The sequence below is a fragment of the Streptomyces sp. MST-110588 genome, from assembly GCF_022695595.1.
In the GTDB taxonomy this organism is placed as follows: domain Bacteria; phylum Actinomycetota; class Actinomycetes; order Streptomycetales; family Streptomycetaceae; genus Streptomyces.
Genome location: NZ_CP074380.1, coordinates 7,296,528 through 7,411,870 on the forward strand (window position 1 = coordinate 7,296,528; position 115,343 = coordinate 7,411,870).

The 115,343-nt window shown below is 72.3% G+C and carries 89 protein-coding genes and 4 pseudogenes (1 of these 93 only partly in view); 48 read left to right on the forward strand and 45 right to left on the reverse strand.

Annotation, left to right across the window (positions count from 1 at the left end):
- The 7 genes from KGS77_RS31865 to KGS77_RS31895 form a co-directional block, all read left to right on the forward strand.
- A protein-coding gene (locus tag KGS77_RS31865; protein ID WP_242586660.1) for an adenylate kinase crosses the window boundary here: on the forward strand, window positions 1-244 show its end. It extends 401 nt beyond the left edge of the window; only the last 244 of its 645 coding nucleotides appear in the window; its start codon lies off the left edge, out of view; its stop codon occupies window positions 242-244.
- The gene (locus tag KGS77_RS31870) at window positions 225-1,811 is read left to right on the forward strand and encodes a GMC family oxidoreductase N-terminal domain-containing protein (RefSeq protein WP_242586662.1); all 1,587 of its coding nucleotides are present in this window, start codon (window positions 225-227) and stop codon (window positions 1,809-1,811) included. Before KGS77_RS31865 ends, KGS77_RS31870 begins: the two co-directional genes overlap by 20 nt.
- Window positions 1,808-2,836 carry a tRNA pseudouridine(13) synthase TruD gene (truD, locus tag KGS77_RS31875; RefSeq protein WP_242586664.1) on the forward strand — a complete coding sequence of 343 codons (1,029 nt, stop codon included), beginning with the start codon at window positions 1,808-1,810 and terminating at the stop codon, window positions 2,834-2,836. The genes KGS77_RS31870 and truD overlap by 4 nt, the downstream gene beginning before the upstream one ends.
- Window positions 2,837-3,025: 189 nt before the next feature.
- Window positions 3,026-4,231: a hypothetical protein gene (locus KGS77_RS31880; protein WP_242586666.1), complete on the forward strand. Its 1,206-nt coding sequence runs from the start codon at window positions 3,026-3,028 to the stop codon at window positions 4,229-4,231.
- A complete protein-coding gene (locus KGS77_RS31885; protein WP_242586667.1) occupies window positions 4,216-5,565 on the forward strand; it encodes an MFS transporter in 1,350 nt (449 codons plus the stop codon). The genes KGS77_RS31880 and KGS77_RS31885 overlap by 16 nt, the downstream gene beginning before the upstream one ends.
- Window positions 5,562-7,148, forward strand: coding sequence for a hypothetical protein (locus tag KGS77_RS31890; protein WP_242586669.1), 1,587 nt, complete (start codon window positions 5,562-5,564; stop codon window positions 7,146-7,148). The genes KGS77_RS31885 and KGS77_RS31890 overlap by 4 nt, the downstream gene beginning before the upstream one ends.
- Window positions 7,149-7,205: 57 nt before the next feature.
- Window positions 7,206-8,372 carry a glycine amidinotransferase gene (locus KGS77_RS31895; RefSeq protein WP_242586671.1) on the forward strand — a complete coding sequence of 389 codons (1,167 nt, stop codon included), beginning with the start codon at window positions 7,206-7,208 and terminating at the stop codon, window positions 8,370-8,372.
- A 75-nt stretch (window positions 8,373-8,447) separates the two neighbouring features.
- Here KGS77_RS31895 and KGS77_RS31900 read toward each other — a convergent pair whose 3' ends face one another.
- The gene (locus tag KGS77_RS31900) at window positions 8,448-9,062 is read right to left on the reverse strand and encodes a hypothetical protein (RefSeq protein WP_242586673.1); all 615 of its coding nucleotides are present in this window, start codon (window positions 9,060-9,062) and stop codon (window positions 8,448-8,450) included.
- A gap of 69 nt (window positions 9,063-9,131) precedes the next feature.
- Between KGS77_RS31900 and KGS77_RS31905 the strand changes: the two genes are divergently transcribed.
- Both KGS77_RS31905 and KGS77_RS31910 read left to right on the forward strand, forming a co-directional pair.
- The gene (locus KGS77_RS31905; RefSeq protein WP_347404553.1) at window positions 9,132-9,653 is read left to right on the forward strand and encodes an RICIN domain-containing protein; all 522 of its coding nucleotides are present in this window, start codon (window positions 9,132-9,134) and stop codon (window positions 9,651-9,653) included.
- A 151-nt stretch (window positions 9,654-9,804) separates the two neighbouring features.
- Window positions 9,805-10,884: a glycosyl hydrolase family 18 protein gene (locus KGS77_RS31910; protein ID WP_242586675.1), complete on the forward strand. Its 1,080-nt coding sequence runs from the start codon at window positions 9,805-9,807 to the stop codon at window positions 10,882-10,884.
- On the opposite strand, the gene KGS77_RS31915 is transcribed toward KGS77_RS31910, so the two are convergent.
- Window positions 10,828-11,721 (reverse strand): helix-turn-helix transcriptional regulator, encoded by an 894-nt coding sequence (locus tag KGS77_RS31915; RefSeq protein ID WP_242586677.1) that lies wholly within the window; start codon window positions 11,719-11,721, stop codon window positions 10,828-10,830. The two genes, KGS77_RS31910 and KGS77_RS31915, sit on opposite strands and share 57 nt — an antisense overlap.
- Window positions 11,722-11,952: 231 nt before the next feature.
- Here KGS77_RS31915 and KGS77_RS31920 point away from each other — a divergent pair, with 231 nt between their 5' ends.
- The 4 genes from KGS77_RS31920 to KGS77_RS31935 all read left to right on the forward strand — a co-directional run bounded on the left by KGS77_RS31920 (window position 11,953) and on the right by KGS77_RS31935 (window position 17,061).
- Complete coding sequence (locus KGS77_RS31920; protein WP_242586679.1) at window positions 11,953-12,951, forward strand: NADPH:quinone oxidoreductase family protein; 999 nt, start codon at window positions 11,953-11,955, stop codon at window positions 12,949-12,951.
- Window positions 12,948-14,252, forward strand: a complete 1,305-nt coding sequence (locus KGS77_RS31925; protein ID WP_242586680.1) for an acyl-CoA dehydrogenase family protein — start codon at window positions 12,948-12,950, stop codon at window positions 14,250-14,252. Before KGS77_RS31920 ends, KGS77_RS31925 begins: the two co-directional genes overlap by 4 nt.
- Window positions 14,249-15,454: an acyl-CoA dehydrogenase family protein gene (locus KGS77_RS31930; RefSeq protein WP_242586681.1), complete on the forward strand. Its 1,206-nt coding sequence runs from the start codon at window positions 14,249-14,251 to the stop codon at window positions 15,452-15,454. The genes KGS77_RS31925 and KGS77_RS31930 overlap by 4 nt, the downstream gene beginning before the upstream one ends.
- 221 nt (window positions 15,455-15,675) lie before the next feature.
- Entirely contained in the window at window positions 15,676-17,061 is a 1,386-nt protein-coding gene (locus KGS77_RS31935) for a hypothetical protein (RefSeq protein ID WP_242586683.1), read from the forward strand.
- 75 nt (window positions 17,062-17,136) lie between these two features.
- On the opposite strand, the gene KGS77_RS31940 is transcribed toward KGS77_RS31935, so the two are convergent.
- Both KGS77_RS31940 and KGS77_RS31945 read right to left on the reverse strand, forming a co-directional pair.
- Window positions 17,137-17,592 (reverse strand): cell wall hydrolase, encoded by a 456-nt coding sequence (locus KGS77_RS31940; RefSeq protein ID WP_242586684.1) that lies wholly within the window; start codon window positions 17,590-17,592, stop codon window positions 17,137-17,139.
- Between the two features lie 148 nt (window positions 17,593-17,740).
- Complete coding sequence (locus KGS77_RS31945; RefSeq protein ID WP_242586685.1) at window positions 17,741-18,004, reverse strand: chaplin; 264 nt, start codon at window positions 18,002-18,004, stop codon at window positions 17,741-17,743.
- Between the two features lie 250 nt (window positions 18,005-18,254).
- Here KGS77_RS31945 and KGS77_RS31950 point away from each other — a divergent pair, with 250 nt between their 5' ends.
- The 9 genes from KGS77_RS31950 to KGS77_RS31990 all read left to right on the forward strand — a co-directional run bounded on the left by KGS77_RS31950 (window position 18,255) and on the right by KGS77_RS31990 (window position 29,770).
- On the forward strand, window positions 18,255-19,337 hold the full coding sequence (locus KGS77_RS31950) for a DUF3344 domain-containing protein (protein WP_242586686.1): 1,083 nt from the start codon (window positions 18,255-18,257) through the stop codon (window positions 19,335-19,337).
- 34 nt (window positions 19,338-19,371) lie between these two features.
- Entirely contained in the window at window positions 19,372-20,625 is a 1,254-nt protein-coding gene (locus KGS77_RS31955) for a glycosyltransferase (RefSeq protein ID WP_242586687.1), read from the forward strand.
- Between the two features lie 6 nt (window positions 20,626-20,631).
- Window positions 20,632-22,161 carry an exopolysaccharide biosynthesis polyprenyl glycosylphosphotransferase gene (locus tag KGS77_RS31960; protein ID WP_242586694.1) on the forward strand — a complete coding sequence of 510 codons (1,530 nt, stop codon included), beginning with the start codon at window positions 20,632-20,634 and terminating at the stop codon, window positions 22,159-22,161.
- Window positions 22,158-23,636, forward strand: a complete 1,479-nt coding sequence (locus tag KGS77_RS31965; RefSeq protein WP_242586696.1) for an O-antigen ligase family protein — start codon at window positions 22,158-22,160, stop codon at window positions 23,634-23,636. The genes KGS77_RS31960 and KGS77_RS31965 overlap by 4 nt, the downstream gene beginning before the upstream one ends.
- Complete coding sequence (locus KGS77_RS31970; protein WP_242586698.1) at window positions 23,633-25,576, forward strand: lipid II flippase MurJ; 1,944 nt, start codon at window positions 23,633-23,635, stop codon at window positions 25,574-25,576. The genes KGS77_RS31965 and KGS77_RS31970 overlap by 4 nt, the downstream gene beginning before the upstream one ends.
- A gap of 193 nt (window positions 25,577-25,769) precedes the next feature.
- Window positions 25,770-26,507 (forward strand): polysaccharide deacetylase family protein, encoded by a 738-nt coding sequence (locus KGS77_RS31975; RefSeq protein ID WP_242587809.1) that lies wholly within the window; start codon window positions 25,770-25,772, stop codon window positions 26,505-26,507.
- A complete protein-coding gene (locus KGS77_RS31980; RefSeq protein ID WP_242586700.1) occupies window positions 26,504-27,697 on the forward strand; it encodes a glycosyltransferase in 1,194 nt (397 codons plus the stop codon). The genes KGS77_RS31975 and KGS77_RS31980 overlap by 4 nt, the downstream gene beginning before the upstream one ends.
- Before the next feature lie 223 nt (window positions 27,698-27,920).
- Window positions 27,921-28,598, forward strand: a complete 678-nt coding sequence (locus KGS77_RS31985; RefSeq protein ID WP_242586702.1) for a lipopolysaccharide biosynthesis protein — start codon at window positions 27,921-27,923, stop codon at window positions 28,596-28,598.
- Window positions 28,595-29,770 (forward strand): GNAT family N-acetyltransferase, encoded by a 1,176-nt coding sequence (locus KGS77_RS31990; RefSeq protein ID WP_242586703.1) that lies wholly within the window; start codon window positions 28,595-28,597, stop codon window positions 29,768-29,770. Before KGS77_RS31985 ends, KGS77_RS31990 begins: the two co-directional genes overlap by 4 nt.
- A gap of 98 nt (window positions 29,771-29,868) precedes the next feature.
- On the opposite strand, the gene KGS77_RS31995 is transcribed toward KGS77_RS31990, so the two are convergent.
- Window positions 29,869-31,074, reverse strand: a complete 1,206-nt coding sequence (locus KGS77_RS31995; RefSeq protein ID WP_242587810.1) for a glycosyl hydrolase — start codon at window positions 31,072-31,074, stop codon at window positions 29,869-29,871.
- Between the two features lie 286 nt (window positions 31,075-31,360).
- Here KGS77_RS31995 and KGS77_RS35120 point away from each other — a divergent pair, with 286 nt between their 5' ends.
- The 5 genes from KGS77_RS35120 (at window position 31,361) to KGS77_RS32020 (ending at window position 37,415) form a co-directional block, all read left to right on the forward strand.
- The gene (locus tag KGS77_RS35120) at window positions 31,361-33,025 is read left to right on the forward strand and encodes an ATP-grasp domain-containing protein (protein ID WP_242586705.1); all 1,665 of its coding nucleotides are present in this window, start codon (window positions 31,361-31,363) and stop codon (window positions 33,023-33,025) included.
- On the forward strand, window positions 33,010-34,272 hold the full coding sequence (locus tag KGS77_RS32005; RefSeq protein WP_242586707.1) for an NAD(P)-binding domain-containing protein: 1,263 nt from the start codon (window positions 33,010-33,012) through the stop codon (window positions 34,270-34,272). The genes KGS77_RS35120 and KGS77_RS32005 overlap by 16 nt, the downstream gene beginning before the upstream one ends.
- A 781-nt stretch (window positions 34,273-35,053) precedes the next feature.
- Window positions 35,054-35,797 carry an alpha/beta hydrolase gene (locus KGS77_RS32010; protein ID WP_277994293.1) on the forward strand — a complete coding sequence of 248 codons (744 nt, stop codon included), beginning with the start codon at window positions 35,054-35,056 and terminating at the stop codon, window positions 35,795-35,797.
- 158 nt (window positions 35,798-35,955) lie between these two features.
- Window positions 35,956-36,831 carry a hypothetical protein gene (locus KGS77_RS32015; RefSeq protein ID WP_242586710.1) on the forward strand — a complete coding sequence of 292 codons (876 nt, stop codon included), beginning with the start codon at window positions 35,956-35,958 and terminating at the stop codon, window positions 36,829-36,831.
- Window positions 36,828-37,415 carry a hypothetical protein gene (locus tag KGS77_RS32020; RefSeq protein WP_242586712.1) on the forward strand — a complete coding sequence of 196 codons (588 nt, stop codon included), beginning with the start codon at window positions 36,828-36,830 and terminating at the stop codon, window positions 37,413-37,415. The genes KGS77_RS32015 and KGS77_RS32020 overlap by 4 nt, the downstream gene beginning before the upstream one ends.
- Before the next feature lie 202 nt (window positions 37,416-37,617).
- Here KGS77_RS32020 and KGS77_RS32025 read toward each other — a convergent pair whose 3' ends face one another.
- The 3 genes from KGS77_RS32025 to KGS77_RS32035 all read right to left on the reverse strand — a co-directional run bounded on the left by KGS77_RS32025 (window position 37,618) and on the right by KGS77_RS32035 (window position 40,486).
- The gene (locus KGS77_RS32025) at window positions 37,618-38,034 is read right to left on the reverse strand and encodes a hypothetical protein (RefSeq protein ID WP_242586714.1); all 417 of its coding nucleotides are present in this window, start codon (window positions 38,032-38,034) and stop codon (window positions 37,618-37,620) included.
- Window positions 38,035-38,046: 12 nt separating this feature from the next.
- Window positions 38,047-38,583, reverse strand: a complete 537-nt coding sequence (locus KGS77_RS32030) for a hypothetical protein (protein ID WP_242586716.1) — start codon at window positions 38,581-38,583, stop codon at window positions 38,047-38,049.
- Window positions 38,584-39,181: 598 nt separating this feature from the next.
- The gene (locus KGS77_RS32035) at window positions 39,182-40,486 is read right to left on the reverse strand and encodes an alpha/beta hydrolase (RefSeq protein ID WP_242586718.1); all 1,305 of its coding nucleotides are present in this window, start codon (window positions 40,484-40,486) and stop codon (window positions 39,182-39,184) included.
- 293 nt (window positions 40,487-40,779) lie between these two features.
- Between KGS77_RS32035 and KGS77_RS32040 the strand changes: the two genes are divergently transcribed.
- From KGS77_RS32040 to KGS77_RS32060, 5 genes are all read left to right on the forward strand, one after another.
- On the forward strand, window positions 40,780-42,378 hold the full coding sequence (locus KGS77_RS32040) for an ABC transporter substrate-binding protein (protein ID WP_242586720.1): 1,599 nt from the start codon (window positions 40,780-40,782) through the stop codon (window positions 42,376-42,378).
- A 47-nt stretch (window positions 42,379-42,425) separates the two neighbouring features.
- Window positions 42,426-43,394: an ABC transporter permease gene (locus tag KGS77_RS32045; protein WP_242587811.1), complete on the forward strand. Its 969-nt coding sequence runs from the start codon at window positions 42,426-42,428 to the stop codon at window positions 43,392-43,394.
- A 128-nt stretch (window positions 43,395-43,522) separates the two neighbouring features.
- Window positions 43,523-44,335 (forward strand): ABC transporter permease, encoded by an 813-nt coding sequence (locus KGS77_RS32050; RefSeq protein ID WP_242587812.1) that lies wholly within the window; start codon window positions 43,523-43,525, stop codon window positions 44,333-44,335.
- Window positions 44,336-44,436: 101 nt separating this feature from the next.
- Window positions 44,437-45,372 (forward strand): ABC transporter ATP-binding protein, encoded by a 936-nt coding sequence (locus KGS77_RS32055; RefSeq protein ID WP_242587813.1) that lies wholly within the window; start codon window positions 44,437-44,439, stop codon window positions 45,370-45,372.
- On the forward strand, window positions 45,365-46,021 hold the full coding sequence (locus KGS77_RS32060) for an ATP-binding cassette domain-containing protein (protein ID WP_242586721.1): 657 nt from the start codon (window positions 45,365-45,367) through the stop codon (window positions 46,019-46,021). Before KGS77_RS32055 ends, KGS77_RS32060 begins: the two co-directional genes overlap by 8 nt.
- A gap of 509 nt (window positions 46,022-46,530) precedes the next feature.
- Here KGS77_RS32060 and lysX read toward each other — a convergent pair.
- A complete protein-coding gene (gene lysX / locus KGS77_RS32070) occupies window positions 46,531-49,848 on the reverse strand; it encodes a bifunctional lysylphosphatidylglycerol synthetase/lysine--tRNA ligase LysX (protein WP_242586722.1) in 3,318 nt (1,105 codons plus the stop codon).
- A gap of 26 nt (window positions 49,849-49,874) precedes the next feature.
- Window positions 49,875-51,164, reverse strand: a complete 1,290-nt coding sequence (locus KGS77_RS32075) for an Ig-like domain-containing protein (protein WP_242586723.1) — start codon at window positions 51,162-51,164, stop codon at window positions 49,875-49,877.
- Between the two features lie 437 nt (window positions 51,165-51,601).
- On the opposite strand from KGS77_RS32075, the gene KGS77_RS32080 reads away from it, so the two are divergent.
- Complete coding sequence (locus KGS77_RS32080; RefSeq protein WP_242586724.1) at window positions 51,602-51,796, forward strand: hypothetical protein; 195 nt, start codon at window positions 51,602-51,604, stop codon at window positions 51,794-51,796.
- 74 nt (window positions 51,797-51,870) lie between these two features.
- Here KGS77_RS32080 and KGS77_RS32085 read toward each other — a convergent pair whose 3' ends face one another.
- Window positions 51,871-53,115, reverse strand: a complete 1,245-nt coding sequence (locus KGS77_RS32085; protein WP_242586725.1) for a phosphodiester glycosidase family protein — start codon at window positions 53,113-53,115, stop codon at window positions 51,871-51,873.
- An 87-nt stretch (window positions 53,116-53,202) separates the two neighbouring features.
- Here KGS77_RS32085 and KGS77_RS32090 point away from each other — a divergent pair, with 87 nt between their 5' ends.
- Window positions 53,203-54,117, forward strand: coding sequence for a phosphatidylinositol-specific phospholipase C/glycerophosphodiester phosphodiesterase family protein (locus tag KGS77_RS32090; RefSeq protein ID WP_242586726.1), 915 nt, complete (start codon window positions 53,203-53,205; stop codon window positions 54,115-54,117).
- 57 nt (window positions 54,118-54,174) lie between these two features.
- Here KGS77_RS32090 and KGS77_RS32095 read toward each other — a convergent pair whose 3' ends face one another.
- From KGS77_RS32095 to xylB, 4 genes and pseudogenes are all read right to left on the reverse strand, one after another.
- Window positions 54,175-54,774 (reverse strand): N-acetylmuramoyl-L-alanine amidase, encoded by a 600-nt coding sequence (locus KGS77_RS32095; protein WP_242587814.1) that lies wholly within the window; start codon window positions 54,772-54,774, stop codon window positions 54,175-54,177.
- A 346-nt stretch (window positions 54,775-55,120) separates the two neighbouring features.
- Window positions 55,121-56,535, reverse strand: a pseudogene (locus KGS77_RS32100) (family 2B encapsulin nanocompartment shell protein).
- 135 nt (window positions 56,536-56,670) lie between these two features.
- Complete coding sequence (locus KGS77_RS32105; RefSeq protein ID WP_242586727.1) at window positions 56,671-58,080, reverse strand: family 2B encapsulin nanocompartment shell protein; 1,410 nt, start codon at window positions 58,078-58,080, stop codon at window positions 56,671-56,673.
- Window positions 58,081-58,336: 256 nt separating this feature from the next.
- A complete protein-coding gene (gene xylB / locus KGS77_RS32110; RefSeq protein WP_242586728.1) occupies window positions 58,337-59,779 on the reverse strand; it encodes a xylulokinase in 1,443 nt (480 codons plus the stop codon).
- 186 nt (window positions 59,780-59,965) lie between these two features.
- Here xylB and xylA point away from each other — a divergent pair, with 186 nt between their 5' ends.
- Entirely contained in the window at window positions 59,966-61,189 is a 1,224-nt protein-coding gene (xylA, locus tag KGS77_RS32115) for a xylose isomerase (protein ID WP_242586729.1), read from the forward strand.
- A gap of 23 nt (window positions 61,190-61,212) precedes the next feature.
- On the forward strand, window positions 61,213-61,566 hold the full coding sequence (locus KGS77_RS32120; protein WP_242586739.1) for a hypothetical protein: 354 nt from the start codon (window positions 61,213-61,215) through the stop codon (window positions 61,564-61,566).
- 48 nt (window positions 61,567-61,614) lie between these two features.
- Here the strand turns inward: KGS77_RS32120 and KGS77_RS32125 are convergent, their stop codons facing one another.
- From KGS77_RS32125 to KGS77_RS32160, 8 genes and pseudogenes are all read right to left on the reverse strand, one after another.
- Window positions 61,615-62,487, reverse strand: a complete 873-nt coding sequence (locus KGS77_RS32125) for an amino acid ABC transporter ATP-binding protein (protein ID WP_242586741.1) — start codon at window positions 62,485-62,487, stop codon at window positions 61,615-61,617.
- 5 nt (window positions 62,488-62,492) lie between these two features.
- Window positions 62,493-63,278: an amino acid ABC transporter permease gene (locus tag KGS77_RS32130; protein ID WP_242586743.1), complete on the reverse strand. Its 786-nt coding sequence runs from the start codon at window positions 63,276-63,278 to the stop codon at window positions 62,493-62,495.
- Window positions 63,279-63,383: 105 nt separating this feature from the next.
- Window positions 63,384-64,205, reverse strand: a complete 822-nt coding sequence (locus tag KGS77_RS32135; RefSeq protein WP_242586744.1) for a transporter substrate-binding domain-containing protein — start codon at window positions 64,203-64,205, stop codon at window positions 63,384-63,386.
- 241 nt (window positions 64,206-64,446) lie between these two features.
- Window positions 64,447-65,379, reverse strand: coding sequence for a homocysteine S-methyltransferase (gene mmuM / locus KGS77_RS32140; RefSeq protein ID WP_242586746.1), 933 nt, complete (start codon window positions 65,377-65,379; stop codon window positions 64,447-64,449).
- Between the two features lie 64 nt (window positions 65,380-65,443).
- Complete coding sequence (locus tag KGS77_RS32145) at window positions 65,444-66,313, reverse strand: YceI family protein (RefSeq protein ID WP_242586747.1); 870 nt, start codon at window positions 66,311-66,313, stop codon at window positions 65,444-65,446.
- A 181-nt stretch (window positions 66,314-66,494) separates the two neighbouring features.
- On the reverse strand, window positions 66,495-69,809 hold the full coding sequence (locus KGS77_RS32150; protein WP_242586751.1) for a glycoside hydrolase family 2 TIM barrel-domain containing protein: 3,315 nt from the start codon (window positions 69,807-69,809) through the stop codon (window positions 66,495-66,497).
- A gap of 821 nt (window positions 69,810-70,630) precedes the next feature.
- Complete coding sequence (locus KGS77_RS32155; RefSeq protein WP_242586752.1) at window positions 70,631-72,130, reverse strand: SWF or SNF family helicase; 1,500 nt, start codon at window positions 72,128-72,130, stop codon at window positions 70,631-70,633.
- Window positions 72,127-75,200 (reverse strand): annotated as a pseudogene (locus KGS77_RS32160) (DEAD/DEAH box helicase). The gene KGS77_RS32155 and the pseudogene KGS77_RS32160 overlap by 4 nt, the downstream one beginning before the upstream one ends.
- 239 nt (window positions 75,201-75,439) lie before the next feature.
- On the opposite strand from KGS77_RS32160, the gene KGS77_RS32165 reads away from it, so the two are divergent.
- On the forward strand, window positions 75,440-75,625 hold the full coding sequence (locus KGS77_RS32165) for a hypothetical protein (protein ID WP_242586754.1): 186 nt from the start codon (window positions 75,440-75,442) through the stop codon (window positions 75,623-75,625).
- A gap of 416 nt (window positions 75,626-76,041) precedes the next feature.
- Here KGS77_RS32165 and KGS77_RS32170 read toward each other — a convergent pair whose 3' ends face one another.
- Window positions 76,042-76,383, reverse strand: a complete 342-nt coding sequence (locus tag KGS77_RS32170; protein WP_242587815.1) for a hypothetical protein — start codon at window positions 76,381-76,383, stop codon at window positions 76,042-76,044.
- Between the two features lie 92 nt (window positions 76,384-76,475).
- On the opposite strand from KGS77_RS32170, the gene KGS77_RS32175 reads away from it, so the two are divergent.
- Window positions 76,476-77,381, forward strand: coding sequence for an oxygenase MpaB family protein (locus KGS77_RS32175; RefSeq protein ID WP_242586756.1), 906 nt, complete (start codon window positions 76,476-76,478; stop codon window positions 77,379-77,381).
- Between the two features lie 33 nt (window positions 77,382-77,414).
- Here the strand turns inward: KGS77_RS32175 and KGS77_RS32180 are convergent, their stop codons facing one another.
- Window positions 77,415-78,053 (reverse strand): class I SAM-dependent methyltransferase, encoded by a 639-nt coding sequence (locus KGS77_RS32180; protein ID WP_242586758.1) that lies wholly within the window; start codon window positions 78,051-78,053, stop codon window positions 77,415-77,417.
- 184 nt (window positions 78,054-78,237) lie between these two features.
- Between KGS77_RS32180 and KGS77_RS32185 the strand changes: the two genes are divergently transcribed.
- The 3 genes from KGS77_RS32185 (at window position 78,238) to KGS77_RS32195 (ending at window position 80,555) form a co-directional block, all read left to right on the forward strand.
- Window positions 78,238-78,924, forward strand: a complete 687-nt coding sequence (locus tag KGS77_RS32185; protein WP_242586760.1) for an ATP/GTP-binding protein — start codon at window positions 78,238-78,240, stop codon at window positions 78,922-78,924.
- A 254-nt stretch (window positions 78,925-79,178) separates the two neighbouring features.
- On the forward strand, window positions 79,179-79,568 hold the full coding sequence (locus KGS77_RS32190) for a roadblock/LC7 domain-containing protein (protein WP_242586762.1): 390 nt from the start codon (window positions 79,179-79,181) through the stop codon (window positions 79,566-79,568).
- A gap of 99 nt (window positions 79,569-79,667) precedes the next feature.
- A complete protein-coding gene (locus KGS77_RS32195; protein WP_242586764.1) occupies window positions 79,668-80,555 on the forward strand; it encodes a DUF6397 family protein in 888 nt (295 codons plus the stop codon).
- On the opposite strand, the gene KGS77_RS32200 is transcribed toward KGS77_RS32195, so the two are convergent.
- Both KGS77_RS32200 and KGS77_RS32205 read right to left on the reverse strand, forming a co-directional pair.
- Window positions 80,486-81,355 carry an acyl-CoA thioesterase II gene (locus KGS77_RS32200; protein ID WP_242586765.1) on the reverse strand — a complete coding sequence of 290 codons (870 nt, stop codon included), beginning with the start codon at window positions 81,353-81,355 and terminating at the stop codon, window positions 80,486-80,488. The genes KGS77_RS32195 and KGS77_RS32200 overlap by 70 nt on opposite strands.
- A 52-nt stretch (window positions 81,356-81,407) precedes the next feature.
- Window positions 81,408-83,921, reverse strand: coding sequence for a DEAD/DEAH box helicase (locus KGS77_RS32205; protein ID WP_242586768.1), 2,514 nt, complete (start codon window positions 83,919-83,921; stop codon window positions 81,408-81,410).
- Window positions 83,922-84,054: 133 nt separating this feature from the next.
- On the opposite strand from KGS77_RS32205, the gene KGS77_RS32210 reads away from it, so the two are divergent.
- On the forward strand, window positions 84,055-84,846 hold the full coding sequence (locus KGS77_RS32210; RefSeq protein WP_242586770.1) for a metal-dependent hydrolase: 792 nt from the start codon (window positions 84,055-84,057) through the stop codon (window positions 84,844-84,846).
- Between the two features lie 191 nt (window positions 84,847-85,037).
- Here KGS77_RS32210 and KGS77_RS32215 read toward each other — a convergent pair whose 3' ends face one another.
- From KGS77_RS32215 to KGS77_RS32225, 3 genes are all read right to left on the reverse strand, one after another.
- Window positions 85,038-85,625, reverse strand: coding sequence for an Imm21 family immunity protein (locus KGS77_RS32215; protein ID WP_242586772.1), 588 nt, complete (start codon window positions 85,623-85,625; stop codon window positions 85,038-85,040).
- A gap of 130 nt (window positions 85,626-85,755) precedes the next feature.
- Window positions 85,756-85,914, reverse strand: coding sequence for a hypothetical protein (locus KGS77_RS32220; protein ID WP_242586774.1), 159 nt, complete (start codon window positions 85,912-85,914; stop codon window positions 85,756-85,758).
- Between the two features lie 152 nt (window positions 85,915-86,066).
- On the reverse strand, window positions 86,067-86,471 hold the full coding sequence (locus KGS77_RS32225) for a TnsA-like heteromeric transposase endonuclease subunit (RefSeq protein WP_242586776.1): 405 nt from the start codon (window positions 86,469-86,471) through the stop codon (window positions 86,067-86,069).
- Window positions 86,472-86,700: 229 nt separating this feature from the next.
- Between KGS77_RS32225 and KGS77_RS32230 the strand changes: the two genes are divergently transcribed.
- Window positions 86,701-86,922, forward strand: coding sequence for a hypothetical protein (locus KGS77_RS32230; protein ID WP_242586778.1), 222 nt, complete (start codon window positions 86,701-86,703; stop codon window positions 86,920-86,922).
- Between the two features lie 723 nt (window positions 86,923-87,645).
- On the opposite strand, the pseudogene KGS77_RS32235 reads toward KGS77_RS32230, so the two are convergent.
- Window positions 87,646-89,426: pseudogene (locus KGS77_RS32235) on the reverse strand (ABC transporter ATP-binding protein).
- The gene (locus tag KGS77_RS32240; protein WP_242586781.1) at window positions 89,423-91,402 is read right to left on the reverse strand and encodes an ABC transporter ATP-binding protein; all 1,980 of its coding nucleotides are present in this window, start codon (window positions 91,400-91,402) and stop codon (window positions 89,423-89,425) included. Before KGS77_RS32240 ends, KGS77_RS32235 begins: the two are co-directional and overlap by 4 nt.
- A gap of 406 nt (window positions 91,403-91,808) precedes the next feature.
- Here KGS77_RS32240 and KGS77_RS32245 point away from each other — a divergent pair, with 406 nt between their 5' ends.
- On the forward strand, window positions 91,809-92,558 hold the full coding sequence (locus tag KGS77_RS32245) for a L,D-transpeptidase family protein (RefSeq protein ID WP_242586783.1): 750 nt from the start codon (window positions 91,809-91,811) through the stop codon (window positions 92,556-92,558).
- A gap of 136 nt (window positions 92,559-92,694) precedes the next feature.
- Here KGS77_RS32245 and KGS77_RS32250 read toward each other — a convergent pair whose 3' ends face one another.
- From KGS77_RS32250 to KGS77_RS32260, 3 genes are all read right to left on the reverse strand, one after another.
- Window positions 92,695-94,215 carry a Gfo/Idh/MocA family oxidoreductase gene (locus KGS77_RS32250; protein WP_242586785.1) on the reverse strand — a complete coding sequence of 507 codons (1,521 nt, stop codon included), beginning with the start codon at window positions 94,213-94,215 and terminating at the stop codon, window positions 92,695-92,697.
- 236 nt (window positions 94,216-94,451) lie between these two features.
- Window positions 94,452-97,487, reverse strand: a complete 3,036-nt coding sequence (locus KGS77_RS32255; protein ID WP_242586786.1) for an FAD-binding and (Fe-S)-binding domain-containing protein — start codon at window positions 97,485-97,487, stop codon at window positions 94,452-94,454.
- A gap of 176 nt (window positions 97,488-97,663) precedes the next feature.
- On the reverse strand, window positions 97,664-98,053 hold the full coding sequence (locus KGS77_RS32260; protein ID WP_242587816.1) for a MarR family transcriptional regulator: 390 nt from the start codon (window positions 98,051-98,053) through the stop codon (window positions 97,664-97,666).
- 269 nt (window positions 98,054-98,322) lie between these two features.
- Here KGS77_RS32260 and KGS77_RS32265 point away from each other — a divergent pair, with 269 nt between their 5' ends.
- Complete coding sequence (locus KGS77_RS32265; RefSeq protein WP_242586787.1) at window positions 98,323-100,227, forward strand: ABC transporter ATP-binding protein; 1,905 nt, start codon at window positions 98,323-98,325, stop codon at window positions 100,225-100,227.
- 71 nt (window positions 100,228-100,298) lie between these two features.
- Window positions 100,299-100,730, forward strand: coding sequence for an ASCH domain-containing protein (locus KGS77_RS32270; protein ID WP_242586788.1), 432 nt, complete (start codon window positions 100,299-100,301; stop codon window positions 100,728-100,730).
- A 31-nt stretch (window positions 100,731-100,761) separates the two neighbouring features.
- On the opposite strand, the gene KGS77_RS32275 is transcribed toward KGS77_RS32270, so the two are convergent.
- The gene (locus KGS77_RS32275) at window positions 100,762-101,688 is read right to left on the reverse strand and encodes a phosphotransferase (protein WP_242586789.1); all 927 of its coding nucleotides are present in this window, start codon (window positions 101,686-101,688) and stop codon (window positions 100,762-100,764) included.
- Window positions 101,689-101,798: 110 nt separating this feature from the next.
- Here KGS77_RS32275 and KGS77_RS32280 point away from each other — a divergent pair, with 110 nt between their 5' ends.
- The gene (locus KGS77_RS32280; protein WP_242586790.1) at window positions 101,799-101,951 is read left to right on the forward strand and encodes a hypothetical protein; all 153 of its coding nucleotides are present in this window, start codon (window positions 101,799-101,801) and stop codon (window positions 101,949-101,951) included.
- A 455-nt stretch (window positions 101,952-102,406) separates the two neighbouring features.
- Here KGS77_RS32280 and KGS77_RS32290 read toward each other — a convergent pair whose 3' ends face one another.
- From KGS77_RS32290 to KGS77_RS32325, 8 genes are all read right to left on the reverse strand, one after another.
- Complete coding sequence (locus KGS77_RS32290; protein ID WP_242586792.1) at window positions 102,407-102,808, reverse strand: hypothetical protein; 402 nt, start codon at window positions 102,806-102,808, stop codon at window positions 102,407-102,409.
- A 97-nt stretch (window positions 102,809-102,905) separates the two neighbouring features.
- The gene (locus tag KGS77_RS32295; RefSeq protein WP_242586794.1) at window positions 102,906-104,030 is read right to left on the reverse strand and encodes a hypothetical protein; all 1,125 of its coding nucleotides are present in this window, start codon (window positions 104,028-104,030) and stop codon (window positions 102,906-102,908) included.
- Window positions 104,021-104,353, reverse strand: coding sequence for a hypothetical protein (locus tag KGS77_RS32300; protein WP_242586795.1), 333 nt, complete (start codon window positions 104,351-104,353; stop codon window positions 104,021-104,023). Before KGS77_RS32300 ends, KGS77_RS32295 begins: the two co-directional genes overlap by 10 nt.
- A gap of 133 nt (window positions 104,354-104,486) precedes the next feature.
- Window positions 104,487-105,683, reverse strand: coding sequence for an SGNH/GDSL hydrolase family protein (locus KGS77_RS32305; RefSeq protein WP_242586798.1), 1,197 nt, complete (start codon window positions 105,681-105,683; stop codon window positions 104,487-104,489).
- A 172-nt stretch (window positions 105,684-105,855) separates the two neighbouring features.
- On the reverse strand, window positions 105,856-109,125 hold the full coding sequence (locus tag KGS77_RS32310; protein WP_242586801.1) for a glycoside hydrolase family 2 TIM barrel-domain containing protein: 3,270 nt from the start codon (window positions 109,123-109,125) through the stop codon (window positions 105,856-105,858).
- A 174-nt stretch (window positions 109,126-109,299) separates the two neighbouring features.
- Entirely contained in the window at window positions 109,300-109,944 is a 645-nt protein-coding gene (locus tag KGS77_RS32315) for an LUD domain-containing protein (RefSeq protein WP_242586803.1), read from the reverse strand.
- Window positions 109,941-111,419, reverse strand: coding sequence for a lactate utilization protein B (locus tag KGS77_RS32320; protein ID WP_242586804.1), 1,479 nt, complete (start codon window positions 111,417-111,419; stop codon window positions 109,941-109,943). Before KGS77_RS32320 ends, KGS77_RS32315 begins: the two co-directional genes overlap by 4 nt.
- Window positions 111,416-112,246, reverse strand: a complete 831-nt coding sequence (locus tag KGS77_RS32325) for a (Fe-S)-binding protein (RefSeq protein ID WP_242586806.1) — start codon at window positions 112,244-112,246, stop codon at window positions 111,416-111,418. Before KGS77_RS32325 ends, KGS77_RS32320 begins: the two co-directional genes overlap by 4 nt.
- Window positions 112,247-112,369: 123 nt before the next feature.
- Between KGS77_RS32325 and KGS77_RS32330 the strand changes: the two are divergent.
- A pseudogene (locus KGS77_RS32330) lies at window positions 112,370-113,676 on the forward strand (MFS transporter).
- Window positions 113,677-113,683: 7 nt separating this feature from the next.
- Here the strand turns inward: KGS77_RS32330 and KGS77_RS32335 are convergent.
- Window positions 113,684-114,727 (reverse strand): acetylserotonin O-methyltransferase, encoded by a 1,044-nt coding sequence (locus KGS77_RS32335; protein ID WP_242586808.1) that lies wholly within the window; start codon window positions 114,725-114,727, stop codon window positions 113,684-113,686.
- Window positions 114,728-115,343: the final 616 nt, after the last annotated feature.

Genomic DNA, 115,343 nt, shown 5'->3' on the forward strand with positions numbered 1-115,343 from the left:
GGTGTTCACCGATCCGGAGAACATCCTGCGCTACGGATGGGCGACCCGGCACGCGACACGCGACCAGGTGCGGGCGCTGGTCCACGACGCCCCGGACGTCGAACTGGACCTGCTGCGCTTCACCCGGCCCGCCGGCCTGTCGCGCTGGCTGCTGCGACTGGCCAAGACCTCACCCGGGCCGGCCCCGTCCGGACCGCACACTACGGCAACGGAGAGGAATACCGGTGCGTCACGGCTTCGATGACATCGTCGTCGGCGCGGGACCGGCGGGAGTGGTGCTCGCGGCCCGTCTCTCGCAGGACCCCGGCCGCCGGGTCCTGCTGATCGAGGCGGGACCCGACTACCCCGACCCCGCCCGGCTGCCCCAGGACCTCCGCAACGGCTGCACCCCCTCGATGGTGGACCACGACTGGTCACTGGCCGCCGAACGCGCCGACGGCGCACGGCTGCCGCTCCCGCGCGGCCGGGTGGTCGGCGGCTCCTCGGCGGTCAACAGCTGTATCGCGCTGCGCCTCGAGCCGGAGGACTTCGCCCGGTGGACGGAGCGGGCGGGCGGCACCGACTGGTCCTGGCCCGACGTCCTGCCGTACTTCACCGGGCTGGAGAGCGACGCGGACTTCCGCGGCCCCCACCACGGCGCCCACGGCCCGCTGCCGCTGCGCCGGCCCTCCCCCCACGAGCTGTCCCCGCTGTCGGCCGCCCTGGTGGAGGCCGCGACCGCCCTCGGCCATCCCTACGTGGCCGACCACAACGCGCCCGGGACCACCGGAGTGGGCCCGCTGCCCCTGAACCTCGCCGAGGGCGGACGCCGCGTCTCCGCCGTGGCCGCCTACCTGGACCCGGTACGCGGCCGGCCCAACCTGACGATCGCCGCCGACACCCTGGTCGACCGGGTCCTGTTCGAGGGGCCCGCGGGAAACACCGCGACCGGGGTCGTGACGGTCCACGCGGGCCGTACCGCCCGGGTGTACGGGGACCGGGTCACGCTGTGCGCGGGCGCCTACGCGACCCCCGCGCTGCTGCACCGCTCCGGCGTCGGCCCGGCCGCGCTGCTGCGCTCGCTCGGCGTGGACGTCGTGGCCGACCTGCCGGGCGTCGGCGCCGGGCTCATGGACCACTCCCAGGTTCCCATCGGCGTCATCCCCGTTCCCGGGCTGTGCGATCCGGCCGACCCCTGCGCGCAGGTCCTCCTGCGGTACACGGCGCCGGGCTCGGACATCGCCAACGACATGCAGCTCTACGTACTCAACCACGTCGAACTGGACGTGTACGCACCCCACTTGGCCGGCCGGGTGCCCGGCGGGCGGGCGTTCATGGTGACCTCCAACCTCATGGCCCCCCGCGGCCGGGGAACGGTCACCGCACTCTCCCGCTCCCCGCACGACCCGCCGCGCATCAGCATCGACTACGCCGCGGACCCCGAGGACCTGCGCCGCCAGCGCGCCGGGGCCCGGCTGTGCCGGGAACTGCTGCGGCAGCCCCCGTTCACCGCGCTGACCAAGGAAATCATCACCACGGACGCCATGGACGCCCTGGACGCGGAGGCGGCCGGCTCGCCGGGCCAACTGGACGCCTTCATCCGCCGGGCGGCACGGACGGCCCACCACCCCATGGGCACCGCCAGGATCGGCCCCGCCCAGGACCCGGACGCCGTGGTGGACGGCCGCTGCCGCGTCCACGGCACCGAGCGGCTCCAGGTGGCCGACACCTCGGTCATCCCGGTCCCGGTCCGGGCCAACACCCACCTGGTCGCCCTGGTCATCGGAGAACGGGTCGCCGCCTGGTCGACCGGCGAAGGGAGCGGGACATGACCGGCACGCTGGTGCTCAAGCACCGTCCGGAGGACTTCCGGGTACGGGAGAACCTGGTCCTGGCACTGACCGACGCGGCCACCGCCGACCAGCGCTACCTCCTGCTGCACAAACGCGGTTACACCACGATGGAGGCCGTACGGCTGGTGGCGGACCGGCTCGGGGTGTCCAGCCGGGACATCGGCTACGCCGGCCTGAAGGACGAGGACGGCATCACCGAGCAACTGCTGTCCGTACCGGTCCAGGCCGCCGCGCCGCACGATCTGCCGCCCGCCGGGCTCGTGGAGGAAGCCGGCCCCCACCGGCTGCTGAGCCTGAGCCACTACGGCTACGGCCGCGAGCCGCTGCGGGTCGGCCGCCTGAACGGCAACGGCTTCCGGGTGGTGCTGCGCGGCCTGGAGGAGACGACCGCCGCCCGCCTCGCGGCCCGGCACCGGATGAACCTGCTGTTCGTCAACTACTACGACACCCAGCGCTTCGGCGTCCCCGGCGGCCCCAAACGCACCCACCTGGTCGGCGAGGCCCTGCTGAAGGAGGACTGGACCCTGGCGCGGCACGAACTGGCCGGGCTCGGTGCCCCGGAGAGCGGGACCGCCGCCCGGTGGCAGGGCACGGACCGCGACCTCTTCCGCGAACTCGACCCCAGGACCGTGGCCTTCTACCTGGCCGCGCACTCCTCCTACGCCTGGAACGCCCAGGTGCGCGAGCTGGTCGCCGCGGTCTGCCCCGAGGAGTCGGCACAGGTGCGCGTGGACGGCCTGCCCTACCGCTTCCCCACCACCGGGGCGGCCGTGGCGGCGCTCCTGGCGGCCTGCCACGAACTGCCGTACACCCGGTACGCCTACCAGGACGGGCCCGTGGAACGCCCCACGGTACGGCCCACCGTGATCCAGACGACGGTGACCGCCGAGGAGGAGGGGCCGGACGAGGAGTTCCCCGGGCGCCGGGCCGTGGAGGTGAGCTTCCTGCTGCCGTCCGGCTGCTACGCCACCGCCGCGCTGCGCCAACTGATCGCCCAGTGCTGAACCCCAGGGCGCTTCTGACGGATCTCCGCGGCCTCGCGACGCCCGGCACGCACCCTCGCCGCACGGCGCAAAGGGACAGGTGGCTCCGCCACATGACCCTTCACACCGCACGCCGAGCGCACGCACCGAACACCGCTCCGTCTTCCACGGAGATCCATCAGAAACACCCTAGCCCCGGAGAGGCCGTCCATGGCGTTGCTGCTGCTCAACCGCAGGCCCATCCTCCCGTGCCTGCCGGCCTGGCTGCCGCGGGAGTCCCTGATCGTCCTGACGGCGAAGTCCACCGTGACCCGGCCCTCGCACCGCCCGCCACGGGAGCTGTTCACCCGCCTGGAGGTCGTGGAGGACTACGCGTCGGCCGAGGTCGAGGAGCTGATCGACGCGCTCTGCGCCGACGGGGGCGTGGAACGGGTGATCACCACGGCGGAGATCGACGTGGTACGGGCGGCCCGCGCCAGGGAACGCCACGGCCTGCCCGGCCAGTCGGTGGCCGGTGCCCTGGCCTACCGGGACAAGTACCGGATGAAGGCGCTGGCGGCCCGGCACGGCATCGCGGTACCCCCCATGGCCCTGGTGCGCGACACCGGTGACCTGCTGTCCTTCACGGCCGTCCACGGCCTGCCGGTGGTGGTCAAACCGGCGGACGGCGCGGGCTCGGTGGGGGTCCGGGTGCTGCGCGACCACCGCGCGGTGCGGGAGTGCGAGCTTCCCGGCGACGGCACCTGGCTGGCCGAACGATTCGTCGACGGCGTGGTGTGCCACGTGGACGGGCTGATGGCCAAGGGCGAGGTGCTGCACGCCATCGCCTCGCGCTATCTGCACACCAACCTCGACACGGCGACGTACGGCGCCCCGAGCATCAGCGCCATGCTGGCCGCCTCGGACCCGCTGGCGGGCCGGCTGGCCGAGGCCGGCGCCGCCGTGGTCGCCGCGCTGCCCGCCGTGGACGAAGTGACCGCCTTCCACGCCGAGTTCTTCCACCCGCCGCACGGCGAACCGCTCCTGTGCGAGATCGCCTGCCGCCCCGGCGGCTGCGGCATCGTGGAGGCGTACGAGCTGGCGACCGGGGTCAACCTCTACGCCGCGCACCTGCGGGGCCAGGCGGGACTGCCGGTGGACGTACCGGACCGCGACGGCGCCCGTCCCCGGTACGGGTGGGGCTGGTTCCCGCCCCGGCGCGGCACGCTGCGGCGGCTGCCCGCCACCTGTCCGCTGCCCCGCACCCACCGCTTCGCCGCCTACGGCGAGGTGGGCACGTACTACCAAGGGCCGAGCTCCAGTACGGACAGCGTCGCCGAACTCCTCTTCCGGCTCGATGAGACCGAGGAGACCGAGGCGCGGCTGCGCGCGGTCGATGACTGGTGGTCGAGGGAGGTGCTGTGGGAGACCGGCTGACCTCGGGTACGGAAGGTACGGGCGGTACGGGAGCCGTGCACGGCGCGGGCCGGGCGCCCGGCGATCCGCCGCCCCGCCCTGTGGCACGCACCGGGGCCTTCATGACGGCGATGGTCGTGGACGCCGTGGGCAGCGGCGTGTGGATCACCTTCTCCCTGCTGTACTTCACCTACGGGCAGGGCATGGCCCTGACCACCGCCGGCTCCGCGCTGAGCACGGGAGCGCTGGCCGCGCTGCTGGCCGGCGGGCTGGCCGTCGGAGTGATCACGGACCGGATGGGCCCGTTCCCGGCCGCGACGCTCAGTTGCGCGCTGCGCGCGGCCGGCTTTCCCTGCTACCTGCTGGCCGATACCCCGGTGACGGTCGCCGCCACCGCGTTCGCCATCAGCTTCGGCGACCGGCTCTACTGGGCGGCGCACGCGGGCCTGGTCGACAGCGTCACCGCCACCCAGCAGGCGCAGCGCGGCCTGTTCGCCCTGATGAACTCGCTGCGCAACGTGGGCCTGGGGGTGGGCGCGCTGGCCGTCGCCCTGGGCGCCTCCTTTCAGGACGCCGGCGGCGCCGCGCTGTGGCACGCCGTCCCGGTGGCCAACGCGGTGAGCTTCGCCGTCGCCGGGGTGATGTTCCGGTGGGTGGGCCGGCCCCTGCGGCAGGCGCCCGTACCCGGGAAGGACGCGGGAGAGGGGGAGGGGGCCTCCTACCGCGCCGTCCTGGCCAACCGCCGGTTCCTCGCCTTCACCGGGGCCACCTTGTCGATCACCCTCTCCAGCGTCGCCTTCGACTCGGTCCTGCCCGTCTACCTCCGGTCGCTTGGGATGCCGCTGTGGATGCCACCGGTGGCGTACGTGCTCTCCTGCGTGGCGATCCCGGCGTTCCAGCCCCTGGCCCTGTGGCTGGGCCGCCGGCACCGGCCGATGCGGCTGATGGCGCTGGCCGCCGTGCTCGTCGCGGTCGCGCTGGCGTCCCTGGTGCCGCTCGGCCGGTTCGACCGGGCCGGCGGCACGGTCTGCGTCGCGCTGGCCGTCGTGGTGTTCAGCCTGGGCGAGGCGGTGTTCGGGGCGGTCGCCATGACCATCGTGCTGTCGTTCGCCACCCGGCAGGACGCCGGCCGCTACAGCGCCCTGTACCAACTCGCGTGGGGACTGTCGGGGGCGCTGGGCCCCGGGGTGCACACGCTGCTGCTGTCGGCGTCGGGCAGCGCGCCGTGGACCGTGATGGCGTGCGCGCTGCTCGTGGGCGCCGCCGTCTATCTCAGGCTCGCCAGGACGACACCGTACGCATCCGTACCTCAGCCGTGCGCCGGCGATCCGGCCGGCCGGAAGGGAGAGCCATGACCAGCACCACCGGGCAGGAGGACGCCGCCGCGCAGACCGCCGTCGGGCAGGATGCCGCCGCCGAGGAGGCCGGCATCGTCCGCACCGTGAACCAGGCGCTGCGGCGCCTGTGGTCCGGCCGTGGTGTGCTGCTCCTGCTCGACGACTTCGACCACCGGGCCACCTCGCTCGTCGGCGAACTGCGGGCCTGCGGCGCGCGGGTGGAAGCGGTGCTCTCCCGCACCGGCCCGGGGCCCGGGGCGCCCGCCGTCCCGCACAGCCGGCGGTGCCGGGAATCCGGCCCGGAGATGACCCGGCCCGAGTTCGAGGCATGGCTGCGCACCCCCTCACAGGAGGTACGGCGGTGGCTGGACGGGCTGGACCCCGGGCGGCGGTGGCTGGCGCTGGGCACGCCCCGCACCGGGGTCGCCGAGTTCCTCGGGCGGCAGGTGTACGGGTGGCGGCGGCCCGAATGGGCCGCCGTGGAGGACAAGACCACGATCGACCGGCTGTGGGCCGCCGCCGGGGTGGCGGCACCGCCCCATGTCGTCGTCGCGGCCGAGGAGTTGCGGCGCGGTCCGCAGGGAGCCGGGCCGCAGGGAGCCGGGCCGCTAGGGGCCGGGCCGCAAGGGACCGGCAACGGCATTGGCCTCGGCATCGGCATCGGCATCGGGGAGATCGCCGGTCCGGCCGGTGTCGTGGTCGCCGCCGACTCCACCCGCGGCCATGTCGGGGACTCACTCGGGCTGCGCTGGGTCCCGGACCCGGGCGACCCGGACAGGTTCCAGGAGTCCGTACGCGACCTGGCCGGCCGGGCCGACCGGGTGCGGATCGCCCGCTTCGCGGACGGCGTGCCGTGCAGCGTGCTCGGCATGGCGCTGCCCGACGGCATCGCGGTGTTCTCACCGATCGAGATCGTCACCCTGGGCGACCCGGAGACCGGCCGGCTGCTGTTCTGCGGGTCCTCCACCCACTGGCGGCCGGGCCCGGCGGCCGTACGCGACATGCGGGACGCCACGCGGCGCGCGGGCCGGGAACTGGTCCGTACCACCGGCTACCGCGGTATCTTCAGCGTGGACGGCCTGCTGACCCCCGACGGCTTCACGGCCACCGAACTCAACCCCCGGCACGCCTCCGGACTCGGCCTGCGGGCCGCGCTGCCGGATTTCCCGGTCTACCTGTTCAACCGGGCGGTGCAGGAGGAACTTCCCGGGCTGGAGGGCATCGGCAGCGCCGCGCTCGAACGGGTCGTGCGCCGTGCGGTGGCGGCGGCGCCGTCGTACTCGCTGACGGTACCCGTGGCACGTACCGGCCCTGCGGACGGCTTTGCGGACGGCCCCGCGCGGCTGCGGCACGACGGGTCGGTGATCGACTACCGCACGGCGGACGGCGTCGCCGTGGTGACCGCCGTCTCGCCCCCCGCGCCCGGCCACCGGGCCGGGCCCGCCTGCGCCGCCCTCGCCGCCCACCTGGGCGACCCCGGGCTGCGTTCCTTTCCGCTGGGTTCCGGGGCGGCGGGCGGGGCCCGGGAGCCCCGCCGTACGCGTAGCGGACACCGGAGCGCGGCGGCGCCCAGGCCCCCGAGCGCCCAGGCGCACCCATGACCGAACCGAAGCACCCGAGCACCCGAGCACCGAAGCGCAAGAGAAAGGGCGTGCACCATGAGCCGACCGGCGAACCTGGTCAATTCCTGGAACGAGTGGGACCCGCTGCGTGAGATCGTCGTCGGGATCGCCGACAACGCCTGCTTCGAGCCGGCCGAGCCCGGCCACCGGCCGCAGATGCGCACCCCGGACGGCGGCAGCGCCCCCTTCCCCACCGGGCCCAAGCCGGCCGAGATGACCGACCGTGCCAACGAGCAGCTCGACGGCCTGGTGAGGCTGCTGGAGTCGCAGGGCGTCACCGTCCGCAGGCCCGTGGCGCCCGACCTGGCGAGCCCGGTGCGTACGCCGGACTTCGCGGTGGACAACCAGTACTGCGTGGTGTGTCCCCGGGACGTCATGATCACGCTCGGCAACGAGATCGTCGAGGCCACGATGTCGCGCCGCGCCCGGTACTTCGAGTACCGGGCCTACCGGGAACTGGTCTACTCGTACTGGAACAACGACCCCGGCATGGTGTGGACCGTGGCGCCCAAGCCGTCGATGGCCGACTCCATGTACCGCCAGGAGTTCTGGGAGTGGCCGCTGGAGGAGCGGCACCGCCGGATGCACTCCTCGGAGTTCTGCGTCACCCAGGACGAGGTGGTCTTCGACGCCGCCGACATCAGCCGGTTCGGCCGCGACATCGTCGTACAGGAGTCGATGACCACCAACCGGCAGGGCATCCACTGGCTCAAGCGCCATCTGGAGCCGCGCGGTTTCCGGGTCCACCCGGTGCACTTCCCGCTCGACTTCTTCCCCTCGCACATCGACTGCACCTTCGTGCCGCTGCGGCCGGGACTGGTGCTGACCAACCCGGAACGGCCGCTGCGCGAGGGCGAGGAGCAGATGTTCCTGCGCAACGGCTGGGAGCTGGTCGACGTGCCCCAGCCGAAGTCCACCAATGACGAGATGCCCCGGTACTGCCAGTCCTCCAAGTGGCTGTCGATGAACGTGCTGAGCATCTCCCCGACGAAGGTGGTGTGCGAGGAGCAGGAGAAGCCGCTGCAGGACCTGCTCGACAAGCTCGGGTTCGAGGTCTTCCCCGTGCCCTTCCGCGATGTCTTCGAGTACGGCGGATCGCTGCACTGCGCCACCTGGGACGTCAACCGGGAGGGGACGGCCGAGGACTACTTCCCCGTCAACGACTACCGGCCGCTCGCCGAAGGCCCGCGCACCCTGGAGTGAGGGGCGGGCCCGGCAGGCGGGGCCGGTGTCCCGTCCGGCCCCGCCCGCCGGTGTCCCGCCCTCACCGCCCGCCGCCTACGGGCGGGCGGCGTACCACCGGTCGAACTCCTCGGCGGTGGTGACCCGGCCGTCCAGCACCGCCCGGTAGACCTCGTAACTGGGCACCCGCTCGGCGCCGGACCGTGCGGCCAGTACCTGCTTGATCCGCAGGATGTGCGCGCGGTGGGCGTCCGTCAGCCGCGGCGGCAGCGTACGGACGTGCGCCAGGTCGGGCTGGCGGTCGGGCTCGTCCACGAACCAGATGTCCAAGGTCCACTCCCGCCCGGCCGCGGAGCGGTAGTCGACCTTGAGGTACAGCCCGTCGGGGTAGGCGGGGTCGGTGTTCCAGTGCCCGGTGTCGTCGCGGAAGCACACCTGCCGTACGCGGTCGTGCACCGCGAGGCGGGCGCCGGTGCCGGCCACCGCCTGCTTCGTACGGTCCGTCAGTTGCGGGCAGACCACCGTGATGTCCAGGTCCGGGACCACCATCAGTCCCAGTGCCGCGCTCCCCACCCGGACGGCCTCGCCGTGCTCCGACAGCAGCTCCGGGAGCCCGAGATCGGCACCGACCGCGTCGGCCTCGGCCTGCAGCTCCGCCTGTCGTGCCGCCAGGTGCTCCTCGTTCAGCTCACTGTCCACCGACGCGTTCACACGCTTCCCTTCCTTGGTGCCTCACGGGTGATCCGACCGGTCCGTTGTACACGAAGCCGTGGAGTCGGCATGATCATCAATGATGACCGGTGGTCGGTTACGGGGCGGAAAGAGGGCAGGGACGTGAACGGGGCGGACGGTCTGACGGTGCTGGAGGAGGGGACGTACGTCCTGCGCAACGTGGGCAGCGGTCTGCTGCTGGAGGTCGAGGGCGGTCGCAAGGGCAGCGGGGCCAACGTACGGCAGGGCAAGGAGGACGGGTCGGCGGCGCAGTTGTGGCGGGTGACCGAGGTGCACCCCGGGAGCGCGCTGCGGCACCTGACCAACGTGGGCAGCGGCAAGCGCCTGGACGTCGCCGGCGCCTCCACCGAGAACGGCGCCAACGTGCAGCAGTGGAAGGCCAACAACTACGGGGCGCAAGAGTGGCTGTGCGAGCAGCACGTCGAGGCGCCCGGCACCTTCACGCTGATCAGCTACGTCAGTGGTCTGCTGCTGGAGGTCGCCGAGGACAGCACGGAGCACGGCGCCAACGTGCAGCAGTGGGAGGACCGCGACACCCCGGGGCAGTGGTGGACGCTCGAACGGCGCTAGCGGGGCGGAAGCGGCGGTAACCGGGCCGGATCGGTGCGGTGGCGGGCACGGGACGGCGCGGTGGCGGGCACGGGACGGCGCGGTGGCGGGTACGGAGCCGTTCGGCCGAACCGGCACGGCGCCCCGGCGCCACCCGCGTCAAGCTCGGGGAATGGATCACGCACCAGCTTTCCCGGTACGGATCGGGCTCACGCTCCTGCTGGCCGCGACGGCCCTCCTCACGGGCCCGTCGGCCGCCACCGCCTCGGCCGGCGCCCCGGGCCCGAGGGCGGACGACCCGGGGCGTACGGTATCGGCCTGGCTGCCCTACTGGGGCGACACCCAGGGCGCCTACCGCGACGCCGTCGACCACGCCGCGCAGCTCCACACCGTCAGCCCCTTCTGGTACCAGGCGGACTCCGGAACGTTGATCAAAAGCTGGCCCGGCGCGGCGGACAAGGCCGTCGTCGACGGGCTGCACGCGGCCGGCATCAAGGTCGTGCCCACCGTCACCGAGTCGCTGGACGCCGCCACGATGGGCCCGCTGCTGGGCGATGCGCAGCGCCGCGCGGCGCACGTGGACGCGCTGATGAAGGTGGTGGCGAGCGCCTCCTACGACGGCCTGGACCTGGACTACGAGAGGATGGCCGCCACCGGCGACACCGCCCAGCGCGAGCGCGTACGGACCGGGTACAACGCGATGACCACGGAGCTGTGCGGGCGGCTGCACGCCCAGAAGAAGAGCTGCGTGGTCACGGTGATGGCGCGTACCGAAGCCGGCGGCGCGTACGACTATCCGCATCTGGGCAGGACGGCCGACCGGATGCGCATCATGGGGTACGACCTGCACTGGGCGGGCGGCCCGCCCGGTCCGCTGTCCTCGGTCGGCTGGTACGGCGACTTCCTGCGGTACGCCACCGGCAGCGTCCCGCGCGAGAAGATCGAGGTCGCCTTCCCCGGCTACGGGTGGGACTGGACGGCCGGCTCCACCGCCCGGGCCCAGCATGTGACCTGGAAGGATGCCGAGGCGCTGCGCAAGAGCAAGGGCATCGCCTACCAGTTCGACGAGAGCTCCGGTACGCCGCACTTCACGTACACCGAGGGCGGCGCCCGGCACGAGGTCTGGTACCAGGACGCGCGGGGCGTCACCGCCCATCTCGCGGTGCTGAAGAAGTACGGCGTGCGGAACACCGGCCTATGGGCGCTGGCGTTCGAGGACCCGGCGTTCTGGAACGCTCTGCGCGGCCAGTAGCCGCAGCGCCGCCTCGGACGGGGAACCGGCCGCCGCGCTGAACATCAGCAGCCCCTGCCCGGAGCCGTCGGGCGTGTGCGTCATCTCGAACTCCAGCCGCAGATCGCCGACGAGCGGGTGGTGGAAGGACTTCACGCCGAAGGTGCAGTTGCTGACCGGGTGCCGCGCCCACAGGCCGCTGAACTCCGTGCTCTTCATCGTCAGCTCACCGATCAGCTCGGCCAGTTGCCGGTCCTCGGGGTACCGGCCGGCGGCCACCCGCAGCGAGGCGACGGCGCGCCGCGTCTCCTGCTCGCGGTCGGGGTACAGCTCCCGGGTGTGCGGGTCCAGGAAGAGCAGCCGCTGGGTGTTGGGGCGGTCCGCCGGACGGCCGGGGCTCTCGAAGTCCAGATGGCCGGCGAGCAGGGCGTGCCCCAGCCGGTTCCAGCCCAGCACCTCGAAACGGCGGCCCAGCGCGAGGGCCGGGACCGTCTCCATGGCGCCGAGCAACTGCCGTACGCCGGGCCGGATCCGGTCGGGGCGCTCGGCGGGGCGGCGTGCGGCCCGTGCCGGACGCGCCAGGTCGCGCAGGTGCACCCGTTCGTCCTGGTCCAGCCGCAGCGCACGGGCGAGCGCGTCCAGCACGCCGTCCGAGGCGTTGTGACTCAGGCCCTGCTCCAGCCGCGTGTAGTACGCCACGCTCACGCCGGCCAGGTGCGCCAGCTCCTCGCGCCGCAGCCCGGGGACGCGGCGGCGGGCCCCGTAGGAGACCAGGCCGACGTCCTGCGGCTGCAGCCGGGCGCGGCGGGTGCGCAGGAAGTTCCCCAGCTCGTTGACCCGTTCGGCGGTTGTGTCCATGACGATCAGTGTGGCGCACCGTACGGCTGTGAGCCTGACCCTGTCGGTACCAGGCTCGGCGCGGGGCGGCAGCCGGTGGGCCGGGCCCGCCCGGAAGGGTGACGGGCGGGTCGGGCTGCGCTGTTCCCAGCGGCATACCGACCGCTTAGTATGCCGAGGGCGCGGCGCCGGGAAGCGCGTTGTGTCCTCCCGCGCCGCCTCCCGCGTACCCGAGGCATGTGGAGGCACCAGGTGAAGGCATGGCGCGTACACGCGAACGGCGAGCCACGTGAGGTGATGCGGCTGGAGGACGTGCCCGATCCCCGGCCCGGCCCCGGGCAGTTGCTGCTGCGCGTACGGGCCGCCAACATCAACTTCCCCGACGCGCTGCTGTGCCGGGGGCAGTACCAGGCACGGCCGCCGCTGCCGTTCACCCCGGGCGTGGAGATCTGCGGCGAGATCCTGGAGGCCGGCCCCGGCGCCACGGGTGAGACCGGGGCAAGGGTGCTGGCCCAGCCCCCGCTGCCCGACGGCGGGTTCGCCGAACTGGCGGTCGTGGCGGCCTCCGGCGTGCTTCCCGCGCCGGACGCCCTGGACGACGCCGAGGCCGCCGCCCTGCACATCGGCTACCAGACGGGCTGGTTCGGGCTGCACCGGCGGGCCCGGCTGCGGGCGGGGGAGACGCTGCTGGTACACGCCGCGGCGGGCGGCGTCGGCAGCGCCGCCGTACAGCTCGGCAAGGCCGCCGGCGCCCGGGTCATCGGCGTGACCGGCGGCCCCGAAAAGGCCCGTGCCGCCCGGGAACTGGGCTGCGACCTGGTGCTGGACCGGCGCGCCGACGACGTCGTCGCGGCCGTCAAGGAGGCGACCGGCGGCCGGGGCGCCGATGTGGTCTACGACCCGGTCGGCGGCGAGGCGTACGCGCAGTCGGCCAGGTGCGTGGCCTTCGAAGGGCGCATCGTGGTCGTCGGGTTCGCCAGTGGCACCATTCCCAGCCCGGCCCTGAATCACGCCCTGGTGAAGAACTACTCGATCCTGGGCCTCCACTGGGGCCTGTACCACCTCCATGACCCGGCCGCGATCGCCGCCTGCCACGAGGAGCTGACCAAGCTCGCGGCCCAGGGCGTCGTCAAGCCGCTGATCGGCGGGCGGGTCCCGCTCGCCGGCGCGGCGCAGGCGGTGCAGCGGGTCGCCGACGGCGCGACCACCGGACGCGTCGTCGTCCTGCCGGGAAGGGAGGAGACGCGATGAGCAGCGGGTCCGGCGAGAGGGGCGCCACCGCGGACGGCCCGGCGGGCGCGGAGGGCCCGACGGACCTGGACGGTCCGCTCGACCCGGACGGTCCGGTCGACCCGGACGGGCTGCGGCGCCGTACCGCCGCGCTGCTGGCCGCGCACCCGCCCGCCACCACCCCCGCCGCCGACTTCCTCCGCGCCCGCTTCGACGCCGGACTGGCCTGGATCCACTACCCGCGAGGACTCGGCGGACTCGACGCCCCCCGGGCCCTGCAAGCCGTCGTGGACGCCGAGTTGACGGCCGCCGGCGCGCCGGACAACAACCCGCGGCGGATCGGCATCGGCCTGGGCATGGCCGCCCCCACCATCCTGCGCTTCGGCACCGAGGAGCAGAAGCGGCGCTTCCTGCGGCCCCTGTGGACCGGCGAGGAGGTGTGGTGCCAGTTGTTCAGTGAGCCCGGCGCCGGGTCCGACCTCGCGGCCCTGGCCACCCGGGCCGTCCGGGAGGGGGACACCTGGATCGTCGACGGCCAGAAGGTCTGGACCTCCAGCGCCCACCAGGCCCGCTGGGGCATCCTCCTGGCCCGTACCGACCCCGCTCTGCCCAAGCACCGGGGCATCAGCTACTTCGTCTGCGACATGACCGACGGCGGCGTGGAGGTACGGCCGCTGCGCCAGATCACCGGGGAAGCCGAGTTCAACGAGGTCTTCCTGACCGGTGTCCGCATCCCCGACACCTGCCGCATCGGGGACGTCGGCGAGGGCTGGCGGGTGGCGCGGACGACCCTGATGAACGAACGGATGGCGATCGGCGGCACCCGCCTGCCCCGCGAGAACGCCCGGGACTCCGCCGAGGGCCGCACCGGCATGATCGGGGTCGCCGCCACGGCCTGGCGCGAGCGCCCCGAACTGCGCACCCACGACCTCCACCAGCGCCTGCTGCGCCTGTGGGTGGAGGCCGAGGCCGCCCGGCTGACGGGGGAACGGCTGCGCCAGCAGCTCGCCCAGGGGCAGCCGGGCCCGGAAGGCAGCGGCATGAAACTGGCCTTCGCCCGGCTGGCCCAGGAAATCAGCGGCTGGGAGGTGGAGTTCCTGGCCGGGGACGGGCTCACCTACGACGACTGGACGCTGCGCCGGCCCGACGGCGTGGACTTCACCGCACGCGGGGCCGGCTACCGCTATCTGCGGGCCAAAGGCAACTCCATCGAGGGAGGCACCTCCGAAGTGCTGCTCAACATCGTCGCCGAACGCGTCCTGGGCCTGCCGCCCGAGCCACGCGCGGACAAGGACGCCGCCTGGAAGGACCTGCCCCGATGAGCGCGCCGGCCCCGGCCCGCGCGGCGGGTTCCGCGACGGCGGCCGGAGGGGACCTGCTGTACTCCCGGGACGAGGAGGACCTGCGCGCCGCCGTGCGGGCGCTGCTGACGGCGCGCTGTACGCCGTCCGAGGTGCTGGCCGCGGCCGAGTCGGGCCGCCCCTACGCCGCCGAGGTGTGGAACTCCCTGGCCGGCGGCATGGGCGCGGCCGGGCTGCTGGTCCCCGAGGAGCACGGCGGGCAGGGCGCGAGCGCCCGGGAGGCGGCCGTGGTCCTGGAGGAACTGGGCCGCGCGGTGGCGCCGGTGCCGTACCTGACCAGTGCGGTGCTCGCCGTGACGGCGCTGCTGGCCTGCGCGGCGGACCGGTGTCCGCCGGCCGCGGCGCTGCTCGCCCAACTGGCCCGGGGCGAGCGGATCGGCGTGCTCGCGGTGCCGCTGTCCACCGCGCCGGGCGAGATGCCGCCGTTCTCCGTACGGGCCGGCGCGGACGGCACGCTGAGCGGAGTGGTGCGGCAGGTGGCGGACGCCGCCGCGGCGGACGTCCTGCTCGTCCCCGCTCAGGGGCCGCACGGCCCGGGGCTCTTCGCGGTGAGTACCGGTCCCGAGGTGGTTTCCGACGCCGGGTGCGGTACGGCGGACGGCGTACGGGTCGAGCCCGTGACCCCGCTCGACCTCACCCGCCCCCTGGCCCGGATCACCCTGGACCGGGCCCGCGGACGGCTGCTGGCCGGCCCGCAGGAGGCCCGCCGGGCCGTCGGCGAGGCCCTGCTGACCGGCGCCGGGCTGCTCGCCTCCGAACAGCTCGGCATCGCCGAGTGGTGCCTGGAGGAGACGGTGCGCTACACCTGCGGGCGCCGGCAGTTCGGCCGTCCCGTCGGCTCGTTCCAGGCACTCAAACACCGGATGGCGGCCCTGTGGCTGGAGGTCGCCGCGGCCCGGGCGGCGGCCCGCAGTGCCGCCGACGCGCTGGCCACCGGCAGTCCGGACGCGCCGCTGGCCGTCGCGGTGGCCCAGGCGTACTGCGCGCCGGTCGCCGTCCACGCGGCCCAGGAATGCGTCCAGATGCACGGAGGTATCGGTATGACCTGGGAGCATCCGGCCCATCTGTTCCTCAAGCGCGCCAAGAGCGACGAGATCGCCCTGGGCACGCCGGGCCGGCACCGCGCCGCCCTGAGTACGCTGGCCGATCTGCCCGCTCCGTGAGCGGGCCAGGAGCACGAGCGAGGTGACATCCGGCGCGTTCCCCGGCTTTTCCGGTGAGCGGCTGCGGGAACCCGTCCCCGCGTACACCGCCCGGCGGCCGGTCCGGCTGCCGGGCCCGGGAAGGGAACTGGCGCCGCGCCAGGTGAGGCGGCGTCAGGCCCGGTCATCGGGGAGCGTAAGAAGTTATGTCGACAAAGCGCGATTCGGGTAGCGTCGTGGCCATGAAGATCGCACACCGTCGCACGCCGCTCGGGCCGGTACTGGCCGTTGCCGCCGCTCTCCTGGCGCTGATAACCGCCATGGGCCCCGGCGCGTACGCCGCCGGAGGGCTCGACGATGCCGCGCGGGCCCTGAGGAAGGGCCCGGTGTACGTGGATCCGAGAGCCTCCGACCAGCTCTCCTCGGCCGACGCCGACGCGCTGGCGAAGAAGATCCACGACGCCGGCAAACCGGTCTTCGTCGCCGTGCTGCCCCGGGCCGCGGAGTTCGACCCCGCGACCCTGCTGCGGGACCTGCGGACCAAGGTCGGCATCAGGGGCGTCTACGCCGTCCAGATCGGCAACGGGTTCAATGCCGGGGCCGACCCCAAGGTGCTGTCACCCAACGCGCTGCAAAACCTCGTCGGGTCGGTCAAGCGGTCCCGGTACGCCACCACCGGCGAGCGCTTGAACAGCTTCGTCGACACCGCGGACCGGGAGGCGGCCGGCCACACCCCGTCGTCCTGGTCCGGTTCCGGTGACGACGAGGGGCTGGGCGCGGGCGCGGCCATCGGCCTGGGGGCGCTGGTCGTGGTCGGCGGCGGCGGTGCCTACGCGCTGCACCGCCGCAACCGCAAGAAGAAGGCCGAGGAGGAGCGGGCCGCCCTGGAATCCCTGCGGGTCGTGGTGGACGAGGACATCACCGCCTTCGGCGAGGAACTGGACCGGCTGGACTTCAACCCCGGTGAGCCCGGGGCCGACGACGCGATGCGCTCCGACTACAGCCACGCCCTGGATGCGTACGAGAACGCCAAGACGGCGATGGCCCAGGCCAAGCGTCCCGACGACGTCCAGGGGGTCACCAGGGCCCTGGAGGACGGCCGGTTCGCACTGGCCACGCTGGCGGCCCGCCGCGAGGGCAAGCCGCTGCCCGAACGCCGGGTGCCCTGCTTCTTCGACCCCCGGCACGGGCCCTCCGTCGCCGACGCGCAGTGGGCCCCGCCCGGTGGCGCGCCGCGTACGGTGCCGGTCTGCGCGGCCGACCGGACACGGCTGGAGGAGGGGCTGGAGCCGATGGCCCGTACGGTCCAGACCGCCGACGGAGCGCGGCCCTACTGGGACGCGGGTCCGGCCTACGGCCCCTGGGCGGGCGGCTACTTCGGCGGCGGCCTGCTGCCGGGGCTCCTGGTGGGCACCATGCTCGGCAGCGTCCTGATGGCGCCCTCCGCCTACGCCTCCGACTTCGGCGGCGGGGTGGGCGGCGGACCCGAGGGCGGCGATGTCTCCGGCGACTTCAACCCGGAGGATTTCTCCGGCGGGTTCGGTGGCGGTGACGCGGGCGGCGGGTTCGACGGTGGCGGCTTCGGCGGTGGTGACTCGGGCGGCGGGTTCGGCGGCGGCGACTGGTGAGGGGGCGGCCGTGAGGGGGCGGCCGTGAAGGAGCGGCTGTGAGCGGTGGTCTTGGGGCCGGCGTCGCCCGACCGCTCACCGTACGCGCTTGACGCCCAGGAACCGCGCGTAGCGCTCCCGCGCCGCGAAGTGCGCGTAGGACCACACCACGGGCCGGCCGGCCTCCTGGCACAGGTGCAGGACCCGGCCGGGCCCGCAGTGCAGGCCCACATGGGCCCCGTACCCCGGCGGCCGTCCCGGCACCGCACCACCGTCGAACAGCACCAGGTCCAGCGGGAGCGGGGCGCAGACCCGGACGGTGGCCCGGGTGTCCGCCCACAGCTCCGCGGACCGCAGCGGCGGCACCGTGCGCCCGAAGTGGCGCAGCACCGCGTAGGCATGGCGCTGGCAGTTGGCGCCGTCCGCGACCCCGCCGGGCCCCGGCGCTCCCGGGTGGCGGGCTCCCGCGTACGGGACCTCGCGCAGGTGGCCGGGCAGGCGGTCCAGGGACAGCGACCGGGGTGGCGGAACGGGTGCCGGGTGATGACTCATCGGTTCATCATGACCGGAATTCCGGGTGGCCGAAGAGGGAAAGCGCGGGCGCACAGAGATGACGCCGGCGCGCGCACCGTATGGCCGTACAGCTCGTCGGGAAAGGGACGGGGCCGGCCCGGAAACGTCTTTCCGGGCCGGCCGGACATCACTCGTTGACGCAGGTGTTACCAAAGGCCGGGTTCAGCAGACCGATGATGTCGACGGTGTTGCCGCAAATGTTGATCGGAATGCCGACCGGAATCTGTACGATGTTGCCGCTCAGGACGCCGGGGGAGTTGACCGCAGCTCCATAGGACAGGGCGCCGCTGGCGCCTCCCCCTTCGTCGTCGGCGGTGGCCGCTCCTGCAGTGCCGAGAAGAACGGCACAACCGGCGGCGGCAATGGACGTGGCACGGATGAATCGCTTCATCGGCACACTCATTTCTCTCGATGAGACAAGACGCCCCGGTCAACGACGCCGACCGGTCAAGGTTCCGCGTGAGGCTCCATCCGTGTTCCCCCCGGCCTGCGGCTCCTTGCGCGCGCGCCGCGCGCCCGCGTGACTTCCTTGTGGCGTCCCGGGGAAATGTCCCCCAAGCGGCGTGCCGGATTTGTAGATGTTCGTCCTACCTGTCACGGTTCATCGTGTTGTGTCACCGGTTACCAGGAGGCATCGAACCGTGCATGAGTCGTCGAGACGCGTCCGGCGCGTCGCGTTGTGCGCTGCGGTGTCCCTGGTCGCGACGGCCGGACTGTCCGCCGCCACGCGCGGGCCCCGGGAAGCCCCGGCCATCCCTTTCACCGAGCGCTACCACGCCGTACGGCACGGCGGCCTGGCGCGGGCCGCGAACGCCAGCGTCACCTGCCGCGCGCCGGTGGGCCCGGCGGTCCCGTGCGCGCTGGCCCGGCGCGGCCACCTGGGCACCAACGGCCAGTACGAGATGACGTACACCGACGTCGACCGGGACCCGAACACCTACAACTCCTCCCGGGCCCAACTGCGCATTCCCCGGAAATCCCGGGTCGCTTACGCCCGGCTGTACTGGGGCGGGAATCTGCGGGTCGGCGAACAGAAACCGGCCAAGGACAACCGGCGGGTTCTGCTGGCCGAACCGCGCGGGCGTTACCGTCAGGTGCTCGCCGACACCCTGATCGGACACCGCACCACGCGGTACGCGGACGCTTATCAGGCGTCGGCCGATGTCACCTCGCTGGTCCGCGCGAGCGGCCCGGGGACCTACACCGTGGCGCAGGTGAATGTCGCGATGGGGCATTCCGAAGCCGGTGCCTGGGGCGGCTGGACACTTCTGGTGGCGTACGAGGACGACAGCGCGCCGCGCCGCCATCTGAGGATCTGGGACGGATTCACCGCACTGGACGACGAGCGGACCCGGTACCTGGAAATGCGGAACATGCCGTTCCCCGCCACCGCCGCGGGCTCGATCGGCCTCGTCGGATATGACGGTGACCCCGGGTCGGAGGAGGAATCCCTTTCCCTGGCCGGCGGTGACCGCGCCGCGGTGGAAATCGGCGACGCCCGCAATCCGCTCTCCGACCCTTTCAATTCGACGATCACCGACGGGGGCCGGGAGGCGCCGGGGCGGGTGCCGGACCACCGCAACACCTTCGGGTACGACTCCGACGTCTTCGACGTGCGGGCGGCACTGCGCGGCGGTGGCGACCGGCTCGGGCTGCGACTGGCGTCCGGCGACGACACCTACCTGCTCGGTGCCCTCTTCGCCCAAGTCGACGCCCGGCGCTGACCTGCGCCGTCATCCGCTCCCCGTGCTCCCCGTGATGCTGAAGAGAGTCCTTCGCGTGCCACAGAGCCACCCCCGGCCAGGCCGGACGACCATCCTCCACTTGGTGCAGCCCGTCGAGGGCGGAGTGGCCCGGGTCGTCGCCGACCTGGTGCGCGCCCACGTCCGGCAGCAGCTCCGCGTCGTGGTGGCCTGCCCGCCCTCGGGCTGGCTGCCCCGGGAGGCCGCCGCCGCGGGCGCCGAGGTGGAGGACTGGCCGGCCGGGCGCGAACTGGGCCTGCGCGTCGCGCGGGAGACCTGGGCCGCACACCGGCTCATCCGCCGCATCCGCCCCGACGTCGTCCACGCGCACAGCGCCAAGGCCGGACTCGCCGCACGGCTGGCCGTACGGGGCCGGGGCCCGACGGTCTACCAGCCGCACGCCTGGTCCTTCCAGGCGGTCCAGGGGCGTACCGCCTCGATGGCCCGCGCCTGGGAGCGGTTCGGCGCACGCTGGTCGACCCGGCTGCTGTGCGTCAGCGACGCCGAACGGCTGTGCGGGCAGCGGACCGGTGTGGTCGCGCCGTGGTCCGTGATCCGCAACGGCGTGGACCTGGACCACTTCTCCGCCCCCGTACGCCCTGCCCACGACGCCGGGAGCGCCGGGGAGGAGCGGTGCGAGGACGAGGTGCGACGGGCGGAGAACACCCGGCGCGCCGAGGCCCGGGCCGCGCTCCCGGCGCTGCGCGGCGTCCCCGCCGGCGCCCCCCTGGTGGTGTGCGTGGGCCGGCTGTGCGCCCAAAAGGGGCAGGACGTCCTGCTCGACTCCTGGGGCCGCATCCTGGCACGCGTCCCCGGCGCCCGGCTCGCCCTGGTGGGCGACGGCCCCGACCGGCCCCGGCTGGAGCGCCGGGCGGCCCGTTCGGTGGTGTTCGCCGGCGCCACCGAAGACGTACGCCACTGGTACGCCGCCGCCGACGTGGTGGTGCTGCCCTCCCGCTGGGAAGGCATGGCGCTGGCGCCCCTGGAGGCCATGGCCTGCGGGCGCCCGGTGGTCCTCACGGACGTCAGCGGCGCCCGGGAGAGCCTGCCGCCGGGGCACCACGCCCGGTGCCTGGTGCCGCCGGGGGACCCTTACACCCTGGCCACGGCGGTGATCGTGCTGCTCGCCGATCCGACGCTGCGCACCTGCCTGGGACGAGAAGCACAAGAGCACGTGCGCACCACCTTCGACGTACGGTGCACGGCTGCGGCGGTTCTGGACCTCTACCGCGACCTGCTCGGCGCCCCGGCACTCAAGTCCAGGGAGTAGCGGAAGATGTCCACCGAGAGCACCCAGGACGTGTCCCAGAGCACTCAGGAGATGTCCCCGAGCGCCCAGGTCCTGCCACGGCCCGGGCCCGGGCCCGCCACGGCCGCCGTCACCGCCTCCAGCCCCTTGAGCCCGTCATGGATCGCCGCGGCCCGCACCAGCGTGACCGCCCGCCGCACCTACCGGGACGCGGCCCTGCTGTGCGGGGCGGACGTCCTGGCCACCGCGGGCGTCGCCGTCGCCCTGAGCCATCTCACCGATCTGCTCCCCACCTTGAGCGCCGCCGGGGCCGTGGTCGCCTTCCACGCCCGCGCCGGGCTGTACCGGCCGGGACTCCAGGCGTACGCGCTGGACGAACTGCCCGCCGTCGGGGGCCGCGTCACGCTCGCCTGGTGCGTGGCGGCCACCCTCCTGGCCGTACTGGGCGCGGCCCACTTCCTGGGCGTCGGCCTGCTGTTGGCCATCGTCGTCTCCAACACCGCCCTGGTGTGCGCCGCGCGCGGAGCGGTGTACGCGGCCCGCCGCCGCGCCTGCCGCCGCCGCCCGCGCTCCACCCTGATCATCGGCAGCGACAGCACCGCACACAAGATCGCCGCCGTACTGACGGACCGGCCGCGCTACGGACTGCGCCCGGTCGGCCTGGTGAACCTGGACGGGGACCAGCCGCAGCCGCCCGAGGACGGCGAGACCAACCCCGCGCCCATTCCCGTCGTCGGCAGCATCGAGGACGTGACCCGGGCGGTGATCCAGAACACCGTCCAGGACGCGGTCTTCCTGCGACCGCTGAACGAGGAGCCGCAGGGCGCGGCGCTGGCCCGGCTGATGACCGAACGCGGGGTCACCGGCTGGCTGGTCACCGCCGGCTGCCTCCTGGAGGCCCACAGCAGACGGCACCAGGACAACGGCCACCTGTGGGGGTTCGCCTGCCGCCGTATGGAGCTGAGCTGCCCCAAACCCGGCGGCACCTGGGGAAAGCGTCTGCTGGACCTGGTGCTGGTCCTGCCCGCGCTGCTGGTCGCCGCCCCGCTGATGGCCGGGTGCGCCCTGGCCGTGCGGATCTCCGACGGGCCGGGCGTGCTGTTCCGCCAGGAACGCATCGGACAGGACGGCCGGCCCTTCACCCTCCTGAAGTTCCGTACGCTGCGCCCCGACGACGAGCGGGAGTCGGGCACGCTGTGGAGCATCGCCGGCGACCGCCGGGTCAGCCGGGTGGGGACCGTGCTGCGGCGCGCCTCACTGGACGAGCTGCCGCAGTTGTGGAACGTCCTGCGCGGCGACATGAGCCTGGTCGGGCCCCGGCCCGAACGCCCCTACTTCGTCCAGCAGTTCACCCAGCGGCACCCCGGCTACGCCGACCGGCACCGCGCCCCGGTCGGCATCACCGGCTTCGCGCAGGTGCACGGCCTGCGCGGGGACACCTCCATCGAGGACCGGGCGCGGTTCGACAACCACTACATCGAGACGTGGTCGCTCTGGCGCGACGTACGCATCATGTGCCGTACCGTCGCCGCGCTCTTCCGGCTGGAGGGGCGATGAGCGCGCTGCCGGCCGCCGTGGCGGGTGAGGCGCCGGCCGTGACGGCGGGCGCCTCACCCGCTGCCGCGGCGGCTGTCCGGCCGCCCCTCGCGGGTCTGGCGAGGGGGTGGCGCGGCGCGCGGTGGCGGCACGCCCGGTGGTGGGGGCCGGTGGCTCCGGCCCTGGTCACCGTCCTGCTGCTGTGTGCGCCACCGCTGAACGAAGGCACCGCCGTCGCGGGCGGCGCGGGCGGTACCGGCGGTGCGACGGTCGCCGACGCGGCCTCGGCGCTGCTCGTCCTGTGGTGCGCGGTCCGCCTGACGGCCCGGCGCGGCGCCCCCGCGTGCCCCCTGACGCCGAGGGCCGTGCTGGTCCTGGCCGCACCCGTGGCGGCGTTCGCGGTGGCCACCGCCGTCGCCTCCGACCCGGCGGCCGGCCTGCCCGGATTCCTGCGCCACCTCCAGGTCTTCGTGCTCGTTCCCGGGGCCGTCCTGCTGCTGACCAGGGACGCCCGGGACTTCCGGCTGCTGTGCGGCGCGCTGATCGTACTGGCCCTCGTGGAGGGCGGCATCGGCGTCCACCAGAACCTCACCGGGACCGGCGCCTCCTACATGGGCGAGAACATCCGGGCGGTGGGCACCTTCGGCGCACGTGATGTCATGGGGATGTCCACCGTGGTCGCGTACGGCTTCCTGGCCGCCTTCTCGCTGGGTCTCGGCGCGCCCGCCGGCGTCCCGCGCCGGCTGCGGGCGGCGGCGCTGGGCTGCGCTGCGGTGCTCCTGGTGCCGCTGGCCCTCTCCTACAGCCGTGGCGCCTGGATCGCCACGGCGGTGGCCGCCACCGTCGTCCTGATCCTGTCCGGAGCGCGCAAGGCGGTGCCGGCCGTCGCCGCGCTGGCCGCCGCGGCCGTGGTGCTCGTCGGCGGGGCGGGGATCGGCTCGCAGCAGATCTCCGAGCGCTTCGCCACCATCACCCGGGTCTCGGCCGCCCCCGACCGGTCGGTCTCGGACCGCTACGCCTTGTGGGACACCGCCCTCGGCATCTGGCGGGACGCCCCGCTGACCGGCGTCGGCATCAAGGGCTTCCCCGCCCACCGCGACGGGCACGCCCCGCTGGGGCTCTCCTCCGGCAGCGACACCGCCGGGGCGGGCCAGCGCTTCGCCCGCGAACCGCTGCTCTCCCCGCACAACATGTATCTGCTGCTGCTCAGCGAACAGGGGCTGATCGGGGTCACGCTGGTGGCGGGCAGTTGGGCGGCGCTGCTGATCCTGGCCGTACGGCGGCAGCGCGCGGCCCGGCGCGTGGCGGGCCGGTCCGCCGCGGCCGGGGAAGGGGACTGTGCGCTGGCCGCCGTCGGCCTGCTGGTCTGGCTGGTCGTCGACTTCCTGTACGCCGACATCGGCGGGCCCTCGACCGTACTGACCGGGATCATCCTGGGGATGGCGGGCTGGTGGGCCCTGCGCCCCGGCGGCGACCGCGAGGGCTGCGCCCGGTGACCGGTACGCGTGCCGTCCAGGGAGGCCAGGGGTCCGCCGGTGTGCCGGCGGAGGCCGCGGCGCCCGTACAGGTGCTTGGTTCCGGCGGACACGGCGAGGGCGGCGGACACGGCGAGGGCGGCGACGGGCACGACGGCCGGCGTACGGGGTCGTTCCTGGCCCGCGCCGCTGCCGTCACCGCCGCCCTGACCGCGGCCGGTTCGCTCTGCGGCCTGCTGCGCGACCAGGCGATCGCCCACCTGTTCGGGGCGGGCAGTGACACCGATGCCTTCCTCGTCGCCTGGACCGTCCCGGAGGTGGCCTCCACGCTGCTGATCGAGGACGCCATGGCCCTGGTCCTCGTCCCGGCCTTCAGCCTCGCCCTCGCGCGCCGGGCCGCCGAAGCCGGCGCCGGTGCGGACATCGGTATGGACGCCGGTACGGGCGCCGGTGCCGGGGCCGGTGCGGGCGCGGACACCGGTGCCGGGGCCGCGTACCGGCCCGACCCCGTACGGCGCCTGGTGGCCGCCACCCTGCCGCGGCTGCTCATCGCCCTCACCATGACGACCGCGCTGCTGGCGCTGGGCGCCCCGCTCCTCGTACGGATCCTGGCCCCCGGCCTCCCCGACCCCGGGACCGCCGTCGACTGCACCCGGCTGACCGCCCTGACCCTGACCACCTTCGGGCTCGCCGGCTATTTCAGCGCGGCGCTGCGGGCCCACCGCCGCTTCGTCGCCCCCGCCGCCATCTACATCGCCTACAACGTGTCGGTCATCGCCACCACCCTCGCGCTGCACGTCTCCTGGGGCGTACGGGCCGCGGCGGCCGGCGTGGCGGTGGGCGGGCTGCTCATGGCGCTCGTACAACTGCCGTCTTTCATCGGGCAGTTGGGGGAGAGGTCCGGTGTCCGCGCCGTCCGTACGGCCGGCGCCCGCACCGGCTTCCGGGAGAGCCCTGCCACGGCCGCCGGGGCAACCGGAACCGGACCGGCCGACGCAGGCCCGCCGGTCGCGCCGGTCCCAGCAGCCCCACCAGTCCTGCCGATCTCACCAGACACACCGGTTCCGCCGGCTCCCCCAGTCCTGCCAGGGCCCGTCGTGCAGGGTCTGGGCCCGGCGGCCCTCGCCCCGGTCGTCGTCTTCGCCCTGAGCCGGCAGGCGCAGGTCCTGGCGGAACGGTTCATCGCCTCCTCACTGCCCCCCGGAGCCATCTCGCACCTGAATTACGCGCAGAAGGTGGCCCAGTTGCCGATGGTCCTCTCCCTGATGATCTGCACCGTCACCTTCCCCGTCGTCGCCCGCGCGATGGCCGACGGCGACCCGGGCCGGGCGCGCCGCCGGGTGGAACGCGACCTGGCGCTGGCCGGCATCGTGGTCCTGCTGGGCGCCGCCTACGTCGTCGCCTGCGCCCCGCAGATCATCCACCTGCTCTTCCAGCGCGGCGCGTTCGACGCCGCCGACACCGACGCCACCGCCCGCGTCATGCGGGTCTACGCCTGCGGACTGCTCGGCCACACCCTGGTCGGAGCCCTGGCCCGCCCCTTCTTCTCCGGCACCCGGCCCACCTGGTACCCGGCCGCCGCCATGGGCGCCGGCCTCGCCGTCACCGTGGTCGCGGGCCGCATGTCCGCCCCCCTGTGGGGCGCGTACGGCATCGCCGCCGCCAACGTCGCCGGCATCACCACCACCGCGCTGCTCCTCCTGAAAGGACTGGGCGTGCGCGTGGTCGCCATCGGCGTCCGCCGGGTGACCGCCGGTCTGCTCCGGCTGGTGCTGGCCGCCGCCACGGCGGCGGCGGCCGGCTGGGCCGCCGCGGGAGCGCTGCCCGGCGCCCCGGCCGGTGCCGCGGCCGGCTGTGTGACGGTCCTGCTGGTGTTCACCGCCGCCGCCGTCCTCCTGCGGGCCCCGGAAGTCCCCGAACTCATCGCCGCCGCCGAACGGAAGCTCCGCCATGTCCAGTGAACCCCACGCGCACCCCGCCGCCACCCTCGCCCCGGCCGGCCCCCGGCCCGCCGACGCCACCACCGCGGCCCCCGTGATCCCCGTCCCGGGCACGGCCGGGCCCCGGCCCGCCGCCGTCGACGGCGTCCTGGCCGCGCCCGTCGCCCGCCCCGTGCCCTCCGGTCTCGCCGCGCGCCGGCCGCCCTGGGTCCTGATGTACCACTCGGTCTCCCCGTGCACCGAGGACCCGTACCGGATCACGGTGACCCCCGACCGGCTCGACCGGCAACTGCGCTGGCTGCGCAACCGGGGACTGACCGGGGTGAGCGTCGGCGAACTCCTCCTGGCCGGCGCCCGCGGCCGGGCCACCGGCCTGGTCGGGCTGACCTTCGACGACGGCTACACCGACTTCCTGGAGTACGCCCTGCCGCTGCTGCACCGGCACGCGTGCACCGCCACCGTCTTCGTCCTGCCCGGCCGGCTCGGCGGCGACAACGCCTGGGACCGCGAGGGCCCGCGCAAGCCGCTGCTGGACGCCGACGGCATCCGTGAGGTGTCCCGGGCCGGCATGGAGATCGGCTCCCACGGCATGCTGCACACCGACCTGACCCTCGTCGACGACGCCACGCTCACGGCCGAGGTGGCCGGCAGCCGGGCCCGGCTCGCCGACCTCACCGGCAGCGCGCCGCAGGGCTTCTGCTACCCGTACGGCCTGCTGGACACGCGCGCCGTCGAGGCGGTCCGGGCAGCCGGATACGGGTACGGCTGCGCCATCGACCCAGGCCCGCTCACCGCCCTGCACGCCCTGCCCCGCGTCCACATCGGATCCTCGGACCACTGGCTGCGGCTGCACCTGAAGCGGACACTGCACCCGCTGCGCCGCCGCCCCCTGCCCCAGGAGCCCTACCCCGCCCGCCTCCCGGGCCCGGCGACGGGAGGCGACGCGCAATGAGGGTGGCGCACATCATCACCGGACTGGGCGTCGGCGGGGCCGAGCAGCAACTGCGCCTGCTGCTCCGGCACCTGCCCGCGACCTGCGACGTCATCACCCTCACCGAGGACGGCACGGTCGCCGCCGGGCTGCGTGCGGACGGCGTGCGCGTCACCTGCCTGGGCATGGCCGGCAACCGCGACCTGACGGTGCTGCCCCGCCTGGTGCAACTGATCCGGGACGGCTCCTACGACGTGGTGCACACCCATCTGTACCGGGCCTGCGTGTACGGGCGGACGGCCGCGCGGCTGGCCGGCGTACGGGCCGTGGTCGCCACCGAACACTCCCTGGGCGTGCGCCAGATGGAAGGCCGGCCCCTCACCCGGGGAACCCGCGCCCTCTACCTCGCCACCGAACGCCTGGGGTCCGCCACGATCGCCGTCTCCGAGACGGTCGCCAGGCGGCTGCGGGCCTGGGGCGTGCCCCCCGCGCGCCTGCACGTCGTGCCCAACGGCGTCGACGCGCACCGGCTGTCCTTCCGCCCCCAGGCACGCGCGGCCCTGCGCACCCGGCTCGCCCTGCCTGCCGACGCCTTCGTGGTCGCCGGCGCCGGACGGCTCGTACCGGGCAAGGACTTCCCGGCCCTGCTGCACGCGGTGGCCGCCCTGCCCGACGCCCATCTGCTGCTCGCCGGGGACGGACCCGGGCGGGTGGCCCTGCGCGCCCGCGCCGCGGCCCTGGGCGTGGCGGACCGGGTGCACCTGCTGGGGGAGTGCCACGGCGCCGTGGCACCCGTCCCGGCGGGCGGGACGGGCATCGCCGACGTGCTGTCCGCCGCGGACGTCTTCGTCTCGGCGTCCGCCGAAGAGACCTTCGGGCTGACCGTCCTGGAGGCGCTCGCGGCCGGGCTGCCGGCGCTGTACGCCGCCTGCCCGGCGCTGGAGGGCCTGCCCCCGGAGTACGCGCCGGGAGCCCGCCGGATCCGCCCCGGCACCGAGGAGACCACCACCGCGCTGCGCGCGCTGCGGGTCGCCGGACCTGCCCGGCTGCCGGTTCCCCCGGCCGTACACCACTACGACGTCGCCCGTGGCGCGCAGCGCGTGATGGCCCTCTACCGCGAACTCGCCGGCCTGCCGCCCGCGCCGCCCAAGGTCCGCCTCCCCTCCACACCGCGGCCCGTGACCACGGACCTGACCCTGAACAAGAGATGAGTCCCGCCATGCCCCAGACCGCCCGGACCGCCCGGCACGACGACCCGCCACCGGACGCCGGTACGCCGGACCCCACAACCCCGGACCCCGGCACGCCGGGTGACAGTGCGCCGGGTGACGGCGCGGGCCCGGCGCCCCGCGCCGCCGTACCGGTGGGCTGCGCCGTCTGCCCTCCTGGTGGCCGCTGCCCCTGTGCCTGGCCCTGGGCGCCGCCGCCGGCGGCGTGTACGCGGCGGTCGCCCCGCAGCAGTACACGGCCACCAGCTTCGTGGCGGTGACCCCGGGGAAAAAGACCGACCCGGCCTCCGCGCTCGGCTACGCGCAGGCCTACGGACGGATCGCCACCGACCCCGCCGTCCTGGTCAGGGCCCGGCGCGGGACGGCCCTGGGCGTCGCCGAACTGCGCACCGCCGTACGGGCCGACACCTCGCCCGACGCCCCGATGATCGAGATCACCGGCACCTCGGCCCGCCGCCAGCAGGCCGCCGACATCTCCAACGCCGTGGCCCAGGCGCTGGTACGCACCGTCGAGGAGTCCACCACCAAGACCGGCGCCAAGCCGGGCGTCCTGTTCCGGGCCCTGGCGCCGGTGGAACCGGTCTCGCCGTCCCCGGGCATCGCCGTGGGCGTGGGCGGGTGCGCGGGCGGACTGATCGGCGCACTGGTCCTGCTCGCCCGCCCGCAGCGGCGGCAGCCCTACCTCCTGGGCGCACCCGTCCTGGCGACGGCCCACCACGGGACGCCCGGCCACGCCGCCGCCGCTCCCCGCGAGACATCCGGCACCACCCCTGCGGCCCCCAACGCGACGACGGGCAGCGCCACCACATCCCACCACCAGGCTCCCGCCACGGCCGCATCGGCACCCCACGAAGGCACCGAGCAGGTGCAGGCGGCGCGATGACCCTCCGCACGGCCGCGGCCCCACCGGCCACCCCCACGGCCCGGCTGACCGCCACGCTGTGCCAGGACCCCGAACGGTTCGCCGCCCTGGCCGCGCCGTGGGAGGAGCTGCGCCGCCGCAGCCCCGCGGCCACCCCCTTCCAGAGCCACACCTGGCTGCACTCCTGGTGGCTGTCGTACGGCAGACCGGGGCGGCTGCGGATCGTCCTGGTCCACCGGGGCGGCGATGAACTGGTCGCCGCCGCGCCCCTGATGCTCACCCGTCGGCCGCTGCCCACGCTGGTCCCGCTGGGCGGGGGCATCTCCGACTTCGGCGACGTGCTGCTGGCTGAGGACTGCCCGCAGGCCGCCCACGCACTCGCCCACGGGCTGCGGTCGGTGGCCCGCGGGGCCGTCGTCGACCTGCGGGAAGTACGGCCCGGCGGGGCGGCCGAGCGCCTGTACGACGCCTGGCGGGGGCCGCGCCGCACACTGCCGGACTCGGTGTCCCTGGAGCTGCCCGGCGTACCGATGGAGGACCTGCTGCGGCGGCTGGCCACCGCCAGCGCCAAGCGCACCCGCGGCAAGCTGCGCCGGATCGACACCCTGGGGATCCACGAGCACACCGTCGGCGAGCACGAGGTCCCCGCGGCCGTACGCACCCTGCTGCACCTGCACGAACTCCAGTGGCGCGGGCGCGGCGTGACCCCCGAGCACCTCCGTCCGCGCTTTCGCGCCCACCTCCAGCGGGCGGCCCAGGGCATGGTCCGCGCGGGTGAGGCCGTACTGACCGAATACCGTCTGGGCCCGGACGTGATGGCCGCGGACATCGCCTTCATCTCCCGCGGCCTGGTCTGCGGCTACCTCTACGGAGCCCACCCCGAACTGCGGGCGCGCAAGGTGGACATCGCCACGCTGCTGCTCCGGCGCAACGCCCGGCACGCCGCGGCCGGCCCGCGCACGCTGAGCCTGCTGCGCGGCACCGAGCCGTACAAGATGCGCTGGCAGCCGACGGAGGTGGCCCATCAGCGCATCCTGCTGGCCCGCCGGGAGCTGGCGCCCCTGCTGAGCCTGCACGCGGCGCAGGTGGCCGGCCGCGCGCTGGCCGCCGACGCGGTACGCGCCCACGCGCCCACGGCACAGAAGTGGCTCACCCGCCTGAACGGGCGGCCGACGCGGGGCACGGCCGTATGAGAGCCACCGCGCCCCCTTGCCGGTGCCCCTGCGACCGCGGCTGCCACGGCCACCGCCCCAGCCATCGGCTCGCCGGCCGGCTCACCGGGCCCTTCTGGTCATATGGCACCGGTGACGGCAGGGGCAACAGATGCGACGAAGGCGGCTGGGACGACGGGGACAACCGGGCCTGTGGGAGCGACCGTACCCGTGGGAGTGACCGTACCCGTGGGAGTGACCGCCGCGGCCGGGGTGCCGGCGACGGTCGGTACGGCCGGGGCAGCCGTGGCGGATCCGGTGGACGGACACGGGCACAGGGCCGTGGCGCCGGTCGGCGGGACGGCCGGGGCCGTTGGGGAGGGTGGGGTGGCGGCGGACTGGACCGGTGCGGACGGGGAGGGCGGCGGGGCGACGGTCAGGGACGGGGTGGGCGACGGGGCCGGTGTCTGCTGCGAGTGCGCGAAGAAAGCCGCGCGAAAAGCCTTCGAGGACCTCGGATTGGCCGTGCACTGCCACACCCCGTGCGGACAGTAGTCCGTGACCGTCTGGTACATCGGCTGATGCCGCCCCATCCAGTCGAGCATCTGCCGTACGTACTCGGGATTGTCACCGTTGCGGAACAGTCCCCATTCCGGATAAGAGACCGGCTTCTTGCGGGCCGCGGCGAAGTCGGCATGCGCCTGGAGGCCGTACGGCTCCTTCACCTGATTGTCGAACGTATGGCCGCGCGGCTGGTCGTAGGAATCCATTCCGATGACATCGACCACGTCGTCGCCCGGGTAACAGTCCGTCCAGGCAATGGCGTCCCGGCCCCGGTTCGGAGCGAAGTCGAACTTGAATTTCTGGCCGGGCACCGCGCGCATGGCGGTGACGATGTGCCGCCAGTACGCCTTCCACGCCTCGGGGTCCGGAGCACAACGATGGGTGTACGTCGCGCCGTTCATCTCCCAGCCGAGCACGAGAACGGTGTCCGGCACCCCCGACCGCACCAGGCGCTCGGCCAGCCGCCGGAAGTGCCCGTCGAAGTGCCCGGAGGACCCCGCGCGCAGCAGCGCCCGCACCGCGGGGTCCGGCACCGCCTGCTCGTTGCGTTCCTGCATGGGCACGTTGAGCACCAGGAGCCGGTCCGGATCGGCCCGCCGCCACTTCACCCAGGGCTTGAGGAATTCCGGCGGCCCCTCGATGCTCGACCACTTGTCGCCCGCCAGATACGTGTGACCGACCCGTACGTCCGTACCGCCGAGCCAGTATTTGAGCGCTTCCGTACGCGCCACCCCCTCGGCGCCGGACCCGAGGAACGCGCCCACTCGCAGGGCCGGCGCCATACGGGGATTCTGCTCGTCGGTCACCGCGCCCCGCAGCGGGCTCCGCGGGGCGGGATCCGTACAGGAAGTGGCCAGACCGATGGTGAGGACTCCGCACAGAGCCGCCACCCACCGCCGACGTTTATGGGACCTCATGAGAATCATCCTCCTGGGGTGTTCCCGCGACCATGTGAGTCGGCACGGCGCTCCTTAAAAGATCTCCCGAACGGCCAGCCGGGGTGACTTCTGATAGTCCATTAGGGAATTCATCTCCATTCGTGCCCACCGATACGCAAGGACAGGACCCTTGAATTCATTCGACACCGACGTCCCGGCCCTGCTGCTCCGGCTCGACCCCAACCCGTTCCACCACGGGACCCTGGGGGCTCTCAGATCGCTCGGCCGTACGGGGATCGAGGTGCACGCCGTCGTGGACGCGGCCGGCGGCCCGGCGGGCCGGTCCCGCTATCTGCACCGGGCCCACCCCCCGCCGCCCCGGGGCGCTTCGGACGCCGACATCCTCACCACCCTGTGCCGGGTCTCCGAACGGATCGGCCGGCGCGCCGTCCTGATCCCGCTGGACGACCGCAGCGCGATCAGCGTCGCCGCCCTCTCCGGCCGGCTCGCCCGGCGGTTCCTGCTGCCGTCCGTGGCGCCGTCTCTGCCGGGCCGCGTCGCCGACAAGGCCGAACTCGCCCGCATCTGCTCGGGGTTGGAGGTCCCGCACCCCCGGACCGTGGCCCCCGGCAGCGCGGCAGAAGCCGCCGGGAAGGCCGCGGAACTCGGCTTCCCGGTCGTCGCGAAATGGAGCCGCCCATGGGTGCTGCCCCCCGGGCTGCGCAGCACCGCCCTGGTCCGCACGCCGGAGGAGGCCCGCACGCTCTACGGCCACAGTGCCCGCGCCGGCAGCGAACTGCTGCTGCAGCGGCATCTGCCGGGCGGCCAGGGGACGGACTGGTTCTTCCACGGCTACACCGCGGGCCACGGCACCTTCCTGATGGGCGGTGCCGGCCGCAAGGAACGCTCCTGGCCGCTGCGTACGGGCCTGACGGCGGTCGGCACCTGGCTGCCCAACCCCGAGGTGGAGGAGGCGGCGTCCCGGATCGCCGCACGGGTGGACTACCGCGGCATCCTCGACCTGGACTTCCGCTTCGACGCGGACACCGGCCGCTACCACCTCCTGGACTTCAACCCGCGGCCCGGAGCCCAGTTCCGGCTGTTCACCGACGCCGACGGCCTGGACGTGGTGCGCGCACAGCACCTCCACCTGACCGGGCGCGGCGTTCCCGAGCCGCGCTCCGCCCCGGGCCGGGTCTTCGTCGCGGAGAACTACGCCCTGCTGTCCACCCTGCTGTCCAAGACCCCCGCCGGACGCCGCCCCCCATACGTACTCCCGGCCTCCTCCTCCCCGCCCACCCCCGCCGCCAAGCCGGCCGTGGCCGCGCCACCCGTGGCCGCGCCACCCGAGGTCGCGCCGTCCGAGGCCGCGCCGCCGGATGAGGTGCCGTCCTGCGCCGTGTCACCTGCCGTCCCACCGCCCCACGCCGCGTCACCCGCCGCCGGGTCACCGCGCACCACCCCCTCCGATGCCGGGCCGCCCGACGCCGCGGCACCTGCCGCCACCCCACCCGCCACCGTGCCGTCCGAGTCCCTTTCGCCCGGTCCTGCGCGCCGACGCGTCCGGCGGGACGTGGAATACGCCTGGTTCGCCCTCGACGACCCGCTGCCCTTCCTCGCCATGGCCGCGGCCTGGCTGGCGCGCTGCGTGCACAAGGCGTGGCACCGGCTGTTCCCGGCGGCGAAGCCACGGTTGGGGCCACGACGGCCCACCGGGACCGTCCAGCCCTCGCCCCGCCCGGACGGTGCCGGCGCGGAACCCGCCGGCCGCAAGGCCCCGCCGCCGCCCACCTGCGGCCCCCGGTCCACGGCGCACAGCGACCAGAAAGAAGGAAACGCATGTACGACCTCCTAGTGGTGGGTGCCGGCCCATACGGACTCTCCATCGCCTCGCACGCGGCAGCGGCGGGGCTGGACGTGCGCGTCCTGGGCCGGCCGATGGCATCGTGGCGCGATCACATGCCCCAAGGCATGTTCCTGAAGTCCGAGCCCTGGTCCTCCAATCTCTCCGACCCGGCCGGCACCCACACGCTGGCCGCCTACTGCGCCGGCCGCGGCATCACGGTCGAACACGGCCGTCCGCTGCCGATCGGGACGTTCACCGCGTACGGTCAGTGGTTCGGGGCGCACGCGGCCCCCGCCGCCGACGAGCAGACCGTCACCTCCCTCGCCCCGCACTCGGACGGATTCCGGCTGGAGACGGCCGAGGGCGAGACCCTGTGGGCCCGCACGGTCGCCCTGGCGGTCGGTGTGATGCCCTTCGTGCACCAGCCGGAGCCGCTGCTCGGCCTGCCGCCCGAACTGACCAGCCACAGCAGCCACCACCGCGACCTCTCCCGGTTCAAGGGCAAGGACGTGACCGTGATCGGTGCCGGCCAGGCCGCGCTGGAGACCGCGGCGCTGCTGGCCGAGGAGGGCGCCCGAGCCCGTGTCGTGGCGCGCGCCGACCGGATCAACTGGAACGCCCCGCCCCAGCCGCTCAAGCGCGGCCTGCTCGCGTCCGTACGCGACCCGCACAGCGGCCTGGGCACCGGGTGGCCGAGCTGGGTCTGGTCACAGGCGCCCGGCGCGGTCCGCCGGCTGCCCGCGGCGGCCCGCGTACACATCGCCCGTACGGCACTGGGCCCGGCCGGTGCCTGGTGGCTGCGCGACCGCTTCGAGCGGGCCGTGCCGGTGCTGCTGGCCACCCGCCTGGCCACCGCCACCGCGGCGGGGGAGCGGGTCCGGCTGGCGCTGGACACCGCGGACGGCGGCGCCCACACCATCGAAACCGACCACGTCGTCGCCGCCACCGGCTTCACCTGCGACCTCAACCGCCTCCAACTGCTGGACCGCTCGGTGCGCGACCCCCTGCGCCGGATCGGCGGCAGCGGCGCGCCCAGCCTGTCCGCGCGCTTCGAATCCTCCTTCCCCGGCCTGTTCTTCGCCGGCCTGCTCACGGCCCCCTCCTTCGGCCCCTCGATGCGCTTCGTGTACGGAGCCACATTCACCGCCGCACGCCTGGTGGACGGCGTCCGCCGCCGTCTGCGCGCCCACCGGCCGGAACACATCCCCCACCCCACCCCCACCGACGAACGCGACCGAACCGAATCCCTCTCATAACCTGTGGAACCCGCCCCGCCACCCCACCGCCCGGCCGATTCCCATACCTGCCGAAAGGTGTGATCTCGTCTTGAGCGAGGGCTGTCCCCGGCATCGGAGAGGGCGACAGGGGACAGCAAAAGGATCGGCACAACTCCCCGGCAGACACATGACGCTGATGGCTGATGACCGTGAGAAGTGAGAACACCAGCGGGCCAAAGACGACGGACACGGACCAGCGATCGATCGACGAGCCGGCGGCCCGGGCCCGGGCGGGCCGGGCGGCTGCGCGGGCGGCCCGGGCCCGTGCCGTCGGAGCTTCAGGTCCGTCAGGACGAGGATGAGCAGGGGGCTGTCGGCTCGCCGGCCTGGGGTGGTCCGCCAGGTCAGCGGTCGGGCCCGGTCATCGGCCAGCAGGTGAATCCTGGTGGTCGGTCCGCCCCGGGAGGCGGAGTCGATCAGCCACAGGCCGTCGTGCCAGGCGGACACCTGCCGGGCCGGTGCCTCAACCACCTGGCCGATAGGTGGCCCGGCGGTGCTGAGTCGCTGGGTGGGGGCCGGCTGCTGGGGCAGGGAGCGGAACAGATGCCCGAGCCGGGCGTGGGCGAAGCGGAGCCGGTCCCGAGTTGGCCCTTCGCCCTGGTCGCGGTCGGCGCCGGCATCGGACTCGTTCACCCGGGGCGCGAAGTATCCGGCGACCGTGTAACGGTGGGAGAACTCCTGGGAGGAGTTCACGCCCTTCCTCCGCTGCGGCGCCGGGATCCGCCGTACCGGCTGCACCGCTGATGCGGTCGCGGGCGCGGTGCACCACGGCGAAGTCCGTGAGCGCGGGCCGAGGAGCCCGTTGGTGGCCCTGCACGGGCACTACAACGAGAACGAGGCGTCGGCGTTCGGGGCGCTCGCCGAGGCGCTGGTGCCGCGGTGGCGGGTGATCGCGCTCGATCAGCGCGGTCATGGAGAGTCCGATCGTGCCCGCAGTTACGAGCGGGAGGACTACTTGGCCGACATGGTCGCCTTTCACCAGCATCTGGGAGTCGGGCCGGTGCCGGTGCCGGGGCACTCGCTGGGCGGGGTGAACGCCTGTCAGTTCGCCGCTCGGCCCCCGGACAAGGTCAGCTCGCTGATCGTGGAGGACATCGGCGCGGTCGTCGATTCCGACCGGTCCTTCACCCTGGGGCTTCCGGCCGACGCGCCGTCCCGGGAGGCGCTGGTCGCGGCTTTGGGGACAACGGCGCCCTACCTGGCATGCTCCTTCCGGGACGAGGGCCGGGGCTGGGGTTTCTCGTTCGGCATCGACGACACCGTGGCATCCCACAAGGCGCTCAGTGACGATCACTGGGAGGACCGGACAGCGGTGTCCTGCCCCACCCTGCTGATCCGTGGAACACGCAGCCACGAGCTGACGTCCGACCGCGCCCGTGGCATGGTCGCCCGCCGTGGCGGCCGGGCGCGCCTGGTCGAGCTGGCCGCTGGTCATGTCGTGCACCACGATGCTCGGGAGCAGTTCGCCACCGCGGTCACCACCTTTCTGTCCGAGCCCCGCTGAGCCGCGGATTTACCGACCGCAGGTAGTGCCGCCCGTGATGTCCGCCTGTGCCTGTGACATGGGCGTCATGGGCTCGTTCACCGACCGGGACCGGGACGTCGTTCATGTTCCGGAGTCGGTACGGAGGACGAGTGATGTGGCACGTGATGGTCGGGGACTTGAGGGACCAGCTGGTCGAGCGGAAGGGCGGGCGGCGGTCGTGGACTGTCGCCTGGCCCGAAGACACCCTCCATATGGAGGCGGGTCGGTTCCTGCGTCTCCACGATGACCCGGGAACGCAGAAGACGGACGCGTATCTACTGGTGGATCATCTGCGGCGGCTGGAGCGGGAGTGCATTGCCTTCAACGCGGTCCAACTGCGGTACGTAGTACGGTACGTGGGGCTGATGGGGGCCGAGGTCCGCATGCCGCTCGGCGAGCCGTGGCGGGTCGGCAAGCGCCCCTACGGCCACTCCACGCTGTCGACCGCGGCGGCTTGCCTGAAGGGCTTCTACCTCCACCAGTCCTCCCTCGGTGTGAACGGGGAGCTCGGCAAGAAGCTCGACAAGTCCCGGCTGCCGTCGCGGGTGGACCGGCGACATTCGTTCCTCGGGCATGTGAAGTCGTCGCTGCCCACCAACCCGCTGGCGCCGAAGGGCCCGCACCGCCGGTATCCGAAGGTGCTTCCGGACGGCGCCCGGGGGAGGCTCCTGGAGATGGTGAACGCCGCCCGGGACCGGCTGGTTGTCACCTGGCTCGCCGACGAGGGCTTGAGGATCGGTGAGCTGTGCGGGCTGTACTTGGTCGACCGGCACCTGCGGGAGAACGCGGCTTGCGGCGAGTGCCACGCCCCTCACCTGCACGTCTGCCACCGGCCCGGCAATCCGAACCGGGCCGCCCTCGCCCTGGATCTGCGCAAACCCCAATACTACTTCCACCGTGTGTGGTCCAACGCCTTCCGCGCCACCGACCTCGCCGATGCCGCACAGGACGACAGCGAGTACAGCGATACGCGCACAACCGAGGACACCGCCCCCGAACAGGACGTCGCATGAACACCGTCACGGTCCCCGAAACCCGCACCGCCGCAGCCCTGGCCGCCCGCCGCCGCAAGACCGAGAACGCCCTCCAGCGCGTCCACGAGGTCATCATCCGTCGCAGGAGCGAGAAAGCCCAGGTCAGCGTCGCCGCCGTCGCCCGCCGCGCGGATGTCTCCCGCACTTTCCTCCACGACAACCCCGAGGCCAGGACCACAGTCGCCACCGCCATGGCCGAGGCCGGCGAACGTCGGTCGCAGATACTGGCCGAGCAGGACGACGAGCGCGAGGCAACTTGGCGGGAACGGGCACTGAACGCCGAAGACGCCCTCAAAGCCTCCCAGGCCGAGATCCGCACCCAGTGCACTCGCATCGGTGAACTTCGCGGCTGGATCCGCGACTTGCAGGCTGAGTGGAAGGAAGAATCCATCCAGCGGATCACTACCGAGAACACCACGCTCAAACAGCGAGTCCGTCAGATGACAGCCGACAACCGCAATGTCGACGAGCGGCTCAAGGCCGCCCGCTCCAACCTCCGTTTTCAGGACCGGCGCATCGCAGACCTCGAAGCCCGCATCGCCGCCCCCGGAACAACGGCCTGATCCTGAACAACTGGCTGGCCCCTCCCGACTCCGGGGAGAATCTCCGGCCTGAGTGCCTCTTGCACCAAGCACTGCCGATCATGCCAGCAGTGCGCTCCAACCGCTTGAGTACAGCCAGCATCGGTGAGAAATCCCGCTACGGCTGAAGGGGCACCGAGGGGGGATGGAGCGGCGACGGGGCAGGCCACTTCGTGACGGTGGCTTATCGGCATTGTTTCGGGGGCAGCAGGGACTCTGGTGAGTAAACCTGCTGGTAGCCGCAGGGGAACTGAACCGTGACGTATCCCCAGTCGCTGACCCCGGTCACCTGCCCGGCCGTGTGCTCGGCCGGGCAAGGCGTCCAGCCCTCGGGGTCGTCGGGGTCGGTGACCGCGCCGGGGTGCCCGTATACCGAGTCGGGCGCGACTGCGTCGCCGACGCTCCACAGGCACTCTTTGAGAAGCAAGGACCGATCGGCCGCCGCCAGGTCCTCCGACCGGTATGAGCCTCCACCTCCGAGCGGGAAGTTCACCAGCACATCACCGTCGGCAGTGACCATCACCACGACACCGACGGGGTCGTCAGCCTGCTCGGGGTCGTCGAGAGGGGTGACGATGTCACCCTCTTGCCACTGCCCCATCGGACTCCTTGGTCAGTCTGATCCTCCACAGCCCTTCCAGCCTACGTGCCCTTTGACCCAGTACGCCGTGCGAATCCCCCACAGCCCGTAGTCGACATGGTTGTACTTCAGGTTGCGGTCGTCGGTGATGACGCACATCGTCTTCTTCTTGTTCCCACGACCATACTGCCAGGTGTAGGTGGAGCTGCCCTTGTAGCGGTGGCCGTAGGCACCCTTGGAGAAGTTACTCAGGGCCTTGTCCCACAGGCTCATGGCGTAGGAGTTGTACGGGTGGTTGTGCTTGTTGTGGTAGCTGCCGCCCTGCTTGATGTGGGCGAGGCCCCATTTGGAGCTGCCCTGGCGTATGAGGGTGTCGCCGAAGCTGCCGGTGAACCATCGGTAGACGGCCGCTCCCTGTGGACCGCTGCGGGTGTTCTTGGTGCACCAGTCGTCGAACCCGCAGTCCCAGCCGGCGGGCTTGGACTTGGACACGGCGGCCTCCGCGGCGGGCACCGCCAGGACGACCAGTACCGCGCCAGCGGCGCAGGCCGTGAGCACAGAGCGCTTCATCAGACGGATCTCCTCCTGCTTGGTTGGGGCAGGGGGAGCGCAGGGGAACTGGCGTTCCCTCCCCGTGTAACGGGCTTTACAATGCCGGGAGTTGTGTTGGTGCGCCAGTGAATGCGCGGTGTTGGCGCGATCGTTGTGGTGAGGAATGAGTTGCTCCGCCTTGCCAGGAGTGTGGAACGCGGGGCGGATTGACGGATCCGCTCTGCCTTCCGGAGCTGTCGAGAGCATCGACTGTCACGGGCTCTGCCGCCGGAGGGCCACCGAGCGAAGAAGAACTCATTCCTGCTGGTGGCGGTGACGTGCCGCCCGTCCGAGGTGTCCACGATGGCCTTGGCCATCGTCGGCCCGGCGCGGCCGGAGCGGGAGTCACGCACACCAACCGGCCCGGAGCTGAGGATATGCCGTCAACCTACCGGCCGTTCCGCGAGACAACCCGGATGAGCGAGAGCGCCGGCCTCAACCCGCTGCCACGGACATTTAGTCTGTGAATCGCCGCAGGTCAGAGTCGGTTCACAGGTACCAGTAGTCGGTAAAGTGGAAGTTCATACCGGTCGGGTCGCCCGGATCAACGGTCCACGGGCCCGGGCGGCTCATCCGCTTACGGGTGGTGGAAGGAGACCTCGGGGTTGGACGGTGAGGGGCCCGTCAGCAACGGCTGGGGTATGCCGCGCAGATGGAGGTCGAAGAAGGCTCCCACGTAGGCGCGGGTTATCTCTCCGGCCCGGCGTCCCGGCAGTGGCTCCGAGGGGTCATCCAGGCCCAACTGGGCGCCGAGGACCGGCAGGTCGGTGAAGGCGAAGTGCCCGGAGCCGGCGACCGTCAGCCAGCGCTTCCAGCCGTCCAGTCGCGTCCAGCCCTGGTCCCAGCCCGGGTCCTTGCCGGGGCTGTGGTCCGAAGCGGTGCCCAGCATCATGAAGGGCCGGCCGTCCAGACCGGAGGCGGGTCCCGGTGCCGCGAAGGGGCCGTCCATGGTCACCCCGGCCCGCACCCGGCGGTCACCGGCCATGGCCGCCGCGGTACCCGCGCCTCCCATGGAGTGCCCGGCCATTCCGATCCGCCGCGGGTCGATCGCGTGGGCGTACCGCCACGCCGGGGCCGGGCCGGTCAGCCGGTCGAGGACGAAGCTGAGGTCCGTGGCCCGCCAGCGGGCCGCCGCGGCGGTCCCTACCGTGTCGATCTTGTCGCAGGCGGCACACTTCAGCATCCGCCCGCCGGGGAAGGCGGTACCGACGGACTCGTACGCGTGGTCCACCGCCGCCACGACGTATCCGCGGCTGGCCAGGTCCTCCGCGAGACCGGTGAGGGTGGTCCGTGAGACCGAGAAGCCAGGGGAGAGCACCACCAGCGGGAACCTGCCGGGCTCGGGGGTGGCGCCGGCGCGGGCATGGGTGCGGGTGCCGCTGAGCGTGGCGGCCGAGACCGCGGTGATCTCCCGGTCCTCCAGCAGCAGCCGGGCCTCCTCTTCGGTCATATAGGCCGCCCGGCCGCCGCTGTGGGCCCGCGCGGGGTAGTACATCGAGACCATCAGCTCCCGCGCGCCGGCTTCCGGCACCCACGGATCGCGGCGGTGCTGGTCGGTGAGGTGCACGGTGTCCCGGCCCACCGCGTGCCGCCCGGTCGGCCGGAGCAGCGCAAGTCGCTCACCCCGTCCGTCCGGAGCGGTGCCGGAAGCAGTGGCGGACCTGGCGGCGGACACGGTGACTGGTGTGGTGAGGGGGGTGGTCGCGGAAGCCGCCGCGGGTTGTGGCGCGGGGCCGGTGGCAGTGCGCGAGGGCGCTGACCCGCCCGTGTGCCGGATGTCGTGGGACGCCGCCGACGCCGTCCCGGCTCCGGCCAGGACCGGCACGGACAGGGCGAGCGCGAGAGCGAAGGCCGCAAAGGCGCCGAAGCGGTTTGGGTTCATGACACGGACGCTAGAGCCCGGCCGGGCCCGCCACGTCACTCCGCGGGCTGACGCACCCCCGACAGATCCCTGAGCCGGCGACCCCGACAATCCCTGATCACCCGTCCGCCGCCACAGCTCCGGCCGGTCACGGGAAGTCATGACGGAGCCCATGGCCAAGGCCGAGCCGAAGCCCATGACGAAAGTCCGCGTCACAGCCGCTGAGGAAGGGGCACTGCGCGCTTCCGGTCATTACATGCTGTTTAATTGCCAACGCTTCGCAACAACATTAGATCTTGATTAGGGGAGTGGGCATGGCAGCCCGGTCGATACGGGGAGCAGCCGCGGCGGCGCTGGCGGGCACGGTCGCGATCACGGCGGCGGCCTGCTCGACGCCGTCCGACGGCAGGAGCGGCACGGCGGGCGCCAAGGACTCCGCGGTCGTCGGCATCGCGTACGAGCCGGAGACCCTCAGCCCGCTGCTGGGGTACGGCAAGGACGGCAACTCCAAGATCTTCGACGGGCTGCTCACGCACGACGCCTCGATGAAGCTCCGGCCCGCGCTGGCGGCGAAGCTGCCCGTGGTCTCGGACGACGGCAAGACCTACACCTACACGCTGCGCGAGGGTGTGAAGTTCTCCGACGGCAAGCCCTTCACCGCCGACGACGTGGTCTTCACCTACCGGACCATCCTCGACGCGAAGACCAACAACGCCTCCAAGTCCGAGCTGGACGCCGTGCAGAAGGTGGAGAAGAAGGACGCGCACACCGTCGTCTTCACCCTGAAGTACCCCTACGCGCCCTTCGCCGAGCGCACCGTCCTGCCCATCGCGCCGCAGCACATCGCCGGCAAGCAGGACGTCAACACCGGTTCCTTCACCACTGCCCCGATCGGCACCGGCCCGTACATCCTCACCAAGTGGTCCAAGGGCGAGAAGCTCACCTTCAAGGCCAACCCCGCCTACTGGGGCGGCGCCCCCAAGGTGAAGAACTTCACCATGGCGATCATCAAGGACGACGACGTACGCGCCACCCGGCTGCGCTCCGGCGACCTCGACGGTGCCATCCTGCCGCCCAACCTCGCCGCGACCTTCAAGTCCGACAAGGACAAGAAGACCGTGACCGCCAAGACCTTCGACTACCGCAACGTCACGCTGCCCAGCGCCAACAAGGTCACCGGCGACCAGGCCGTCCGCCGGGCCCTGGATGTCGCCGTGGACCGCAAGGCGATGGTCGACGGCATCCTGGACGGCGCGGGCAAGCCCGCCTACGGGCCCGTACCGACCGACAGCCCGTGGTTCGCCAAGGGCACCGAGCGCGCCCACGACCTGAAGAAGGCCGAGCGCATTCTGGACGACGCGGGCTGGAAGAAGGGCGAGGACGGCATCCGCGCCAAGGACGGACAGCGCGCCTCCTTCACCCTGTGGTACCTCTCCGGCGACAAGCTCCGTCAGGAGCACGCGCTCGCCTTCGCCTCCGACGCCAAGAAGGCCGGCATCGAGGCCAAGGTGCAGTCCGGCACCTGGGAGGCCATCGAGCCGAACATGAAGAACGACGCGGTGCTGGCGGGCGGCGGAAGCCCCGCCGACCCGGACTTCGACCAGTACCTGCTGCTGCACTCCTCCGTCGCGGGCGACGGCTTCAACAACATGTCGCGCTACAAGAACAGCGAGATCGACAAGGCGCTCGTGGACGCCCGCCGCACCGACGACCCCAAGGAGCGCAAGGCCGCCTACGAGACCGTCCAGCGCGATCTGGTCGAGGACCCCGCGTACATCTTCCTCACCCACATCGACCACCTGTACGTGGTCAACGACAAGTGGAAGGACCTCACCACCCAGGTCGAGCCGCACGACCACGGCCTGGCCTCCGGCCCCTGGTGGAACGTAGAGGACTGGCAGCCGGCCAAGTGAGCGCCTCCCCGCACCCGGCCCGGCGCACGGCCCTCCCCTGGGGGCCGATGGCCCGTATGACGGTCCGGCGGGCGCTGCTCGCCGTGCCCGTCCTGCTCGCCGTCACCCTCGGCGTGTTCGCGATCGCCGCGGCCTCCCCCTTCGACCCGGTCAAGGCGTACGCGGGCACGGCCGGGCTCACCGCCTCCCAGGAGAGCCTGGACCAGATCCGGCACAACCTCGGCGTGGACCAGCCGCTGCTCAGCCGGTGGTGGCACTGGCTGACCGGCGCGCTCACCGGCGACCTCGGCGACTCGGCAACGCTGCGCGCACCTGTCTCGCAGGTCATCGGCGAACGCATCGCCTGGTCCGTCCTGCTGTGCGCGCTGGCCTTCGTGCTGGCCGTCCTCCTGGGCACGCTGCTGGGCGTGCTCGCCGCCCGCCGGCGCGGCTCGCCGCTGGACCGCGCCGTCACCTCCGTCGCGTACGCGCTGGAAGCGGCGCCCCCCTTCTGGCTCGGGCTGCTCGCCGTCTGGCTGTTCGCGCTCAAACTCGGCGTGCTGCCGGCCGGCGGGCTGACCGACACCGGCAGCGAGGTCGCCACCGCCGGCCAGATCGCCCGGCACGTCCTGCTGCCGGCGCTGGTGCTGGCCGTCTCCCAGCTCCCCTGGTTCGTGCTGTACGTACGGCAGGGGGTCGGGGACGCACTGGAGGAGGACCCGGTGCGCGGGGCACGGGCCCGCGGCCTGAGCGAGCGGACCGTACTGCTGCGGCACGCCCTGCGTTCGGGCCTGCTGCCGGTGCTGACGCTGATCGGCTCGCGGGTGCCGGAACTGATCACCGGCGCCTTGCTGGTGGAGACCGTCTTCAGTTGGCCGGGCATCGCCGCCGCCACGGTCGAGGCCGCCACCAGCGTGGACTTCCCGCTGCTGGCCGCGCTGACGGTGCTGGCCACCGCCGCCGTGCTGGCCGGCAACCTGCTCTCGGACCTGCTGTACGGACTGGCCGACCCCCGGGTCAGCCACGAGGAGTTGTGACCGCCGTGGCCGAGACCGCCTGGCACCCACCGAAGGCCGAGACCGCCGCAACGGCCGAGACCGCCCCGGCGGCCGGAACCGCCTGGCACCCGCCCACGGCCAAGGCACGCGGCGCGGGCGCCCGCACCCTGCGCGTACGCACCTCCGCCGCCCTGGTCGCGGCCGTCGTCCTGGCCGTCCTGACCGTGCCGCTGCTCGTCCCGCTGGACCGGCAGGCCGTGGACCTGGCCCTCAAACTCAGGCCCCCGTCCCCGGCACACCTCTTCGGCACCGACGAGGTCGGCCGTGACCTGCTGCTGCGCTGCGTGTACGGGCTGCGCGTCTCCCTGCTCGTCGGCGTCGTCGCGGCGCTGGCCGCCACCGTCATCGGTACGGCCGTCGGCGCGCTCGCCGGGGCGCTGGGCGGCTGGGCCGACCGCGGTGTGATGCGCGTGGTGGACCTGTTCTCCTCCGTGCCCCACCTGCTGCTGGGCATCTTCATCGTGGCGATGTTCCGGCCGGGCGTGTGGCCGGTGATCATCTCGGTCGCGCTGACCCACTGGCTGTCGACGGCGCGCATCGTACGGGCAGAAGTGCTGTCGCTGCGCTCGCGCCCGTACGTCGACGCGGCCATCTCCGCAGGCGCCTCACGGTGGCGGGTGGCCGTCCGCCACCTCCTGCCCGCCGTACTGCCGCAGGCGGGACTCGCGGCCGTCCTGATGGTGCCGCACGCCATCTGGCACGAATCCGCGCTGTCCTTCCTGGGCCTGGGCCTGCCCGCCCATGAGGCGAGCCTGGGCAACATGGTCAACAGCGCACGCAGTTCGCTGCTGGCGGGCGACTGGTGGCCCACCCTCTTCCCCGGTCTGTTCATCATCGTCCCCACGCTCGCCATTGCGGGACTGGCGGGGGCCTGGCGCGAGCGGATCAATCCGCGCCGCCGATCGGAGCTGATGCTGTGAACGTGCCGCCCACCCCCTCCATCCCCTCTGCGGCCTGCGCGCCCTCCGCGCGGACCGCGCCTGCTGTCCTGTCCGTCCGCGGGCTGTCCGTCCGCTTCCGGATGCGCGGCGGCCGGCATGTCGCCGCCGTCAGCGACGTGTCCTTCGACCTCGCGCCCGGCCAGTGCCTGGCCCTGGTCGGCGAGAGCGGCTGCGGCAAGTCCGTGCTGGCCTCCGCCCTGCTCGGGCTGCTGCCCGCGAACGCGCAGACCGCGGGCTCGGCCCGGCTCGGCGACACCGAACTGCTGACCGCCTCCGAACGCGAACTGTCCCGCTCCATACGAGGCCGCCGCATCGGCCTCGTACCGCAGAGCCCGGCTGCGCATCTGACGCCCGTACGGACCGTACGCTCCCAACTGGAGGAGACGGTCCGCGAGCTGACCGGTACGGCGCGTACCGAACTGCGCGCGGCGGCCGAGGCGGCGGCCGAACGCGCCGCCTTCCCGCCGGACCACCTCGACCGCTACCCGCACCAGCTCTCCGGCGGCCTGGCCCAGCGCGCCGCGACCGCGCTCGCGCTGGTCGGTGACGCGCCGCTGCTGCTCGCCGACGAGCCCACCACCGGGCTGGACCGGGACCTGGTGGACCGTACGGTCGACGAGCTGCGCCGGCACGTGGACGCTCCGTCGCGCGCCGCTACCGGTGCCGACGCCGGACCCGGCCGCGCCCTGCTGATGATCACCCACGACCTCGCGGCGGCCGAGCGGATCGCCGACCGCGTCGCCGTGATGTACGCCGGCCGGATCGTCGAACTCACCGACGCCAAGAGCTTCTTCGGCCGGCCCGGCCCCCGCCACCCCTACGCGCACGGCCTGCTCGACGCCCTGCCCGAGCGCGCCTTCCGCCCGATCCCCGGGCTGCCGCCGGAACTGGGAAACCTCCCCGAAGGCTGCGCCTTCGCCGCCCGCTGCCCCCGCGCCGACACCGCCTGCGCGGTACGGCCCGTCCCGGTCGACGGCGTCGCCTGCCACCACGCCCTGGAGGCCGCCGATGCTTGAGCTGACGGACATCACCGCCGGGTACGACCGCGGCACACCCGTCGTACGCGGTGTGACGCTGACGATCGAGGCGGGGGAGGCGGTCGGGCTGCAGGGCCCCAGCGGCTGCGGCAAGTCCACCCTGGCGCGGGTCGCGGCCCTGCTGCACCGGCCGTACGCGGGCACGGTGACCCTGGACGGGGAAAAGATCACCGGCTGGCGGCACCGCGCGCCGCGTGCCCACCGCACCGCCTACGGCGTCGTCTTCCAGCAGCCCCGGCTCTCCGCCGACCCCCGGCTGCGGCTGGCCGACCTGATCGCCGAGCCGCTGCGCGCGGTCGGGCGCCGGGAGGAGGCCGCGGCACGGGTGGCGGAGCTGGCTCCGGCCGTCGGCCTGAGCGGGGAACTGCTGACCCGGCGCCCGCACGAGGTCAGCGACGGGCAGTTGCAGCGCGCCTGCCTGGCCCGCGCGCTCGTGCTGCGACCGCGCTGGCTGATCTGCGACGAGATGACCGCGATGCTGGACGCCTCGACGACGGCCGCGCTGGTGGCCGTGGTCGAGGACTACCGGCGCACGTCCGGCGCGGGTCTGCTCGCGGTCGGACACGACCGTGGGCTGCTGGAGCGCTGGTGCGACCGTACGGTGCGATGGGCGGACCTTACGGCGTAGCGGCGTGGTGACCGGTCAGGGGCGCCACCGGTCAGGGCCGACGTCGGCCCGGGGTTCCGCTCAGGACCCGGTTCGGATTAGGCACCACCCTCGTCCTCAAGGGCACCAGCCCCCACCTGGTCCGCGACCCGGCAGGCGTGGTGTACCGCCACCGCGGACCGGAGGACAACTGGCTGCCCGGCGGCGCCTCGGGCTCCGGCGCGGGCGTCCTGTCCCGGCGCTTCCCCGGCGCGGACCTGAAGCCCTGACCGAACAGGTCCATCGCGCGCACCGCGGCCCGGCCGCCGGCCGGGGCTGGGCCGCGGTGGCCTCCCCGCTGGTCTCCGCCGGCGGCGGACGCTTCCCCTTCCGCGCACCCGCCGCCAACCCCTTCTGCTCGGCGAGATCACCGGCCGCGCCCAGGAGTTCCACAGCGTCCGGGCGCAGGACGGCCCGGATACACCGGCCCCGGACACGGCGAAGGCCACCACCTTTCGGTGGTGGCCTTCGCCTCGTCGTTCCTGAAGCCGTCAGCGGCGCCGTACCAGCGGGAACGGCAGCGTCTCACGGATCGACAGACCGGTGAGGAACATCACCAGCCGGTCCACGCCGATGCCCAGACCACCGGTCGGCGGCATCGCGTACTCCAGGGCCTGGAGGAAGTCCTCGTCCAGCTCCATCGCCTCCGGGTCGCCGCCCGCCGCCAGCAGCGACTGGGCGGTCAGCCGCCGCCGCTGCTCGACCGGGTCGGTCAGCTCCGAGTAGGCCGTACCCAGCTCCGTACCGAAGGCCACCAGGTCCCAGCGCTCGGCGACCCGCGGGTCCTTGCGGTGCTGACGGGTCAGCGGGGAGACATCGGTGGGGAAGTCCTTGTAGAAGGTGGGGAGCTTGGTCTTCTCCTCGACCAGCCGCTCGTACATCTCCAGGACGATGTCACCGCGGCCCATCTCCGGCTTCACGGGCACCTTGGCGGCGTGGCACAGACGGCGCAGCGCGTCCGGCTCGGTGTCCGCGTCGATCTCCTCGCCCAGCGCCTCGGAGATCGCGCCGTAGACGGTCTTGACCGGCCAGATGCCCGAGATGTCGTGCTCGACGAGCCGCCCGTTCTCGTCCGCCTTGCGGGCGGTGGCGCTGCCGAACGCGGCGATCGCCGCACCCTGGATCAGCTCCCGGGTCAGGTCCAGCATCACGTCGTAGTCGGCGAACGCCTGGTACGCCTCCAGCATCGTGAACTCGGGGTTGTGCTTGTAGGAGATGCCCTCGTTACGGAACGTGCGCCCCATTTCGAAGACCTTCTCCATGCCGCCCACGCACAGCCGCTTGAGGTACAGCTCGGGCGCGATGCGCAGGTACAGGTCCAGGTCGTAGGCGTTGATGTGGGTCTGGAACGGGCGGGCGTTGGCGCCGCCGTGGACCTGCTGGAGCATCGGCGTCTCGACCTCCAGGTAGCCGCGCTCGATCAGCCCCTGGCGCAGCGCCTGTACGGCCGTGCTGCGGGCCCGCAGGTTCTCCCGCGAGTCCGGCGAGACCACCAGGTCGACATAGCGCTGGCGGACCTTGGCCTCGGGGTCGGTCAGACCGCGCCGCTTGTCGGGCAGCGGGCGCAGGCACTTGGCCGTCAGCCGCCAGTTGGTCACGAAGACCGTCAGCTCGCCGCGGTCGCTGGCGCCGACCTCGCCCTCGGCCTCGATGTGGTCGCCCAGGTCGACGTCGGAGCCGAAGCGGTCCAGCAGCTCGGCGCCGCTGCCCTCGCGGGTCAGCGCGACCTGGAGGTCACCGGACCAGTCGCGGAGCACCGCGAAGAGGACGCCGCCGTGGTCACGGGTGAGCAGCACCCGTCCGGCGACGCTGACGACCTTGCCGGTGCGGGCACCGGCCGCCAGGTCGCCGTGCTCGTCGCGGACCTCGCCGAGCGTGTGCGTACGCTGTACGCCCACGGGGTAGGGGTCGGTGCCGCTCTCCCGCAGCCGCTCCAGCTTGCGGTGGCGTACGCGTACCTGCTCCGGCAGCGCCGCCAGCTCCCGCTCGCGCAGCTCCTCCTCGCTCGCCGCCGGGTGGTCCACCAGGCCCAGCTCGTCCAGGGAGGGCAGGTTGGCCGTGCTGGCCGGGGCCAGCACCCGCTTCTTGTGGCCCTTGCCCCACAGCTTGCCCAGGCTCGGCACCGCCACGAAACCCTCGGCGATACCGGAGGCCAGACCGATCCGGGCCAGCGCACCGGCGTCCGCGTAGCAAAGGAACCGCGGATACCACTCGGGCAGGTACTTGGAGTTGGAGCGGTAGAGGGCTTCGAGCTGCCACCACTTGGAGAAGAACAGCAGCAGCTTGCGCCAGACCTTGAGCACCGGACCGGCGCCGATCCGGGCACCTTCCTCGAACGCGGACCGGAAGACCGCGAAGTTCAGGGAGATACGGCGTACCCCGAGCTGCCCGGCGTGCGCGCAGAGCTGGGCGACCATGTACTCCATGACGCCGTTGGGCGCGCTGCGGTCGCGGCGCATCACGTCCAGCGAGATGCCGTCCTTGCCCCAGGGCACGAACGACAGCAGAGCGATCATGTTGCCCTTGCCGTCGAACGCCTCGGCCAGCAGGCAGTCGCCGTCCTGGGGGTCGCCGAGCCGGTCCAGCGCCATCGAGAAGCCGCGCTCGGTCTCGGTGTCGCGCCAGGCGTCGGCCCGCTGGATGACCTCCTGCATCTCGGCGTCGGTCAGCTCCGCGTGCCGGCGTACCCGGAAGGTGGCCCCGCTGCGCTCGACCCGGTTGACGGCCTGGCGGGTGACCCGCATCTCGCGGCCGTCCAGGTCGAAGTCCTTGACGTGCAGGATCGCCTCGTCACCGAGCTGCAGGGCGCCCAGGCCGCTGCGGGCGAACGCCTTGGCGCCGTCCTCGCTGGCGCCCATGACGGCGGGCTGCCAGCCGTAGCGTCCGGCGACCTCCAGCCACGCCTCGATGGCCGGGGTCCACGCCTCCCGGTCACCGACCGGGTCACCGCTGGCCAGGCAGACGCCGGCCTCCACGCGGTAGGTGACGGCGGCCTTGCCGCTGGGGGAGAAGACCACGGCCTTGTCGCGGCGGGTGGCGAAGTAGCCCAGCGAGTCCTGGCTGCCGTAGCGGGCGAGCAGCGCCCGGATACGGGCCTCCTCGTCACCGTGCAGCGCGGCCTCCATCCGCTGCGAGCGGAAGAGGGTGGCCGCCGCGTTCAGCAGCGCCAGCGCGCCCAGCAGACCCAGCACGGTCATGATCCAGTGCGGCGGGTGTCCGTCGAAGTTCCGGCCGCTGAGCAGCCCGCCGCAGACCCGGTTGGCGGCCCACAGCAGCCGGTTGCCGCCGCCGGCCTCCAGATCACCGGGGAAGAGGGAGACCAGCCCCCAGCCCACGAGGATCGCCACGGCCGCTCCGCCGGCCAGCACCAGCGCGGCCCGCAGGAAGGCGCCGCGCCGGGTGATCGCGTAGAACTCGCGGTGCGAGACGACCAGCAGCACCAGCGCCGCCACGGCCAGGACCAGGGAGATGGAGAACTCCCAGTAGCCCCAGCCGAACAGCATCGCGTCCGTGATCGCCACCAGCACCATGTAGACGACGACGAACCACAAGGCGACCCGCTTGCGGGCGGTCATCGCCGCCGCGAGCAGGAAGAGGAAGGCGGCGTACGCGAAGTTGGGCGGCACCGGAATCGTGAAGGTGCCCAGCCAGTAGGTCACCGGGTGCAAGGCGCGCCGCAGTGGCCCGAACAGCGCCGTAAGGGCGCAAAACAGCCCAAGAAGGCTGAAGAAGATGGCGAAACCATTGGGAACGCGGCGGCGGAACCGCTCCCACGCCGTTATTTGATCCTGGTCCTGCACGGTGCTCATTCCGTCACATTAGGCTCTGTAGGGGGTTACCTGCTCGATGAAAGGGCGCTCTTCTGCTGCCACTGGGACCAGTCGACCATCCAGTCCCCGAGCCCGTTGTTCGCCTCGGCCTTCCCTCGTATGGAGGAACCGGACACCTCGAAGGGATCGCCGACGCGGACCTTGGCGTAGAGCCAGTCGGCGTCCGCGTCGGTCAGGCCGACACACCCGGAGCTGTTGTTGATCTTTCCTACCTTGTCTGAGTTCCAGGGCGCGGCGTGTGCGTACGTCCCGGAGTCGGTGAGCTTCATCGAGTCGCGGACCATCTTGTCGTAAAAATTGCTCAGGCCCACCGTCTCGGACTTCATGTTGATCGTGCCCTCCTTCGCCAGCAGCGGGAAAGTGCCCGTCCAGGTGGAGTGCTCGGAGTCCGGCTTCCCCGCCGAGACCGGCAGCCGCTTGATCTCCTTGCCGTCCTGGAGGAAGCTGAGCTGCTTGCTGTCCAGGTCGACCTTGATCACCTGGTGGGAGCCGATGGAGAAGTTCAGGTCGTAGTCCTTGGCGAAGTAACGGCCGCCCCCGGAGTCCACACCGTCCAGCTCGGCACGCAGGGAGACCTTCGTGCCCGCCTTCCAGTACTCCTTAGGCCGCCAGTCCACCCGGTCCTTGCCGGACCGGTCCTTCACCCAGCCCCAGGACCCGGTCGTGTTGTTGTCGGTGGTCACCTTGAGCTGCTTCTCCACCGCGGCCTTGTCCGTCACGGGGAAGTCGAAGGTGATCGCCACGGGCTGGGCCACGCCGACGACGGCGCCCTGCGAGCTCGGGTTGAGCGCCAGCTTGTTGAGCTTGTCCGCCTTGGCGGTGGTCACGGACTCCTTGATCTCGCCCGCCTTGCCGTCCCGGTCCTTGGTCCTGCCCACCACCGAGTACTTGGTGTCCGGCCGGGTCTTCTGGCTGGAGGACCACGAGCGGCCGTCGTGATCAAGATCACCCGGCAGCCGGCGGCCCTTGGAGTCGGTGACGGTCACCTCGGTGAACGTGCCGCCGAAAGCACTGACCTTGAGCCGGTCGCCCGCCTTGACGCCCTTGGTGCCGCGTACGGCGCTCAGCTCCACCTTCACCGGATTCCCCGGGGCCGCCTTCTCGGTCGCGTCGTCGTCACCGCAGGCTGTCAGCGCCCCGATGCCGATCAGGGGCATCAGCGCGAGAGCGGCACGTACGGAGCGGGAGCGCCGGGAGCGGCGGGAGGGGGCGGCTGGCTCATGGGTGTGCTTTCCGTCGGTGGTGACCGGCGTCGCCGGTACCTGAAGGTGGTCGGCCGCTAAGACGGAAATCACCCCGGACCCGTTGCGTTGCGTGACGTGATCCACGCCACCTCGCGCCGCCGGCCGGGCGCCCGGCCGCTCGCCGCGTTTCCCGGGTGCGCCGCTTGCCGTACGGGCGCGCCGCCGGCCGTACTGTTCGCGTACCGCTTCCCGTACGGAGGCCGGGCCGGACGGCGGGAGGCGGACCCGGCCCGCGCCGCCGACGCCCACCCCTGGCGGCCCTCCGCCCGGCGTGCGGCGGTGCGCCCTCCTCGCCCGGGCCCTGGTACGCGAAGGGAGCGGGGGCCCCGCGTCTACCCGGAGAGGGAGTGCCGGGAGCCGGGTACGCAGCGGTGACCCGCAGTGATCACCCGTATGGGCCACCTGGAGACGAACCGGATAAAGGCCGAAATAAGCGAAACTGGCCGCCCCTTGCCGTCCCCGTCCGGCAGCGATCGAGGAGGCTCGTCATGGCTATTTCGATTTCCGTCATCGTCTTGCTCGTGATCCTGACCGCCGTCTTCCTGCGCAGCGGAAGACTGAAGGTCTCACACGCCCTGGTGTGCATGATGCTCGGCTTCTACCTGGCGGGCAGCAGCCTCGCCCCAAACATCCACGACGGGCTGGCCGGCGCCGCCGACGTCGTCAGCAGCGTGCGGCCGTGACCGCGGCGCCGCCGCCCGCCCGGCGCGCCGACGCCCGCTGACGGGCGCCCGTCAGCCCTGCCGGCGCGGGCGCCTCACCTGCGGGAGAAGATCCCCACCGCGTTGGGCACCGGCCGCTCGGCGCCGTCCGAGGGATGGTTGCGCACGGTCGACCCCGGGCTGCCCGGCTCCCGGGTGACCAGGGTGGAGGATCCGCCGCCGTCCAGGTTGAGTGCGTCCTCGGCCCCCAGCCGGTCCATCAGCTCGGCCAGTTCACGTACCGTCATCCCGGCGTTTCCCGCCGCGCCGTCCAGCGCGAGCAGATACAGCACATGACCGCCCTCCCCGATGCCCGCGGAGGTCCGGACGGCCGCGGTGACGGTGTCCAGGCCCGCCAGCGGCTCCTGGTTCCGTACGATCGGGAAGCCGCCGACCGCGAAGCGCAGCGGCACCGCCCGCCGGGAGACCAGCCGGTAGCCGACCCCCACCGGGTCGCCGGGGCTCAGCTTGCGCAACTGCCGGGCACCCTCCTCCCGCCCCACCAGGACCACCGTCCCCTTGGCCACCCCGCCCCGGCCGGGCACCCGGGCGACGCCCACCACCTTGCCCCGGCGCACCGTGACCTCGTACGTCTCCTGGCTGCAGGGCGCGGCCCGGTCGGTGTCCGTCCCGCAGGTCGCCCGGACGCGCGAGGTGGGGCCCCACAGCGGCGTGTACGCGCCGATGCCGTTCACCGGCAGCGCGTACTGGTTCAGGCCGCGCAGCGGCAGCGTGCCGTCGGGGGTCCGGGCGGTGCCCCTGAGGGACAGCCGGTCCAGCCGCGCACGGCGGTCGTAGCCGACGCCCAGTACGTCCTCGGTGGTGGTCGTGGGCGGCAGCGCCGGACCGAAGCGCTGGCCGTCGGGCACCGCGGCCTTCAGGGTCCGGCCCGAGGCGATCGCGGGGCCGACGGGGGCGCCGGTGGCCTCCACCCCGGGGTGCTGGACCTCGGTGATGTTGAAGAAGTCCCCGTTGACGGCGCCCACCGCGCCCCGCCCGTCCGCCAGCCGGGAGACCGGGGCACGGGCCCCGACCGCGCCCGGATACAGCAGGTCCGCCGAGACGCCGGGCTCGGCCAGATCGACCGTCAGCAGATGCGCGCGGGCCACGCCGCGCGAGACCGGGACCCGTACGTCGCGGTACTCCACCCCGGGTGCGAGGGGCGCGGCCCTCCCCAGGGCCGGGGCCTTGCCGGTGGCGGTCGCCGTGGTGTGCGCGGTCGCGGTGGCCGGTGGTCCGGCGGCCACCGCGCCGCCGGCCAGTACCGACCACGCCGCCAGCACCGTCGCCGTCGCGCGCATACGACCGAATCGTTTCTTCACGATCCCCCCAGACGTCACGCCAACTGTCCCACGGGCACGAGAAACCCACTATGACCCGGAGATGCCATGAATCCGTACACCCGACGCACGGCCGTCGTGTCGCTGACCGCCGCACTGGCCGCAGGGCTCACCACGTCCGCCGCCGCCCGGTCCCGGTCCGCGGGCCGGGGAGCCGCTCCCGCCGGCCCGGCTCCCCGTGATGCCCGGCAGGCGTACGGGCCTGCGGTGGCGCCCGCCCCGCTGGAGCGCGCCCACGCCCACAACGACTACGCACACCGCCGCCCGCTCCTGGACGCGCTCTCCCACGGCTTCGGCAGCGTCGAGGCGGACATCTGGCTGGTCGAGGGCCGGCTCCTGGTCGGCCACGAGGAATCCGACCTCGACCGTGACCGGACGCTGGAATCCCTCTACCTCGACCCGCTGCGCATGCGCGTGCGTGCCAACGGCGGGCAGGTCTACGCCGGCCATCCGCTCCCGCTCCAGTTGCTGATCGACATCAAGAACTCCGGTGCGTCCGCCTACCGCGAGCTCGCCCGCCGACTGCTGCCCTACCGGGAGATGCTCAGCGTCAGCGACCACGGCCGGGTCCGTACGGGTGCGGTCACCGCCGTCGTCTCCGGCGACCGCGCCGCCCGGCCGCCCCTGGAGGCCGAGCAGGTCCGCCACGCCTTTTACGACGGTCGGCTCGGCGACCTGGGAACCCCGGCCCCCGCCTCCCTGATACCGCTGGTCTCCGGCAGTTGGGAGGAGAGCTTTACCTGGCGCGGCCACGGGCCGATGCCGGCCGGCGAGCGGGCCGCGCTGCGGCGCATCGTGGCCGCCGCGCACGCCGAGCACCGTCGGGTCCGTTTCTGGGCGACGCCGGACCGGCCGGGGGCCGCCCGCGAGGCGGTGTGGCGCGAACTGCTCGCCGCCGGGGTGGACCACCTCAATACGGACGACCTGGCCGGCCTCGAACGCTTTCTGCGGGCCGCCGGCTGACCTCCGGCCCTGCCGTCGCCGCCGCGGACCCGGTCCGGCGGTGACGGTGAGGCGAGGTCAGGGCGCCGCGGCGACCAGCTTCATGTAGTACGCCCAGTCCCAGTAGTCACCGGGATCGGTGTGGTCGGTCCCGGGGACCTCGGCATGGCCGATGATGTGCCGGCGGTCCTTGGGAATGCCGTAGCGGTCGCAGACGGCGGCGGTCAGCCGGGCCGACTGCCGGTAGAGCGCCTCGGTGAACCAGGCGGGATCGTCCACCCACCCTTCGTGCTCGATGCCCACGCTGCGGGTGTTGCGGTCCCAGTTCCCGGCGTGCCAGGCGATGTCCTGCTCCCGTACGCACTGGCCGATGTAGCCGTCCCTGGACCGTAGGACGTAGTGCGCGGAGACCTTCTTGGCGGGGTTCTGGAAGATCCTTACGGTGTCGGCGTAGGTCTCCTGTGTCACATGCAGCACGACCAGTTGGACGGGGTAGCCCGCCGGGCGGTCGGCGGCGGTGTAGTTGGCCGGGCTGGCGGGCGTCCAGTGGACCGGGGGATAGGCGGCGTGTGCGGATGCGTGGGCACCGGTCGCGCCGAGGGGGGTCAGGGCGGTGGCCGTCGCGGCGGCGCCCGTGAGCAGAGCGCGCCGGGAAGGGAGGGATCTCGCGGGCGTCATGGGGGGCGTTGGGTGCTCCATGCCGATCTCCTGCCGTGGACCGAGGGGTGGGGCCCAGAGGGGGGCCGAGGGGGTGGGCCGAGGGTGGCCATGGGTGGGCGAGCGAGCGCGAGCCCGGTAGCGGGCGACGCGTACATGCCATGTATGGCGTCGCGTTCATGATGGGTAACCCGATGCCCCCTGCCAAGGGCATGGGCCGCCTGTCATTGGTCCGGCCAAAGACGCCCGGTCACGGTGACGGCTGCCGCCGTCCCGCCCCCGCTCGCTCGGCGGGGAGGGGACAGCGGCAGTGCGAGACGGGGTGGGAAGGCGCGCGGCGCACAAGGCGGCGCGGAGGTGCCGCCCGTCAGTGGCCGATCTCCACGTCCTCCAAGATGCCCAGCGCGTCGGGGACCAGCACCGCCGCCGAATAGTAGGCGCTGACCAGGTAGTTGATGACGGCCTGTTCGTTGATGCCCATGAAGCGGACGGACAGGCCGGGCCGGTACTCGTCCGGGATGCCCGTCTGGTGCAGGCCGACCACGCCCTGGTTCTCCTCCCCGACGCGCAGCGCCAGCACCGAACTGGTCTGGTCGGGGTTGACCGGGATCTTGTTGCAGGGCAGCAGCGGGATGCCGCGCCAGGCCCGTACGGCCGTACCGCCGATCTCCGTCCCCGTCGGGTAGATGCCGCGGGCGTTCCACTCCCGGCCGATGGCGGCGATGGTGCGGGGATGGGCCAGCAGGAACTGGGTCTTGCGGCGCCGCGAGATCAGCTCGTCGAGGTCGTCGGGGGTGGGCGGCCCGCTGCGGGTGTGGATCCGCTGTCGCAGGTCGGCGTTGTGCAGCAGTCCGAACTCGCGGTTGTTGATCATCTCGTGTTCCTGGCGCTCGCGCAGCGCCTCGATGGTCAGCCGCAACTGCTGGTCGAGCTGGTTCATCGGGTCGTTGTAGAGATCCGCGACCCGGGTGTGGATCTTCAGCACGGTCTGGGCGACGCTCAGTTCGTACTCGCGCGGCGCGAGGTCGTAGTCGACGAAGGTGCCGGGCAGCGCGGGCTCGCCGATGTGGCCGGAGACCACGTCGATGGCCGCCTCGCCGTGTTTGTTCTGCGGGGGATACGCGCCGTACGGTAGCCCTCGATGTGGTCGCGCAGGGCCGGCGAACGGCCCGCGACCTCCTGGTAGTCGGCGTGGGACAGGGACAGGACCGTCACCCGGGTGACGGCCTTGACGGAGTGCGTCCAGATCCCGTCCGGCGTCAGCATCGACGTCTCGCCGAGGTGGTCACCGTCGGCCAGCACCCCCAGAACCGTTTCGTCGCCGTACTTGCCCAAGCCGATCCGGTCCAGCTTGCCGTGCGCGATCAGGATGACCCGGTCGGCCGGCTGTCCCCTCTCGACGAGCACGTCGCCCGGCGCGTACTCCTGCTGGACGAAGCGGCCGGCCAGCGCCTCCAGCGTCGCGGTGTCCTCGAAGGAGCGCAGCGGCGCCATCTCTCGCAACTCGGCCGGGATGACCCGTACCTCGGCTCCCGTGGAGGTGAACTCCACCCTGCCGTCACCGAGGGTGTGGGTCAGACGCCGGTTGACGCGGTACGTACCGCCGGAGACCTCCACCCAGGGCAGCACACGCAGCAGCCAGCGGGAGGAGATGCCCTGCATCTGCGGTGCGGTCTTGGTGGTGGTCGCCAGATTGCGGGCCGCCGCCGTGCCGAGGGACGAGGGGTCGTGTACGTCAACCGGTGCGCCGGAGGCGGACGTCGGGTCCACGGGCGTGGTCATGGAAATCCTCACCTGTTCCTGTCGTTCCTGTACGCGTCGGAGCGGGGCGGGGGTACTCCGGCGTCACCGCAACGTTTCGCCACCCGCTACCCGGTGCCATGACCGGCCGTCATCGGCAGTGGCCATGAACGGACGTCAGTAGCCGATTTCCACGTCCTCCAGAATCCCCAGCGCGTCGGGCACGAGCACGGCGGCGGAGTAATAGGCGCTGACGAGGTAGTTGAGGATCGCCTGATCATTGACGCCCATGAAACGGACCGAGAGCCCCGGCTCGTACTCATCGGGAATACCGGTCTGGTGCAGACCGACCACGCCCCGGTTCTCCTCGCCGGTACGCAGCAGCAGGACGGAACTCGTACGCTCCTCGGTGACCGGGATCTTGTTGCACGGGAAGATGGGCACCCCGCGCCAGGACGGCAGGGAGTGCCCCATGAAGTCCACGGCCGTGGGATAGAGACCGCGGGCACTGCACTCACGGCCGAACGCGGCGATCACCTTGGGGTGGGCCAGCAGGAAGCCCGGGTCCTTCCAGACCGTCGCGAGCAACTCGTCCATGTCGTCCGGGGTCGGCGGTCCGCTGCGGGTACGCACGCGCTGCCGCAGGTCGGCGGCGTGCAGCAGTCCGAACTCGCGGTTGTTGACCATCTCGTGCTCCTGGCGGTCGCGCAGCGCCTCGATGGTCAGCCGCAACTGCTGCTCGACCTGGTTCATCGGGTCGTTGTAGAGGTCACCGACCCGGGTGTGGGTCCGCAGCACGGTCTGGGCGACGCTCAGTTCGTACTCGCGCGGTGCGAGGTCGTAGTCGACGAAGGTGCTGGGCAGCGCCGGCTCGCCGCTGTGACCGGCGGCCAGGGAGATGGCCGCCTCACCGCTGGCGTTCTGCGGCGGCAGGGCGCCGATCCCGGCCGTGGCGAGGTGTTCCCGCAGGCCGTCGGCCTCCTCGGCGATCTCCTGGACGGCCTGCCGGGGGAGCGCGAGGACCGTCACCCGCGTCACCGCTGTATAGGTATAGGGCCAGAACGCCTCGGGATCGGTGAGCGGTTCGTCACCGAGGTGGTCACCGCCGGCGAGCGCGGCGAGCACGGTGAGGTCGCCGTACTTGCCCCGGCCGAGCCGGTCGACCCTGCCGTGCGCGATCAGCACGATCCGGTCCGCGGGCGTCCCCTCCTGGGCGATGACGTCGCCCGGAGCGTATTCGACCTGCGTGAAGCGCCGGCCGAGCGCGGTCAGTACGGCGATGTCGGTGAAGTCCCGCAGCGCCGGCAGTTCACGCAGCTCCTCGGGGATGATGCCGACGTCCCGCCCGGAGACGTCGAAGTCGATACGGCCGTCCCCGACCGTGTACGAGAGCCGGCGGTTGACACGGTACGTACCACCGGAGACCTGCACCCACGGAAGAAGCCGCAGCAGCCACCGGGAGGTGACGCCCTGCATCTGCGGCACCGTCTTGGTGGTGGTCGCCAGATTCCGCGCCGCGCCGGTCGTCAGACTCGAATGCGTACGGTCGCTGTCGGACCCGGAGAATGTGCCGGCCGAGATCGTCATGCGCGCGCCACCCATCTGTGCAGGTTGGAATACGTCCGCTCTCCCGACAAAGACGGTAATGGCGTTGTTTTTATCAGCACAATCGCTCGAAAGGGTGGCATGGAACGGAAATCGAATGGATAGATTTAGCGGAATCTGCCGCCGCAGGAACGAGGGCCGGGACGAGGGCCGGGACGAGCCGGGACAGGTCACGGGAGATGTCGGACGGCTGCCGGGGAGCATCCGGCCGGCGCCCATCGGCGCCGGTCAGGACCGCTCAGTGGGCCGGGCGCAGCAACTCCCCGCCCGCCTCCAGCGTCCGGGCCAGCCGCTCCCACGAGGCGTCGTCCCGCGCCACCGCCTCGTAGTGGTCACCGCTCGCCGTCCCCCACCGGCGCGCCACGGCCGCCGGGTCCTCGCCCAGCAGCAGCCCCGCCGCCTGCGCCGCCGCCCCGAGCGCGACCACCTCGCCCGCCCGCGGCACGACGACGGGCCGCCCCGAAAGCCGGCGTACGGTCTCCCGCCACGCCCGCCCCCGGGCCCCGCCGCCGATCAGCAGCAGCGGCGCGTCGGCCGGCGCGTCGGGCGCGACCGACTCCAGCGCCCGCAGCAGCGCGAAGACGGCGCCGTCGTAGGCGGCCTGGAGGAGCTGGCCACGGGTCGTGTCGTGGCGCAGCCCGTACAACAGCCCGGAGGCGCCGGGAAGGTCGGGGGTGCGCTCGCCGTCGAGGAAGGGCAGCAGCACCACCGGGCCCCCGGGCTCGACGGCCTCGCGGTCCAGACCGAGCAGCGCGGCCACGCGGTCCACGGCGAGGGTGCAGTTCAAGGTGCAGGCCAGCGGCAGCCAGTCGCCGCGCGCGTCGGCGAACCCGGCGACCGTACCGGTGGGGTCGGCCGGCCGGCGGGTGGAGACCGCATAGACCGTTCCCGACGTACCCAGGCTCAGTACGGGCCGGCCCGGCCGCAGACCGAGCCCGAGCGCCGCCGCCATGTTGTCGCCGGTGCCGGCCGCCACCAGCGCGCCGCGCGGCAGTCCCAGCCCCTCGGGCCGTACGGTCCCCACCACCTCACCGGGCCGGGCCACCCGCGGCAGCGCGGCGGGATCCAGCCCCACATGCCCCAGGATCTCCTCGTCGTAGGACTCCGTGGCGCCCGCCCACCAGCCCGTTCCCGACGCGTCACCGCGGTCGGTGACCGGCGCTCCCGTAAGGCGTTCGACGAGGTAGTCGTGCGGCAGCCGTACGGCGGTCGCCGCACGGGCCGCCGTCGGCTCCATCTCCCGCAGCCAGGCCCACTTGGCGACCGTGAACGCCGGCCCCGGCACGCTCCCCACCCGCCGCGCCCAGGCCCGGGCGCCGCCCAGTTCCCCGACGAGCCGCGCGCCGCGGCCGGCGGACCGTACGTCGTTCCACAGCAGGGCCGGGCGCACCGGCCGTCCCGACGCGTCCAAGGTGACCAGACCGTGCTGCTGGGCGGCGACGGACACCGCCGACACCTCACGCGCGGCGCGACCGCACTGGAACAGCGCCCCCTCCAGCGCCCGCCACCACTGGCGCGGGTCGCTCTCCTTGCCCGACCCGTCCGCCCCGCCGCAGACCGTGTGCGGTGCCTGACCCCGGGCCAGTACCTCGCCGGAAGCCGCGTCCACGACCAGCGCCTTGGTGGACTGGGTGGAGCTGTCCACACCGACGACGAGCGGCCCCGCCGCCCTTGAGACCATCGCGTTCTCCCTTGCCGGACCGTGGCGCGCGCGGCGCGCCGCCGGATCGTGGAAGCTTTGCCGGACCGTGGCGCTCCGCCGGGGCGCGGCGCGCGGTTTCGGTACTACCCGGGTGTGTGGCCGCATATTAGTTCGGCGACGGCGCATGATGGGTGATGCCGCCACAACACGGCCGAGGGAGCCGCCATGAGCCAGGAGCCCGCACCCTATGGACCCGCACCCTATGAGTCCGCGTCCTATGAGCCCGCACCCTATGAACCCGCGCCCGAGGACAAATTCAGCTTCGGCCTGTGGACGGTCGGCTGGCAGGGCCGGGACCCTTTCGGCGACGCCACCCGCCGCGCCCTGGACCCGGTGGAAACCGTGCACCGGCTGGCGGACCTGGGCGCGTACGGCGTCAGTTTCCACGACGACGACCTGATCCCCTCCGGGACCGACGGCACCGGGCGCGAGGCGGTACTCAAGCGGTTCCGGCAGGCGCTGGATGCCACCGGTCTGGTGGTTCCGATGGCCACGACCAACCTTTTCACCCACCCCGTCTTCAAGGACGGCGCCTTCACCGCCAACGACCGGGACGTTCGCCGGTACGCGCTGCGCAAGACCCTGCGGACCATCGATCTGGCGGCAGAGCTGGGCGCCCATACGTACGTCGCCTGGGGCGGACGCGAAGGCGCGGAGTCGGGGGCGGCCAAGGACGTGCGCGCCGCACTGGACCGTATGAAGGAGGCGTTGGACCTGCTCGGCCAGTACGTCACCGAGCAGGGCTACGGCCTGCGGTTCGCCCTTGAACCCAAGCCCAACGAGCCGCGCGGGGACATCCTGCTGCCCACCGTCGGTCACGCCCTGGCATTCATCGAACGCCTGGAGCGCCCGGAGCTGTTCGGCGTCAACCCCGAGGTGGGACACGAACAGATGGCCGGGCTGAACTTCCCGCACGGCGTCGCCCAGGCCCTGTGGGCGGGCAAGCTCTTCCACATCGACCTCAACGGCCAGTGCGGGATCAAATACGATCAGGACCTGCGGTTCGGCGCGGGGGATCTGCGCGCCGCGTTCTGGCTGGTCGATCTGCTCGAAACGGCCGGCTACCAGGGGCCGCGGCACTTCGACTTCAAACCGCCCCGCACCGAGGACCTGGACGGCGTCTGGGCCTCGGCCGCGGGCTGTATGCGCAACTACCTGGTCCTCAAGGAGCGCGCGGCGGCCTTCCGTACCGATTCCGCCGTCCAGGAGGCGCTGCGCGCCGCACGCCTGGACGAACTGGCCCGTCCCACGGCCGAGGACGGCCTCGCGGGCCTGCTCGCGGACCGTACCGCCTATGAGTCCTTCGATGCCCAGGCGGCGGCAGCCCGCGGCATGGCCTTCGAACAACTCGACCAACTCGCCCTGAACCACCTGCTGGCAGCCGTCTGAACGGGGTGGCCTACAGTGGCCCGATGCCGCTCGTCGAAGTCACCCATGCGCCGGATGTCACCGAAGCCGCCCTCCGTACCCTCGGTTCGGTACTGCCGCACTTGGTGTCCGAGGCGGTCCAGTGCCCGGAGGAGCCCTATGACGGGGACCTGCGGCCGGGCGATGTGGACGTACGGTTCCGCAAGCGGGGGCCGTTGGACGTCGGCGGCCTGGACGTCGTGATCGAGGTACGGTCCAAGTGGTTCCGGAGCAGGGCCGTCGACCGCCAGGAGCGTACGGACCTGCTCCAGCGAGGAGTTCAGACCGCGACCGGGCTCCGCGGCGTCGGTGTCTACCTGTCGCTCCCGGTGGCCGCATGGTCGCAAGGGGAGGACTGAAGCGGCGCCACACACCCGGTTCCACCGGCTTCCGGCAGGCTTCGGCGCTCAGCGGTCGATCCGCTTCCCGGACGGACCGGCGTCGGTGACCTCCCCCATCCGGGCGGCGGCCGGATCCAGCACCCGCGCCAGGAACGTGCGTGTCCGCTCGTGCTGCGGATGGCCGACCACCTGTTCCGGCGCGCCCTCCTCGACGATCACCCCGTCGTCCATGAAGACCACCCGGTCGGCGACCTCCCGGGCGAAGCTCATCTCATGGGTGACCACCAGCATGGTCATGCCCTCCTGGGCGAGCGCGCGCATGACGGCCAGCACGTCGCCGACCAGTTCGGGGTCCAGTGCCGAGGTCGGCTCGTCGAACAGCATCAGTTCGGGGTCCATGGACAGCGCGCGGGCGATGGCCACCCGCTGCTGCTGGCCGCCGGAGAGCTGCGCCGGGTAGGAGTCCTCCTTGTCGCTCAGCCCCACCCGCTCCAGGTTGGCGCGGGCGATCCGCTCCGCCTCCGCCTTGGCCCGCCCAAGGACGCGCCGCTGGGCGATCGTCAGGTTGCGCAGCGCGGTCAGATGGGGGAAGAGGTTGAAGGACTGGAAGACCATCCCGATGCGGCGCCGGACGACGTCGATGTCCACGTCCGGGTCGGTGACCTCCGTCCCGGCCACGGTCACCCGGCCCGCCGTGGGGGCCTCCAGAAGGTTGATGCAGCGCAGCAGGGTCGACTTCCCCGAGCCCGACGGACCGATGACACACACCACCTCGCCGCGCCGGACCGAGAAGTCGATGCCCTTGAGCACCTCCAGATCGCCGAAGGTCTTGTGCAGACCGCCGACTTCGATGGAGGGCCCGGAGTACTCCCGCGCCGTCCTGGGGGCGCCGTCGGCCCCGCCGGGCCCCGGGGAGCCGCCGGAAGCCTTGTCCGTCATCTCGCTCACCTCGCCTTGGCCGTACGGGCCTCCAGCCGCCGGACCAGGTGGCCCAGCGGCAGGGTGATGACCAGGTACAGCAGGCCCGCGATCAGGATCGGTGTCAGGCTGCGTTCCTGGTTGAGCGCGGCCCGGCCGAACTTGGTCAGTTCGTACTGGTCCAGTGTCAGCCCCAGCAGATAGACCAGCGAGGAGTCCTTGGTCAGCAGGATCAGCTCGTTGGTCAAGGGCGGCAGTACGATTCTGAACGCCTGGGGGATGACGATGGAGACCATGGCGCGGCCGTGCGACATGCCCAGCGAACGCGCCGCCTCCGTCTGCCCTTTGGGGACGGCCTGGATGCCCGCCCGGATGGTCTCCGCCATGTACGCGGCACCCACCAGTCCCAGGGCGAGCATGACGGTGAAGTAGAGGTCCAAGGACACCTGGAAGGCGAGCGGTACGCCGAAACCCAGCGTGACGAAGACCAGGAGCGCCGGAATGCCGCGGAAGAACTCGATGTAGACGACCGACAGCCAGCGGTAGGGCGGCACCGACGACAGCCGCATCAGGGCCAGGACCAGTCCCAGCGCGAGGCCGAAGACGAAGCCGAGCAAGGTGTAGATGACGGTGTTGACCAGGGCGACGGTGACGATGTCCGGGAACTGCTGCTTGGCCACCTCCAGGTCGAAGAACGCCCGGCGGATCTGCTCCCAGTCCGCGAGGAGGGCGAACGTGGCGACCGCGCCGGCCAGTACCGCGTACTGGACGGCACGGACGAGGCGCGCCCGCTTGGTACGGGACATGGCCATGGGGTGCTGGACTCCTCGGTTCGGCGGACGGCGGGAGTGAGGTGCGCGGGGCCTGCGGGGAGGGAGCGGCGCGGGGGCGCGGGCACCCTCATGCGCCGTGCGGGATCACTTCTTGGGTGCGGTGCCGAACCACTTCTTGTAGATCCGTTCGTACGTACCGTCCGCCTGCGCCTGCTTGAGGACCTCGTTGATCGTGTTGCGGAGCGCGTCGTTGCCCTTGCGCACCCCGATGCCGTACTTCTCCCCGGTGTTGAAGTCGGCGGTCACCTGTGTGTCCGGGTTCCTTCTCGCGAAGTCGTACAGGACGCCGTTGTCGTTGATGGCGGCGGGAATCGTGCCGCCCTTGACGGCGTTGACCAGCACTCCCACATCCTCGAACTGCTTGATCCGCACCCCCTTGGCGTGCTTCCTGGCGTAGATCTCGCCCGTGGTCTCCTGCTGGACCCCCAGCACCCTGCCCTTGAGGTCGGCCAGGGACTTGTACGGCGCGCCCTTCTTGACCAGCAGCGACTGGGTGGCGGTGAAGTACGGGTCGGAGAAGTCGAGGTTCTTCCTGCGCGAGGGCAGGATCGTCATGCCGGCCGCCGCGAGGTCGCACTGGTTGGAGTTGAACGCCTCGCCGGACAGAATGCTCTCGAAGGGGGTGTCCCTGTTGTCCTGGGTGACGTTCAGCTTCTTGGCCACCAGGTCGACGATGTCCACGTCGAACCCGACGATCTTGCCGCCCTTGCTCACCTCGAAGGGCTCGTAGGGGAGCTGGGCACAGTTCTTGAGCTTGCCCGGCTCGACGAGCGCCACGCCCTTGCCGCCCGACCCGCTGGTCTTGGTGCTGGAGCAGCCCGCCAGCGCGATGGCAGCCAGGGCCACGACCACGATGGACGCGGTGGGGCCGGCGGGGAAAGGGAGCCGAGAGGATCGTAGGGACACGGCACCTCCTGAGCGTGATCGGCGCGAACGCGGGCCGCACACCGGTGAGTTGGCCTGCATCCTGCCACCGGTCCCGGCCGCTGTCGCCGCCGGTTGCGTTGCGACCGCGTAACGACCTGGCCCCGTGCACCGGTTTGGCCCCGTGCGCCGGCCTGGCCTCCTGCGCCGGCCTGGCCCCGTGCACCGGTTTGCGTGGGCGGGTCCCCGGCCGGCCGGGGAGCGCGGCGGAAGTGATGGGGCGTCAGGGCCGGCCGGGCAGGAGGGCCGCCAGTGCGGAGATGGAATCGGGGCCCACCCGGCAGCAGCCGCCGATGAGCCGGGCGCCCGCGGCGTACCAGCTCGCGACCCGGTCCGCGGTGAAGGTCGCCGGGCCGCGCCAGGCCCGGGCCCGTGCGTCCCAGCGCTCCCCGCTGTTGGGGTAGACCACCACCGGTTTGCCGGTGATCCGGGCCGCCAGTGCCACGGCGGGTCCCGCGTCGGACGGCGTGCAGCAGTTGACCCCCACCGCGATGACCTCCGGCGCGTCGGCCGCCAGTGCGAACGCCTCCGTCAGCGGCTGCCCGGCGCGGGTCCGGTCGCCCTGGACGCTGTAGGACAGCCAGGCGGGCACGCCCAGGCCCCGGACGGCCCGCAGCAGGGCACGGGCCTCGTCGGTGTCCGGCACGGTCTCCAAGGCCAGTACGTCGGGGCGTGCGGAGGCCAGCACCTCCAGGCGGGGGCGGTGGAAACGTTCCAGCTCGTGGACGGTGCGGCCGTAGCGGCCCCGGTACTCGGATCCGTCGGCGAGCATCGCTCCGTACGGTCCCGCCGAGGCCGCGACGTACAACGGGCCGTCCGCACGCGCCGTTTGGGTGCCGTCGGCGCACGCGGCCCGACGGGCGAGTTCCACGCTGCGGCGCAGCAGCCCGGCCGCCTCCCGCGTGCCGGTGCCGCGCCGCGCGAAGCCCTCGAAGGTCGCCTGGTAGCTGGCGGTGATCGCCACCCGTGCGCCCGCGGCGTAGTAGGCGCGGTGCGCCTCGACGATCGCCCCGGGGTCCTCGGCGAGCAGCCGGGCGGACCACAGCTCGTCACTCAGGTCGTGTCCGGCGGCTTCCAACTGGTTGGACAGACCGCCGTCCAGGACGACCGGGCCCGCGGCCAGGGCGTCGGCGAGCGACGGCGTCGGGCTGGTCATGGCGCGGCCTCTCTCCTGGCGGGCGGCCGGCCCTGCCGCTCGATGGCCGGCCCGCCGCCTCTTCTCACCGCTGGACGGCCTGGATGTCCAGCTCGATCCGGATCGTAGCGCCGATGGCCGCGATGCCCCGGGCCAGCATCTTGCGCCAGTCGAGGGTGAAGTCCTCGCGGTGCAGTTCGGTGGTGGCCGTGCAGGCCGTCCGCGTCTCGCCGCCCATGCCCGTACCGATTCCCAGATAACGGGTGTCGAGCTGGACGGAGCGGCTGACGCCGTGCAGATGCAGCACGCCCTGCACCTGCCAGCGGCTGCCGCCCTTGTGGACGAAGCGCTCACCGGTGAACTGGAGGTAGGGGTAGCGCTCCACGTCCAGGAACTCGGCGGAGCGCAGATGGTCGTCGCGCATCTTGACGCCCGAGTCGATGCTCGCGGCGTCGATGGTCACCTCGACCCGGGAGTCCTGCATGTCCGGGGCGATCCACAGACTGCCCTCGAAGCGGTTGAACCGGCCGTGGATCTCCGCCAGGCCGATGTGCCGTGCCGTGAAGCGTACGAAGGAGTGGTCGGGGTCGATCCGCCAGTCGCCCGGGGCCGGCGTCGGCGGTACGGGCGCCGGAGCCAGGGCCAGGGGTCGCGGCGCGGTGCGCTGCCCCGCGGTGACCGGGGCCTGGAACCGTTCCGGCCGGAAGCCGTCCAGGGCGACCAGGACCTGGTGGTCACCGGGTGGCAGCGTCGCGGAGAAGATGCCGTTGGGGTCCGTCTGGCCCCGCATCAGTTCCGGGCCCTGCGGCCCCCGTACCGACACCTCGGCCCCGGCCATCGGCAGGCCGACGGGATCGTGAACGGTCAGGTCCAGCGCCCCGGCGCCGCGGGGGAGGGGAGCCGGGGCGCTGTGGGGCGAGCGGTCACGAAGACGGTGCAGAAGGGCGAATGCCATGGCAGGACGGGGCCTCCTGGTCAGTTGTGGTGAAACAGGTGCAACTCCATCCTGTCATTGGTCCAGACCGCAGATGACCTCGGGATGTCAATACCGGGGTAAACGTGAAATTCCTCGCACTCGGCTCGATGGACTCGGCTCGATGGACTTGGCTCGATGTCCTCGACTCGGTGCCCTCGGCTCAGTCGTCGGACATCGTCGGGGTGCCATGGACCGGTTGCGTACCGGATCCGGACCGGACACCCGCAACCGACCGGAAGACGAAGGAGAATCGCGCCGGCGCCGCCCGGAGCCGGTAAGGCTCAAGGACGCCGGGCCCGCACGACTGACTGCCGATGCCGTGCTGAGCGTGATCGAGATGGAGCCATATGCGATCGCCGGGGACCAGATCGGTGGTGTGCCGGGCCGCGTCCAGTTCCTCGGTCGTCCAGCGGCGAGCGGTGAGGAAGAAGGCGGGATCACCCTCGACACGCAGGCCCGACCGGTCCGTACGGGTCAGTTCGGCCCACCGTACATCGCACCGCGCCCCGTTCTCCTGCGGCCGTACATAGGGCGTCTGCAGCGCGTCCACCGGCATCGACCACCGTCCCAGACGCGCGGCGGCCCGGGTGTCGGGATACGCCTCACCCGGCCCGCCGCCGTACCACTCGGCGATCCCCAGGCTGCCGCACACCCCCATCCGCACACCGAGCCGCGGCAACGGGCAGGGCCACTCGCCCTCCGGCTCCACGGACACCTCCAGGCGCAGCCGGGGGCCGTCCGCCGTCCAGCGGTAGAGGGTGCGCAGGGCGAGGTCCGTCGCGGCCGGCGCCACCCGGGACCGTACGACCAGGGACGCGGGGCCGCACTCCACCGCGTCGACACGGTGCCGCATACGGTGCAGGCCGATCCGCCGCCACTCAGGGGCGCAGCGAGTCTCCGGCTGCCAGGGCGCACCCTCGTCGTTGTCGGTGGGCGCCCGCCACACATCCAGCCGGGGGCCGGCGAGCTGGATGCCGTCGAGATAGCCCAGGACGCCGGTCGTGGCGTCGAAGGTTCCCGGGCCCAGGACGATGACATTGCCCTCGCCGCGCCGGGGGCAGGCGGTCGCGGGGGGCTCCTGGCGCGGTTTCCGGGACGGCGAGGCGGAATGAGGCCCTGGACCAGTCGGCGGGGCGGCCGACGCCGGCACTGCCGAGCCCGTCAACGCAGCCGCCGCCGAATCCGCCGATGGGGGTACGTATGCGGGGAACTGGCCCCAGGCGACCTCATGGCCCGCGTCCGCCCAGGCCGTGGCCTCGGCGAGCACGGCCCGTACGGTCCACAGCGTCTCGCGGCCCGGCCCGTCGGCAGCGGGCGGCTTCGGCAGCTCCACCTCGGCGGACCGGCCCGGTGCCAGCGGCGGTACCGCCAGCGTTCCTTCCGCCAGGACCTCGCCTTCCGCCTCATAGGACCAGCGGAAGGCGAACGGGGAAAGGTCCGCGAAATCCTGGCCGTTGGTGATACGGACCGTACCGGGTTCCACCTCCGTGCCGGTCTTCGTCACGCCGGTCTTCGTCGTGCCGTTCCCCGCTGTGCCGGTCGTCGCCGTGCCGGTCCTCCTCGTGCCGTTCCCCGCCGCGCTGCCGCCCTCGATGCGGACCGGCTCGATCACCTTCTTGTACTCGGTCAGCCCGGGAGAGGGCGTGCGGTCGGGGAAGACCAGCCCGTCGCAGACGAAGTTGCCGTCGTGCAGTTCTTCGCCGAAGTCGCCCCCGTAGGCGTGGAACAGCTCGCCGCCGGCGGTCCGCCGCAGCAGTCCGTGGTCGATCCACTCCCATACGAAGCCGCCCTGGCAGCGCTCGTACGTCTCGAAGAGCCGCTGGTACTCGCTCAGACCGCCGGGGCCGTTGCCCATGGCGTGCGCGTACTCGCACAGGATGAAGGGCAGGGCGCGGCGCCGGGCGTCCGCCACGGGGTCCGCCAGGGGCGCCTCGGTGCGCCGGCCGATCCGCTCGACCTCCGCGTGCGGGGCGTACATACGGGAGTAGACGTCGGTGTCCGCGCAGCTCGGGTCGCCCTCGTAGTGCAGCGGGCGGGACGGGTCACGGTCCCGTATCCAGGCGGCCATGGCCGACAGACCGCGGCCGGTGCCGCACTCGTTGCCCAGCGACCACATGATGACGCTGGGATGGTTCTTGTCGCGTTCCACCATGCGGCGGGCGCGGTCCAGCAACGCGGGCGTCCAGCGCGGATCGTCCACTGGGTTGTCCCGCCAGCCCTGCTGCTCGAAGCCATGGGTCTCCAGGTCGCACTCCTCCAGAACCCACAGCCCCAGCTCGTCGCACAGGTCGAGGAAGGCCGGGTGCGGCGGATAATGGCTGGTGCGGACCGCGTTGATGTTGTGCCGCTTCATCAGCAGCAGATCGCGGCGGATGGTCTCGGGGCCCAGGGTGCGGCCGTGACGCGGGTGGAACTCGTGGCGGTTGACCCCGCGGATCAGGATGCGGCGGCCGTTGACCTTCAGCAGGCCGTCCTCGACGCGGACGCTGCGGAAGCCGATGCGCAGCGGTACGCGCTCGCCGGAGGTGGCCAGTTCGCCGTCGTACAGACGCGGTGTCTCGGCGGTCCACGCCTGTACGGGGACGGTCGCGCTGTGGCCCGTCGCCAGGTCCAGACCGAGTTCCGGGACGGTGACGCGGCCGGCCGGCTCGCAGTCCACCCGTAAGGTGCCCTGGCCGGTGACGTGGTCGTAGGAGGCGTGCACGAAGTAGTCGCGGACGGCGCCTTCGGGCCGCTGGTGGAGTGAAACGTTTCGGAAGATGCCGGGCAGCCACCACTGGTCCTGGTCCTCCAGGTAACTGCCCGAGGACCATTGATGGACGCGCACCGCCAGTACGTTACGGCGTGGGCGCAGCAGATGGCCGACCTCGAACTCATGAGGCAGCCGGCTCCCTTTGAAGTGCCCCAGTTCCCGCCCGTTGAGCCAGACACGGGCGCACGATTCCACACCGCCGAAGTGCAGTACCGCCGGGCCGGGCGGCCACTCGCCGGGCAGGTCGAAGACATGGCGGTGGTCGCCGGTGGGATTCTCGTCGGGGGTCCGCGGGGGATCGACGGGGAAGGGGTAGCCGGTGTTGGTGTACGCGGGCGAGCCGAACCCGTGCCCCGGCGGTCCCGGCTCTCGGCCGTACGACCCCTCCTGCCCGTGCTTCCCTCCTGCCTCGCTTCCTTCCCTTTCTCCCCCTCCTTCCCCTCTTTCATTCCATTCCCCCTGTAACACCCAGTGTCCGGGCACCCGCAGTTCGTCCCAGCCCGAGTCGTCGAAGTCGGGCCGCGCGAAGGAACCGTCCTCGGCATCCGCCCGCGCGGACAGCCGAAAGCGCCATGTCCCGTGCAACGGGAGCCGCCTGACGCTCGTACGTGCATACCAGGCGCGCGGCGGCAGACACCCGCTGCCGGGCGAGAAGTCCTCGTAATAGGGGAGATTGCGGGACGTTGGTGGCAGGAGTGACGGCTGGGGCTGCGTGCCGGTCAAGGGTCCTCCTCGCGGCGGCAACGGTGGCCTGACGGTGGATCACATCAGCGAATCATGACGGACGGCCCGTCGGCGACCGTATACGGATGACTGACCGCTGAAGTGTCGCCCTTCGCCCCCGCTCTGCGCACCCGGTCGTCGGCCTTCCACTTCCCGGACGTCCGCCTACGGCGCCGACCGTGGAGCTCTCCCTTTCCGGCCGTTCGCCCAAGCTGTCCGCAGGGCCGTGTCCGGCTGTCCGGGCCGTCGCCGGACCAGCACGTCAGCGTCCGTCAGCGTCCCTGCCGCTGTCCGGGACATGTCCCGGACAGCGATCCGGCTTGCGGACCCACGGGCGTCGGCACCACAGTCGTTCCCGGCATTCGAAAACGCCTGGCACCGGCCGCACATCATGCGTGTGTCCATCGCCGGAAGCCGTCCAGGAGGGTGCGATGACCGTACGAGCACGGCACGGTGCGTGCCGCTCGCCCTGACCGGTGTGCTTGGACGACTCCGACGTCAGGAACGGCACCGGCACCAGTTACCACTTCGATGTCAGGAGTGCCGCACGGTCCTCCGGTTCCTGCGCCGCCCGAGTCGGGGAAGGGCGCACGAACCGGACGTGCGGGCCGCCGACGGCCACTTCGGCAGCCCGCACCGCCGGAGTACGGCAGGCAGAGCGGGGGCGGCCCGGACCGCGCGATACGCGGCGGCCCGGGCCGGACGGCAGTGGTCGGGCCGTGCCTGCCGTACCCCGGCGCCTGGTGTCTGGTACCCGGCGCCCTATGCCTGAGCCCGGCGCCCGGGCCCGGTGCCCGGTGCCCGGTGCCCGGTGCCCGGTGTCAGACGTCCGTGACGGTGACGGCGGTGGCCAGGGCGGACGCCGGGTCCAGTGATGACGGACCGGCCGGGACCCACCGGCCGCGGTGCCTGCGGTACGGCCACCACCTCCCGTCACGGCCGTACCGCAACTGCGCGTCCTGGCCGACCACGGTCCAGCGGTTGCCAGTGGCCCGCAGCCGCGGCCGGGGATCCTCCTCCTCCCATGCGGCGGCCAGTTGAGCGGTGGCGCGCGCCATGATCTCCGGCTGCGGTGTCCACTCCTCCTCCAGGGCCGCAAGCCCCGCGGCGCCGCCCTGCTCCCACGCCTGAACGGCCAGTGCCAGCCCCCGGGAGTCGCGTCCCGTGCCCGCCGCGAGCCGGCCGGCCGCCGCAGGGTCCGGCCGGGCCGCTGCGAGCCGGACCGCGTCCTGCTCGCAGGTCAGCGGTGGCGGCGGTGGGGCGTCGGCGTGCCGGGGGGAGAGCGCGTCCGCCAGCAGACGCTGGGCGCGGGCGGCGGTGTCGGCGATCAGGAACTCCAGCGCCGCCACGTCCACGCCCGGCGCGGGCGCGGTGCCGCCGCCCAGGGCCGGTGCGGTGCCCGGTTCGTCCACGAGCGGTGGTGGCGCGGGCAGCGGCGGCGCACCACCGGTCGCCACGTGGGTGCCGGCCGCCGCGTACACCTCGGTGGCCGGCACACCCGCGAGGGGCCGCGCCGCTCCGGCCGGCGCGTCGGCTTCCGGCGCCTGCGCGTGGGCCGCACTGCGTGCCTGGAGGTCCTCCAGCAGTTCCCGCTCCCCGCGCCCGCGCAGCAACAGCAGAACGAAGGGGTCCTCGTCCAGGAGCCGCGCCAGTTGGTAACAGAGCGCGCTGGTGTGCGCACAGTGGTCCCACGCCTCGCAGGCGCATTCGGGCTCCAGATCGCCGATGCCCGGCAGCAGCTCCACGCCGGCGGCAGCCGCGTCCTCCACCAGGTGCGGCGGCATGTCGCGGTCCAGCAGCGCGGCTATGTGTCCGGCCTGGTCCGCGACCATGTCCAGGAACCGGTCCCATTCCGTCGCGCTCAGCTCCTGCAACAGGACGTCGGAACGGTAGGCCGTACGGTCCCGGTCCTGGACGACCGCGGTGATCCGGCCCGGACGCACCGACACCGCACCCACCGCGCCCGCCCGCGCGTGTCTGCGGCCCAGCTTGACCTGCGTGCCGTCAAGCGCCGTGTCCTCCAGGGCCTGGAGCCAGGCATGACCCCACCAGGTCCGCGCGAAACCCCGGCCGCGGGCGGGCGGCAGCGCCGCGAAGGTGCGCTCGGCACCGCGCTTCTCCCGCGCCGGACCTCCTTCGCCGTCGCTCCCCCGAGCCGTTCCCCGTCCCGTTCCCTGACCCCTGTCCTGGCCCATGCCCCGGTGCTCTCCCCGGTTCTCGGTGTTCTCGTCGACCTCGTATGCGCCGTCCTCATACGCGCCACTGGCGTACGCGCCGTCCTCATACGCGCCACTGCGCGCGCTCCCGTACGCAGCGCTCATCGCTCGCTCCCTCGCAGTTCGACCAGGTCCGCCAGCTCGGCATCGGTCAGTTCGGTCAGTGCCGCCTCGCCGGACCCGAGCACGGCGTCCGCCAGCCGCCGCTTGCGCTCCAGCATCGTGGCGATCCGGTCCTCGATCGTGCCTTCGGTGATCATGCGGTGGACCTGCACCGGCTGGGTCTGGCCGATGCGGTACGCGCGGTCGGTGGCCTGTGCCTCGACCGCCGGGTTCCACCAGCGGTCGAAGTGCACGACGTGAGCCGCCCTGGTGAGGTTCAGACCCGTACCAGCGGCCTTCAACGACAGCAGGAAGACCGGTGCCGCGCCGTCCTGGAAGCGGCGGACCATCTCCTCGCGGCGTGCCACCGGCGTCCCGCCGTGCAGGAACTGTGTCGCGACACCGCGGGCCGCCAGATGCCGCTCCAGCAGCCGGGCCATCTGCACGTACTGGGTGAAGACCAGCACGCTCGACCCCTCGGCGAGAATCGCGTCCAGCAGTTCGTCCAGCAGCTCCACCTTCCCCGAACGTCCCTCGATCCGGGGCTCGTTCTCTTTGAGGAACTGCGCCGGGTGGTTGCAGATCTGCTTGAGCGAGGTCAGCAGCTTCACGACCAGGCCGCGGCGTTCGAAGCCGTCCGTCCCCGCGATGCCGGCCAGCCCCTCGCGCACCACGGCCTCGTACAGCCCGGCCTGTTCCTTGGTGAGCGCGACCGCGCGATCGGTCTCCGTCTTCGGCGGCAGCTCCGGCGCGATGCCGGGGTCGGACTTGCGGCGGCGCAGCAGGAAGGGCCGTACGAGACGGGCCAGCCGCTCGGCCGCGGCCGGGTCGGTGCCGCCCTCGACGGCACGGGCGTAGCGCGTACGGAACCGGCCGAGCGGGCCGAGGAGGCCGGGCGTCGTCCAGTCCAGGACGGCCCACAGCTCGGACAGGTTGTTCTCGACGGGCGTGCCGGTGAGTGCCACCCGGGCGCCTGCCGGGATGCCGCGCAGCGCCTTGGCCGTAGCGGAGAAGGGGTTCTTGACGTGCTGGGCCTCGTCGGCGACGACCAGGCCCCAGCGTGCCTGCGCCAGCTTCCGCGCGTCCAGCCGCATCGTTCCGTACGTGGTCAGGACGAACTCGTCGTCGGCCAGGTGCTCCAGGCTGCGGTGAGCGGCGTGGAAGCGGCGCACGGGCGCGCCGGGAGCGAACTTCTCGATCTCCCGTTGCCAGTTGCCCATGAGGGACGTGGGACAGACCACGAGGGTGGGACCGGCGAGGGCCGGGTCGGTCTGGCGGTGGAGGTGGAGCGCGATGAGGGTGATGGTCTTGCCCAGGCCCATGTCGTCCGCGAGACAGCCGCCGAGGCCGAGCGCGGTCATACGGTGCAGCCAGCGCAGACCGCGCAGTTGGTAGTCGCGGAGGGTGGCGGCCAGCGCCGCGGGCTGACCGACCGCATCCTCCCGGGCCCTGCTCCGCCGGTCTGTGCTCCGCCGCTCCCCGGGGCACCGGCCCCCTCCGGATTCCCGATCCGGTCGCGCAGCCAGGCCGGCCATCCGGAGGCGACCACCTCCACCTGCTCGCCGTCGTCGGTCTCGGCGGTGCCGGTGAGTGCCGCCGCGAGCGCGTCGATCGGAGTGATCTTGCGGTCCCGGCGGTCCCGGGCCGCCCGTACGGCCTCCGGATCGATCAGCACCCACTGGTCCCGCAGCCGTACCAGTGGCCGTCCTGCCTCGGCGAGCCGGTCCAGCTCCGCCTTGCCGAGCTCCTGGTCGCCGATGGCGAAGCGCCAACTGAAGGAGAGCAGGGCCTCGGCGGAGACGAAGGACGACAGTCCGGAACCCGTCCGGTACCGACTCCCGCTCTCGTCGTCCTGCCCCTGCCTTCCCCCGTCCTCCGGGTGGTCCGGTAGTCCGGACGGTCCCACCACGGCGCGGGTGGTCAGCCCCCGTACCACCTCTTTCGGCCAGTGGACCGCTACCCCGGCGGCGGCCAGCGCCCGGGCGGCCGGGCCGAGGAGCTCGGCGATCTCCTCGTCGGCCAGGCCGATGGCGTCCGGGACGGCGGCGGAGAGCAGAGGGGCGAGCGGCGGCCAGACACCGGCGGCGCGACGGAGGGTGAGCAGGGTGTCCATCCGGGCCCGGGGGCCGAAGGACTCACCGGCGGAGGACGCCCCGGACCACACCTCGGACGCGTCGGCCACGACCGTGGGATCGGTGAGGCTGTGCACCTGCAGCACGGCCGTGAACGCCCCGGACCGGGCCTCCTCGCGTCCGCCGTCCTGCTCGGCGTCAGTTTTCACGGCGCCGGACCCCTTGGTGCCGGACCCGTCGGTGCCGGACCCGTTGGCGCCGGTCCGGCCGGCACCGGTCTCCCCGCCGTCGGTCAGGCCCGCCACCTCCACACGCAGCGAGATCCGCACCCCCGCGTCGTGCCCGGCCGCCACGTCCGCGGCCCAGTCCCGCTGCTCGGGGATGTGCTGGGGTTCGGCCGCGGCGAACGCCGGGCCGCCGGTGACGAGCGTGGCCGCGGGGGAGCGGGGCAGCCCGTCGGCCACCGCGTCGAGAAAGGCCCGTACGAGACGCTCCGGTTCGGGCAGCTCCACCGGGTCCGTACCGGGGAGCGGGGTGGCATGGGCGTGCGCGGGCATCGCGGCGGCGAGGGCGCGCACCCGCTGGACGTCGGCGGGATCCAGCGGCCTGGGGCGCCAGGCGTCGTAACCCGCCGGGCTCAGTCCCGGCAGCAGCCGCCCGCGGGCAGCGAGTTGCAGGGCCAGTACGGACACGGCCCCCCAGAACGCCGCGGCCGGGTCGGCGGTACGGGCCGTACGGGCGCGGGTGAGCACCGGGACCGCCGCGCCGACGGGCAGGACGACGGCCGGCACGTCCCGGACCACGATCTCTCCGTCCGGCCCGGGGACGGCGACCGCCACGTGCTGCGCCTCGTGGCCGAGGCCATCGCCGCCGGCGGGCTCGCCGTCCGGCCGCCAGAAGGCGACCTGGCCGGTACGAGGCGGGTCGGAGGGGAGAAAGACCGCTGCGCAACGGGAGAGCGCGGAGGCCGGGTGGTGCTCCGGAGCCTGAGTTGTTGCCACGTGCCGAGTACTCCTCAACTTTGACTACTGGCGGCAGAGCGCCCGAGGGTACATGACGATCGGGCGTCGCGCGCAATGATCACGACCCCGGATTTCTCCGGTCCCACCGGTTCCCGGAAGGCGAGGCGGTCCCGCCGGCCTGAGCGCCCGGCGTCTGCTCCCCTGGAACCCCGCACATCGAATCCACGTTCAATGAAAGACACAGAGCGCGGCATCCGGCCGCGGGAGGGACGTGGAAGATGTCCACAGGTACGAAGGTCGCTGTCATCGGCGGTGCTGCGGTGGGACTGCTCCTGCTGTGGGTGCTGCCTTTCTGGCTGGCGGTCCTGGTCATGCTCGGCGTGCAGGTCACGCTGTATCTGGCGCTGGACCCGCAGCAGCGGCGCAGGCTGCGGCGGGTGGCCCGTAAGGAGCTCGGGCGCTGAGCGCCGCGGCACACTGACGTCCGGCGACGGAAGCCGGACACGGCAGGAGACGACGACGTCCCCGTCAGCGGGCCCGCGGATCGCCCGATCCGTGGGTGGGACGTTGTCGCGCCCACCGCGTCCACCCTCCGATGCTGCCGAAGCTGAAGCTGAAGCTGAAGCTGAAGCCGAAGCCGAAGCCGAAGCCGACGGTGGCGGTGGCGGTAGAGGTGGCGCCGGCACCTCGAACGATTCCTCATGCCCCTCGAAACCCTCATGCATGACCACTGCCGCCCCCGTGTCCGTGCCCGTGCCGCCCCTCCACGCCGACGCGTCCGCGCCGCCGTGCAAAGCAAGTTGAGCACAGGGGTCTGACAACGCCCACGCGCGAGATCGTCCCCGGGCCCGCGGAAGCCGCCCGCCCGGCGCGCAAGCCGTCAGGCGGCGGGCAGGCCGAGCAGGTCCCGTGCCACCCTCTGAGGCGGCTCATGGCGCTCCCGGGCGAGCGTGATCACCGCCCGGCAGGCCAACTCACGTACCCCGAAAGCGAGTGCCTCGGGGGAAACCCACTGCGTGGCCTCGGCGCTGCCTTCCTCGTCGCCCTCGGCGCACGCCGCGACATGGGTCGCGGCGGCATCGAAGAGATTGTGCGGCCCCTTCGCCCCGGGAACCCGCGTGGACCGCCGCGCCGTTTCAGGCCGCGTGGCCGACAGCTTCTCCTCGATCATCTGTCTGACGTCGCGGAAAGATCTGAAGAATTCCTGTAAGAACCCGGCCATCATCTCTCCCAGTCCGGTGCTTGTGCCGGTCGTTCAAGTGTGCCCTGAGCCCCTAGGGTTGGACCCGTGGCGATGGAAGGGACAGGTGCTCGGTGAGGCGTTACGACTGGCTGCGGCAGATTCAGCGGCTCGATCCGGAGAAGGACTTCCTGCGGATCTACCGCATCACGGCGACGTACGAGTTCCCGTGGGACATGACCAGGGCCCTGGAACTGGCGCTGTACCGCACGTACGCGGTGCCCAGCATCGGCCGGCTCCTTGACCGGACCGCCGAGTTCACCAACCGCCCGCAAAAGCGCTACGACGACACCGCGCTGCTTATGGACGCGGTGGTGGAGCACGGCTTCGAGGCCGAGGGCGGTCGGACCGCCATCCGCCGTATCAACCAGATGCACCGCAGCTACGACATCAGTAATGAAGACATGCGGTACGTCCTGTGCACCTTCGCGGTGATGCCCAAGCGCTGGCTCGACCAGTACGGCTGGCGGCGGCTGTGCGAGCAGGAAAAACGCGCGTCGGCCGTCTACTACCGCACTCTGGGCAAGCACATGGGCATCAAGGACAGCCCGCAGACCTTCCAGGACTTCGAACGCTGTCTGGACGACTACGAGCGGGAGCACTTCGCCTGGGACGAGGGCGGCCGACGGGTGTCGGACGCCACCCTCGACCTGATGGCGGGCTGGTACGGGCCGCTCGCCCCCCTGGTCCGCGGCGCGAGCATGGCGCTGCTGGACGACTCGCTGCTGGAGGCGTTCCGTTACGAGCGTCCCAAGCCGGCCGTCCAGGCGGCGGTGCGCGGCACGCTCCGGCTGCGGGCCAGGGCCGTACGCCTCATGCCGCCGCGCCGCACCCCGCACTACGCCCGTCAGAACCCGGAGATCAAGGGCTACCCCCACGGCTACCGCATCGCTGACCTGGGAACTTTCCCCAAGTCCCGCCCCGCGGCCGGATGCCCTGTCGCCCATGGGGAGCGGGTCTCCGAGCCGGACCAGGCGTAGGGGCCCGTACGGTCATATCGGCCGCCCGTACGGTCACACCTGTCCGTACGGGGCTCCGTCCTCGCCCCGGCGCACCGCGAGCGCGAGATAGCGGGCGTCCTCATCCACGTAACTGACCAGGTCCCAGCCGCTTTCCGCCAGCACGGGCCGCAGGTTCCGCTCCGCCCTCAGATCGTCGGGAGTGATCTGGCGTCCCTTGCGCGCGGCAAGAGCCCGTCGCCCGATGGGGTGAAAAAGGGCGAGACGGCCCCCGGGGCGTACACACCTGGCCAACTCCGCGAGGCCGGCCGAGGGCTCCGCCAAATGGGAGAGCAGCCCGGCCGCGAAGACGGCGTCGAGGCAGGCGTCCCGCAGCGGCAGCCGGGACACGTCGGTGAGCAGGAGCCCCGTGCCGCGCTGTCGCCCCTCCCGAACGGCGACCGTGAGCATCTCGGGGGTCAGGTCCGCGCCCAGGACCGTGCCGCGCGCGCCGACGGCGGCGCGCAGCGCGGGCAGCGCCCGGCCCGTGCCACAGCCCGCGTCCAGGACGCGATCGCCCTCGCGCAGTCCCATCGCCGCCACGCCCGCGGCGTAGGCGGGCCCGTCGTCGGGGAAACGGGCGTCCCAGCCGTCGGCCCGTGACCCGAAGAACTCGCGTACCTCATGAGGGTGATCGTCGAGGGCGTCGTTCATGTGTGTTCTCCTCCAGGGTCGTAGCAACGGCCCATGATCCCACCGCTGTCACTCCTGGGACCGCCGCCGTGCATACGGTCGTCTCTCCCGGCGACGGGGCGAGCGAGGCGGCCTGTCGAACGTTGCCACGTGAAGTTGTCAACTACCCGGCGCCGCGCGTCGGTCGAGGAGTACGGTCCTCGCCATGGTTTTCGGACAGATGCCCAATGGTGCGCGGGACACGGCCGAAGCCTCCCGGCCGTCCGGTGCGGACCGGGCCCTCGGTGCGCCGGACCGGCAGCCTGGGGACGCCGCGGACCACGAACCCGGGCTGGCCTTGAAGATCCTGGTCGCGGGGGGATTCGGGGTGGGCAAGACGACCCTGGTCGGGGCCGTCGGCGAGATCCGTCCGCTGCGTACGGAGGAGCGGCTCGGCGCGGCCGGGACGTCGGTGGACGACACCGAAGGGGTGGAGCACAAGAGCACCACCACCGTGGCGATGGACTTCGGGCGTATCACCATCAGGGCGGGGCTGTCGGTGCACCTCTTCGGAACGCCCGGGCAGGATCGTTTCTGGTTTCTGTGGGACGACTTGGCGGACGGCGCGCTGGGGGCCGTGGTGCTCGCCGACACGCGTCGGCTCCCGGACTGTTTCCCGGCGGTGGACTACTTCGAGAGCCGCGCCGTCCCGTTCCTGGTGGCCGTCAACTGCTTCGCCGGCGCGCGGGCGTACGGCGCGGACGAGGTCGCGCAGGCACTGGACCTGGACCGCGGCACACCGGTGGTGCTCTGTGACGCGCGGGACCGTGATTCCGGCAAGCAAGTACTGATACGGCTGGTGGAGTACGCCGGGCGGACACACGCCGCCCGGCTGCTGGACTCCGTCGGCTGAGGGCCCCTTGGGCGTCCGTCCCTCGCCTGTCCGCCGCCCGTCCGGTGTCGGTCCGGCACGCGTCCGCCGCGCGCCTGCCGGACCCGCGTCATACGGCGTGAACGAGCCGGGTGGGCGGCGCGGCGGGAGAGGGCCGCTTGCCGGGACGCGACCGGTGGGTCAGGCTGGCACGGCGGTCGTGCGCGATCGCCGACCGCTGACCGCGCCCGGGGAAGGGCGCCGACGGGGACACGGGGAACAGGGGGAGAAGCGGCATGGCACTGAGCAGCGAACTGGACTGGCTGCTGGAGGATCTGACCAGGCGGACGGAACGGGTACGGCACGCCCTCGTGCTGTCCAACGACGGACTCGTGACGGGGGCGAGCGAGGCACTGGCGCGGGAGGACGCCGAGCACTTGGCCGCGGTCGCCTCGGGCCTGCACAGCCTCGCCAAGGGGACCGGCCGCCAGTTCAAGGCCGGGCGGGTGCGTCAGACGATCGTGGAATTCGATGACGCGGTGCTGTTCGTGACGGCGGCGGGCGACGGCAGTTGCCTGTGCGTGCTGGCAGGCGCGGACGCCGACCTGGGACATATCGCTTACGAAATGACGCTGCTCGTCAACCGTGTGGGTGAGCATCTGGGCGTCATGGCGCGACAGCCCTGAAAGTTATCCACAGCCGGCCGGGCGGGGGTTGACCCGCTGTCGCATCCCGCGGCTATGGTCGTCACTGTCAGTGATCGACATGTTGCGGGGGTGCAGGACATGGCAGTGATGTGTGACGGGCGGCAGGCGCTCGCGATGAGCCGGGCGGCTCAGGAACTGGAGCTCAAGAGCGGGGAGTTGGAACTCGCCCGGCAGCTCGGAGAGGTACGTACGGTCCCGGCGGGCCCTGCCCCGGGACCCGGGTGGAACGGCTTGCCCAGGCGCCGGGCGGTGCCGGCCGAGGAAGTCGAGAGACTACGGGCCGAGGAGGGGTTCCCGGACGCGCTGCGCGGGCGGATCCGGACGGTCGGCTCGGCCGGCGCGGCCGAACTGATCGGGGTCGGCCCCACCCGGTTCCTCCGTCTGGCCAAAGCCGGCTGCTTCGCGCCCGTCAGGTTCTACGTGAACCGCTACAGCGCCGTGGTGTGGCTCTACCTCGCGGCGGAGCTGACCGGCTTCGCCGAGCGCGAGCCGGGACTGCTGCGGGAGAACACCCCCGCAGCGATGCGGGTGATGCTCGACGCGGGAGGGGACTGGCGCGGACGGCAGTGGCGTGGCCGGCGGGTCTCCCGGCTGATGGAGGAGGCGGAGGACCGCTGGGAGTCGGCGGCTGTGATTGCCGCCGTACTGCCCCCGGAGGAGGTGGCCTCAGTGGTGGAGGACCCCTCGGAGCGCTCCCTGCTGCGGCAGCTCAAGCCCGTCCTGGCCACCGTCGGCACCACGACCCCCGCCGCGCGGGAGGCGGCCGACCGCGTACTTATCGCGCAGGAGTTCGACGAGGTGATGTGGTACCGCGTCAGCCTCTCCCGGGCCCTGGAAGGCGCCCGGGCCCAGGGACCCGCGCGCCGCAGGCAACCGTCCGACGCGTACCGCGGCGGTCAGCCGCCCAGCTTCCGGAACAGCCCCTCCTGGACGACCGACACCAGGAGCCTGCCCTCAAGGTCGTAGATACGCCCGCGGGCCAGGCCCCGGCCGCCGGTGGCGATCGGTGACTCCTGGTCGTACAGGAACCACTCGTCCGCGCGGAACGGACGGTGGAACCACATCGCGTGGTCGAGGGAGGCCATGTCGAACCCCCGGGGACCCCACAGGGGCTCGATGGGGATGCGCACGGCGTCCAGGAGCGTCATGTCGCTGGCGTAGGTCAGCGCGCACGTGTGGACGAGCGGGTCGTCACCCAGCGGCCCGACTGCCCGCATCCATACGGCGCTGCGCGGCTCGGCGCCCTCGATCTCCGCCGGTGTCCAGCGCAGCCGGTCGACATAGCGGATGTCGAAGGGCACCCTGCGAGCCATTCGCTCCAGGGCCTCGGGCAGCTCGCCGAGGTGCTCGCGGACCTCGTCGGCGACCGTGGGCAGCTCCTCGGGGCCGGGCACCTCACGGCGCATCGGCAACTGATGTTCGAAGCCCGGTTCGGGCTTGTGGAAGGAGGCGGTCAGATTGAAGATCGTGCGTCCCTCTTGGACGGCGACGACCCGGCGCGTGGTGAAGGAACGGCCGTCACGCACCCGCTCGACCTGGTACACGATCGGCACGCCGGGGCGGCCCGGGCGCAGGAAATACGCGTGCAGCGAGTGCACGGGCCGGTCACCGTCCGTGGTCCGGCCGGCCGCCACCAGAGCCTGGCCCGCCACCTGCCCGCCGAAGACCCGCTGGAGGGACTCCTGCGGGCTGCGGCCCCGGAAGATGTTCACCTCGATCCGCTCCAGGTCCAGCAGGTCGACGAGTCTTTCGGCCGGGTTGGTCATGACCGGTGGTCCTCCGTTGTGTCGCTCGACCGTCTCGGCCGAATCCCTCACATCACATCTGACCCACATCGGTGACGCGCACGACCGCGCGCCCCTCCTCGTCGGAGGCCGCGAGGTCCACCTCCGCGGAGATGCCCCAGTCATGATCGCCGTTCGGGTCGGCGAAAGTCTGCCGCACCTTCCACAATCCGTGCTCGGGGTCCTCTTGAATCTGCAGCAGTTTGGGGCCGCGCGCATCCGGACCGGTGCCCAGCTCGTCGTACTCCTCCCAGTAGGCGTCCATCGCCTCGCCCCAGGCGTCCGCGTCCCAGCCGGACTCGGCGTCCATCTCGCCGAGCTCCTCGACCTTGTCCAGCGCGGCCAGCTCCACCCGGCGGAAGAGCGCGTTGCGTACGAGCACCCTGAACGCCCGCGCGTTGGCGGTGACGGGCTTGACCTGGTCCGCCCGCTCGGCGGCCTCTTCCGCCGTCTCCTCGGCCGGATTGGCCAGTTGCTCCCACTCGTCCAGAAGGCTGGAGTCGACCTGGCGGACCATCTCGCCCAGCCAGGCGATGATGTCCTGGAAGTCCTCGGACTTCAGGTCGTCGGGCACGGTGTGGTCCAGGGCCTTGTAGGCGCTGGCGAGGTAGCGCAGCACGATGCCCTCGGTACGCGCCAGCTCGTAGAAGGAGGTGAACTCCGTGAAGGTCATGGCGCGCTCGTACATGTCACGGATGACCGACTTCGGCGACAGCGGATGGTCGCCGACCCACGGGTGACTCTTGCGGTACAGGTTGTAGGCGTGGCTGAGCAGCTCTTCCAGCGGCTTGGGGTACTCGACGTCCATGAGGCGCTCCATGCGCTCCTCGTACTCGACGCCGTCGGCCTTCATCTGGGCGACCGCCTCGCCCTTGGCCTTGTTCTGCTGGGCCGCCAGGATCTGCCGCGGGTCGTCCAGGGTGGACTCCACGACCGAAACCATGTCCAGGGCGTAGGACGGGGACTGGGGGTCCAGCAGGTCGAAGGCGGCCAGCGCGAAGGTGGACAGGGGCTGGTTGAGTGCGAAGTCCTGCTGGAGGTCGACGGTCAGCCGGACGATCCGCCCCTCCGCGTCCGGCTCCTCCAGGCGCTCCACGATCCCGCCGTCCAGCAGCGAGCGGTAGATGGCGATGGCACGCCGGATGTGCCGGAGCTGGTTACGGCGCGGCTCGTGGTTGTCCTCCAGCAGGTGGCGCATCGCCTCGAAGGCGTTGCCCGGCCGGGCGATCACGGACAGCAGCATCGCGTGGGTGACGCGGAAGCGGGAGGTCAGCGGCTCCGGATCGGAGGCGATGAGCTTCTGGAAGGTGTTCTCGTTCCAGTTGACGAACCCCTCGGGCGCCTTCTTGCGCACCACCTTGCGGCGCTTCTTCGGGTCGTCACCCGCCTTGGCGAGCGCCTTCTCGTTCTCCACGACGTGCTCGGGCGCCTGCGCCACGACGAAGCCCGCGGTGTCGAAACCGGCCCGCCCGGCGCGGCCCGCGATCTGGTGGAACTCCCGCGCCCGCAGGGTACGCACACGCGTGCCGTCGTACTTGGTCAGCGCCGTGAACAGCACGGTACGGATCGGGACGTTGACTCCGACGCCCAGGGTGTCCGTACCGCAGATGACCTTCAGCAGACCGGCCTGGGCGAGCTTCTCCACCAATCGCCGGTATTTGGGCAGCATCCCGGCGTGGTGCACGCCGATGCCGTGGCGGACGTAGCGGGAGAGGTTACGGCCGAACTTCGTCGTGAACCGGAAGTTCCCGATCAGCTCCGCGATCTTGTCCTTCTCGGCACGCGAGCACATATTGATGCTCATCAGAGCCTGCGCCCGCTCCACGGCCGCGGCCTGGGTGAAGTGGACGATGTAGACCGGCGACTGGTGGGTCTCCAGCAGTTCGGTGAGGGTCTCCGTCAGCGGCGTCGCCCGGTATTCGTACGACAGGGGTACGGGCCGGGTCGCGGAGCGGACGACCGAGGTCGGCCTGCCGGTGCGGCGGGTCAGGTCCTCCTCGAACCGCGACATGTCACCGAGCGTCGCCGACATCAGCACGAACTGCGCCTGCGGCAGTTCCAGCAGGGGGATCTGCCAGGCCCAGCCGCGGTCGGGCTCGGCGTAGAAATGGAACTCGTCCATGACGACCTGTCCCACGTCGGCGTCCTTGCCGTCGCGCAACGCTATCGAGGCCAGCACCTCGGCGGTGCAGCAGATGACGGGCGCGTCGGCGTTGACGGAGGCGTCGCCGGTGAGCATGCCGACGTTCTCGGTGCCGAAGAGTTTGCACAGGTCGAAGAACTTCTCCGACACCAGCGCCTTGATGGGCGCGGTGTAGAAGGTCACCTGGTCATGGGCCAGAGCCGTGAAGTGGGCACCGGCCGCCACCAGGCTCTTTCCCGAGCCGGTGGGGGTGGACAGGATGACGTTCGCCCCCGAGACCACCTCGATCAGCGCCTCCTCCTGGGCAGGGTAAAGCGAGATTCCCTGCTGCTCGGCCCAGGTCGAAAAGGCTTCGAAGAGGGCATCGGGGTCGGCGTCGTTCGGCAGATGATCGATGAGGGTCACGCCCCCATATTGCCCTCCTTCGGCCCGTATCAGGGAACCGGCACCTCGGACGGTGATCATCTACCGCTACGCTGTGTCGCCGGTCCCGCATCACCTGGGCGGGAAACGATCGAGCAAGGGGTGGGGAACGACCATGATGGGACCGGCGCACTCGCTGTCCGGGGCCGCGGCCTGGCTGGGGGTGGGCGCGGCCACGGCCGCCGCCGGGCACCCGATGCCCTGGCCGGTGCTTGTCGTCGGCGCCCTGATCTGCGCCGGCGCGGCCCTCGCCCCCGACCTGGACCACAAGTCGGCCACCATCTCGCGAGCCTTCGGCCCGATGTCGCGGACCCTGTGCGAGGTCGTCGACAAGCTCTCCTACGCGGTCTACAAGGCCACCAAGGCGCGCGGCGACGCCCGCCGCTCGGGCGGCCACCGCACCCTGACCCACACCTGGCTGTGGGCGGTGCTCGTCGGCGGCGGGATGTCCCTGCTGGCCGTGCAGGGCGGTCGCTGGGCGGTGCTGGCCATCCTCTTCGTCCACATGGTCCTCGCCATCGAGGGCCTGCTGTGGCGGGCCGCCCGGGTCTCCAGCGACATACTGGTGTGGCTGCTGGGAGCCGCTTCGGCCTGGATCCTGGCCGGAATACTGGACCAGCCGGGGAACGGCTCGCACTGGCTGTTCACCGAGCCGGGCCAGCAGTACCTGTGGCTGGGCCTGCCGATCGTGCTCGGCGCGCTGGTGCACGACATTGGCGACGCCCTGACCGTCTCCGGCTGCCCGATCCTGTGGCCCATCCCCATCGGCCGCAAGCGCTGGTACCCCATCGGCCCGCCCAAGCCGATGCGGTTCCGTGCCGGGAGCTGGGTGGAGATAAAGGTCCTGATGCCCGCCTTCATGCTGCTGGGCGCCATCGGCGGACTGGGCGCCCTCAACTACATCTGACACCTTTGCCCCCGTCCTGCCCCGCCGCCCGCCGGCCCCCCGCGTCCGGACGTATCCCTGCGCACCAGGTCCACACAGGCACCGCCGCACCCCCGGAAAGCCCCCGGAAACCCTTGCCGAAAGCCGGGCGGGCGGACACCGCCTGTCCCGCAGACAAGGTAGGGATGTTTGCGTGGCAGGGGTGCCGAGCGTCAGCAGCTACCGTCCTCGGCGACGAGTTGCACCAAGCCGACCCATGGAAACTCGCCGCTCTTATGGACCGCACGCACCCTCCAGTGGCCTGCCGGGAGCTGTACCGGAGCCTGGTCCGGCCGGCCCCCGTCGGGATGATCCACTCCCAGACCGGCGCCCGCTTCGGCCGAATCCATCAACACCGCCGGGCCATCGGTGACCCACAGTCCGCCGTCCTCCCAAGCGGTGTCCGGATCGGCCAGGACCGCTTCGGCTGCCGTGAACAACTCGGCCTCGGAGTCGGCAGCCAGCCACCGCACGAACAGCAGTTTCTCTGGCAGGAAGCACGTCCTTGCAGGTTCATCGGCCAGGACAAGCGCAGTGACGGCGCCCGCGCCCACGGCGATCACACCGGCCCAGTCCTCCACCTCGCAGGCGCGGTCGTAGTCATCACGACCATCGGCATCACCGAGGACGGAACCGTCCTCCGTGCAACCACCCCAGGCGTTCACCGAGGACTCAGGAACGGCGATCAAGGGGCCGCCCCTCGACCGGACCCACACCAGCCCAGCAGGGTCAAAGCGATCGGTGTCGTGAGAAGCAGCCATGTGCGCAGTCTGCCACCCACCACCGACATCGCTCGGAGGCCGGAGCCTGGTCGGCCGACCTGGTCACTCGGGGCGGCGTGGTCTGGCCGATGTGGGGCCTTGGAGCTGAGGTAGAGCTTCGTGACTGTCGTCAGGGTGAGTCAGGTGCCGTGATCGTCGAGGAAGGACCGCCACGACTGCGTCGCGGTGCTTCGTGTTTGATGAGCCCGGCCTTGTCGAAGCCGAGACGGTTCTGGCGGACGTCGATGGGCAGCGGGACGAGCGGCGGGATCGGCAGGTTGTCGTTCACCTGGGTGTCCCTGCCGTGAGGTGGGAGAAGGACTGCGAGAAGTGGTCCAAGGGGATCGCGGCGAGCGACTTCTTGGTGATGGCCTCGGTGGCCAGTTCACCAAAGGGGGCCGGGACCCGGTGCAGGTGCTTCCAGCCACCGCTTGCTCGCCATCAGCACCGGATCAGGAATTCCTGCCCGTTTGAACTCCCGGTCCACCGTCCGGCAGGCCCTCGCCGTGGCCGCGAACGCTTCGGCTGCCGCGTTGTCAGCACGGCCCGTGGCCCGGACGTCGACCACCCCCCGCGGCCGTCCGCCATGCGTACGAAGTAGGCCGGCGCGTGCCGCCGCCGTCGAGTGCCGTCATGCCAGTGCAGCCGGAACGGCTGCGAGGCGATATCCCTGACCGGCGGATCGGCATCCAGAAGAATCAGCCGGTCCGGCTCTGGGCACGACTCGTAGCCGATGTGCCCGCCGGTCGTGGCGCAGAGATACCAGCCCGCGAAGCTCTCCCCGCCTTTGGGCCAACGGAACGGACGCACCGGCTCCGCGTACGCGAAACGTACATCCCAGCACATCCCCAGCGATCGCCGAACCCGTACCGCGTCCTTCAGAAACCTCAGCTCGAACGCGGCCAGATCCGGATCCGCTTACGCCGCTGCGAGCCGCCCTGGCCCCACTCCTGACCACCCGCACTCCGTACTGATCAAACTTCGGTGGCACAGGACGCCGCCCACCGGCTCCCGCGCGCGCCGACCAGCGGAAATCCACTACCGGGGCCGGCGCGTACCGGCCTAGCATCCGCCCATGCCCAGACCTCATGGATTCAGCTATACGCGCCGTGCCGACGGCGTCATCGTCATCACTCACCACAACCGGCCCGCCGGGACGCTGCGCGGTGCCCGCGCGGAACAGTTCTTCGCGGAGGTGGAATCGGGCGACGCGCAACTGGTGATGGCCCGCTGGACCGGAGCGTACAAACACGGCAACGAGCGCCAAGCCCGCCGGCACCCGCGCAACCGCCGCTGATCCGGGCACGGCCCGGTCTGCCGGTGCAGCACGGCCTGCCGGCACGGCCCAGACCGTCCCGTCCGGCGCACCATCAGGCCGGGCAGGCAGGCGGCAGGCCACGCCTCCGTCTTCCGGGCGGGCGAAGCACTGCCGTAGTGGCCCTCCCTTCCCTGCAGCCTCCCTTACCTGCAAGGGCCGGCCGGGGGCCTGTCATCGGAGGACCGGGCCTGCCGGTCGCCCCCTTGTCGACCGGGACGTGGCCGTCCGGACCTGGGACGGTGGTGAACTGGGTACGGTTGTCGCTGTTTCCCGCTGGCGACGGCGACGGTGAAGGACGGCGGGCGGCCCGCCGCGTCACAGGCCAGGTGGGACTTGCTGGTCGAGCCGGGGCGTACGGCCGTGGAGCCGACCGTCGCCGGCCGGTCGAGGTTCCCGGACGGGTCCGCCTGTGCCTGGGCGGCCTGGAGCGTACGTCCGATGGTGCCGCCTGGGGCCCTACCGGTGTAAACGGGCGGCAGGCGTGGCCCATGAGCCGTACCCCGTGAGGAAGCAGGCAGCAGCGGTTGGACGAACGCGCGGTCAGGCCCGTTTCCGACAGTTCGTGACGATGTAGTACCGGACCGAGGTCCACTGCGTGAGGCCGTGCTCGGCATCGCCCGGCTGTATGGCCTCACGTCGGCGGAATGGGAGGCAACGAGCTGGTCGACCAGCATGCCTGTAGATGATCTACGGGGCAGTTTCTCAGTTGTGCCAGGAGCGCCACAGGGCGGCGTACGGGCCGTTGGCGGTGGTCAGTTCGGTGTGGGTGCCCAGTTCGGTGATGCGGCCTTGTTCCACTACCGCGATGAGGTCGGCGTCGTGAGCGGTGTGCAGCCGGTGGGCGATGGCCACGACCGTGCGGCCTTCCAGGACGCGGGCCAGGGAGCGTTCCAGGTGGCGGGCGGCGCGGGGGTCCAGCAGGGAGGTGGCCTCGTCCAGGACGAGGGTGTGCGGGTCGGCCAGGACCAGCCTGGCCAGCGCCGTCTGCTGGGCCTGGGCCGGGGTCAGGGTGTGCCCGCCCGAGCCGACCTCCGTGTCCAGGCCGGACTCCAGCGCCCGGGCCCAGCTTTCCGCGTCCACCGCCTCCAGCGCCGCCCACAGCTCCTGGTCGCGCGCGTCCGTGCGGGCCAGCAGGAGGTTGTCGCGCAACGTGCCCACGAAGACATGGTGTTCCTGGTTGACCAGCGCCACATGCTCCCGGACCCGCTCCGGCGGCATCCGGGACAGTTCGGCGCCGCCGAGTGTCACCTCTCCCGAGCGCGGGGCGTAGATTCCGGCGAGCAGCCGGCCGAGCGTGGACTTGCCGGCGCCGGACGGCCCCACCAGCGCCACCCTGGTGCCGGGGCGGACGCGCAGCGAGACCTCGTGCAGGACGTCGGCCCCCGGGCGGTAGCCGAAACGTACGTCCTGTGCGCGCACCTCACGGCCGTCGGGGATGATCGCCGCGTCGGCGGTGTCCGGCTCGATCTCCCGTACGCCCACCAGGCGCGCGATGGAGACCTGGGCCACTTGCAGCTCGTCGTACCAGCGGAGGATGAGGTTGATCGGTTCGCTCATCATCTGGGCGAGCAGCGCCCCCGTGGTGAGCTGACCGGGGCTGATCCAGCCGTGCAGCACGAACGCGCCGCCCAGCACCAGCACCGAGCCGAGGATCAGGAGGTGGGTGACGTTGATGACGGGGAAGAGCACCGACCGCAGGAAGAGCGTGTAGCGCTCCCACTGGGTCCAGGAACGGATCCGCTCCTCGGACAGCGCGATCCGGCGGGCGCCCAGCCGGTGGGCCTCGATGGTCCGGCCCGCGTCCACCGACTCGGTGAGCACCGCCGAGACCGCCGCGTAACCGGCGGCCTCGGAGCGGTAGGCGCCCGGCGCCCGCTTGAAGTACCAGCGGCAGCCCACCACGAGGACCGGCAGGGCGATCAGTACCGACAGGGCCAGCGGCGGCGCGGTCACGGCGAGCCCGCCGAGCAGCAGCGCGATCCACACCACCCCGATGGACAACTGCGGTACGGCCTCGCGCATCGCCTCGGCGAGCCGGTCGATGTCCGTGGTGATCCGCGACAGCAGGTCCCGGTCCCGGCTCGCTCCAGTACGCCCGGAGGCAGCGCCACGGACCGTACGAGGAAGTCCTCGCGCAGGTCCGCGAGCATCCGCTCACCCAGCATCGCGCCGCGCAGCCGCACCAGACGGACGAACAGGGTCTGAAGGACCAGGGCGAGGGCGAACAGCCCGACGACGCGTTCCAGGTGGAGATCGCGCGTGCCGGCGGCCAGGTCCTCGACCAGGCCGCCCAGCAGGTAGGGACCGGCCATCGAGGCCAGGACGGCCGTGGCGTTCACGGTGACCAGCAGGACGAAGGCCCGGCGGTGCCGGCGGATCAGGCCGGCCACGTAGGCGCGTACGGTCGCGGGTGAGCCGACCGGCAGGGTCGTGGTGGTCTGCGGTGCGTCCGGATCGTGCTCCGGGGGCGCCAGGCCGATCATGCCGTCTCCTCGATCTGGTCCAGCGCGTCCAGGGCGGCGCGCTCGTGTGCGGTCCGGGGCCGGTCCCGGGTCCGGACTCCGGTGGGCGGGCTCGCGTCCCCGGCCCCGGCCCGGGGGCCGCCGTGCTTGCTCCTGCCCACGGCCGCGCCCCCGCCTGCGGCCTCGCTCCCGCCCTCGGGCGCGCCGCCGTCCACGAGTCCGCCGTCCCCGAATGCGCCCTCCCCGAGTCCGCCGTCCTCGTCCTCGGTTTCGCGGGTGACCACGGCCCGGTACTCCGGGTGCGTACGCAGCAGCTCGTGATGGGTGGCGACGCCCGCCACCCGGCCGTCGTCGAGGAAGACCACCCGCTCGGCGCGGTCCAGCAGCAGCGGGCTGGTGGTGAACACCACGGTCGTACGGCCCGCCCTGATCGAGCGCAGCCCGTCCGCGATCCGTGCCTCGGTGTGCGCGTCCACGGCGCTGGTCGGCTCGTCCAGCACCAGTACCTCCGGGTCGGCGACCAGCGACCGGGCCAGGGCCAGCCGCTGACGCTGGCCGCCGGACAGCGACCGCCCGCGTTCGGTGATCCGCGTACGCATCGGATCGCCCGAATCGTCCACCGACGCCTGCGCCAGCGCGGCCAGCACATCGGAGCACTGGGCCGCCGCCAGGGCCTCCTGCGGGCGGACGGCCCCCGAGGAGGGGACGTCCAGGAGTTCGGCCAGCGTGCCGGAGAGCAGGACGGGGTCCTTGTCCTGGACGAGTACGGCCCTACGGGCGTCCTCGCGCGGCACCTCGTCCAGGGGCGTGCCGCCGAGCACCACGGACGGCGTCCCCTGCGCGGCGTCGGCGCCGTGGCCGCCGAGCCGGTCGGCGAGCCGGCCGGCCGCGTCGGGGTCCGTGCAGGCCACGGCCGTCAGTCGGCCGGCCGGTGCACGCAGACCACTGAGCGGATCGTGCAGCTCACCGGTGAGCGGCCGGCCGGGCACACGGCCGTCGGCCGGCCGACTCAGCGCCAGGACCCGTGCGGCGCGCTTGGCCGAGGGCCGGGAGAAGGAGTAGGCCATGGCGATCTCCTCGAAGTGCCGCAGCGGGTACAGCAGGAAGGTGACCGCGCTGTAGACGGTGACCAGTTCGCCGACCGCGATCCGGCCGTCCAGGGCCAGCCGGGTGCCGTACCAGACCACCGCGATCAGCAGCAGTCCCGGCAGGGCGACCTGGACCGCCGAGATCAGCGACCACATCCGGGCGCTGCGTACGGCGGCCTTGCGCACCTCCTGGGAGGCTCGCCGGTAGCGGCCGAGGAAGAGCTCCTCACCGCCGATGCCACGCAGCACCCGCAGTCCGGCGACGGTGTCGGAGGCCAGTTCGGTGGCCCGCCCGGCCTTCTCGCGCTGCTCGTCCGCGCGCCGGGTGGCGGGCGGCAGCAGCGGCAGTACGGCCAGTGCCAGTACGGGTACGCCGATGGCCACCACCACACCCAGCGCGGGCTGGAGGACCAGCAGGGCCACGCACACCCCGACCGACGTCAGCGCCGCCGCACCGAACCGGGAGACCGCCTCGACGAACCAGCCGATCTTCTCCAGGTCGCCGGTGCTGACCGCGACGATCTCCCCGGCCGCGACCCGTCGCGTCATGGCCGACCCCAATTCCGTGGCCTTGCGGGCGAGAAGCTGCTGTACGCGGGCGACGGAGGTGATCCAGTTGGTAACGGCGGCGCGGTGCAGCATCACGTCGCCGACGGCCACCAATGCCCCCAGCAGCACCATCAGTCCGCCGGCGAGCAGCAGTCCGCCGCCGGACCGGTCCACGACGGCCTGCACCGCCACACCCAGGGGCAGCGGGAAGCAGGCGACGGCACCGGTGTGCACCAGGCCCCATAAGAGTGCCTTGGTCTGCCCGCCGAGCTGTCGGCCGTACAGCCAGAGGAGGAATCTGCCTCCCGAACGGACGTCGGGGACACCGGGATCGGCATGCGGTAGGTCGCGAATGTGCATGATGTCCAAAGGTTCGGGGGAGCGGAACGGAGTGGAAGGGAGCGGAAGAGAACGGAATGGCGGAGGAAACAGGGAACCGGGCCAGCCGGAAACCGGAATACCGGAGACCGGAAATCCAGAAACACGTGGCGAACGGTGAAGCGGGGAGACAGGGTCGCGGCGGCCCGGGAAGCGGCCGGGGCGCGATGAGGGGAACCATGGAAGGTTGGCGCGTCGGGACGCCCGGGTTCAAACGGTTTTCCGCGTGGGCGTGCCCAACCGGCCAATACGCCGCGGGGGGTACGTGGTGACCGGTGCGACCGGGAGGCCGGAGCGACGAGAACGGGAACGGGAACGACAAGCAGGCAGAGACCGCAGGGAACGCAAAGACCGCAGAGAACGACAAGAAGGGGGCGCAGGGGGCGCGATGCGAGGAGCGGGTGCTGTGCGCAGGGCCGCCGCCGTGGCGGCCGTCACCGCGGGACTGGTCCTGCTGGCGGGCTGTGGCGGTGGTGGGAGCGGTGCGGGGAAGGAGGACGGCACGGCCAAGAACGGGGACCAGAAGCCCGGTGCCGCCACCCGTCACCTCCCTCGTGTCCCGGACGTGGGGGAGCGGCTGCTCTCACGGATTCCGGCCCGCTCGCATCAGGTCGTGGCCGTGTACGGCAAGGGCGTGAACTCCCCGGACGCCACCGTCGTGCTCTACACCAAGGACGACAAGGGCTGGAACCGGCAGGCCACTTGGCCGGGGCACAACGGCAGGAACGGCTGGACCACCGACCATCACGAGGGCGACAAGCGCAGCCCCGTCGGTGTCTTCACCCTCTCCGACGCGGGCGGGGTGCTGCCGGCTCCCTCCCCGGGGACGAAGCTGCCCTACGCCCACTCCTCGGCCTTCACACCGCCCCCGTACTGGGCCAAGAACACCCACCACGACTTCGACCATGTGATCGCCATCGATTACAACCGCGTCAGGGGCACCACCCCGCTGGACCCGACCCGGCCCGCCGGGCAGGCCAAGGGCGGTGGCATCTGGCTGCACATGGACCACGGCAGCGGTACGTCCGGGTGCGTGAGCGTCTCCCGGCAGGCGATGGAGCACCTGCTGCGTACGCTGGACCCCAGGCAGCATCCGGTCGTGGTCATGGGGGACATGGCACATCTGACGGCGGGCTGACCCGGCAGCGGGGGCGTCGAGACGGCCGAAGGGGCGACCAGGTCGACAAGGTGAGGCGCACCGGCGCCGGGTCCCTGTGGGAGCGTCCGTCAGGAACCCGGCGCCCGGCCTCGCCGCAGCATTCACCCCGCGGCCGTCACCCGGTGGGTTTTTGCGAGTCCACACCCGGCCGGGGCCGGTGCCACAGCCCCCTGGTGAAGTCGGGGATCTCCAGCGGGGCGCCGTGCGCCTTGATCGAGGCATGGCTCAGTGGGACGGGCGCGCTCCACGTCGCGGCGTCGTAGACGTCGAAGTCCGGGACGAGCCCGAGCCGGAGGCACTGCATCAGCCGGAAGATCATGATGTAGTCCATCCCGCCGTGCCCGCCCGGCGGGTTGGCGTGCTCCTTCCACAGCCAGTGGTCCCACTGCGTGTACCGGGAGAAGTCGCCCCACTGGTCATTGGTGTGATCGGGCTCCAGGTAGATCCGCTCGGGGTAGTCCTCGAACACACCCTTGGTGCCACCGAGGCTGTTGATACGGCTGTAGGGGTGCGGGGTGGAGACGTCGTGCTCCAGCCGGATCACCCGGCCTTTGGCGGTCTGGATGACGCTGAACGTGCGGTCGCTCTCGATGTAGGACTCCTTCCAGCTCGGGTCGCCCGGCGGCATATGAGCCTTGCGGTACTCGGCGAGCCCCAGCGCCGGGGTGCCGAAGCTGGAGATCCGCACCACCCGGTCACCGCGGTTGATGTCCATGTAGTTGGCGACCGGCCCGAAGCCGTGGGTGGGGTAGAGGTCACCGCGCAGCCGGGTGTGCCACAGCCGCCGCCACGGGCCTTGGTAGTAGGACGGGTCGAACATCAACTGGCGCAGGTCGTGGTTGTACGCGCCGGCGCCGTGCAGCAGGTCCCCGAAGAGGCCCGCGTGGGCCATGCGCAGCACCCGCATCTCGTTCCGCCCGTAACAGCAGTTCTCCACCTGCATGCAGTGCCGGCGGGTGCGTTCGCTGATGTCGACCAGGTCCCACAGCTCGTCCAGTCTCATGGCCAGCGGGCATTCCACGCCGACGTGTTTGCCGCTGAGCATCGCCGTTGCGGCCATGTCGTGGTGCAGGTCCCAGGGCGTGGCCACGTACACGAAGTCGATGTCGCCGCGTTCGCACAGGTTCTTGAAGTCGTGGTCGCCCTTGGTGTAGACGGCCGGAGCCGGCTGCCCCGCGTCGGTGACCAGCTTCGCGGCCTTGGCCGCCTTCTCCTTCACCGGGTCGCACAGGGCCACGACCTGTACGTTCGGTATCGCCAGGTAGAGGGGGAGCATGCCCATGCCGCGGTTGCCGAGGCCGATCAGACCGACCCGTACCGTGCGCCGCCGCTCGAACGGCACCCCGATCATGGTCTTGCCCTTGCGTGGCGGCGCCGTGGCGGTCCCGGCAGCGGCGGCGGTCGTGCCGGCCGTACCGGAGGCGGCGGGTGCCGCGGCGGCGGAGCCCGTGCCCAGGCCGCCGAGTCCGAGCCCGGCGCCCGCCGCGCCGGCGGTCCACAGGAGGGCACGGCGGCTCGGCCCGCTCTCCTCCCGCTCGCGGTCCGGTCCCTGAAAGCCGTCCGGTCCCTGACGGCCGTCAGGGGCGTGGCCGTCCTCGGGGTCGGGGCCGTGGTCCTGCGATGGTGCCTCGTTCATCGGTCCTCCAGGAGAGCGGATGGTGCGCGGCGGTTGCGTGAACCTCGCTGAGGACCTTGACGGTTGAGGCGCACGAGGCACAAGAGGGCCGCGCGGTCTCTTTCGTACGCCCCCGTACGTGCTCCCCGATCCGGCGCTCCCCGGCGCCTCCCGCCCCTCGGTGCCTCCCGCTCCCCGGTGCCTCCCGCCACCCCGGCGCTCCCCGGCGCCCGCGCCCCCGCGCCGAAGGCGCCGCCTCAGACCCCGGCAGGGCGCGTGGCGCGCTCCAACTCCACAAGGACCGAGTGGTAACCGCGCCCGCCCGTCGCGTGGTCCATGCCGATCTCGCACATCCGGTTGGCGGAGAGGTGCGCGTCGAAATGGCGGGAGGTGACCTCCGCGGCCTCCTTGGCCGTCGCGGCTTCGGTCAGCTCCCTGTGCAGCATGCCCCGGTCGCCCGCGAAGGCACAGCAGCCCGCGTCGAGCGGCACCACGACCTCCTCGGCGCACGCCTCGGCGACGGCGCGCAACTGGTCCTCGTCCTCCAGGTGCCGCATGGAGCAGGTCGGATGGAGTACGGCGGAACCGACGGTCCGCAGGACCTCCAGGTGGGGCAGCAGCTCACGCGCGGCCCACACCACGGAGTCCACCACCGTCAGTTCGGCGTGCAGCCGGCGGTTGTCGTCCGTCAGATACGGCACGACCTCATGGGCGATGCCCAGCGTGCAGGACGAGGCGTCCACGACCAGCGGCAGCAGCCCGCCGGCCGTCCAGCCCCACGCCGCCTCGACGATCCGGTTGGCCATCACGGCGTTGCCCTCGTCGTAGCCCTTGGAGTGCCAGATCGTGGCACAGCAGGTGCCCGTGACGTCGGAGGGGATCCATACGGGTCTGCCCGCGCGGGCGGACACCGCCACCACCGCCTCGGGCAGCGACAGTCCCTCCGCCCCGCCCGGCCCGGCGAAGATCCGGTTGACGCAGGAGGGGTAGTAGACGGCAGCCGCGCCCGTCCGGCGGGTGCCGGGCAGCGTACGGGCGGCGGCGCCGGGGAGCTCGGGCAGCCACTCGGGTACGAGATCGGGGCGTACGGCTGCGCGCGCCGCGCCCGTGACCGCCGACAGCAGCCGGTCGCCACGCCGGCCGCCGTTGGCCAAACCGCCGTCGGCCGGACCACCGCCCCGCAGGCCGTCCGCCCGACCGCCCGCGGACGACGCGCCGTCCAGCCGTCGCCGCAGCCCGTCCGCCGCGGCCAGCGCCAGCCGCGCCGACCTCTCCACCGCCTTGAAGTGCCGGGCGGAGCGGGCCGCGGCCCGCTCCTCCAGCGCGGAGTGCCGCCGGTGCCGGAAGTCCTTCATCAGCGCGCCGGTGTCGATGCCCACCGGACACGCCAGCTTGCAGGCCGCGTCACCCGCGCAGGTGTCGATGGCGTCGTACCCGTAGGAGTCCAGCAGCGCGGCGGTCACCGGCGAGCCGGTCCGCTGGCGCATCATCTCCCGGCGCAGCACGATCCGCTGGCGGGGTGTGGTGGTCACGTCCTGGCTGGGGCAGGCCGGCTCGCAGAAGCCGCACTCGATGCAGGGGTCGGCCACCGCCTCGACCTCGGGGATGGTCTTCAGGCCCCGCAGATGCGCCCGGGGGTCGCGGTCGAGCACGACGCGCGGGGCGAGGATGCCGTGCGGGTCCATGACCTCCTTGATCCGCCACATCAACTCCGTGGCCCGCGGCCCCCATTCGCGTTCCAGGAACGGTGCGATGTTGCGGCCCGTGGCGTGTTCGGCCTTCAGCGACCCGTCGAACCGGTCGATGGTCAGCGTGGCGAACTCGTCCATGAAGGCGGCGTAGCGTGCCACGTCCGAGGGCTTGGCGGCGTCGAAGGCCAGCAGGAAGTGGAGGTTGCCGTGGGCGGCGTGCCCGGCCACCGCCGCGTCGAAGCCGTGCCGCTCCTGAAGCTCCAGCAGTTCGGCGCAGGCGTCCGCCAGCCGGGCCGGCGGCACCGCGAAGTCCTCGGTGATCAGGGTCGTGCCCGGGGGCCGGGAGCCGCCGACCGCCGTGACGAACGCCTTACGGGCCTTCCAGTACCCGGCGGCGGTCCTGGCGTCCCGGCTGAAGGTGTTGGTGACCGAGCCGACCGGGGCGATCAGTTCCAGGTGCTCCAGCACTCGCGCCGCCGCCTGTTCCTGTGCCTCCTGGGCGGCCTCGTCGGGGGCCCGGAACTCCACCAGAAGGGCGGTCGCCGCCCTCGGCAGCCCCGCCCAGTCGGCCGGCACCCCCGCCACGCTCACCGACGCGCGCAGCGTGTTGCCGTCCATCAGCTCCACGGCGACCGCGCCCGCCTCGGTGAACAGCGGGACGGCGGCGGCAGCGGCGCGCAGCGAAGGGAAGAACAGCAGCGCGGTGGAGGTGCGCCGGTCCAGCGGCAGGGTGTCGAAGACGGTCTCCGCGATGAAGCCGAGGGTGCCCTGGGAGCCGACCATCAGCCCGCGCAGGATCTCCACCGGGTTCGCCCCGTCCAGGAAGGCGTCCAGCCGGTAGCCGTTGGTGTTCTTGATCTCGTACTTGGCGCGGATCCGGGCGACCAGTTCCGGGTCCGCCCCGATCTCCGCCTTCAGCGCCATCAGCTCCGCGCAGAGCTTCGGTTCGGCGCGCGCCAGCTCCTCCCCGGCGGCCGGGCCGGCGGTGTCCACGATGGTTCCGGACGGCAGGACGAGGGTGAGGGAGGCCAGCGTCCGGTAGGAGTTGCGGGTGGTGCCGGCCGTCATGCCGGAGGCGTTGTTGGCGACCACGCCGCCCAGGGTGCAGGCGATGGCGCTGGCCGGGTCCGGGCCGAGGATCCGGCCGTGCCGGGCGAGCGCGGCATTGGCCCGTACGACGGTGGTGCCCGGCCGGATGCGGGCGCGGGCGCCGCCGTCGAGTACCTCCACGCCCGCCCAGTGACGGCGTACGTCCACGAGGATGTCCTCGCCCTGCGCCTGCCCGTTGAGCGAGGTCCCGGCGGCGCGGAAGACGACCGTACGGCCCTTTCCGTGGGCGTAGGAGAAGACCGCGGAGATGTCGTCGACGTCCTCGGCCACCACGACGACCTGTGGCACGAAGCGGTACGGGCTGGCGTCCGAGGCGTACCGCACCAGGTCGGAGACCTTGTGCAGCACCTTGTGCGCGCCGAGCAGTGCCACCAGGTCGGCGCGCAGCGGCCCGGGCGTCCCGGACGCCCGCCGGTCGGTCACCCGGTCGGGGAAGGGCTTGGGCGCGGCGGCCGGCCGCAGGGTGTGGGGCCTGGGCTCCAGCAGGGGCATGGCGGCTCTCCTCGGGTCGGCTCGCTCGGCGGCCTACGGCGGCGTGTCGTACGGCCACGTGCGGTGGCGCGCAGCCACGTGCGGTGGCGCGCAGCCACGTGCGGTGGCGTGCGACCGCGTACGGCGCGGGTGCCCGGCGGCGTGTGGACGGCGCTCCCTTGGTTCCCCGCCCGGGTTCAGTGATGCGTACCCGGCCCGTCGACCAATGTGGACAGCAGTCCGCCGAGCACCTCGCGCTGTTCCGCGGTCAATGGGGCAAGAATGTCCTCCGCGGCGGCCCGGCGCGCGCCGCGCAACGCGTGCAAGGCCGAACGGCCGGTGTCGGTCAGCTCGATCCGTATGACCCGGCGGTTGGCCGGATCCGGCACGCGCCGCACCGCACCGTGCGCCTCCAGGGCGTCGACCAGCGTCGTGACCGCCCGGGGGACGACCTCCAGCCGCGCGGCGAGGTCGGCCATCCGTGGCGGCGTGTCGCGGTAGTGGTCCACGATCCGCAGCAGCCGGGCCTGGGCGGGGGTGACGGCGATGTCCAGGCCGGACAGATGGCGCTTTTGGGTGCGGTGCATCCGGCGGGTCAGCCGTACGAGCTGCTCGGCGAGGTTGCTGTCGGCGCCGGCCGCCGTGGTGAGGGAAGCGGAACCGGGGGCAGGGCCGGAGACGGCGCCGGTGGCAGCACCGGATACGGGACCGTAAACGGGACCGGAGGCGCCGGCCTGCGGATCGGGGGAACGCATGCCCGGATCGTAGCAGGACCGGATTCACTGTGAGTATAGGTAACAGTGAGCTATGCTCTGCGAGTCCTTTCCGTCGACCCGCCGTAACCCCGAAGGAGCCCATGCGCCCCGACGAACCCCAATGGACGCCACCCCCCAAGGACCCGCAACAGCCGGCCCAGGTGCGCCGCATCCTGACCCTCTTCCGCCCCTACCGAGGTCGGCTGGCCGCCGTCGGCCTGCTCGTGGCCGCCTCCTCCCTGGTCTCGGTGGCCTCGCCCTTCCTCCTGCGCGCGATCCTCGACGTGGCCATCCCCGGCCGCCGCACCGGCCTGCTGACCCTGCTGGCCGTCGGCATGATCGTCACCGCCGTGACGACCAGCGTCTTCGGCGTGCTGCAGACGCTGCTGTCCACCACCGTCGGCCAGCGCGTCATGCACGACCTGCGCACCGCCGTCTACGCCAAGCTCCAGCGCATGCCGCTGGCCTTCTTCACGCGTACGCGCACCGGTGAGGTCCAGTCCCGGATCGCCAACGACATCGGCGGCATGCAGGCGACCGTCACCTCCACCGCCACCTCTCTCGTCTCCAACCTGACCTCCGTGATCGCCACCGTCCTGGCCATGCTCGCCCTGGACTGGCGGCTGACCCTGGTCTCGCTGCTGCTGCTCCCGCTGTTCGTATGGATCAGCCGCCGGGTCGGCAACGAGCGCAAGAGGATCACCACACAGCGGCAGAAGCAGATGGCCGCCATGTCCGCGATGGTCACCGAGTCGCTGTCGGTCAGCGGCATCCTCCTGGGCCGTACGATGGGCCGCGCCGACTCCCTCACCCGCGACTTCGCGGCCGAGTCCGAACGACTGGTCGGCCTGGAGATCCGCGCCAGCATGGCCGGCCGCTGGCGGATGGCGACCATCGGCATCGTCATGGCCGCCATGCCCGCCCTCATCTACTGGAGCGCCGGCATGCTGCTGCGCTTCGGCGGCCCGGCCTTCTCCCTCGGCACCCTGGTCGCCTTCGTCACCCTCCAGCAAGGACTGCTGCGTCCCACCGTCTCGCTGCTGTCCACCGGCGTGCAGATGCAGACCTCACTCGCGCTCTTCCAGCGCGTCTTCGAATACCTGGACCTGCCGGTGTCCATCACCGAACCCGCCCGGCCCGTACGGCTGGACAGGCCGCGCGGCGCCATCCGCTTCGAGGACGTCACCTTCTCCTACGACAGCGCCGAGCCCGGCGCCCCCCGTACGGCCGGCTCTCCGGACCGCGCCACCGCGCCGGACACCGCCACCGCACCCCCGGCCCCCACCCTCCACGGCATAGACCTCACCATCCCGCCCGGCGGCAGCCTGGCCGTCGTCGGCCCCACCGGCAGCGGCAAGAGCACCCTGAGCTACCTCGTGCCGCGCCTGTACGACGTGACGGGCGGCCGGGTCACCCTCGACGGCGTCGACGTCCGCGACCTGGACTTCGACACCCTGGCGCGCGCGGTCGGCGTCGTCTCCCAGGAGACGTACCTCTTCCACGCCTCCGTCGCCGACAACCTGCGCTTCGCCAAGCCCGACGCGACCCAGGAGGAGATAGAACGCGCGGCCTCGGCGGCTCAGATCCACAACCACATCGCCGCGCTGCCCGACGGGTACGACACCCTGGTCGGCGAGCGCGGCCACCGCTTCTCCGGCGGCGAGAAACAGCGGCTGGCCATCGCCCGGACGATCCTGCGCGACCCGCCCGTCCTCGTCCTGGACGAGGCCACCAGCGCCCTGGACACCCGTACGGAACACGCCGTGCAGCAGGCGATCGACGCGCTCTCCAAAGGCCGTACGACCATCACGATCGCACACCGCCTGTCCACCATCCGCGACGCGGACCAGATCGTCGTGCTGGACTCCGGCCGGATCGTCGAACGCGGCACCCACGAGCAACTGCTCGCGGCCGGCGGCCGGTACGCCGCCCTCGTACGACGGGACGCCCACCTGACGCCCGACGACGGCGAGCGGGCCATGGCGGCGGACGCCGCCACCGGCTGACGCGGGAGGTACCCGACGGCCGGGGCGCCGCGGGGCAGGCGGGATTTTGACGGCAGGGCTAGGGTGCGGACATGCCCGCTCACGACGCCCTGCCGCACCTGGAGTTCGCCTTCCCCGGCCCGCTGCGCGACCGGCTCGTCGCCGCGGTCCTCTCCGGCGCCAAGACCACCACGACCGGACTGCTGCGGGACTACGAGCACGCCGGTGACCCACTGCCGCAGGCCGGGGCGCGGTTTCTCGTCCCGGACTCCGGCGGCCGGCCGGTGGCGGTCGTGGAGACCACGCAGGTACGCGTCCTGCGGCTGGCGGATGTGGACCTGCGGCACGCGGTGGACGAGGGCGAGGGCCACCGGACGCTCGCCGAATGGCGCGCGGACCACGAGAGCTTCTGGCACGGACCGGACATGCGCCAGGCGCTGGGCGACCCGCTGTTCACGGTCGACGACGACACCCTGGTCGTCGCCGAGCGCTTCCGTGTCGTGGAGCGCCTGCCCGTATCGTGACGCGCCTTGACACGGGTTCCGCCGGCACCCCTCATCTCAAGAGGTCGTCCAACCCGGTCGTCAGCATGGCCACGGCGTCGGTGTAGCGACGGGTCCGTACGTCTTCGGGGCAGTTGCGCCGGGTCCGGAAGTGCAAGGAGGACAGAAACCGCTCGTACACCTCCCAAGCCGCACGACGCACCTCCAACGAGCCCACCGTCTCCTCGCCCTGCCCGCTCTCCCCGCCGGTCTCCCGCACATAACTCTCCAACAGGGCGCGGACCTGACCCCGATCCAGCGGGAGGTACCACGGAGGAGCCCACACCTGCCCGCCGAGATAGGCCAGATCCTGTGCCGGATCGCCGATCTCCGACCACTCCCAGTCGATGTAGCGCGGCATGCCCTCCTCGTCCACCAGAATGTTCGGCAGCATCAGATCCCCATGGACGACCGCAAACCGGTCCAGCCGCTCGAAGGCCGGCTCCGCCGCCGCGACGAAGGACTCGACCCGGGGAAGCAGCCGGGAGACCTCGGGATCGGCGAGTACGTCCGGCCGCGCCCGCCGCCACCACGCGAGCCCGGAGGCGAACCGGTCGCCGAGCGAGAGCTTGACGGACCTCTCCCGTAGCGGCGCGGTGATCGCGCCGCACCGGTCGAAGCCCCGCCGGTGCAGCCGGGCCACCTGCCGTACATGCGCGCCCAGCAGCCGCGCATCCCACTCCCCGGCCGCGCGCTCCCGCCCCGGTACGTACCCGGTCACCATGTAGGGCGACCCCAGAGGATTGTCGTACCTCTCCTCCAGCAGGACCGGCGCGGGCCCCGTACCACCGGGAACGACCGACAGCGCGGCGAACTCCTCACCGATCGGCCGCGGCAGTTCGGCGACGGGCCGCCGCGGCACCCGGACGACCAGGGACGACGATCCGCCGGCTTCCAACAGCCAGGCGGTATAGCTCTCCCCCCGCCCCAGAACCCGCACCCCCGGCACGGCACCGCGTGGCAACCCCAGCCGCCGCGGCTCCTCGCGCGCCAGACGTACGACATCGCTTCAGGGCCCAGCCCACGACCCGGTCGTCGACCTTGTCGGCCTTGAAGACGCCCGCCGAGGCCGCTGCCGCGGGCCATGTGGTGACCGTATGGGCGCGGGGCATCGGGCGTGGCCGGCGCCATCCCGGCCTGTACGGCGGCGGACTGGCAGGCATCCTCGCCGGGCTGCGTGGTGAGGACCGTCCTTGTCAATGACGAGGTCGCTCTCACCGACACCTCGACCCGGCGCCGCAGGGCGCAAGAGGCCCTGACTGCACAACGGCCCGGCGTAAGCGCACGTCAGAGATCCCGCTCTCAGGACACCGGAGTGAGAGGCCAACGGACGCTGAGCCGCGAGTCGGCAACCTGCCCGACAACGGCTATTTCCGGGCGAAGGTGGCCCAGGAACGGCTGAGCAAGCAGGGGCCGATTCCCTATTCGATCGTCCGGGCGATGCAGTTCTTCGAATTCGTCAGAGGCATCGCCGACACCGCCACCGACGGTGACACCGTGCGCGTACCGCCTGTGCTGTTCCAGCCGATGGCGGCCGAAGACGTCGCCGAGGCCCGAACTCACAGAACGCAGCCTCGTCCCCGACGAAGGCAGCGCCCGGACGGCCACCACCCGCTTCGACGACTGGCTGCGGACTTCCTCCTGAATACGGCCGCGGGTTATTCCGTCAACGTCACCACATTGTGGTCGGGCCCTCCCGATATCCGCACGCTCTTCGACCAGCTCCCGCCCTTGCCGTTGGCCGGCGCGTTGGCGTCGAGTTGCACGGCCCGCACCGCTTCACCGCCCTTGCTGAACACCCACAGCGAAGGGCCCGTGTACGACGTGGCGGCGACCTCCCATTCGACCGGGTCGCCCACGGCCTCGGAGATCACGTCGTCATCGGTGCCGTAGTCGAACACCCGCACCTGATCCCATGAGAAACCGGTCAGCTCCGCCAGCGGCGCCGGTGCGCCCTCCACCGCCGCGTCCAGCTTCCGCTGAAGGGCCTGGTCCGTGGTGCTCGCCAGCGGCGTCTCCCCACCGAGCGCCCACCAGCCCACTCCCAGCCCTGCAGCCACCCCGAATCCGGCCCATGCCACCCGTCTCCGTGCCGTGCGCACCTGTCGCCTCTCCCCGTTCCGCTTCGTCCCGCCGGTCATGCGCGCTCTGCCGGACTCAGGGGGTGTCCGGCCCGGGAGCGTCCGGGTTCCGCCCTTCGTCGGGTGCGCCGGGCACCTTGTTGGTGTGCCCGTGCCGTCCGATCTCCACCTTGTCGCTGGGTACGAGTTTCCCGTCGCGATCGATCACCACGGTCTTCCCGCCCTGCACCGCCTCCTGAACCTTCGCCGCCAGCTCGGCCGGGCTGGCGGTCGGATTGTTCAGCGCGATCCGGCGGCCGATCTCGTTGTTGTGGAGATCCATGGCTTCGCGGTCCGACGGGTTCCCCGGCAGCCGTTCGTGCGCCGTGCCGTACCGTTCCGCCCAGTCCATGCCGAAACGCTGCGCCATCAGAGCGTTCCAGTACGCATGTCTGAAGGCGTCCATGTGCCCGTCGTTCCTGTCCTCGGGAAATCTCACCTTGCACTCTTCGAAGGCCCGGTCCCGGATTTCCTTGAAGTCGCTCTTCTCGAAGATGCTGAGATCGGAGAGCATGTCCGCCTCTCCCTGCGTGACTCTTTCCCCGTAGAAGTCGGTCATCCCGCGCGGGTCGTCCGTGACCTGGAATGTGCGGAGTATCTCCCCAGGGCTCAGCCGACGCCCCATGTGCACCCGGCCGTTGAAGGCGTCACCCCGTGCGCCGCCGTCGTCCAGCAGATCCCAGGCGATTCTTTCGTCCGCCTGGTCCGCCATCCGCAGCGCGTCCTGTATCTGCGCATGGGCCTGGCGCAGGTTCTCGCCCACCGGCCCGCTCCGGACATCAGGGTCGTGGACCATGGCGGGCGGCAGCTCCAGGCCCCCGTCCGGGGTGACGCTCGCCCCGTTCTCGCGGGCCTTGCGCACGCCACCGCTCAGCACGCTCTGGGCGGCCCGGATGTCGGCCGTGGCCATCTCCAGGGCCAGCCTGATGCCGTCGGCCTCCGCCTGCGCGTTTTCCAACTGCGTCAGCTCTTCGACCCAGTTGCTGCGGGCCGCTTCGTACGCGGGACCTTGCCAGCCACTCTTCTCGACCGGGTCCTTCACCTCGGTCCGGTAACGCTCGACGAGGTCCTTCAGTTTCCGGACCTGCTCCTCCCATGCCTCGGCAGCTTTCCGCACCAGGTCCGGATCGGCCTGCTCAAGCTGTTGCACCGTTATCCCCACGGACTGTCTCCCGGCTTCATCCCCGCGGCGTTGACGGCCTCCGCCGACTGGTAATTGGTGGCGTTGTACTGAAGGTTCGCCCCCGTGCGCCCCATTTGCTCGGCGAGGGTGAAGTTCTGCTTCTCCCACAGTGCGGCGGTCTTCCTCAGCTGATCCTCGCTCCGCCAGCCGTCCACTCCGGTCGCCGCGCGGCGCGTCGCGGCGCAGGTGGGTTCGGCCGCGTCCAGCAGGTCCTGTCTGATGTCGAGTGCCCTGCCGCCGGCCTTCTTGAGCACATCCGGATCGGCTTCGTATCCCTGCGCGGCCCCGCCTGTCCCCGCCATGCAACCCCCTGGTCGTGTGAGTCCCCATCATGCGTGACGGGGTGGGGCAGGATAGCGCGTACGTGCTCGGCGGCGACCGGGCCGGTGCCGATGGCCCCAGGGCTGCGGGTCCCTGACAGGGGACACCCGTGGCTCACAGTGCGGCGAGGTCGATGGCCGCGGCCATGGCCCGGTAGCCGGCGTCGCCGGGGTGTTTGTGGTCGCCGCTGTCGTAGGCAGGGTGGAGGGCGTCGGGGTCGGTGGGGTCCGCCAGCGCGTGGGCGAAGTCGGCCACCGCGTCGAATGCGTCGGAGTCGCGGATCCATGCGTTGAGGGTTCGGCGCTTGGCTTCGGCGATCGGGGTGTGGTACTCCGAGCCCTTGAAGGGGAGGACGGTTCCGCCGGTGACACGGATGCCTGCGGCCCGGGCGCGCGAGGTCAACTGCTGGTAGGCGGTGATCAGTTCATCGGCTGTGAGTGGGGGGTTGGGCTTGTAGGTGGGGAGGTCGATCTCGCTGAAGCCGATGTCGTTCAGGCCGATCAGGAGGACGACCGACCCCGCGCCGGGCTTGCGAAGGACGTCGCGTTCGAAGCGGGCGCCCGCTCGTTCGCCGTACCACGGGGAGTCGTTGAGGAGCAGGTTGCCGCCGATACCGGAGTTCAGTACGGGGCGCGGGGTGCCGGCGGCGGCGAGGCGGCGGGCGAGGGCGTCCGGGTAGCGGTGGTTGCCGTCGACGGTCGAGCCGAAGCCGTCGGTGATCGAGTCGCCGAAGACCACGACGTTGTCCCGGCGGGCCGGGCCGCCCGACAGTTCCACGTCGGCGAGGTAGTACCAGGACACCGTGGTCTCGTCGAAGACGGTGGGGTCCTCGGCCGTGAGCTGGTCACCGGCGGCGCGGTAGGCGGTGGTGAACGCCTGGGCGTGGAAGGTTGCCGGGCCGGTGGGGCGCGCGAAGTACAGCGTCACGGTCAGTGATTCGAACGCTGCCACGGTCACTTCGGCGGCGTCGCTGTACAGTTCGCCGCCGGCCGGGATGCTCGCGGACGGCGCGCCCCCGAAGGTGAGCCGGCGGGTGGTGCCCGGCTCGGTCGCTGCCCCGTCGGCCGTACGGGCGAGGGTGGCGCCGGTCACCTCCAGGGGCGCGGTCCCGTAGCGGTTGGAGAGCTTGACGCGCGCCGCCGTGCCGTCGCCGGTCACCCGTACGACCTGGCGTACCGTCTGGTCGGCGAAGCCCTCCTCGGCCCAGTTCTTCTCGAAGCCGGTGCTGGGGCGCTGGACCGCCGTGGACCAGCCGGCGTTCCAGGTGGGGGATATGGAGGGGATGGGGGAGGTGGGGGTGTGGGTGTTCATGGGGTGGGTCGTTCCTGTCTGTCGGGTTGTGGTTACCGGGCTGGTGACAGGAAGTCTGGTGGGAGGTGAGAGGGGGGCCCAGCCCACTGTGGTGCGTATGTATGGGGTGGGTATGACTGGCGGGGTCACCCTGCGGGCGCGCTCGCGCCGGTGCGTCCGTCGGCCGGTGCGGTCAGGCGGGGGTGAGCCGGTAGGCGTAGCTGTACGGGCGGTCGGCGTGCAGGAGGTAGCGGTCCAGGGGCGGTGCGCCCCACGAGTCGTTGCCGCCCACTCCCATCTGCCGGTGGTTGACGGCCAGGATCGTTTCGCCGCGCCGCTTGAGCTGGTACGGGTGCAGATGCCCGGTGCTCTCCAGGTCGCAGGGGGCGTGGTGCAGTGCGCCGATCTCCAGGAGGCCGCCGGCACCCGTGCCGTCCGGTTCGGCGCGCACCGTCAGCCCCCTTCCATCCCGGCCGGTCAGCCAGGCGGTGCGTACGTCGGTCACGTTGCCGGTCTCCTGCGGCCGGATGTACGGGCCGAACCGCTCGTCCACGGTGGTGCGGTACCGGCCGACGAAGGCGGCGGTGTGCCGGTCCCAGTAGTTCTCCTGCGGCCCGCGCCCGTACCAGGTGAAGGTTTCCGGGCCGGCCGGCACCGTCAGCAGCGCCCCGACCACCGGCAGGTCGGGCAGCCACGGGCCCGGCCGCAGTGTGTGCCGGACCCGCACCTCGCCGTCGCCGCGCACCGTGAAGACGGTGTCCCAGCGGGAGGCGGTGGGGAAGGTGGGCAGGGTGGCCGCGACCTCGATGACCACCTCGCCGGCGGTGGGGTGTGCCGCCTTCACCCGGGTGATCCGTCGCCGGGCGCCCGCCTCGCGCCAGGTCCGCAGGGTGCGGTGGGCGTTCCGGCCGATGTCGTTGTCGGTCGGGGCGCGCCAGAAGTTGGGCACCGGCCCGGTGGTCAGGACCGGTCGGCCGCGGTACCGGTAGGTGGTGAGGGTGCCGCTCGCCTTGTCCAGGACGAGTTCGAGGTCGCGGCCCTCGACCGTGACGGTCCGGCCGGTCTCGGTCAGCCGTAGGGGCGGCAGGGTGGCGGGGGAGGGCTCCGGGGGCGCGGGGGCGCGCCAGGGGAGCGCGAGCTGCTCGGCGGCGACGCTGTGGCCGGCCCGTGCCCAGCGGGTGTCGCGGCGCAGGACGTAGGAGAGGTTCAGCCAGTACTCGGCGCCCGGTACGGGTTCGGCCGGGCGCCGCACCGGAATCCGTTCGGTCGCCTCCCGGCCCGGCCCCGCCTCGGGTGCCGGCAGCGTGCCGTGCTGGATCCGTTCGCCGTCGCGAGTGACCTCCCAGCGCAGCTCGTAGGCGTGCAGTCCGGTGAACATGTGATGGTTTGTCACCTTGACGGTGCCGTCGCCGAGGCCGGCGGCGGCCGTCGTCCGGATGGGCTGGTAGACCTTCTTCACCTCGTGGACCGCCGGATGGAGCACCCGGTCGGCGGAGACGATGCCGTTGCAGGAGAAGTTCCAGTCGGTGGGGTAGCCCGGGTTCCAGTCGCCGCCGTAGGACAGATAGGTACGCGTGGGGTCGCCGGGCACCGGCAGGCGGATCGCCTGGTCGACGAAGTCCCAGATGAAGCCGCCGTGCAGGTTCGGGTAGCGCGCGAAGACCTCGCCGTACTCCTGGAAATTGCCGGTGCTGTTGCCCATCGAGTGCGCGAACTCGCACAGGATGAACGGCTTGGGGTTGCCGGACCTCCCGTACTGCTCGACCTCCGCGGGCGTGGCGTACATCCGGCTCTCGATGTCCGCCACGGCGTTCATGCCTTCGTAGTGCACCGGCCGGGACGGGTCGCGGTCGTGTGTCCAGTCCGCCATGGTCTTAAAGGTGCTGCCCGCTCCTGCCTCGTTGCCCAGGGACCACACCACCACGCACGGGTGGTTCTTGTCCCGCTCGACCAGTGAACGCATCCGGTCCAGACAGGCGTCGGTCCACTCCGGCAGGCTCGCGGGCAGGTACTCGCGCACCCCGTGCGACTCCAGGTTGGCCTCGCCGATGACGTAGATGCCGTATTCGTCGCACAGCTCCAGCCAGCGCGGGCTGCCCGGGTAATGGGAGGTGCGTACGGCGTTGACGTTGTGCTGCTTCATGATGCGGATGTCCTCGGTCATCCGCTCCTCCGGGACGGCCTGGCCGTGGTCCGGGTCGGTCTCGTGCCGGTTGACGCCGCGGAAGAGGACCGGAACGCCGTTGACGGTGAGCTCCCCGGGCCCGCAGCGGACGGTGCGAAAGCCCACGCGGGTGCGCTGGACGTCCACGACCGTGCCGGAGGGGTCGGTGAGGGTAAGGAGGAGGGTGTAGAGGTTCGGTTCCTCGGCGGACCACAGGGCCGGGTTGTCGACCGTGGCCTTCGGGGAGACGGTCGCGTCCTTGCCGGGGGCGGGGCGGACGGTGGCGGTCAGGGGGCGGGGCAGGGCCGGTCTGCCCTGGGCGTCGTACAGGACGGCCGTCAGCAGATGGTCTCCCCGGCGACGACCGCGGCCCGGCCCGCCCCGGTCGCGTACGGTCGCGGTCACCGTCAGCTCACCGGTCCGGGCCTTCCGTACGGCGCCGTCGGCCACCGTACCGCCCGGATCGGCGCGTACGAACAGGTCCTGGAGATGGACGGGCGGGATGGAGTAGAGGTAGACCTCGCGGAAGATCCCGGACAGGTCGATCATGTCCTGGTCCTCCAGCCAACTGCCGTCCGACCAGCGGTAGACCTCCACGGCCAGCACGTTGACGCCCGGCCGCAGCCGGTCGGTGACGTCGAACTCGGCCGGGGTGTAGCTGTCCTCGCTGTAGCCGGTCCGCTCGCCGTTGACCCACACGAAGAAGGCGGACTTCACGCCCTGGAAGGAGAGCAGGGTGCGCCGGCCCTCCCAGTCCTCCGGGACGGTGAAAGTACGGCGGTAGGAGCCGACTGGGTTGAAGCCGTGCGGGACCTCGGGCGGCCTGGGATTCTCGTAACCGATCCACGGGTACTTGACGTTGAGGTAGATCGGCTCGGGGTAGCCCAGGATCTCCCAGTTGGACGGGACGGGGATACGGTCCCAGCGGCTGTCGTCGTAGTCGGGGGCGTGGAAGCCCTTGGGCCGCTCGTCGGGGTTCTTGGACCAGCGAAAGCGCCAACTGCCGTTCAAAGAGCGGTAGTAGGGGGAATCGGCGAGCTGTCCGGCCAGGGCCGAGCGGGTGTCCTGGTACGGGACGAGGCGGGCGCGGGCGGCCTCCCGGTTGACCTGGAAGATCCGCGGCTGTGCATCCCACTCGCCACCGCCCCCCTTCGCGCCGCCTCCCTGAGCGCCGCTCCCCTGGGCACCGCTTCCTTCGGTGGCGGTCGCGGCCGTGGCGGCGAAGGACTGCTTCTGCGCGCTGAAGGCGGCCCATCCCGCCAGGGCGGCACCGGTGGCAAGGAACGACCGGCGGCTCATGCGGCGTACGTTCATGGACAGCTCCGAACGTAAGGCAACAGGAAGCATCAGGGTTGAACGGAATGCGACCCGGCACAAGCCTCTCGTACGCCACTTCGCATCACCGGGAGACCGGCGTCATACGAGACGACCGGCGCTGTACAAGACGACCCGCGTCCTACGAGACGTCCGGAGTCACGAAGAGAGCAGGACCACCTCCAGCGTCCGCGGCCCGTGCACCCCCTCCACCCGGCTCAGTTCGATGTCGCTGGTCGCCGAAGGGCCGGAGATCCAGGTCAGCGGGCGGGCCGGGTCCAGCCGGGCGAGCGCCTGCGGCACGGACTCCACGACCTGGTCCGGAACCCGTACGACACAGATGTGGTGGTCGGGGATCAGGGTGATGCGGCGCCGGCCCTGGTCCGGGCCGGCGTCCAGGACGATCGTGCCGGTCTCGGCGACGGCCAGGGCACAGGCGGTCAGGACGCTGCCCACGCCGTCCAGCTCGCGGGCGGTGTCCGCCGCCCGGTCGTGGACCACGGGCACGCTCGTCGCCGCCGTCCAGGAAGGGTCCAGGCCCGGCGGCACCAGTACGGACCCGGAGCCGCGCTCGCCCAGCAGGTGCGCGACCAGCGGCGCGAGGCCGTCGGCGTCGGTGCGGTGCACCACCGCCCGGTAGTCGGCGAGCCGGCAGGCCAGCAGGTCGACCGTCTCCGCGGTCGTCCGGGGGCCGTGCGCCCGCCGGTAGTCCCGGGCCACCGGGACGTCCTCGGGCCGTTCCTCGCGCGGTACGTCCGCCAGCGCCCGGCGCACCCGCGCCAGGATCACCTCCCGGCTGCTCATACGCCGTCCTCCTCTCCACGGGTGCGCCGCCACCAGTCCCGGAAGGACTCGGCGGGCACCGCCGGCAGGTCGCGGGTGTCGCTCCAGGCCCGGCCGGGCCCGGGCAGCCTGCGCGGATGCAGCCGTCGGGTACGGGCCGCCAGCCGCTGGCCCGTACGCAGCGCACCCGGGTGGTCGAAGGCCCAGGCGGCGGCCCGCATCGCGGCCCGCTCGGCGGCATGGCCCTTCGCGGGCCGCAGAACGGTCTTGACACCGTTACGGGTGACCGGCCCGCCCTGCACCACCCGCTCGCGCAGATGCACCAGGATCTCGGGGATGTCGATGGCGACCGGGCACACCTCGTAACAGGCCCCGCACAGCGACGAGGCGTACGGCAGCGAGGCGTCCAGCGCGCTCGTCACCCCCCGGAGCTGCGGTGTCAGCACGGCTCCGATAGGGCCGGGGTAGGGCGAGCCGTAGGCGTGGCCGCCGGCCCGCTCGTACACGGGGCAGACGTTCAGACAGGCCGAGCAGCGGATGCAGCGCAGCGCCCGGCGCCCCACCGTGTCGGCGAGGGCGTCGGTGCGCCCGTTGTCCAGCAGCACCAGGTGGGAGGCGCGCGGCCCGTCCTCGTCCGTGGTCCCCGTCCAGGTCGAGGTGTAGGGGTTCATCCGCTCGGCGGTGGAGGAGCGCGGCAGCGACTGGAGGTAGATCTCCAGGTCCTGCCAGGTCGGCACGAGCTTCTCGATGCCCACCACCGAGATCAGCGTCTCGGGCAGGGTCAGGCACATCCGGCCGTTGCCCTCGGACTCCACCACGACCAGCGTGCCGGTCTCGGCCACCATGAAGTTGGCTCCCGAGATCCCCACCTTGGCGCCGAGGAACTTCTCGCGCAGATGCAGCCGCGCCGCCTCCGCGAGCGCGGCGGGGGAGTCGGACAGGTCCTCGGGCGCCGGACGGCCCCACCGGCCCATGTGCTCGCGGAAGATGTCGCGGATCTCGGAGCGGTTGCGGTGGATCGCCGGGACCAGGATGTGGGACGGCAGGTCCCCGCCGAGCTGCACGATGAGTTCGGGCAGGTCGGTCTCGTACGCGCGGATGCCCGCCCGCGCCAGCGCCCCGTTCAGACCGGTCTCCTGGGTGGCCATCGACTTGACCTTGACCACCTCCCGCTCGCCGGTGGCCAGGACCAGGCCGGTGACGATGCGGTTGGCCTCGGCGGCGTCCGCGGCCCAGTGGACCCGGCCGCCCGCGGCGGTCACCGCCGACTCCAACTGCTCCAGATAGTGGTCGAGGTGGCGCAGCGTACGGTCCTTGACGGCCGCCCCCGCGGCGCGCAGCGCGGACCAGTCCGGCAGCTCGGCGACGGCCGCGGCGCGCTTGTCGCGGATGGTGTGGGTGGCGTGCCGCAGGTTGGCGCGCAGCCCGGCGTCGCGGGTGGCGGTGGCCGCGGCCTCGGGGAAGGCGGGCATGCCCAGGTAGGCGGAGCCGCTCACAGGACCGCGCCTTGCGTGCTCGCCAGGATCTCGGCGATGTGGACGGTACGGACGGCAGCGGCGGCGGGGACCGTGCGGGCCGGCGCCCCGGTGTCCGAGTTCCGGTGCTCGCCCCTGTCCGGGACCGGCGGCGCGGATGCCTGCCGGGTGAGCAGGCCGCCGAGGTGCAGCAGGCAGGAGCTGTCGACCGTGCACACCGCCTCGGCACCCGTACCGCGTACGGCCCGTACCTTGTCGGCTCCCATCGCGGCCGAGACCGCCGGGTTCTTCACCGCGAACGTACCGCCGAAGCCGCAGCACTCCTCGGCGCCCGGCAGTTCCCGCAGCTCCAGGCCCCGGACGTGCTCCAGCAGGCGGCGCGGCCGGTCGCCCAGTCCCAGCACCCGCAGCCCGTGACAGGTGGGGTGGTAGGTGACGGTGTGCGGGTAGTACGCGCCGACGTCGGTCACCTGGAGCACATCGACCAGGAACTCCGTCAGCTCATAGGTCTTGGGGACGGCGCGCGCCGCGGCCTCCGACAGTGCCCGGCCACGCCCCTCGGCGGCGGCCCGCGCCCCGATCCGCGGATAGTTCTCCCGCACCATCGCGGCGCACGACCCGGACGGGGTGACGACGTGGTCGTACGTCTCGAAGGCCCGGCTGTAACGGTGTACCAGAGGCTCCGTGGCGTGCCGGTAGCCGGTGTTGTACTGGGGCTGGCCGCAGCAGGACTGCGCCCGGGGGAAGCCCACCCGTACGCCCAGCCGCTCCAGGAGCGTGACCACCGCCCGCCCGACGCGGGGCTGGAGCGTGTCGTTGATGCAGGTGACGAAGAGTGCTACGCGCATGTTTCCATCTCCTTTCGGCCGCCCCTGGCCCCTGGCGGCACCGCGCCCCGCCGGTACATGATCACCTGTCGGCTCATCCTGCCCCAGCGGCGGGCGAAGGAGAAGGACCCGGGAGGCAGGACCATGACCAGCGCGCAGGACCTCGTACGGGACCGGGTTCCGGACGGCGGCACCCGCCCCGTGTCCCAGGTGCGGCAACTGGCCGCCGCGTCGGTCGGCAACGCCGTGGAGTGGTTCGACTGGTACGCCTACTCCTTCCTGGCCGTCTACTTCGCCGACCAGGTCTTCCCCAAGGGGTCCGGCAACTCGCTCGTACCGCTGCTGTCCTCCTTCGCCGTCTTCGCGGTGGGCTTCTTCATGCGCCCGGTCGGCGGGCTGCTGATGGGCGCGGTCGCCGACCGGCACGGGCGCCGGTCCGCGCTGACCGTCACCATCCTGCTGATGGGCGGCGGCAGTCTGCTCGTCGCGCTCACCCCCACCTACGCCGCCGCGGGCGTGCTCGCCCCGGTCGTCCTGGTCATCGCCCGGCTGGTGCAGGGGCTCTCGGTGGGCGGCGAGTTCGCGGCCTCCACCACGTTCCTGGTGGAGTCGGCGGGCCCCGGCCGGCGCGGGCTGTTCTCCAGCTTCCAGTACGTCTCCACCACCGCCGGGCAACTGCTGGCCTCCGCGACCGCCGCCGTACTGGCCGCCCTGCTGACCGAGGCCCAGATGGCGCGCTGGGGATGGCGGGTGGCGTTCCTGACCGGCGCGGTGCTGAGCCTGCTGGGGCTGTGGATCCGGCGCGGCGCGCGGGAGACCCACGGACCGCGGCAGCGGACCGCCGGGCGCCCCGGCCTGTTCGAGGCGCTGCGGCGCCACCCCGCCAGTCGCTGCTGATCTGCGGCATCACCGCCGGCGGCACCCTGGCGTACTACACCTGGACCACCTACCTGCCCACCTACGCCCAGGTCAACGTGGGCTTCGACAAGGGGCAGGCACTCACCGTCGGCACGATCTCGCTGGCCTTCTTCGCGCTGCTCCAGCCCCTGGGCGGGCTGCTGTCGGACCGGATCGGCCGCAAGCCGCTGCTGCTGGGCTTCTCCCTGGGCTTCGCGGTGCTGGCCGTGCCGCTGCTGCACCTGGTCACCGGCACCTTCCTCTCGCTGCTGCTGGTGAGCTGCGCCGGCATGGTGCTGCTGACCGGGTACACCGCGGTTGCCGCGGCCGTCAACGCCGAGGTGTTCCCGGCGCGGGTACGGGCGGCCGGCATCGGCTTCCCGTACTCGCTGACCGTGGCCCTCTTCGGCGGCACGGCCCCGTACGTGGGCACCTGGTTCAAGCAGGCCGGTCACGCCGGCCTGTTCCCCTGGTACGTGGCCGTGCTGTGCCTGGTGTCCTTCTGCGTCTATCTGGCGCTGCCGGAGACCGCCAAGCGGGAGCTGCAAACCTGACGGCCGGTTATCTCACGGCGACAAGAGCCGCGTTGGCGCCCGGTGCCTCCATGGGGACCTTGCGGGTGTGCGTGAACCCGGCGTCGGTGAGCCAGTCCGCGTACTGGGCCGCCGTGTAGTTCCGGCCGCCCTCGGTCTCCACCAGCATGTTCAGGCTCATCAGGGCGGCCGTGGCCGGGCCGGTCAGGTCGTCGTCGACCATCAGCTCGCTGATCACCAGCTCGCCGCCGGGCGGCAGCGCCGCGTAGCACTTGCCGAGCAGCGTGCGGTTGGTCTCCTCGTCCCAGTCGTGCAGGATCATCGACAGCACGATCACGTCGTGGCCGCCGGGCAGCGCGGGCTCGGCCAGGAAGTCGCCGGGGAAGGTCGCGATGCGGTCGGCGAGACCGGCGGCCTCGGCGTTGCGGGCCGCGGCCGGGCACACCCCCGGCAGGTCGTAGACGGTGGCCCGCAGATCCGGGTGGCGGCGGCACAGCTCGATGGCGTACGCGCCCGAGCCGCCGCCCACGTCCAGCAGCCGGGAGCGGGAGGCGAGGTCCACGACCGAGCCGAGCCGCTGGGCGGTCCAGGAGGACACGGCGTGCATCGCCTCCCAGAAGACGGACAGCAGGTCCGGGTCCTCGGTGTTGAACAGATGGGGCTGGGTCTCGGGGTCCCAGGTGGTGGGGCGGTTGTTCCGTACGGCCTCGGTGAGCTTCCCCCATCCGGGGTACAGCCGCTGGTCCAGCATGCGTACCCAGCCGCCGAAGTGGTAGGGACGTCCGGGCACCAGGTAGGCGTCGGCCAGCGCGGAGTTGACGAAACGCCGGTCCGGTCGGCGCTGCAGCAGACCCAGAGCCGTACAGGCGGTCAGCAGCATGCCCGCGGGCCGGGCGCTGACCTCCAGTTCCTCGGCGCACTCCTCCACCGTGGCGCCCCCCATCCGGTCCAGCAGCCCGAACAGTCCCAGCTCGTTGGCCGAGGCCAGGGCCTTGAACGCCCAGAACCCGGTGGCCAGGTGCATCAGCGGCAAGGGGGAGAGGGCGGGCACGGCGGGCTGCGGGGACGGCATCTGGTTCCTCCGGTGGTCGGTCGGTGGGCGAGGGCACGCGTCCGTCCGCACTCCGTCGGTCTCCGTTCGCGTGTCCACGTACGGGTGCGGGCGCGAACGCGCACACGTATCCGTGATCAACTACCACCCCTGGAGCGCCGTCACACACGAAGAGCGCCACCGTTGCCCGAACCGGAGGCGACGGCGCCGCGAGGGACACCTTTCAGCCACCCGACGGCCTACGGACCAGCCTGGTGTCCGCAGGTCGTCCACGACCGTCCTCGGGCCGACGTCCTGCGCCTCCCGGAACGGAGAGAGCCGATCGCGCAGCACATCGGCGTCCTACGAGCCCTCACCCCTCCGGGTGTTGAGCATCTGCCGGTGGCGGCGGGGCAGGCCCGGCACCTTTCCAAGCCTGGCCGAAATCGTGGCTGATCAGTGTGCCGGCTTCCTTGAGGCAGTGCCCGATCGGCCTCGGCTCCGCTGTCATCCGTCCTTCTGGCGTCCGTGGACGGGCCACCGCGCGCGGGCACGCGGGGGCCGCCGGGCGATCGGTGAAAAGGTGGCACGAGCAAAGGCCCCGGATAAGGGGACGCGTCAGCGCGGCAGCGCCTCGGTGTGGCGATGCCTGCCTCCA

Excerpts from the sequence above, each read along its gene's own strand:
- KGS77_RS32325 (WP_242586806.1), bottom strand. The coding sequence starts at position 112,246 with ATGCGCGTAGCACTCTTCGTCACCTGCATCAACGACACGCTCCAGCCC.
- KGS77_RS32225 (WP_242586776.1), bottom strand. The coding sequence starts at position 86,471 with ATGTGCTGGGATGTACGTTTCGCGTACGCGGAGCCGGTGCGTCCGTTC.
- KGS77_RS32095 (WP_242587814.1), bottom strand. The coding sequence starts at position 54,774 with ATGACGCCCGCGAGATCCCTCCCTTCCCGGCGCGCTCTGCTCACGGGC.
- KGS77_RS32210 (WP_242586770.1), top strand. The coding sequence starts at position 84,055 with ATGATGGGACCGGCGCACTCGCTGTCCGGGGCCGCGGCCTGGCTGGGG.
- KGS77_RS32335 (WP_242586808.1), bottom strand. The coding sequence starts at position 114,727 with ATGCCGTCCCCGCAGCCCGCCGTGCCCGCCCTCTCCCCCTTGCCGCTG.
- KGS77_RS32255 (WP_242586786.1), bottom strand. The coding sequence starts at position 97,487 with ATGCCCCTGCTGGAGCCCAGGCCCCACACCCTGCGGCCGGCCGCCGCG.
- KGS77_RS32270 (WP_242586788.1), top strand. The coding sequence starts at position 100,299 with ATGCCCGCTCACGACGCCCTGCCGCACCTGGAGTTCGCCTTCCCCGGC.
- KGS77_RS32085 (WP_242586725.1), bottom strand. The coding sequence starts at position 53,115 with ATGCGCGCGACGGCGACGGTGCTGGCGGCGTGGTCGGTACTGGCCGGC.
- KGS77_RS31925 (WP_242586680.1), top strand. The coding sequence starts at position 12,948 with ATGAGCAGCGGGTCCGGCGAGAGGGGCGCCACCGCGGACGGCCCGGCG.
- KGS77_RS32245 (WP_242586783.1), top strand. The coding sequence starts at position 91,809 with ATGCGAGGAGCGGGTGCTGTGCGCAGGGCCGCCGCCGTGGCGGCCGTC.
- KGS77_RS32195 (WP_242586764.1), top strand. The coding sequence starts at position 79,668 with ATGGCAGTGATGTGTGACGGGCGGCAGGCGCTCGCGATGAGCCGGGCG.
- KGS77_RS32170 (WP_242587815.1), bottom strand. The coding sequence starts at position 76,383 with ATGGCCGGGTTCTTACAGGAATTCTTCAGATCTTTCCGCGACGTCAGA.
- KGS77_RS32240 (WP_242586781.1), bottom strand. The coding sequence starts at position 91,402 with ATGCACATTCGCGACCTACCGCATGCCGATCCCGGTGTCCCCGACGTC.
- KGS77_RS31890 (WP_242586669.1), top strand. The coding sequence starts at position 5,562 with ATGACCAGCACCACCGGGCAGGAGGACGCCGCCGCGCAGACCGCCGTC.
- KGS77_RS32040 (WP_242586720.1), top strand. The coding sequence starts at position 40,780 with ATGGCAGCCCGGTCGATACGGGGAGCAGCCGCGGCGGCGCTGGCGGGC.
- KGS77_RS32120 (WP_242586739.1), top strand. The coding sequence starts at position 61,213 with ATGCCGCTCGTCGAAGTCACCCATGCGCCGGATGTCACCGAAGCCGCC.
- xylA (WP_242586729.1), top strand. The coding sequence starts at position 59,966 with ATGAGCCAGGAGCCCGCACCCTATGGACCCGCACCCTATGAGTCCGCG.
- KGS77_RS31895 (WP_242586671.1), top strand. The coding sequence starts at position 7,206 with ATGAGCCGACCGGCGAACCTGGTCAATTCCTGGAACGAGTGGGACCCG.
- KGS77_RS31995 (WP_242587810.1), bottom strand. The coding sequence starts at position 31,074 with ATGGCGCCGGCCCTGCGAGTGGGCGCGTTCCTCGGGTCCGGCGCCGAG.
- KGS77_RS31945 (WP_242586685.1), bottom strand. The coding sequence starts at position 18,004 with ATGAAGCGATTCATCCGTGCCACGTCCATTGCCGCCGCCGGTTGTGCC.
- KGS77_RS32155 (WP_242586752.1), bottom strand. The coding sequence starts at position 72,130 with ATGAGCGCTGCGTACGGGAGCGCGCGCAGTGGCGCGTATGAGGACGGC.
- KGS77_RS32090 (WP_242586726.1), top strand. The coding sequence starts at position 53,203 with ATGAATCCGTACACCCGACGCACGGCCGTCGTGTCGCTGACCGCCGCA.
- KGS77_RS32305 (WP_242586798.1), bottom strand. The coding sequence starts at position 105,683 with ATGAACACCCACACCCCCACCTCCCCCATCCCCTCCATATCCCCCACC.
- KGS77_RS32185 (WP_242586760.1), top strand. The coding sequence starts at position 78,238 with ATGGTTTTCGGACAGATGCCCAATGGTGCGCGGGACACGGCCGAAGCC.
- KGS77_RS31990 (WP_242586703.1), top strand. The coding sequence starts at position 28,595 with ATGACCCTCCGCACGGCCGCGGCCCCACCGGCCACCCCCACGGCCCGG.
- KGS77_RS31955 (WP_242586687.1), top strand. The coding sequence starts at position 19,372 with ATGCTGAAGAGAGTCCTTCGCGTGCCACAGAGCCACCCCCGGCCAGGC.
- KGS77_RS32105 (WP_242586727.1), bottom strand. The coding sequence starts at position 58,080 with ATGACGATCTCGGCCGGCACATTCTCCGGGTCCGACAGCGACCGTACG.
- KGS77_RS32020 (WP_242586712.1), top strand. The coding sequence starts at position 36,828 with ATGAACACCGTCACGGTCCCCGAAACCCGCACCGCCGCAGCCCTGGCC.
- KGS77_RS31935 (WP_242586683.1), top strand. The coding sequence starts at position 15,676 with ATGAAGATCGCACACCGTCGCACGCCGCTCGGGCCGGTACTGGCCGTT.
- KGS77_RS31910 (WP_242586675.1), top strand. The coding sequence starts at position 9,805 with ATGGATCACGCACCAGCTTTCCCGGTACGGATCGGGCTCACGCTCCTG.
- KGS77_RS31880 (WP_242586666.1), top strand. The coding sequence starts at position 3,026 with ATGGCGTTGCTGCTGCTCAACCGCAGGCCCATCCTCCCGTGCCTGCCG.
- KGS77_RS32310 (WP_242586801.1), bottom strand. The coding sequence starts at position 109,125 with ATGAGCCGCCGGTCGTTCCTTGCCACCGGTGCCGCCCTGGCGGGATGG.
- KGS77_RS32260 (WP_242587816.1), bottom strand. The coding sequence starts at position 98,053 with ATGCACCGCACCCAAAAGCGCCATCTGTCCGGCCTGGACATCGCCGTC.
- truD (WP_242586664.1), top strand. The coding sequence starts at position 1,808 with ATGACCGGCACGCTGGTGCTCAAGCACCGTCCGGAGGACTTCCGGGTA.
- KGS77_RS32230 (WP_242586778.1), top strand. The coding sequence starts at position 86,701 with ATGCCCAGACCTCATGGATTCAGCTATACGCGCCGTGCCGACGGCGTC.
- KGS77_RS31975 (WP_242587809.1), top strand. The coding sequence starts at position 25,770 with ATGTACCACTCGGTCTCCCCGTGCACCGAGGACCCGTACCGGATCACG.
- KGS77_RS32005 (WP_242586707.1), top strand. The coding sequence starts at position 33,010 with ATGTACGACCTCCTAGTGGTGGGTGCCGGCCCATACGGACTCTCCATC.
- KGS77_RS32190 (WP_242586762.1), top strand. The coding sequence starts at position 79,179 with ATGGCACTGAGCAGCGAACTGGACTGGCTGCTGGAGGATCTGACCAGG.
- KGS77_RS31905 (WP_347404553.1), top strand. The coding sequence starts at position 9,132 with ATGATCATCAATGATGACCGGTGGTCGGTTACGGGGCGGAAAGAGGGC.
- KGS77_RS32265 (WP_242586787.1), top strand. The coding sequence starts at position 98,323 with ATGCGCCCCGACGAACCCCAATGGACGCCACCCCCCAAGGACCCGCAA.
- KGS77_RS32215 (WP_242586772.1), bottom strand. The coding sequence starts at position 85,625 with ATGGCTGCTTCTCACGACACCGATCGCTTTGACCCTGCTGGGCTGGTG.
- KGS77_RS31980 (WP_242586700.1), top strand. The coding sequence starts at position 26,504 with ATGAGGGTGGCGCACATCATCACCGGACTGGGCGTCGGCGGGGCCGAG.
- KGS77_RS32180 (WP_242586758.1), bottom strand. The coding sequence starts at position 78,053 with ATGAACGACGCCCTCGACGATCACCCTCATGAGGTACGCGAGTTCTTC.
- lysX (WP_242586722.1), bottom strand. The coding sequence starts at position 49,848 with ATGAGCACCGTGCAGGACCAGGATCAAATAACGGCGTGGGAGCGGTTC.
- KGS77_RS32080 (WP_242586724.1), top strand. The coding sequence starts at position 51,602 with ATGGCTATTTCGATTTCCGTCATCGTCTTGCTCGTGATCCTGACCGCC.
- KGS77_RS32035 (WP_242586718.1), bottom strand. The coding sequence starts at position 40,486 with ATGAACCCAAACCGCTTCGGCGCCTTTGCGGCCTTCGCTCTCGCGCTC.
- KGS77_RS32055 (WP_242587813.1), top strand. The coding sequence starts at position 44,437 with ATGCGCGGCGGCCGGCATGTCGCCGCCGTCAGCGACGTGTCCTTCGAC.
- KGS77_RS32030 (WP_242586716.1), bottom strand. The coding sequence starts at position 38,583 with ATGAAGCGCTCTGTGCTCACGGCCTGCGCCGCTGGCGCGGTACTGGTC.
- KGS77_RS32300 (WP_242586795.1), bottom strand. The coding sequence starts at position 104,353 with ATGGCGGGGACAGGCGGGGCCGCGCAGGGATACGAAGCCGATCCGGAT.
- KGS77_RS32165 (WP_242586754.1), top strand. The coding sequence starts at position 75,440 with ATGTCCACAGGTACGAAGGTCGCTGTCATCGGCGGTGCTGCGGTGGGA.
- KGS77_RS32045 (WP_242587811.1), top strand. The coding sequence starts at position 42,426 with ATGGCCCGTATGACGGTCCGGCGGGCGCTGCTCGCCGTGCCCGTCCTG.
- KGS77_RS31960 (WP_242586694.1), top strand. The coding sequence starts at position 20,632 with ATGTCCACCGAGAGCACCCAGGACGTGTCCCAGAGCACTCAGGAGATG.
- KGS77_RS31940 (WP_242586684.1), bottom strand. The coding sequence starts at position 17,592 with ATGAGTCATCACCCGGCACCCGTTCCGCCACCCCGGTCGCTGTCCCTG.
- KGS77_RS31930 (WP_242586681.1), top strand. The coding sequence starts at position 14,249 with ATGAGCGCGCCGGCCCCGGCCCGCGCGGCGGGTTCCGCGACGGCGGCC.
- KGS77_RS32060 (WP_242586721.1), top strand. The coding sequence starts at position 45,365 with ATGCTTGAGCTGACGGACATCACCGCCGGGTACGACCGCGGCACACCC.
- KGS77_RS32250 (WP_242586785.1), bottom strand. The coding sequence starts at position 94,215 with ATGAACGAGGCACCATCGCAGGACCACGGCCCCGACCCCGAGGACGGC.
- KGS77_RS31965 (WP_242586696.1), top strand. The coding sequence starts at position 22,158 with ATGAGCGCGCTGCCGGCCGCCGTGGCGGGTGAGGCGCCGGCCGTGACG.
- xylB (WP_242586728.1), bottom strand. The coding sequence starts at position 59,779 with ATGGTCTCAAGGGCGGCGGGGCCGCTCGTCGTCGGTGTGGACAGCTCC.
- KGS77_RS32125 (WP_242586741.1), bottom strand. The coding sequence starts at position 62,487 with ATGACGGACAAGGCTTCCGGCGGCTCCCCGGGGCCCGGCGGGGCCGAC.
- mmuM (WP_242586746.1), bottom strand. The coding sequence starts at position 65,379 with ATGACCAGCCCGACGCCGTCGCTCGCCGACGCCCTGGCCGCGGGCCCG.
- KGS77_RS32145 (WP_242586747.1), bottom strand. The coding sequence starts at position 66,313 with ATGGCATTCGCCCTTCTGCACCGTCTTCGTGACCGCTCGCCCCACAGC.
- KGS77_RS32130 (WP_242586743.1), bottom strand. The coding sequence starts at position 63,278 with ATGGCCATGTCCCGTACCAAGCGGGCGCGCCTCGTCCGTGCCGTCCAG.
- KGS77_RS32315 (WP_242586803.1), bottom strand. The coding sequence starts at position 109,944 with ATGAGCAGCCGGGAGGTGATCCTGGCGCGGGTGCGCCGGGCGCTGGCG.
- KGS77_RS32200 (WP_242586765.1), bottom strand. The coding sequence starts at position 81,355 with ATGACCAACCCGGCCGAAAGACTCGTCGACCTGCTGGACCTGGAGCGG.
- KGS77_RS32025 (WP_242586714.1), bottom strand. The coding sequence starts at position 38,034 with ATGGGGCAGTGGCAAGAGGGTGACATCGTCACCCCTCTCGACGACCCC.
- KGS77_RS31915 (WP_242586677.1), bottom strand. The coding sequence starts at position 11,721 with ATGGACACAACCGCCGAACGGGTCAACGAGCTGGGGAACTTCCTGCGC.